Annotated in this window: 71 protein-coding genes and 1 pseudogene (1 of these 72 only partly in view); 56 read left to right on the plus strand and 16 right to left on the minus strand. The window is 73.5% G+C overall.

Annotated features, from left to right (window positions below; translation table 11 throughout):
• Positions 1 to 477 precede the first annotated feature (477 nt).
• The 9 genes from AQI95_RS04585 to AQI95_RS04625 all read left to right on the plus strand — a co-directional run bounded on the left by AQI95_RS04585 (position 478) and on the right by AQI95_RS04625 (position 9,190).
• The gene (locus AQI95_RS04585; RefSeq protein WP_067117714.1) at positions 478 to 906 is read left to right on the plus strand and encodes an ester cyclase; all 429 of its coding nucleotides are present in this window, start codon (positions 478 to 480) and stop codon (positions 904 to 906) included.
• Positions 907 to 1,191: 285 nt separating this feature from the next.
• Positions 1,192 to 1,413, plus strand: coding sequence for a peptidase inhibitor family I36 protein (locus tag AQI95_RS04590; RefSeq protein WP_067118711.1), 222 nt, complete (start codon positions 1,192 to 1,194; stop codon positions 1,411 to 1,413).
• 7 nt (positions 1,414 to 1,420) lie between these two features.
• Positions 1,421 to 1,933, plus strand: coding sequence for a hypothetical protein (locus tag AQI95_RS04595; protein ID WP_067117716.1), 513 nt, complete (start codon positions 1,421 to 1,423; stop codon positions 1,931 to 1,933).
• Positions 1,934 to 1,982: 49 nt separating this feature from the next.
• Positions 1,983 to 2,357: a peptidase inhibitor family I36 protein gene (locus AQI95_RS04600; protein WP_067117719.1), complete on the plus strand. Its 375-nt coding sequence runs from the start codon at positions 1,983 to 1,985 to the stop codon at positions 2,355 to 2,357.
• A gap of 216 nt (positions 2,358 to 2,573) precedes the next feature.
• Positions 2,574 to 4,484, plus strand: coding sequence for a molecular chaperone HtpG (gene htpG, locus AQI95_RS04605; protein WP_067117722.1), 1,911 nt, complete (start codon positions 2,574 to 2,576; stop codon positions 4,482 to 4,484).
• 201 nt (positions 4,485 to 4,685) lie between these two features.
• On the plus strand, positions 4,686 to 5,312 hold the full coding sequence (locus AQI95_RS04610) for a helix-turn-helix transcriptional regulator (protein WP_067117725.1): 627 nt from the start codon (positions 4,686 to 4,688) through the stop codon (positions 5,310 to 5,312).
• 266 nt (positions 5,313 to 5,578) lie between these two features.
• On the plus strand, positions 5,579 to 6,667 hold the full coding sequence (locus AQI95_RS04615) for an alanine racemase (protein ID WP_208614084.1): 1,089 nt from the start codon (positions 5,579 to 5,581) through the stop codon (positions 6,665 to 6,667).
• A gap of 100 nt (positions 6,668 to 6,767) precedes the next feature.
• Positions 6,768 to 8,429, plus strand: a complete 1,662-nt coding sequence (gene argS, locus AQI95_RS04620; RefSeq protein ID WP_067117731.1) for an arginine--tRNA ligase — start codon at positions 6,768 to 6,770, stop codon at positions 8,427 to 8,429.
• A gap of 125 nt (positions 8,430 to 8,554) precedes the next feature.
• Entirely contained in the window at positions 8,555 to 9,190 is a 636-nt protein-coding gene (locus AQI95_RS04625; protein ID WP_067117735.1) for a DUF1345 domain-containing protein, read from the plus strand.
• Here AQI95_RS04625 and AQI95_RS04630 read toward each other — a convergent pair.
• Positions 9,104 to 9,841, minus strand: a complete 738-nt coding sequence (locus AQI95_RS04630; RefSeq protein ID WP_244188623.1) for a class I SAM-dependent methyltransferase — start codon at positions 9,839 to 9,841, stop codon at positions 9,104 to 9,106. The two genes, AQI95_RS04625 and AQI95_RS04630, sit on opposite strands and share 87 nt — an antisense overlap.
• A 212-nt stretch (positions 9,842 to 10,053) precedes the next feature.
• Between AQI95_RS04630 and AQI95_RS04635 the strand changes: the two genes are divergently transcribed.
• The 9 genes from AQI95_RS04635 to AQI95_RS47140 all read left to right on the plus strand — a co-directional run bounded on the left by AQI95_RS04635 (position 10,054) and on the right by AQI95_RS47140 (position 21,637).
• Complete coding sequence (locus tag AQI95_RS04635) at positions 10,054 to 11,424, plus strand: bifunctional transcriptional activator/DNA repair enzyme AdaA (protein ID WP_067117738.1); 1,371 nt, start codon at positions 10,054 to 10,056, stop codon at positions 11,422 to 11,424.
• Between the two features lie 83 nt (positions 11,425 to 11,507).
• On the plus strand, positions 11,508 to 12,362 hold the full coding sequence (locus AQI95_RS04640; protein WP_067117742.1) for an isocitrate lyase/PEP mutase family protein: 855 nt from the start codon (positions 11,508 to 11,510) through the stop codon (positions 12,360 to 12,362).
• A 182-nt stretch (positions 12,363 to 12,544) separates the two neighbouring features.
• A complete protein-coding gene (locus tag AQI95_RS04645; RefSeq protein ID WP_067118714.1) occupies positions 12,545 to 13,168 on the plus strand; it encodes a lamin tail domain-containing protein in 624 nt (207 codons plus the stop codon).
• Positions 13,169 to 13,397: 229 nt separating this feature from the next.
• Positions 13,398 to 17,579 (plus strand): bifunctional nitrate reductase/sulfite reductase flavoprotein subunit alpha, encoded by a 4,182-nt coding sequence (locus tag AQI95_RS04650; RefSeq protein ID WP_067117744.1) that lies wholly within the window; start codon positions 13,398 to 13,400, stop codon positions 17,577 to 17,579.
• 128 nt (positions 17,580 to 17,707) lie between these two features.
• On the plus strand, positions 17,708 to 18,712 hold the full coding sequence (locus tag AQI95_RS04655; RefSeq protein WP_067118717.1) for a cytochrome c oxidase assembly protein: 1,005 nt from the start codon (positions 17,708 to 17,710) through the stop codon (positions 18,710 to 18,712).
• Positions 18,713 to 18,778: 66 nt separating this feature from the next.
• Positions 18,779 to 19,483: a response regulator transcription factor gene (locus AQI95_RS04660; protein ID WP_067117747.1), complete on the plus strand. Its 705-nt coding sequence runs from the start codon at positions 18,779 to 18,781 to the stop codon at positions 19,481 to 19,483.
• Complete coding sequence (locus AQI95_RS04665; protein WP_067117750.1) at positions 19,480 to 20,943, plus strand: sensor histidine kinase; 1,464 nt, start codon at positions 19,480 to 19,482, stop codon at positions 20,941 to 20,943. Before AQI95_RS04660 ends, AQI95_RS04665 begins: the two co-directional genes overlap by 4 nt.
• Positions 20,944 to 20,999: 56 nt before the next feature.
• Positions 21,000 to 21,404 (plus strand): hypothetical protein, encoded by a 405-nt coding sequence (locus AQI95_RS04670; protein ID WP_067117753.1) that lies wholly within the window; start codon positions 21,000 to 21,002, stop codon positions 21,402 to 21,404.
• Positions 21,404 to 21,637 (plus strand): hypothetical protein, encoded by a 234-nt coding sequence (locus AQI95_RS47140; protein WP_067117756.1) that lies wholly within the window; start codon positions 21,404 to 21,406, stop codon positions 21,635 to 21,637. The genes AQI95_RS04670 and AQI95_RS47140 overlap by 1 nt, the downstream gene beginning before the upstream one ends.
• 108 nt (positions 21,638 to 21,745) lie before the next feature.
• Here AQI95_RS47140 and AQI95_RS04680 read toward each other — a convergent pair whose 3' ends face one another.
• Positions 21,746 to 22,873: an FAD-dependent oxidoreductase gene (locus AQI95_RS04680; RefSeq protein ID WP_067117759.1), complete on the minus strand. Its 1,128-nt coding sequence runs from the start codon at positions 22,871 to 22,873 to the stop codon at positions 21,746 to 21,748.
• A gap of 43 nt (positions 22,874 to 22,916) precedes the next feature.
• Between AQI95_RS04680 and AQI95_RS04685 the strand changes: the two genes are divergently transcribed.
• The 3 genes and pseudogenes from AQI95_RS04685 to AQI95_RS48715 all read left to right on the plus strand — a co-directional run bounded on the left by AQI95_RS04685 (position 22,917) and on the right by AQI95_RS48715 (position 24,992).
• On the plus strand, positions 22,917 to 23,609 hold the full coding sequence (locus AQI95_RS04685; protein WP_067117761.1) for a TetR/AcrR family transcriptional regulator: 693 nt from the start codon (positions 22,917 to 22,919) through the stop codon (positions 23,607 to 23,609).
• A 150-nt stretch (positions 23,610 to 23,759) separates the two neighbouring features.
• A complete protein-coding gene (locus AQI95_RS04690) occupies positions 23,760 to 24,194 on the plus strand; it encodes an SAV_915 family protein (RefSeq protein ID WP_067117764.1) in 435 nt (144 codons plus the stop codon).
• 313 nt (positions 24,195 to 24,507) lie between these two features.
• Positions 24,508 to 24,992: pseudogene (locus tag AQI95_RS48715) on the plus strand (potassium-transporting ATPase subunit KdpA).
• Between the two features lie 50 nt (positions 24,993 to 25,042).
• On the opposite strand, the gene AQI95_RS04705 reads toward AQI95_RS48715, so the two are convergent.
• Positions 25,043 to 25,621 (minus strand): TetR/AcrR family transcriptional regulator, encoded by a 579-nt coding sequence (locus tag AQI95_RS04705; RefSeq protein ID WP_067117773.1) that lies wholly within the window; start codon positions 25,619 to 25,621, stop codon positions 25,043 to 25,045.
• A 275-nt stretch (positions 25,622 to 25,896) separates the two neighbouring features.
• Between AQI95_RS04705 and AQI95_RS04710 the strand changes: the two genes are divergently transcribed.
• The 5 genes from AQI95_RS04710 to AQI95_RS04730 are packed head-to-tail and all read left to right on the plus strand — an operon-like array spanning position 25,897 to position 32,081.
• A complete protein-coding gene (locus tag AQI95_RS04710; protein WP_067118720.1) occupies positions 25,897 to 26,478 on the plus strand; it encodes a (2Fe-2S)-binding protein in 582 nt (193 codons plus the stop codon).
• Complete coding sequence (locus tag AQI95_RS04715) at positions 26,475 to 27,467, plus strand: FAD binding domain-containing protein (protein ID WP_067117776.1); 993 nt, start codon at positions 26,475 to 26,477, stop codon at positions 27,465 to 27,467. The genes AQI95_RS04710 and AQI95_RS04715 overlap by 4 nt, the downstream gene beginning before the upstream one ends.
• Positions 27,464 to 29,599 carry a xanthine dehydrogenase family protein molybdopterin-binding subunit gene (locus AQI95_RS04720; RefSeq protein ID WP_067117779.1) on the plus strand — a complete coding sequence of 712 codons (2,136 nt, stop codon included), beginning with the start codon at positions 27,464 to 27,466 and terminating at the stop codon, positions 29,597 to 29,599. Before AQI95_RS04715 ends, AQI95_RS04720 begins: the two co-directional genes overlap by 4 nt.
• Positions 29,592 to 30,728 (plus strand): XdhC family protein, encoded by a 1,137-nt coding sequence (locus tag AQI95_RS04725; RefSeq protein WP_067117782.1) that lies wholly within the window; start codon positions 29,592 to 29,594, stop codon positions 30,726 to 30,728. Before AQI95_RS04720 ends, AQI95_RS04725 begins: the two co-directional genes overlap by 8 nt.
• Before the next feature lie 57 nt (positions 30,729 to 30,785).
• Positions 30,786 to 32,081, plus strand: coding sequence for an FAD-dependent oxidoreductase (locus tag AQI95_RS04730; protein ID WP_067117785.1), 1,296 nt, complete (start codon positions 30,786 to 30,788; stop codon positions 32,079 to 32,081).
• 28 nt (positions 32,082 to 32,109) lie between these two features.
• Here AQI95_RS04730 and AQI95_RS04735 read toward each other — a convergent pair whose 3' ends face one another.
• The 7 genes from AQI95_RS04735 to AQI95_RS04765 all read right to left on the minus strand — a co-directional run bounded on the left by AQI95_RS04735 (position 32,110) and on the right by AQI95_RS04765 (position 40,222).
• Complete coding sequence (locus AQI95_RS04735) at positions 32,110 to 33,543, minus strand: aminobutyraldehyde dehydrogenase (protein WP_067117788.1); 1,434 nt, start codon at positions 33,541 to 33,543, stop codon at positions 32,110 to 32,112.
• Positions 33,536 to 34,855, minus strand: coding sequence for a flavin monoamine oxidase family protein (locus tag AQI95_RS04740; RefSeq protein WP_067117791.1), 1,320 nt, complete (start codon positions 34,853 to 34,855; stop codon positions 33,536 to 33,538). Before AQI95_RS04740 ends, AQI95_RS04735 begins: the two co-directional genes overlap by 8 nt.
• A gap of 34 nt (positions 34,856 to 34,889) precedes the next feature.
• A complete protein-coding gene (locus AQI95_RS04745; RefSeq protein WP_067117794.1) occupies positions 34,890 to 35,960 on the minus strand; it encodes an ABC transporter ATP-binding protein in 1,071 nt (356 codons plus the stop codon).
• 4 nt (positions 35,961 to 35,964) lie between these two features.
• Positions 35,965 to 36,852 (minus strand): ABC transporter permease, encoded by an 888-nt coding sequence (locus tag AQI95_RS04750; protein ID WP_079071049.1) that lies wholly within the window; start codon positions 36,850 to 36,852, stop codon positions 35,965 to 35,967.
• Complete coding sequence (locus AQI95_RS04755; RefSeq protein WP_067117797.1) at positions 36,849 to 37,742, minus strand: ABC transporter permease; 894 nt, start codon at positions 37,740 to 37,742, stop codon at positions 36,849 to 36,851. Before AQI95_RS04755 ends, AQI95_RS04750 begins: the two co-directional genes overlap by 4 nt.
• A 1-nt stretch (position 37,743) precedes the next feature.
• Positions 37,744 to 38,868, minus strand: coding sequence for a polyamine ABC transporter substrate-binding protein (locus AQI95_RS04760; protein WP_244188624.1), 1,125 nt, complete (start codon positions 38,866 to 38,868; stop codon positions 37,744 to 37,746).
• Positions 38,869 to 39,043: 175 nt separating this feature from the next.
• Positions 39,044 to 40,222: an aromatic ring-hydroxylating oxygenase subunit alpha gene (locus AQI95_RS04765; RefSeq protein WP_079071050.1), complete on the minus strand. Its 1,179-nt coding sequence runs from the start codon at positions 40,220 to 40,222 to the stop codon at positions 39,044 to 39,046.
• Between the two features lie 509 nt (positions 40,223 to 40,731).
• Between AQI95_RS04765 and AQI95_RS47145 the strand changes: the two genes are divergently transcribed.
• The 14 genes from AQI95_RS47145 (at position 40,732) to AQI95_RS04830 (ending at position 80,341) form a co-directional block, all read left to right on the plus strand.
• Positions 40,732 to 41,202 (plus strand): hypothetical protein, encoded by a 471-nt coding sequence (locus tag AQI95_RS47145; RefSeq protein WP_067117804.1) that lies wholly within the window; start codon positions 40,732 to 40,734, stop codon positions 41,200 to 41,202.
• A complete protein-coding gene (locus AQI95_RS04775; protein WP_067117807.1) occupies positions 41,199 to 42,455 on the plus strand; it encodes an NADH-ubiquinone oxidoreductase-F iron-sulfur binding region domain-containing protein in 1,257 nt (418 codons plus the stop codon). Before AQI95_RS47145 ends, AQI95_RS04775 begins: the two co-directional genes overlap by 4 nt.
• Before the next feature lie 133 nt (positions 42,456 to 42,588).
• Complete coding sequence (locus tag AQI95_RS04780; protein ID WP_067117810.1) at positions 42,589 to 42,780, plus strand: ferredoxin; 192 nt, start codon at positions 42,589 to 42,591, stop codon at positions 42,778 to 42,780.
• A gap of 1 nt (position 42,781) precedes the next feature.
• Positions 42,782 to 44,878, plus strand: coding sequence for an acetate--CoA ligase family protein (locus tag AQI95_RS04785; protein ID WP_067117813.1), 2,097 nt, complete (start codon positions 42,782 to 42,784; stop codon positions 44,876 to 44,878).
• A 49-nt stretch (positions 44,879 to 44,927) separates the two neighbouring features.
• The gene (locus AQI95_RS04790; RefSeq protein ID WP_067117816.1) at positions 44,928 to 46,100 is read left to right on the plus strand and encodes an acyl-CoA dehydrogenase family protein; all 1,173 of its coding nucleotides are present in this window, start codon (positions 44,928 to 44,930) and stop codon (positions 46,098 to 46,100) included.
• A gap of 118 nt (positions 46,101 to 46,218) precedes the next feature.
• Complete coding sequence (locus AQI95_RS04795) at positions 46,219 to 47,391, plus strand: acyl-CoA dehydrogenase family protein (RefSeq protein WP_067117819.1); 1,173 nt, start codon at positions 46,219 to 46,221, stop codon at positions 47,389 to 47,391.
• A 34-nt stretch (positions 47,392 to 47,425) separates the two neighbouring features.
• Entirely contained in the window at positions 47,426 to 48,340 is a 915-nt protein-coding gene (locus tag AQI95_RS04800; RefSeq protein WP_067117822.1) for a 3-hydroxybutyryl-CoA dehydrogenase, read from the plus strand.
• A 47-nt stretch (positions 48,341 to 48,387) separates the two neighbouring features.
• Entirely contained in the window at positions 48,388 to 48,999 is a 612-nt protein-coding gene (locus tag AQI95_RS04805) for a TetR/AcrR family transcriptional regulator (protein WP_067117825.1), read from the plus strand.
• 92 nt (positions 49,000 to 49,091) lie between these two features.
• Positions 49,092 to 49,241 (plus strand): YciI family protein, encoded by a 150-nt coding sequence (locus tag AQI95_RS44460; protein WP_079071051.1) that lies wholly within the window; start codon positions 49,092 to 49,094, stop codon positions 49,239 to 49,241.
• Complete coding sequence (locus tag AQI95_RS04810; RefSeq protein ID WP_067117828.1) at positions 49,228 to 50,652, plus strand: RNA polymerase sigma factor; 1,425 nt, start codon at positions 49,228 to 49,230, stop codon at positions 50,650 to 50,652. Before AQI95_RS44460 ends, AQI95_RS04810 begins: the two co-directional genes overlap by 14 nt.
• Positions 50,653 to 50,775: 123 nt before the next feature.
• Positions 50,776 to 56,208 (plus strand): type I polyketide synthase, encoded by a 5,433-nt coding sequence (locus tag AQI95_RS04815; RefSeq protein ID WP_067117831.1) that lies wholly within the window; start codon positions 50,776 to 50,778, stop codon positions 56,206 to 56,208.
• The gene (locus AQI95_RS04820) at positions 56,097 to 60,962 is read left to right on the plus strand and encodes a type I polyketide synthase (RefSeq protein ID WP_482255579.1); all 4,866 of its coding nucleotides are present in this window, start codon (positions 56,097 to 56,099) and stop codon (positions 60,960 to 60,962) included. Before AQI95_RS04815 ends, AQI95_RS04820 begins: the two co-directional genes overlap by 112 nt.
• A gap of 81 nt (positions 60,963 to 61,043) precedes the next feature.
• A complete protein-coding gene (locus AQI95_RS04825; RefSeq protein ID WP_067117837.1) occupies positions 61,044 to 76,451 on the plus strand; it encodes a type I polyketide synthase in 15,408 nt (5,135 codons plus the stop codon).
• Positions 76,452 to 76,459: 8 nt separating this feature from the next.
• Positions 76,460 to 80,341, plus strand: coding sequence for a type I polyketide synthase (locus tag AQI95_RS04830; protein ID WP_425264859.1), 3,882 nt, complete (start codon positions 76,460 to 76,462; stop codon positions 80,339 to 80,341).
• A 199-nt stretch (positions 80,342 to 80,540) separates the two neighbouring features.
• Here the strand turns inward: AQI95_RS04830 and AQI95_RS04835 are convergent, their stop codons facing one another.
• The gene (locus AQI95_RS04835) at positions 80,541 to 80,795 is read right to left on the minus strand and encodes a hypothetical protein (RefSeq protein WP_067117843.1); all 255 of its coding nucleotides are present in this window, start codon (positions 80,793 to 80,795) and stop codon (positions 80,541 to 80,543) included.
• Positions 80,796 to 81,122: 327 nt separating this feature from the next.
• On the opposite strand from AQI95_RS04835, the gene AQI95_RS04840 reads away from it, so the two are divergent.
• The 6 genes from AQI95_RS04840 to AQI95_RS04865 all read left to right on the plus strand — a co-directional run bounded on the left by AQI95_RS04840 (position 81,123) and on the right by AQI95_RS04865 (position 88,172).
• On the plus strand, positions 81,123 to 81,926 hold the full coding sequence (locus tag AQI95_RS04840) for an ABC transporter ATP-binding protein (RefSeq protein ID WP_067117846.1): 804 nt from the start codon (positions 81,123 to 81,125) through the stop codon (positions 81,924 to 81,926).
• Positions 81,926 to 84,433: an FtsX-like permease family protein gene (locus AQI95_RS04845; protein WP_067117849.1), complete on the plus strand. Its 2,508-nt coding sequence runs from the start codon at positions 81,926 to 81,928 to the stop codon at positions 84,431 to 84,433. Before AQI95_RS04840 ends, AQI95_RS04845 begins: the two co-directional genes overlap by 1 nt.
• Before the next feature lie 86 nt (positions 84,434 to 84,519).
• Positions 84,520 to 85,818: a sensor histidine kinase gene (locus AQI95_RS04850; protein WP_208614070.1), complete on the plus strand. Its 1,299-nt coding sequence runs from the start codon at positions 84,520 to 84,522 to the stop codon at positions 85,816 to 85,818.
• Positions 85,782 to 86,426, plus strand: coding sequence for a response regulator (locus AQI95_RS04855; RefSeq protein ID WP_067117852.1), 645 nt, complete (start codon positions 85,782 to 85,784; stop codon positions 86,424 to 86,426). The genes AQI95_RS04850 and AQI95_RS04855 overlap by 37 nt, the downstream gene beginning before the upstream one ends.
• A gap of 118 nt (positions 86,427 to 86,544) precedes the next feature.
• The gene (locus AQI95_RS04860) at positions 86,545 to 87,300 is read left to right on the plus strand and encodes a thioesterase II family protein (RefSeq protein WP_067117855.1); all 756 of its coding nucleotides are present in this window, start codon (positions 86,545 to 86,547) and stop codon (positions 87,298 to 87,300) included.
• Complete coding sequence (locus tag AQI95_RS04865) at positions 87,297 to 88,172, plus strand: SDR family oxidoreductase (protein WP_067117858.1); 876 nt, start codon at positions 87,297 to 87,299, stop codon at positions 88,170 to 88,172. The genes AQI95_RS04860 and AQI95_RS04865 overlap by 4 nt, the downstream gene beginning before the upstream one ends.
• A 65-nt stretch (positions 88,173 to 88,237) precedes the next feature.
• Here AQI95_RS04865 and AQI95_RS04870 read toward each other — a convergent pair whose 3' ends face one another.
• The 5 genes from AQI95_RS04870 to AQI95_RS04890 all read right to left on the minus strand — a co-directional run bounded on the left by AQI95_RS04870 (position 88,238) and on the right by AQI95_RS04890 (position 93,428).
• Positions 88,238 to 89,467: an NAD(P)/FAD-dependent oxidoreductase gene (locus AQI95_RS04870; protein ID WP_067117861.1), complete on the minus strand. Its 1,230-nt coding sequence runs from the start codon at positions 89,465 to 89,467 to the stop codon at positions 88,238 to 88,240.
• A gap of 67 nt (positions 89,468 to 89,534) precedes the next feature.
• Positions 89,535 to 90,653, minus strand: coding sequence for a methylmalonyl-CoA mutase family protein (locus AQI95_RS04875; protein ID WP_425264863.1), 1,119 nt, complete (start codon positions 90,651 to 90,653; stop codon positions 89,535 to 89,537).
• Between the two features lie 27 nt (positions 90,654 to 90,680).
• Positions 90,681 to 90,872 (minus strand): ferredoxin, encoded by a 192-nt coding sequence (locus AQI95_RS04880; protein ID WP_067118731.1) that lies wholly within the window; start codon positions 90,870 to 90,872, stop codon positions 90,681 to 90,683.
• A gap of 26 nt (positions 90,873 to 90,898) precedes the next feature.
• Positions 90,899 to 92,134, minus strand: a complete 1,236-nt coding sequence (locus tag AQI95_RS04885) for a cytochrome P450 (RefSeq protein WP_067117867.1) — start codon at positions 92,132 to 92,134, stop codon at positions 90,899 to 90,901.
• 61 nt (positions 92,135 to 92,195) lie between these two features.
• Positions 92,196 to 93,428: a cytochrome P450 gene (locus AQI95_RS04890; RefSeq protein ID WP_067117870.1), complete on the minus strand. Its 1,233-nt coding sequence runs from the start codon at positions 93,426 to 93,428 to the stop codon at positions 92,196 to 92,198.
• A gap of 646 nt (positions 93,429 to 94,074) precedes the next feature.
• Between AQI95_RS04890 and AQI95_RS04895 the strand changes: the two genes are divergently transcribed.
• The 10 genes from AQI95_RS04895 to AQI95_RS04940 all read left to right on the plus strand — a co-directional run.
• Positions 94,075 to 94,971: a proline iminopeptidase-family hydrolase gene (locus tag AQI95_RS04895; protein WP_067118734.1), complete on the plus strand. Its 897-nt coding sequence runs from the start codon at positions 94,075 to 94,077 to the stop codon at positions 94,969 to 94,971.
• Between the two features lie 37 nt (positions 94,972 to 95,008).
• Positions 95,009 to 95,944, plus strand: coding sequence for an ACP S-malonyltransferase (locus AQI95_RS04900; RefSeq protein WP_067117873.1), 936 nt, complete (start codon positions 95,009 to 95,011; stop codon positions 95,942 to 95,944).
• Between the two features lie 25 nt (positions 95,945 to 95,969).
• Positions 95,970 to 96,221: a phosphopantetheine-binding protein gene (locus tag AQI95_RS04905; protein ID WP_067117876.1), complete on the plus strand. Its 252-nt coding sequence runs from the start codon at positions 95,970 to 95,972 to the stop codon at positions 96,219 to 96,221.
• A 26-nt stretch (positions 96,222 to 96,247) separates the two neighbouring features.
• Complete coding sequence (locus tag AQI95_RS04910; protein ID WP_067117879.1) at positions 96,248 to 97,810, plus strand: AMP-binding protein; 1,563 nt, start codon at positions 96,248 to 96,250, stop codon at positions 97,808 to 97,810.
• Positions 97,807 to 99,360, plus strand: coding sequence for an AMP-binding protein (locus AQI95_RS04915; protein WP_067117882.1), 1,554 nt, complete (start codon positions 97,807 to 97,809; stop codon positions 99,358 to 99,360). Before AQI95_RS04910 ends, AQI95_RS04915 begins: the two co-directional genes overlap by 4 nt.
• Positions 99,357 to 100,595: a type III PLP-dependent enzyme domain-containing protein gene (locus AQI95_RS04920; protein ID WP_067117885.1), complete on the plus strand. Its 1,239-nt coding sequence runs from the start codon at positions 99,357 to 99,359 to the stop codon at positions 100,593 to 100,595. The genes AQI95_RS04915 and AQI95_RS04920 overlap by 4 nt, the downstream gene beginning before the upstream one ends.
• A gap of 14 nt (positions 100,596 to 100,609) precedes the next feature.
• The gene (locus AQI95_RS04925; RefSeq protein WP_244188625.1) at positions 100,610 to 101,047 is read left to right on the plus strand and encodes a cobalamin B12-binding domain-containing protein; all 438 of its coding nucleotides are present in this window, start codon (positions 100,610 to 100,612) and stop codon (positions 101,045 to 101,047) included.
• Positions 101,044 to 102,324 carry a methylaspartate mutase gene (locus AQI95_RS04930; protein ID WP_067117891.1) on the plus strand — a complete coding sequence of 427 codons (1,281 nt, stop codon included), beginning with the start codon at positions 101,044 to 101,046 and terminating at the stop codon, positions 102,322 to 102,324. Before AQI95_RS04925 ends, AQI95_RS04930 begins: the two co-directional genes overlap by 4 nt.
• Positions 102,325 to 102,416: 92 nt before the next feature.
• Positions 102,417 to 113,144 (plus strand): type I polyketide synthase, encoded by a 10,728-nt coding sequence (locus tag AQI95_RS04935; protein WP_067117894.1) that lies wholly within the window; start codon positions 102,417 to 102,419, stop codon positions 113,142 to 113,144.
• A gap of 113 nt (positions 113,145 to 113,257) precedes the next feature.
• Positions 113,258 to 115,343: the 5' end (the start) of a type I polyketide synthase gene (locus tag AQI95_RS04940; RefSeq protein WP_067117897.1), read on the plus strand. The gene runs 8,420 nt beyond the window's last position; only the first 2,086 of its 10,506 coding nucleotides appear in the window; the start codon lies at positions 113,258 to 113,260; the stop codon falls past the right edge of the window.

Raw genomic sequence — 115,343 nt, forward strand, 5'->3', positions numbered from 1 at the left:
GCTGACCACGAAATCGGCCTGAATTGCCTGGCCGGCATGTGCGGACGTGGCCTGCCGCTCGACGACGCCGTGCGTGGCGCCATGTGTGGCGGCGTGAGCGGGAGAACCGCTGAACAGACAGGCGGACAGGCCGATCGCGGCGGTGAAGACGCCCGTGGAGAGGGACTTGGCCATGAGTGGGGGTGGCCTTTCACGTGGGGGTGGGGGAGCGGCGGGTCGCGTTCATCCCATGAACGGTGAGTGCGTGTGACGGGGCCGCCGCTCACCGGTGAAACTAAAGGTATGGACCACTTGCGTCAAGAGGTGAAGTAAGGACTCGCGGAGGACCGCTGGCGGAGGGGGCCGCGCGGTCGTGTCACACGGCGGCGGGCTGTCTCGTCCTCTGTGTGCGGCGGGCCGCGACGGCGGGGCGAGCTGCCGGGGCGAGCCGCTGAGGTGAGCCCATCGACTGTCCGAACCGTCCCGAGGGGAAGCCATATGACCGCGGATGAGACGACAACACGTCACAAGGCCACAGCCACTCGCCTTCACGAAGCCCTGAACAGCGGCGACCTGGAGGTCATCGCCAAGACGATCGACGAACTCGTCGCCCCCGACGTGCGCTTCCATGCCCCGGTGCCGATGGCGACGACGGGGATCCAGGCGCTCAAGCAGGTCTGGACGGCGCTCCTGAGCGCGTTCCCCGACCTGCACGTCACGGTCGAGGACATGATCGCCGAGGGTGACAAGGTCGTGGTCAGGAACACGGTGACCGGCACCCAACGGGGCGGGTTCCGGGGCCTGCCGCCGACCGGGAAGTCAGTCTGCTACGGCGAGATGTTCATCATCCGTTTCGCAGGCGGCCGGATCGCCGAGATCTGGGGCGTGGTCGACGTCGCCTCACAGATGCGGCAGCTCGCGGTGTAGGGGACCGTTGCGCCCGGGCAGGGGGAACCGCTTTGCCCGGAGTGGCCCAGTGGCCTTGCCCCTGCCCCAGCGGCGCCCCGGACACGGTCCGTCACGACACACAGGTCCGAGCCGCGCTCGCGGTGTGAAATCCCGGTGCGGCACGGCGAGTTCGGCGGATGCGGTCGGCTCGGCCACAGCGTGCGCAGGCGCATTCTCAAGCAGGCTTCGCACCATGATCGCCGGAAGAGGTGAACCGGATCCCGGAGCGGCATGGGGTCGAGACCGCTCGGGCATGCCCTGCCCATGCGTTCCCTCCTGATCATGTCCGCGCCGGCCGCTGCCCTCGCCCCGGCCGCCGCGCCGTCCCCACAGACCGCTGCCGCCGTACCCCCGGGTCACGTCTGTTTCTGGCCCGAGCCGGACCAGATGGGAGCGGGGGGCGCCTGGGACTACGCCAACTCCTGGGAGTGGGCGCAGAAGTTCGACGGGGTCAGTGACACCACGATGGGATGCCAGCCGGGCTGAATCACGGATGCGACCGCTCACCACCGCCGGCGCCGCGCTCCTGGTGCTCGGCCTCTCCCTGACCGCCTGCACGACGAGGGCGCACACCGCGCCCCGCCCGTCCTCCGACGAGGTGGTCGAGGCCGCCACCCGGCAACTCACCGACGAGTGCCTCAGCCACCGGGGCCTCGCCCCACCCCGACCCGGCGGCCCCAGCCCCTCCACCGCCGAGCAACAGCGGGTCGACGCAGCCCTGTTCGGGACCGGCCCCGCGCAACTGTCACTCCGGCTGCCGACGGGCTATGTCGTACGCACCCACACCGACGGCTGTCTCGCGGCGGCCCGACGACGGCTGTACGGCGACCAGGTCCGCTGGTTCCGCACCTCGGTGGTCGTGGACAACCTGGGACCCGAAGCCACCGCGACACACCGCTCCCTGGCCGAGGTCCGCGCCCGCCACCACGCCGAGATCACCGAGTGGCGGCGGCTGCGGACACACGCCGTCGCCGAAGCCACCGTCCTTCTGACCCGTCACCGGTGACACCGACGTACCGCATCCGGTGACAACCGACCGAGAGGAAACCACCGTCATGACCAAGCGCCTCGCCGCCCTGCTCGCCGCCGCGGCCCTGTCCGCCGGAGCCGTGCTCGCCACCCCCGCCTCCGCGCACGCGGTGCCCTGCCGCAGCGGCAACTTCTGTGTGTGGACGGACGCCAACTTCCAGGGACTGAAGATCGAGCACAGCGGTGACGACCACTGGTGGGAGGGCGACATGGCCGGGTACGACTCCTCGTGGGCAAACCACGGCATCTCCGGACCCGGAGTCAAGGACCATGTACAGGTCTACTCCGGCCGCGAGCTGACGGGCCATGTCACCATCTGCCTGGCCCCGGGCGAGGAGGTCGGCTGGAACGCCGCCGCCAATGACCAGGGCGGCTCCCACACCTGGACCATGGGCTGTTAGCGGGCAGCCATGAGCGGGGCGCGGCGCCCCGGGCGATCGTGGAGCCGGCCGACCGGCCGGCTCGCGGCGTCGGTCGTCGGGAAGTGCCGGTCGTCGGGACGCGCCCCGAGGGTCTGGATCCAGCCACCGCTGCCGTATCCCGGCCGGCGCCCTGACATGGTGTTTTACAGTGGCTGGAATCAGTTCCGGCGATAACACTGTGAGGAATGCGCGAACATGCCGACTGAAACGCTCGAGTTTCAGGTGGAGGCCCGTCAGCTGCTGCAGCTGATGATCCACTCCGTCTACTCGAACAAGGACGTCTTTCTGCGTGAGCTGGTCTCCAACGCCTCCGACGCGCTGGACAAGCTGCGCCTGGAGAAGCTGCGGGACGACGCGCCGGACGCCGATGTGTCCGATCTGCACATCGAGATCGACGTCGACGGCGACGCCCGCACCCTCACCGTGCGGGACAACGGCATCGGGATGTCGTACGACGAGGTCGGGCAGCTCATCGGGACCATCGCCAACTCCGGCACCGCGAAGTTCCTCGAGGAGCTGCGGGAGGCCAAGGACGCGGCCGGGGAAGAAGGGCTGATCGGCCAGTTCGGCGTCGGCTTCTACTCCGGGTTCATGGTGGCGGACGAGGTCACCCTGGTGACCCGGCGCGCCGGCGAGGGCCACGGCACCCGCTGGACCTCGCGCGGCGAGGACACGTACACGCTGGAGCCGGTCGACGACGCGCCGCAGGGCACATCGGTCACGCTCCACCTCAAGCCCGCCGACCCGGAGAACCAGCTTCACGACTACGCCGCACCCTGGAAGATCAGGGAGATCATCAAGCGGTACTCGGACTTCATCACCTGGCCCATCCGGATGATGCCCGAGAGTTCCGCCGCGGCCGGCGAGGGCGACGAGGCGCCCGGACCCGAGACGCTCAACTCGATGAAGGCGCTGTGGGCGCGGTCGCGTGACGAGGTGTCCGACGACGAGTACCACGAGCTGTACAAGCACATCGGCCACGACTGGCGCGACCCGTTGGAGACGATCCGGCTCCAGGCGGAGGGCACCTTCGAGTACCAGGCCCTGCTGTTCCTGCCCGCGCACGCCCCGCACGACCTGTTCACGCGGGACTTCAGGCGCGGTGTGCAGCTGTATGTCAAGCGCGTGTTCATCATGGACGACTGCGAGGCGCTGCTGCCGCCGTACCTCCGCTTCGTCAAGGGTGTCGTCGACGCGGCCGACCTCTCGCTGAACGTCTCCCGCGAGATCCTCCAGCAGGACCGCCACATCGAGATGATGCGGCGACGGCTGACGAAGAAGGTCCTGTCCACGGTCAAGGACATGATGACCAAGGACCAGGACCGCTACGCCACGTTCTGGCGGGAATTCGGCACCGCCGTGAAGGAGGGGCTGGTCACCGACCCGGAGAACCGCGACACCGTCCTCGACCTCGCGTCGTTCGCCAGCACGCACCACGACACCGAGCCGACCACGCTCAAGGCCTATGTGGAGCGGATGAAGGACGGCCAGGACGATATCTACTACCTGACCGGCGAGTCCCGGCAGGGCATCGAGAACTCCCCGCACATGGAGGCCTTCCGGGACCGGGGCATCGAGGTGCTGCTGCTCACCGACGCCGTCGACGAGGTGTGGGCCGACGCCGTCGGCGAGTACGAGGGCAAGACGCTGCGGTCGGTCGCCAAGGGGCAGATCGACCTCGACGCCAAGGACGACGACAGCGCCGACGGCGAGCGGGAGAAGCAGACCGAGGAGTACGCCGGCCTGCTCGGCTGGATGACGGAGCAACTGGACGAGGACATCAAGGAGGTGCGGCTGTCCTCCCGTCTGACCGTCTCCCCGGCCTGTGTCGTCTCCGACGCGGGCGAGCTGACTCCGGCGCTGGAGAACATGTACCGGGCGATGGGCCAGGAGGTGCCCCGGGCCAAGCGGATCCTGGAGCTCAACCCGGGCCATCAGCTGGTGAAGGGGCTCAACGAGGCGTACAAGGAGCGTGAGGACCGTACGTCGCTGACCGAGACCGCGGAACTCCTGCACGGTCTGGCGGTGCTCGCCGAGGGCGGCCAGCCCAAGGACCCGTCCCGCTTCGTCAGGCTGATGGCCGACCGCCTGGAGCGCGCCCTGTAGGCCGCACCCGAACCCGCGGACACCGGCGGCCCGTCCCGAAGCAGTGGGACGGGCCGCCGGTGCGCGTGGCCGGGCCGGGGCGAGCGGGGCGCAGTCCTTCCTGACCGGGCCCGAAAGGGCCCGCTGGACAAGGGACAGGTCTCCTCTAGACTGTCAGTCCAGGGATGGACAACTAGTCCAAGCGGCTGCTGGAGGGTTTCCGTGGACGGGGCCGACGACCACCTCATCCGTGAGGCGGAGAAGATCGCCGTGGCGCTGGGCCGCATGTTCCCCGGTCTGTGCGAAGTGGTGCTGCACGACCTGCGGGATCCGGACCACGCGATCCGGGCGATCGAGAACAACCTCTCCGGCCGCCAGGTCGGGGACTCCGCCACGGAGCTGGGCCTGGCCCGTATCGGGGATCCCGACTACCCGAGCGTCATCCAGAACTACCCCAATCGGTTTCCCGACGGCCGCCCGGCGAAGAGCACGTCCATCGGCATCAAGAACGCCGCGGGGGAGTACATCGCGGCCCTCTGCCTGAACCTGGACGTCTCCGTCCTGTCACCGGTGACCCTCGCGCTGTCCAACCTGGTGGCCACGGACACCGAGCACCGCGAGGAGCCACTGGAGACCCTCCGCGACCGCAACGCGCGCGAACTGCGCCAGGTGGTCGAGACGCATGCCGCCGAGCGCGCCGCGACACCCCGCTCGCTGAGCCGGGACGACAAGAGGGCACTGGTGCGGCAGTTGCAGCGGGACGGCTACTTCGCCTCCCGCGACGCCGCGCAGGCCATCGCGGACCTGCTCGGTGTGTCCCGGGCGACCGTCTACAACTACGCGAAGTAGCGACAGCACTCCACGACTCCCGCCCTCGCGAAGCAGCCCTTGCGAAGCGGCCGCCGCGGAGGAGCCCCTGCGGAGGAGCCCTTACGGAGGGGCCGTTGCGGAGCAGCCTTCGCGAGGAAGGGGGACATCTCGAAGAAGAGGGACATGTCTCTGTGAACACCCCAGCGAACCCGCCCGTGAACGCCCACGAGAGCACCTCCCCCGTGCCCCCCGCACGGACCCTGGCCGACCCGGACACCCCGTTCGCCGTCGTCGACGGCGCTGTGATGCGACGCAACATCGCCCGCCTCAAGGACCGGGCCGACCGGCTCGCAGTCACCCTGCGCCCGCACGTCAAGACCGCGAAGAGCCTCGACGTCGCCTCCTTCCTGCACACCGGCACGCCCTGCCCGGTCACCGTCTCCACGCTGGCCGAGGCCGAGGCCTTCGCCGACGGCGGCTACAGCGACATCACCTACGCCGTCGGCATCGAACCGCACAAACTCCCGCGCGTCATCGCGCTGTTGCGCCGCGGCGTCACCCTGCGCGTCCTCCTGGACAGCACCGAGCAGGCGACGTTCGTCGCCGAGGCCGCCCGCCGGGCGGGCATCCCCGTGCCCGCCCAGCTCGAGATCGACTGCGACGGCCATCGCGGCGGGCTCAGACCCGACGCCCCCGGACTCGTCGCGATCGGCCGCATCCTGCACGACGCGGGTTGTCTGGACGGCGTCCTGACCCACGCGGGCGAGTCCTACTTCGCCCACGGCGCCGAGGAACAGCGCCTGGCGGCGAAGAACGAACGCGACACCGCCGTGGCCGCCGCCGAGCGACTGCGCGCGGCCGGTCTGCCGGTGAACGTCGTCAGTGTGGGCTCCACCCCCACCGCCCACGCTGCCGAGGACCTCACGGGCGTCACCGAACTGCGCGCGGGGAACTACGTCTTCTTCGACCTGGTCATGGCCGGTCTGGGCGTCTGCCGGGTCGACGACATCGCCCTGTCGGTGGTCGTGACCGTCATCGGTCACCGTCCCGAGCACGGCTGGATCATGACCGACGGCGGCTGGATGGCCATGTCGCGCGACCGCGGGACGGCCGCGCAGGCACAGGACCAGGGCTACGGCCTGGTCGCCGACCTCGCCGGCAACCTCGTCCCGGGCCTGGTCATGACGGCCGCGAGCCAGGAGCACGGCACCCTCGCGGCTCGCGACGGCGCCGTCCTGCCCGATCTGCCGGTGGGCGCCCGCCTGCGCATCCTGCCCAACCACGCCTGCGCCACCGCCGCCCAGCACCGCGGCTACCACGTCATCGACGGCACCCGGCCCAACGACCCGGCACCGGGCATCGAGACGTTCTGGGAACGCGTCACCGGCTGGTGAGCATCGGCCTCCCGACCGCCGCCCGGCGAGCCACGCGTGGCCTTCCGACCTCGGGAAATTCGATGTCGGCGACTCCGTCCCGTCCGCTACCGTCGGCGTCATGACTCCAGCAGATCTCGTGGCCGTCATCTCCGACGGCATCCACACGGCCGTCCGGTCCGGACGGCTTTCGGCACAGGTGCCCGAGGAGATCCGCGTGGAGCGCCCCCGGCACCGCGGACACGGCGACTACTCGACCAACGTCGCACTGCAACTGGCCAAGTCGACGGATCTGCCCGCCCGGGCCGTCGCCGAGGTGCTGGCCCCGCTGGTGGGCGCGGCCGCCGGAGTCGCGAAGGCCGAGGTCGCGGGCCCCGGCTTTCTGAACATCACCCTGGAGACCGCGGCCATCGGCGCCCTGGCGCGGGACATCGTCCTCGCCGCAGACGCCTACGGCCGCACCGACCGGCTCGGCGGCCTGCGGCTCAACCTGGAGTTCGTCTCCGCCAACCCCACCGGCCCGGTGCACATCGGCGGTGCCCGCTGGGCGGTCGTGGGCGATGTGCTCGCCCGGCTGCTCGAGGCCGCGGGAGCGGACGTGTCCAGGGAGTACTACTTCAACGACGCCGGCGTCCAGATCGACCGCTTCGTCCGGTCGCTGCTCGCCGCGGCACACGGCTCACCGGTGCCCGAGGACGGCTACAGCGGCGCGTACATCGAGGAGATCGCGGCGACCGTGCTGCATCGGCGGCCCGAAGCCCTGGAGCTGCCGGAGGCCGAGTGCCACGCCGTGTTCCGGGCGGTGGGCACGGAGCTGATGTTCGACGAGATCAAGACGTCTCTCGCCGCCTTCGGAACACACTTCGACACCTACTTCAACGAGAAGGACCTGCACGACCGGGGCGACCTGGCCGCCGCCGTCGACCGCCTGCGTGACGGCGGCCATGTCTTCGAGGACCAGGGCGCGGTCTGGCTGCGCACCACGGACTTCGGCGACGACAAGGACCGGGTGCTGGTCAAGAGCGACGGATCCTGGACGTACTTCACCGCGGACTGCGCGTACTACCTGAACAAGCGGTCCCGGGGCTTCGAACGGGTCGTCGTCATGCTCGGCGCCGACCACGCCGGATATGTGGGCCGGATGCGGGCCATGGCGGCCTGCTTCGGCGATGATCCGGACCGGCACCTGGAGATCCTGATCGGCCAACTGGTCAACCTGGTCAAGGACGGCACACCGGTCCGGATGAGCAAGCGGGCGGGTACGGTCCTCACCCTCGACGACCTCACCGAGGCGGTCGGTGTGGACGCCGCGCGGTACGCGCTGGCGCGGGCCAGCGTGGACGCCATGATCGACCTCGACATCGATCTGCTGACCCGGCAGTCGAACGACAACCCGGTGTACTACGTCCAGTACGCGCACACCCGGCTCCGCTCCGTGCTGCGCAAGGCGGAGCAGGCCGGGATCGGCAAGGGCGCCCCGGAGGACTTCGACCCGGCCCTGCTCACCCACGACCGGGAACTGGAGCTGCTGGCCGCGCTGGCCGAGTTCCCGCAGATCGTGGCCACGGCGGCCACACTTCGCGAGCCGCACCGGGTGGCGTACTACCTGGAGGCACTGGCCGCCGCGTACCACCGCTTCTACGACGCCTGCCGGATCCTGCCACGGGCCGACGAGGCCCCGGACGGCCGCACCCGCGCCCGGCTGTGGCTGGCGGAGGCCGCCGGACTGGTGCTGCGCAACGGACTGCGCCTGCTCGGAGTCTCGGCACCGGAACGGATGTAGGCGCACCCGGCCGTACGCGCGCACACCCACGTACCGTCCGCGCGCGTACGGGCCTGCCGGCCGGCACGGCTTCCCAGCATGCCGTGCCGGGCCGAGCAGCGGTCGGACCACTACCGTTGCGTCGTATGAGCACGTGGCTGCCGCTGTCCGCGGTCCCCAGGCTGGCCGGAGCGGTGGTCGTCGGAGCGGTCGTCGGCGTGGTCGTCGGCGTGGCGACGCGCTCGCCGATGGCGATCCTCGCCGCGACCGCGACGACGGGAGCCGTCTTCGTCGTGACGGGCTGGCTGGTGCTCTGGCCGATGGACGCCGCCGCCACCCACCACAATGCCCGGCGCGAGGACCTGCGGCCGCTCCTCGAGGAACTGGTCGTGGTGGCCGCCTCGCTGTGCGGACTGGTCGGGATCGTGCTGCTGCTCCTTCTGCACCACTCCGAGACCGGCCATGCCGCGGCCGTGACCGCACTCGCCGGAGTGTTCCTGGCCTGGGCGGCCCTGCATCTGATGTATGCCTCGCGGTACGCCTATCTCTACTACTACGGCACGGCGGGCGGCATCGACTTCAACTCCGACCAGCCGCCCGCGTACCGGGACTTCCTGTACTTCAGCTACAACCTCGGCATGACCTACCAGGTCTCCGACACCGACGTCTCCAGCCCCGTCGTCCGCGCGATGGTGCTACGGCACACGCTGCTGTCGTACGTCTTCGGGACCGGCATCCTGGCCACCACCCTCAACCTGGTCGCGACCATGGTCACCAGCTGATGGGCGCGGCGCCGACGGCGGTTCGCGGAGCTGCAGGCCGAGGTAGGTCCAGGAGACCCCCGGGCGGCCGTGCGGGTCCTCGCGCCGGGCGTGGTGGACGACGTCCAGTCCGTGCTCGCGGGCGAGGTCGATCGTCTCCTGCGCGCAGACGGGGAACATCCGGCGGCCCGCCGGCACCGGACCATGGCGCAGCGAAAGGACGACCCGGCCGCCGACGACGAGCAGGCCGCCCAGACGGGCCATGGCCGAGGCGCGCTGTCGTGCGTCGAGATGCATCCAGACCGCGGTGAGCAGGATCAGGTCGAAGCGACGTCCCTGCGCGGACAGTCCGGGCAGCTCGGGCAGCGCGTCGTCGATCCAGTCGATCTCCTGGTCGGCGTGCAGGCGCCGGCCCAGCGTGCGCAGTTCGGCGGTGGGCTCGACGGCGACGACCCGGTGGCCCTGGGCGGCCAGCGCCGCCGCGTCGCGCCCGCTGCCCGCCCCGATGTCCAGCACCCTGCTCGGCCGCGAGGGGAACAGATGCAGCACCTCGCGGTGCACCTCGGCGAAGGTCACGCTCTCGTACTGCTCGGCCAGGGCCTCGGCCGCCTCACCGTATCCCGCGGCGCTGGCCATCGACCGCAGTCGCTCATCGGTGGTGTTGATGTTCATGTCCCGGGACTCTAGGGCGGTTTCGCCCGTGCCCGCCATGAGCAGACGGTAGCCGTGTTCCAGGACTCCTGTTCCGTTCTCGCTCACCGGGCTGTGCGGCCGGGACGGGGGCGGGCGGCGCGACGGGGGTGTACGCATCGTCTTCGCCGCTCTCACGGTCATGTCCGAATCTGGCCAGCGTCGGGGGTGGGTGATCGCCTAGAACTGAGGGCATGACGATTTACTCGGCCGTGGTCACCACCGGCATCTACTGCCGACCGGGCTGCGGGTCAAAGCCGCTCGCGGAGAACGTGCGCACGTTCGAGCATCCGGCGGCGGCCGAGGCGCACGGGTACCGGGCGTGTCTGCGCTGCCGTCCGTACCGGGTGGCCGGGCCGATCGCCGCCGACGTGCCCGAACTGCTCTGCAGGGCCGTGCAGTTGATCGTCGCGGGGGCGCTGGACTCCGGTACCGAGGCCGCGCTCGGCGCCCGTCTCGCCGTCTCGCCCCGGCATCTTCGGCGGCTGTTCACCCAGCACCTGGGGGTGACCCCGGACCAGCTGGCCCGCTCGCGGCGCGCGCATTTCGCGCGCCGGCTGCTGGACGACACCGACCTGGCCGTGGCCGATGTGGCGTTCGCGTCCGGGTTCGGCAGCGTACGGCAGTTCAACCGGGACATGCGGCTGGTGTTCCAGGCCTCGCCGGTGGAACTGCGCAGCAGGCGTCGGCGCGCGGACCGGCTGGTGGCGGACGGCGGGCTGGTGATGCGGCTGCCCTTCGCACCGCCGCTGCACTGGCCGGCCCTGCTGGGCTTCCTGGCCGAGCGGGCCGTACCGGGCGTGGAGTCGGTGCGCGAGGGCGTGTACCGGCGCACCATCAGCCTGGACGGTGAGGCCGGGCTTCTGGAGGTGCTCCGGGGTGGCGCGGACCATCTGCTGCTGCGGGCCCATCTGCCGTTCTGGGAGGGGCTGATCCACGTCGTCGAGCGCGTCGGTCGGATCTTCGGCGTGGACGCGGACATCGCCCCGGCGGAGGCCGCCCTGGCCCGCGACCCGCTGGTCGGCCCACTGATCGCGGCCCGACCGGGACTGCGGGTGCCGGGCGCCTGGGGCGCTTTCGAGATCGCCGTGGACGCCGTCCTTCGCCAGTACGCCGCCCGGGCGCGGGCACGGGAGCAGATGGCCGCCCTCGTCGAGGCCGCCGGACAGCCGGTTCCCGGGCTCGACCACGGCCTGACCCACCTCTTCCCGTCCGCCGAGACGCTGGCCGCCGCCGACCTGAAGGGCGTCGGACTGCCAAAGGACACGGCGGACACCCTCAGGGCCCTGGCCCTCGCCGCCGCCCGTGACGACACCCTGCTGGACGGCGGCTCACCACTGGCGGACTTCGTGCACGGCATGAGCGCCGTCCCCGGCGTCACGGAGGACACGGCGCAGCGGACAGCCCTGCGGCTGGGCTACGACGACGCCTTTCCGACCGTGGACCGCACCGGGGGAGCGACTCGCGGCGAGCCGGGCGCGGAAGCCGGCGCCACGTTGCGCCCCTGGCGTGCTTTCGCCGCCACCCACCTGGCCGTGGCGCGCGTCCCCGTGCCCACCGCCTGACCGGTCCCGCACCGACACGCATCCGTCGAGCCGAACCGATACCGGACCGACATCCACCACCACTGACCCTGAAGGGACCGAACATGGAGACCGTCCAGCGAGAACTGGCCGAAGCCCTGCGCGCGCTGCACACCCCCGCCGACGGCCGCGCGCTGGTGCTGCCCAACGCGTGGGACGCGGCGAGCGCGGCGCTCATCGCGCAGGCCGGCGCTCGGGCGATCGCGACGACCAGCGCGGGAGTCGCCTGGTCCGCGGGGCGGCCCGACGGACACGGCCTGACCCGGCAGGAGATGGCCGACGCCGTACGCCGTATCGCGGATGCCGTCGACGTGCCGGTGAGTGCCGACATCGAGGGCGGTTACGGACCCGGTGCCGACGACGTCGCGGCCACCGTCCGCGCGGTGATCGCGGCCGGTGCGGTCGGTGTCAACCTGGAGGACTCGCACGCGCCGGGCGGACCGCTGCACGACGTGCCCGCCCAGGCCGCCAGGGTGCGCTCGGCCCGTTCCGCCGCCGAGGAGGCGCGGCTGCCCGGCCTGTGGATCAACGCGCGCACGGACGTGTTCCTGTTCGGGATCGGCGCTGCGGAGGACCGCCTGGACGACGTGCTGTCCCGGGCCGCGGCCTACGCCGAGGCGGGTGCCGACAGCCTGTTCGTGCCGGGGCTCCTGGACCTGGACACGGTGGCCGAGCTGGTCCGCCGCAGCCCGCTGCCGGTCAACGTCATGACGGGACCGGGCGCGCCGCCGGTGAAGGCGTTCGAGGCCGTCGGCGTGCGCCGGATCAGCGTGGGCACCGCGCTCGCCCAGGCCGCGTACGGCGTCGCCCAGCGCGCCGCCGCCGAGTTGCTGGACGCGGGCAGCTACGGAGCGCTGGCGGACGCGGTGGACTTCGGCACTGTCAACAGCGCCGTCACCAGCGCAGTCGCCTCCATCTGATACCCCATCAATACCCGGCAATCGGCACCTGAATGGTTGTCTCATGCGATAGTCATGGCTTCCTGCTGGATCAGTAATGCCATGCGCGTTTCCGTCGCAAAGACGGACATAGGTTGCAGGGTGTGCGTGGGCGGCCGACCGGCCGCCCACTCGCAGCACGCACCCTCGTGAAGGGGGACCTCGTGTCCGTTTCTTCTTCCGTCCGTCGTACGATCGCCGCCGCTGCCGTGGCCGCAGCGGTGGTGGGCGCCGTGGCGTCCTCGGCCGCTGCCGCCGGTGGGCCGCCGGAGCGCCCGCACGGAGTCGTGTACATCAGCGCCGTACAGCACGACTGGCAGGGCCGGGACGGCCGTTCGCACCGCTCGCTGAACACACAGTGGGTGGACATCACGAACAGCTCCCGGCGCGCGGTGAATCTGGACAGCTGGACGCTGTCCGACCGGGAGGGCCACACCTTCACCTTCCACCACGCGCGGCTCGCGGGCCGGGCCACGGTGCGTGTGCACACCGGCGTCGGGCGGAACACCGGAACGGACCTCTATCAGGACCGCCGGACGCGGGTGTGGGACGCCGACGCCGACAGCGCGACCCTGCGTGACGCCCGCGGTCATCTCGTCGACGCCGTCTCCTGGGACCGGGGCGGCGAGGAGGCCGGGCGCCGCGACGGGGCCGGCCGGCATCACGGTGACGAGCACCACCACGGCGGAACGCATGACCGCGGCGGCATGCACCGCCACGGCGGCATGAACCACCTCGGCGGTGCACACCCCCGTCACGACGGCCATGCCGGCGGCCACCACCGCTGAGGCGCCGACGCGCCGATCCGAGTACCGGGTGCCCCTGCCGTGTGCGGATCGCGGGCAGGGGCACCCGCCCCACGTGGTGGGCCCTGCCCCCTCGCGCTCACACCCGCCTCCCCGGCCCTGTGCGGTGGGCGTAACCTCCGATGATCAGGTGCGGAGACACCGGCGTAATGAGCGGTTCGTACGGTCATGAAGAGTGAGATCAGGTCGAGCACAGCACAGGGAGGCGCCCGTGGCCGCGCCGGGCTCGCGCAGCGAGGGCACGACGAAGGTGCGCACGGTCTGCTCGTACTGCGGGGTGGGCTGCGGCATGGTCCTCGACGTCGGCCTCGGACCGGACGGACGGCGTACGGTCCTGAAGGCGAGGGGCGACAAGGAGCACCCCGCGAACTTCGGGCGGCTGTGCACCAAGGGCGCGACCACCGCGGACATGCTCGCCGCCCCGGGCCGGCTGACCACCGCCCTCGTCCGGCCCGAGCGTGGGGAAGAACCCCGGCCCGCTCCGCTGGCGGACGCCGTGGCCGAAACCGCTCGCCGGCTGCGCGCGATCGTCGACGAGCACGGGCCCGACGCCGTCGCCCTCTACGTCTCCGGACAGATGAGCCTGGAGGCCCAGTACCTGGCGAACAAACTGGCCAAGGGCTTCCTGCGGACCAACCAGATCGAGTCGAACTCCCGGCTGTGCATGGCGAGCGCCGGCACCGGCTACAAGCTGTCGCTGGGCGCGGACGGCCCGCCCGGCTCGTACCAGGACTTCGACCGGGCCGACGTCTTCCTCGTCATCGGCTCCAACATGGCCGACTGCCATCCCATCCTCTTCCTGCGGATGATGGACCGGGTGAAGTCGGCGGGCGCCAGGCTGATCGTCGTGGACCCCCGGCGCACCGCCACCGCCGACAAGGCCGACCTGTTCCTCCAGATCGCGCCGGGCACCGACCTCGCGCTGCTCAACGGCCTGCTGCACCTGCTGCACACGAACGGCCGCACCGACCCCGGCTTCATCGCCGCGCACACCGAGGGCTGGGACGCGATGCCCGCCTTCCTCGCCGACTACCCGCCCGCCGCCGTCGCCGAGACCACCGGCATCCCGGAGGACGACATCCGCGAGGCGGCACGGCTCATCGGCGAGGCGAAAGAGTGGACGAGCTGCTGGACGATGGGCCTGAACCAGTCCACGCACGGCACCTGGAACACCAACGCCCTGGTCAATCTGCACCTGGCCACCGGCGCGATCTGCCGCCCCGGCAGCGGCCCCTTCTCGCTCACCGGACAGCCCAACGCCATGGGCGGCCGGGAGATGGGCTACATGGGGCCGGGTCTGCCCGGGCAGCGATCCATCCTCGCCGACGCCGACCGGGCCTTCGTCGAGGAACTGTGGGAGCTGGAGCCGGGCGCCCTGCGCGCCGACGGCGTCGGCAGGGGCACGGTGGAGATGTTCCGGAAGATGGCCGACGGGGACATCAGGGCGTGCTGGATCATCTGCACCAACCCGGTCGCCTCCGTCGCCAACCGCAGGACGGTCATCGAGGGCCTGGAAGCCGCCGAGTTCGTCGTCACGCAGGACGTGTTCGCCGAGACCGAGACCAACGCGTACGCCGATGTCGTCCTGCCCGGTGCGCTGTGGACCGAGACCGAGGGCGTCCTCGTCAACAGCGAGCGCAATCTCACCCTCGCCCGGCCCGCCGCGGATCCGCCCGGCGAGGCGACTGCGGACTGGCGGATCATCGCCGCCGTGGCCCGCGCGATGGGGTACGAGAAGGGCTTCGCCCACGACAGCGCCGAAGAGGTCTTCGAGGAGATCAAGCGCGCCTGGAACCCGGTGACCGGCTGGGACCTGCGCGGCGTGAGCTACGAGCGCCTGCTCACCACCCCGGTGCAGTGGCCCGCGGAGGCTGCGGACGGGCCGGACCGCAATCCGATCCGGTACGTCGCTGCGGACGGCTCGCCCACCTTCCCGACCGCGAGCGGTCGCGCGGTCTTCCACGCCCGCCCGCACATCCCCGCGGCGGAGATGCCCGACGACGACTACCCGTACGTGCTCAACACCGGCCGCCTCCAGCACCAGTGGCACACGCTGACGAAGACGGCCAAGGTGGCCAAGCTGAACAAGCTCGACCCCGGTCCCTTCGTGGAGGTGCACCCGCAGGACGCGGCCGAACTCGGCCTCGCCGACGGCGACTCGGTGGAGGTCGCCTCGCGGCGCGGGCGGGCCGTGCTGCCCGCGGTCGTCACCGACCGGGTGCGGCCGGGCTGCTGCTTCGCGCCGTTCCACTGGAACGACCTGTTCGGGGAGTACCTGAGTGTCAACGCGGTGACCAGCGACGCCGTCGACCCGCTGTCGTTCCAGCCCGAGTTCAAGGTGTGCGCGGTGTCGTTGACCAAGGTGGCCACCCCGGTGACGGTCCGGACACCGGCCCCGGTGCGCACTGCGGCGATCGCCGAGGCGGTAGGCCGGGCCGCCGCGTCGGCCGCCGTGCCCGCACCCGCCGCGTTCGGCCTGGAACTGCCCCCGCCCCCGGTCCTGGCCGCACACGAACGCCGTTATCTGACCGGCTTCCTGGCGGGCATACCGTTCGGCGCCCCCGGCGTGCCGGTGCTGCCGCCGGACGCCCCATTCAGCCCGGAACACGCCCTGTGGGTCAACGGCGTGCTGGCCGGGATGTACTCCAGGACCGATGCGACGCCCGCCGGGGTGACCGGCTCCGGCGGGGGCGCCCCGCAGTCGGCCACCGACGCTCCCTGCCGCCAGATCGTGATCCTGTGGGCGTCGCAGACCGGCAACGCCGAGGAGTTCGCGACCGCCACGGCCGAGCGGCTCACGGCGGCCGGCCATCCCGCCTCCCTCCTGCCCATGGAGGAGGCGGACCCCGCCGCGCTGCCCTCGGACGCCGACCTGCTGCTGATCACGAGCACCTTCGGCGACGGCGACGCCCCGGACAACGGCACGGGCTTCTGGGACGCCCTCGCCTCGCCCGACGCCCCGCGCCTGAACGGCAGGCGCTACGCCGTCCTGGCCTTCGGAGACTCCTCCTATGACGACTTCTGCGGCCACGGCCGCCGCCTCGACCTGCGCATGGAAGAGCTGGACGCGGTACGGCTGGCCCCGCGCACCGACTGCGAACCGGACTACGAGAGCGAGGCCGGAGCCTGGCTCGACCAGGTGCTCACCGCGCTGAAGACCACCGACCGGCCGACACCCGGCACGGCACACGCACTCGGCGCGACCCCCGGCCCGGCATCCGAGCGCGCGCCCGGCCCGGCCCCTGCGGCCCCGGTGATGGCGAGGCCGGGCCGTCCGGCCCCCGTCACCGCCCGCCTGACCGGCAATCGTCTGCTGAGCCTGCCCGGTGCCGGCAAGGAGGTCCGGCGCTTCACCTTCGACACCCGGACCGGCGCCGGTCCGCTCGCCTACGAGGCCGGGGACGCGTTGGCCGTGCATCCGGTCAACCAACCCGGACTCGTGACCGAGTGGCTGGCCGTGACCGGCCTGGACGCGGAGACGGCGGTCCGGCTCAGGAGCGTCGGGGACATGCCGTTCGACGAGGCGTTGCTGCGCCACCTGGACATCACCCGGGTCACTCCCGACCTGCTGCGCTTCGCCGCCGACCGCACCCGCGACCCGCGCGAGCTGCGCAAGCTCCTGCGACCGGACAACAAGGGCGAGTTGGCGCGCTGGTCCTGGGGACGCCAGGCCGTCGACGTGGTGGCCGAGTTCGGCGTCCGGGCCGGGGCACAGGAGTGGGCCGACCTGCTGGGCCGGCTGCAGCCCCGGCTGTACTCCATATGCTCCAGCCCGCTGACCGACCCCCACCTGGTGTCGCTCACCGTCTCCGTCGTCCGCTACGAGAACCTGGCCGGCCGGCCCCGTCAGGGTGTGTGCTCCCCCTTCCTCGCCGACGCCGAGCCCGGCACCCCGGTGCCGGTCCGCGTCCAGCGGGCGCCGCACTTCCGCCCGCCCGCCGACCCCGCCGCACCGGCCGTGATGGTGGGTCCCGGCACCGGTGTCGCGCCCTTCGTCGGCTTCCTGGAGGAACGCCGGGCCCGCGGCCACCGGGCGCCGAACTGGCTGTTCTTCGGCGAACAGCACCGCGCGACCGACTTCTACTACGAACAGGAGCTGACCGCGTTCCTCGCCGACGGCACCCTCACCCGCCTGGACACCGCCTTCTCCCGCGACCAGCGGGCCAAGGTCTACGTCCAGGACCGGATGCGCGAGCACGGTCCGCTGCTGTGGTCCTGGCTCCGCGACGGCGCCCACTTCTATGTCTGCGGGGACGCCTCCCGCATGGCCAAGGACGTCGACCGGGCCCTGCGGGACATCGCCGGTGTGCACGGCGGCCTGGACGAGGCCGAGGCGGCGGCCTACGTCAAACAGCTCGCCGCCGACAAGCGCTACGTGCGCGACGTGTACTGACATCCGGGCGGCACCGCACCCCGATGCCCGTCTCCGGGACACGGGGGACTAGCGTCTTCCCGTCGTGGATCCGAGCGGAACCTTCCGTGTCGAGCCAGAGGAGGACGATCCGCATGAAGGGGCGTGCGATGACCGAACTGTCGTCGGTCGGCCAGCTCCCGGAGCTGACCACAGGACGTGCGCTGACCACGTGGCACCTGGACGTCCCCGCGCTGCTGCTGGTCATCGCCCTGGGCGCGCTGTACGGCTGGGGCGTCGCGCGGCTGCGTCGGCGGGGCGAGCCCTGGCCCCCCGCCCGGGTCGTCGCCTTCGCGTCGCTCGGCCTGGGCGGGCTGGTGGTGGCCACGATGTCCGCCCTGGCCGTCTACGACCATGTGCTGTTCTGGCCGGCCGCCGTACAGAACATCCTCCTCGACCTCGTCGCGCCCCTCGGCCTCGCCCTCGGCGACCCGCTGCGGCTCGCCGTCGAGGCACTGCCGACGGACGCCGCGGGGCGGGTACGCCGGGCCATGACCGGACGACTGGTGCGCGTGCTGACGTTCCCGCTGGTCAGCACGGCACTGGTGCTCGCCACCGAACTGACGGTGTACTTCACGCCGTACTTCGCGACCGCCCTGCGCGTGGGCTGGCTGCACGAGCTGATGTATCTGCACCTGCTCGCGGCGGGCTGTCTCTTCGTCGTACCGGTGCTCACCCGTGAAGAGACGCTGCCCGGCTGGTGCACCCACCCGGTACGGGCGGCACTGGTCTTCCTCGACGGCATCGTCGACGCGGTCCCGGGCGTGGTGGTGATGACACACGGCACGCTGATCGCGGGTGCCTGGTACCTGCACCACGCGCCGAGCTGGTCCCCGGACGTCCGGCACGACCAGCAGCTCGGCGGCGGCGCGATGCTCAGCATCGCCGAGCTGGTCGCGCTGCCCTTCCTGCTGGCCCTGCTGTTCCAGTGGGCGCGCGCGGAGCGGGTCCAGACCGCGGCCCTCGACCGGCGCCTCGACGCGGAACTCGCCCCCGTCGCCGCGCCCGCCCCGGACCACGGCCCGGCCCCCGCTCCCGATCGGGTGCGGCCCTGGTGGGAGACCGAGCAGAACGAGGTCGCCGCGAGGATCCGGAGCCAGCACCGGGAGAAGTGACCGGCACACCGCGCTCCCGCCCGCCGTGGCGGGGGACGTACTCTGACCGGCGATCGAGGAGGGCGCATGCAGGAGACCGCGAGCCCCGGGGCGGTGCTGGTCGTCGACGACGACGCGGCGATCCGGCGGTCGCTGGAGCGCGGCCTGAGGCTGAACGGCTTCGTGGTGCGGTCCGCCGCCGACGGCGCCGAGGCGCTCGCCGCGATCGAACGGACACCGCCCGACGTCCTGGTGCTCGATGTGTCGATGCCCGGGATGAGCGGGATCGAGGTGTGCACCCGGCTGCGCGGCGCCGGCCAGGACCTGCCCGTGCTCATGCTCTCCGCCCTCGACGAGACCGCCGACCGGATCGCCGGGCTCCAGGCGGGCGGCGACGACTACCTGGTCAAGCCGTTCGCCCTGCAGGAGCTGGTGCTGCGGCTGCACGCGCTGCTGCGCCGCCGGCCGCCCGCCGACCGGGCGGCGCTGCGGGTGGCGGACCTGGTCGTCGACCCGGCGGCACGCACCGCCGCGCGCTCCGGCCGCGCGCTGGATCTGACCCGGCGCGAGTTCGAGCTTCTCGAGGTGCTCGCCCGCAACGCCGGACTCGTCCTCACCCGCGACCAGCTCCTGGAACGCGTATGGGGCTACGACTTCGACGTGCGCACCGACGCCGTCGACACGTTCGTCAGCTATCTGCGGCGCAAGCTGGAGGCGGGCGGGCACACCCGGCTGATCCACACGGTGCGCGGCGTCGGCTTCGTGCTCAGGGAAGCCCGGGACACACCGTGAGACTCTCCGCCCGTATCGGCCTGGCCGTCGGCTGCACCGTCCCGCTGCTGGTCCTGGCCTCCGGCTGGCTGCTGCTGCAATTGGTCACCCGTGATCTGCACCGCACCGAGGACCAGCATCTGCGGCAGCGGGCCGCGGCCCTCGCCCCCGACGCCCGGTCGCTGCTGCGTGCCTCGGCGAACGGCCGTCCCAAGGTCGCCGACACCAGAGAACGCGAGCTGTTCAGCGCGGCCCTCGACGTCGGTGTACGTGTCGCCGGACCGGACGCCGACTTCAGCGGCGGACCTCAGCCCGGCCCGTCCGTGAACCTTCCGGCGCGGACCGCCGGGCCGGTCACCGTCCACGACGGCGCCCGCGGCTGGCGGGTCCTGGCCCGTCCGGTCCGGGGCACCACCGTCACCGGCACCCTGTGGGTCTTCTCGCCCGACACCGCCGACCGCGCCCAGATCCCACTCGTGCGCCGCCGCGTGATCCTCACCGCGGTCCTCGCCGCACCCCTGTCCGGCCTGCTCGCCTGGGGCGTGGCCACCGGCGCGAGCGCCCCGCTGCGTCGTCTGACCCGCCGTACCGCCGGCCTCGACCCGCGCGTCAGCAGCGCCCGGCCGGACGACCGGCGCACCGGAGTGACCGAGGTCGACGAATTGTCCGCCACCGTACGGACCGTTCTCGCGCGGTACGACGAACAGGCTGCCCGCACCGGCGAGGCCCTCGACACCGCCCGCTCCTTCTCCTCCGCCGCGGCCCACGAACTGCGCACCCCGTTGATGAGCATGGGCACCAACCTCGACATCCTCGCCGGCCACCCGGACCTGCCCGCGCCCGACCGCACCGAGGTCCTGTGCGACCTGCGACGCGAACACGCCCGGATGCTGGGCCTGTTGGTGATGCTGCGCGAGCTGGGCCGCGGGGATCTGGTGGAGGCGGAGGCGTTCCGCCGGGTCGACCCCGCCGACGTGGCGGACGCGGCCGTCGCCGAGGCCCGCCGCCGTGCCCCGGACGCCGTCATCACGCTGGACGCGGCCCCCGGGACCACCGTGCACGGCTGGGAGCCGGGCCTGCGGCTGCTGCTGGACAACCTGCTCGGCAACGCCCTGGTCCACGGGCGGGACGCGCGCGGCCGGGCGTGGGTGCGGGTGGGCGTGACCCCGGCGGCGGACCATGTGCTGATCACGGTGGACGATCACGGGCCCGGCGTGCCGCCGGACGCCCGGGGCCGGATCTTCGAGCGGTTCCGGCGCGGCCCGGACAGCGCCGGCTCCGGGCTCGGCCTCACCCTCGTCGCCCAGCAGGCGGCGCTGCACCGGGGCGGCGTCACGGTGACGGACGGACCGGACGGCGCAGGAGCCCGCTTCGAGGTGCGGCTGCCGTCGGGCGGCGGCGGGCTGCCGGACCGGCGTGACTGGCTCATCGGCACAGCCGGGGCAAACCGGTCACAGAGTTTCCCCAAAGACGCTCCCTAGCCTCCGTCACGACGGACGGACGACCTGGCCGTCCGGGGAAGTGAACGGAGAGGCAGATGTACGTACGACGAGGGACGCGCACGCTGCTCGCGGGGCTCGCCGTGACCGCGGTCCTGGGCGGCACGGCGGGAGCGGCCTCCGCGGCGGACGGCGCACCGGGCGCCAAGCCGGCCGGTGACGGGGCCCACGCGCTGTGCAAGCGGGTGCCGAAGATCGACCGCCGTATCGCACGGGCGCTGAAGCGGATCGACGCCGGAGCCGGGACACGCGGCTCGGTGGCGCGGCTGCAGAAGCGGGTCGACAACGCGAAGAAGGCCGGCCACACCGCGATCGCCACCTACCTCCAGAACCGGCTGGACGCGCGGACGTCGCTGCGGACGAACCTGGAGCAGCGCCAGAAGGATCTGGTGTCCGTCAAGACGTGGTGCCAGGCCAACGACAACGGGAAGGCGGCCAGTTGATGCGGGTCTGGCGCCCGCTGCTCACAGCGACGGCGGTCGCCGCGCTGGTGGCGGTCACCGCGGGTTGCGCGCACCACGACGGAGCCTCCTCGAAGGCCCCGACCGGCGCCGCGTCCGCCACGGCCCCGTCCGCCGGGCCCTCGCAACTGGCCCAGATGCAGAAGAAGCTGGACGCGGCCGAGTCCGCGGCCGCCGCGGCCGACCGGGACGCGGCGGACACCGCCGACCGCTGACCCGCGCGGGGAGCGCCGCCCGGTGCTCCCCGTACCGCGGCGGTGCCGTGCCGTCCCGTGGAGCCGTGGCGGGCTGCGAGTGCTGGTGCTCCCGGGCTCGCTCGGCAGTCAGGACGGCTGGATTGGGTCGAAGACGGCGAGGGCTTCGGCGGGGTCCGGGCTCACGAGGCGTTCCAGACCGGCCGTCGTGATCTTCGCCCACCTGCCGGCCCGCGCCCACATCTGTTCCTCGAAGGCGCGGACGGTCTCGTCCAGATCGCCGGAGCCGGTGGCGATGGACTCGGCGAGTTCGGCGCCGTCCAGCATCGCGAGGTTCGCACCCGCCCCCAAGGGGGGCATCAGATGGGCGGCGTCGCCCAGTAGCGTCACCCCGGGGACGTGGGTCCAGGTGTGGGACACGGGCAGGACGTAGAGGGGGCGGTGGACGAAAGCGGTGCCGTGCCGGAGGAGGCCGAGGACGGGAGCGGTCCAGCCGTCGAACAGAGCCAGCAGTCGTGACCGCACGGCCTCGACGTCGGCCAGGTCCAGGTCTGCGTGCCAGTCCAGCGGCGCGCGGAACCGGGCGTACACCTTGACATGGCCGCCGCTGTTGCGCTGGGCGACGAGAGACCGGTTCACGCCGTACACGGCCACGGAACCGTCGCCGACCAGCCGGGCGAGGTCAGGGTGGCGGGTGTCGACGTCGTCGAGAGAGGTCTCGACCAGGGTGATGCCGGTGTAGTGCGGCGTCACCGACGAGACTGCCGGGCGGATCCGGGACCAGGCGCCGTCCGCGCCGACCACGAGGTCGAACGTCTCCTGCCGCCCGTCCGCGAAATGCACCAGTACGCCGTCCCGGGTCCCCGGCACCACCTGCGTCACGGTCCGACCCCACTGGACGTCGAGAGGGCCGAGCAGCAGGTCACGCAGTTGCCCGCGATCGATCTCGGGATTGGCCCGGTCGTCCGGACGGGGGCGCCAGTCGCGCAGGACAGTCCCGTCCGCGTCCAGGATGCGCATGGCCTGCCCCTCGGGGCGGGACAGCTCCTGGAACTCCGCCAGCAGCCCCGCCTTGTCCAGCGCGCGCTGGCCCAGCCCTTCGTGCAGGTCCAGCGTGCCGCCCGGGGGGCGGGCGTCGGGGGCGGGATCGCGTTCGAGAACGGCGACGGGGTGGCCATGGCGGTGCAGGACACGGGCGAAGGTGAGCCCGGCAGGGCCGCCCCGATCACGGCGATACGGTGTCTCATGCCGATACACTGTATTTCTCCAGTGCTCTGCAACGCAACAGAACGGTGTGACCATGACCGTGTGGGACCGGCCGGAGCCGCCGAATCGCCCCGTGCCGCTCGACCGGGAGCGGATCGTCGCCGCCGCCGTCGCGCTGGCCGACGAGGGCGGGCTGGAGGCGGTGTCGCTGCGCAAGGTCGCCGCCCGACTGAACGCCGGCCCGATGCGGCTGTACGGATACATCTCCACCAAGCAGGAGCTGTTCGACCTCATGGTGGACGAGGTCCACGCCGAGATCCTCCCCGAGGAGCAGCCCGGTGACTGGCGGGAGGCGCTGCGCATCCTCGCCCACCGCACCAGGCAGGCCGCTCTGCGTCACGAATGGCTGGCCGACCTGCTCGGCGGCCGCCCGACCCTGGGCCCTAACGGCCTCGCGGTGACCGAGGCCAGGCTGGCCGCCCTCGACGGCCTCGCCGACGTCGACACGGCCATGCGCGCCGTGGAGACGGTCAGCGCCTACTCCACCGGCTCGATCAGGCGCGAGATCGCGAACCTGCGGGCCGAGCGCGCCACGGGCCTGTCCAAGCGCGACTGGCAGCGCGCCTCCGGCCCGCATGTGACGAGGATGCTGGCCACGGGCCGCTTCCCGGCGCTGGCCAAGGCCGTGTACGACGGCGCGGACGTGGACGCCGAGACTTCCTTCGCGACCGGCCTGGACTGGGTCCTCGACGCCGTGGCCGCCAAACTCGCCCGGCCGTCGGCGTGAGGCTCGGCTCCCGCCGAATCCGAGCGGGGCCGGGGTCGGTGCCCACGGGCCGTGCGGGCATACCGTCGTCGGCGGGTCCCGATCGCCTCGCCGCGTCCGGGGCACGCGAGTTCGACCTCGAACGACCTCGGATCCTCCAGGAGGCATCCCATGACTGAACTTCTGTGCGGCGAAGACCCGGAGCCTTCTGATCGGTTCCCGGCCGGACCCCTGTACGTCCCGGTCCGGTCGGGCCCCGCCGGATGCGCGACCCGGCTCTTCCGCACACCCCTCGGCGAGCGTACGGCCGTGGCGTTCACCTCCGAACGCGCCCTCACCGCCACTCTCGGCCCCGATCAGGCATGGATCAGGCTCGCCGAGCCCGCGCTGCGCGCGCTGACCGCGCCGCTCGGTGTCACCGCCGTCACGGTCGCCCCTCAGTTCACCGCTCCCGTGCCGAAGCCCACCGAGGACGTCCCGCACCGTCGGTGGCAGAGCGCCGACGCCGGCTCGCGCCAGGGCTGGTGGGACCCGCAGGCGGTGGGTGTGCTCCGGGTGACCGGCGCGGCCGCCCTCGTCTCGGCACTGTCGATGTGGCTCGGCTGAGAGGGAACGCGCCATGACCGCCACCCATGAACTCCGACTCACCGCCCGGTCGGCCGCCCGCCCGTGGTCGCCGTACGCGACGGCCTCGCCCGACTGCCGGTCCGCCGCGAGTCCTTGAAGGACGTCCGCAGCCCCGACGTGGGCCTGTAGTCCACGCCGCGAGCCTGTCGAGCCACCCTCAAGCTTCTCCAGCCTCGGCGGCGGGGTGCTGATGTCGGCGATGATGCTCGGCGAGATCGCCACCGGTGGCACCGGCGGCGGCCTGTAGGGCCTGATCATCGCGGTGATGATCGCCGTGTTCGTCGGCGGTCTGATGGTCGGCCGCACCCCCGAGTACCTGCGCAAGCGGATCGGGTTCCCGGAGATGCGCCACGTCGTCCTGTACGCGCTGGTCGCGCCCACGGCGATTCTCGGCTGCTCGGCACTGGCCATCGCCCTGGACGACGGCCGGTCCTCCATGGGCAATCCCGGTCCGCACGGCTGACCGAGCTGGTGTACGTCTACACCTGCGACGTCAACAGCAACGGAAGCGCGATGGCGGGCTTCAACGGCGCCACCGACTTCCACGAGCTGCTGATGACGGCGGCGATGCTCATCGGCCGCTATGTCCCCACGGTGTTCCTGCTGGCCCTCGCCGACCGGCTCGCCCGGCAGCAGCCGGGCGTGGTCACCGTCGGCACCCTCCAGGCCCGTGGTGTCAATTTCGTCGCACCGGCCACCGGAGCCGCGCTGATCCTGGCGCTGCTCAACTTCCCGCGGGCCCTGTCCCTGGGCCCGCTGGCGGAGGGACTGTCGTAGGGGCCGTCTGCCCGCCGCCCTCTGCCTGCCGGTGCGTGTCGGCGCGGTGCTCAGGTGCCTGGTGCCCCCGTGCGCAGGCCGTCCATGAGCAGGTCGAGGAGGCGGGTGGCGCGTGTGCGCCAGTCGTCGTCGGGGTCGAGCTGCCACAGGCCCGCTATGGCGAGCAGGAAGTCGTCCGCGGTGACTCCTGGCCGGATGGTGCCGGCCTCCTCGTTGGCGCGCAGGAGGAGTTCCGCCGCTGCCGTCACCGGCGTGTGGGGCGGCTTCGCCGGGCCGCCCGGTGCGCCGGTGACCTGCCGGATCGCGTCGGCCAGTCCAGCCTTCGCCATGGCGAACTCGGCGAGCCGGTCCATCCAGGCGCGCAGGGCCTCGTCGGGTGCCCTGGTCCGCAGCAGATGGGTCGCGCTCTCGGCGACCTGCTGCATCTCGTGGCGGTAGATCTCCAGCACGAGTGACTCGCGGTTGGGGAAGTTGCGGTAGAACGTGCCCTGCCCGACGCCGGCCTTCTTGGCTATCACGCTCAGCGGCGCGTCCGCGCAGTGCGACAGTTCGGCGAGCGCCACTTCCAGGATGCGCTCGCGGTTGCGCTGCGCGTCCGAGCGCCGTGGTGAGCCCTGCTGCTGCGGCACTCGTCCTCCTCGAGAGTTCGTGACCGAACCTCGCCCTTGCTAACCGGACAGCTGTCCGTTAAGTTTTCATGTAGCGGACAGCTGTCCGGTTATGTTCACGATAGCTGTGGACGCGACCCTACGGCAGTCCGGTAGCTGCAACTTTTCGGTCTCGTCACCTCGTCCATGCGCTTCACAACGCGGCACAGACCCGCACGACGCACTCCCCGCGCGGCCCGCCACCCGGGTTTGCCGGACCCTTCCCGTCTGTCCTGGAAATGCGAAAGAAGCTCCTCATGGCCTCATCGGCGTCCAGTGTCATCACTTTGAAGATCAACGGCGAGAAGTACACACTGCCCGTCGATCACCGCACCACCTTGCTCGACGCCCTGCGTGAGCGGCTCGCCCTCACCGGCACCAAGAAGGGCTGTGACCAGGGACAATGTGGGGCCTGCACGGTCCTGTTGGATGGGCGGCGGGCCGTGTCCTGTCTGCAGCTGGCCGTGGCGGCCGAGGGTCGCGAGATCACCACCATCGAAGGTGTGGCCGACGGTGACCGGTTGCATCCCGTGCAGCAGGCCTTCCTCGATCTGGACGGTTTCCAGTGCGGCTACTGCACGCCGGGTCAGATCTGCTCGGCGATCGGCATGATCGAGGAGCACGCGGCGGGCTGGCCGAGCGCCGTCACCGAGGACGTCCGCCCCGAGGCGGGCCCCCCGGCCCTGACCGTCGAGGAGATCCGGGAGCGGATGAGCGGCAATCTGTGTCGCTGCGGCGCCTACGTCTCGATCGTCGAGGCGGTGGCCCGCGCGGCGGAAGTCTGTGTGGACGACGAGACCGTCAGCTCCGTCGCGGGTGCGAAGGGGGCAGCGGCATGAGGGAGTTCGAGTATCAGCGGGCCTTCGACGTCGCCGGTGCCGTCGCCCTGCTCGGCGCCGATCCGGACACCCGCTTCCTCGGCGGCGGCACCAACCTCGTCGACCTGATGAAATCCGGTGTCGAGCGCCCCGCCCGGCTCGTCGACATCCGTGAACTCCCGCTCGACGAGATCCAGTCGGCGCCCGACGGAAGCCTGCGCATCGGTGCCACCGTCACCAACGGCGACCTGGCCGCCCATCCCGAGGTCCGGCGCCGCTTCCCGGCACTCGCACAGGCCGTGCTGGCCGGCGCGTCCGGGCAGCTGCGCAACATGGCCACGGTCGGCGGAAACCTGCTGCAGCGCACCCGCTGCGGCTACTTCACCGATGTCACCCAGCCCTGCAACAAGCGGGTGCCCGGCACCGGCTGCCCCGCCATCGAGGGCGAACACCACAATCACGCCATCCTGGGCGCCTCCGGCCACTGCGTGGCCGTGCACCCCTCGGACATGGCCGTCGCCCTCGCCGCCTTCGACGCCGTCGTCCACTTCGCCACGGCGGACGGGCCGGGGGAGGTGCCCCTCGCGGACTTCTACCTGCCCGTCGGGGACACCCCGCACCGCGAGACAGTCCTGCCGGCGGGTGCGCTGATCACCGGTATCACCCTGCCGCCCGCCCCCGTCGCCGCCCACTCCCGCTACCGCAAGATCCGCGAGCGCGCCTCGTACGCGTTCGCCATCGGCTCCCTCGCCGCCGCGCTCGACGTCCAGGACGGTGTCGTCCGGGACGCGCGGCTGGCCCTCGGCGCCGTCGCCTCCCGCCCCTGGCGGGCCGCCGCGGCCGAACGCGTGCTGATCGGCGCGCCGGCCGACGCCGAGACCTACGTCGCCGCGGCGGACGCCGAGCTGGCCGCGGCGCGACCGCTGCCGCACAACGGCTACAAGGTGGACCTCGTGCGCAACCTCGTGGTGGCCGTCCTGACCGAACTCGCCGAGGAGGCCGCACGATGACGACCGCCACCACCGGAATCCCCGTACGGCCGGCCTCCGTCGGCACCGCGCACACCCGCATCGAGGGGCGGGACAAGGTCACCGGAGCGGCCCAGTACGCCGCGGAGGTGCCCTTCACCGACCTCGCACACGGCTGGCTGGTGCTCTCCACGATCGCCCGCGGCCGGATCCGCGCCCTCGACACGGACGCCGTACTCGCCATGCCGGGCGTCCTCGCCGTCCTGGACCACCGCAACGCCCCACGGGTCGAGACCGACTACGTCGGCTTCCTGGGGAAGCCGGATCCGACCTGCGCCGTCTTCCAGCACGACCGGGTGCCGCACCTCGGCTGGCCGGTGGCGCTGGTCGTCGCCGAGACCTCCGAGCAGGCGAGGGAGGCGGCCGAATCGCTCGTGGTGCACTACGAACAGGAGCCCCACGACGTCGAGTTCCGCGGCGATCACCCGGACGCCTACCCCGTGGACGCCATCATGCCCGCGGTGACCGGGAAGGGCGACCTGGAAGCCGCGCTGGCCGCCTCGGCCGTCGTCGTGGACGCCGAGTACACCACCCCCGAAGAGCACCACAACCCGATGGAGCCGCACGCGGCGACCGCCCACTGGGACGGCGGCCGGCTGGAGCTGATCGACTCCAACCAGGGTGCCACCTGGGTCCTCGGCGATCTGGCGAAGCTCTTCTCGCTCGACCCGGCGTCCGTCCGCGTCCGCTCCGAACATGTCGGCGGCGGCTTCGGCAGCAAGGGCGTGCGCGCCCACCAGGTGGCCGCCGTGATGGCCGCGACGGTGCTGCAGCGGCCGGTACGCGTGGTCCTGACCCGGCGCCAGATGTTCTCGCTGATCGGCTACCGCAGCCCCACCACCCAGCGCGTCCGGCTCGGCGCGGACGCCGACGGACGGCTGCGCGCACTGGAGCACCGCTCGCTCAGCGCCACCTCCACGGTGCACGAGTTCGTCGAACCGAGCGCCGGGGTGGCCCGGGTGATGTACGACGCCGGTGCCCACCACACCGCCAACCGCGTCGTCCGGCTTGATGTGCCGACCCCGACGTTCATGCGCGCCCCGGGCGAGGCGCCGGGGTCGTTCGCGCTGGAGGCCGCGGTCGACGAACTCGCCGAGAAGTGCGGGATCGACCCGATCGAACTGCGCCTGCGCAACGAACCCGACAAGGGCCCGGTCTCCGGCCTGCCGTTCTCGGGCCGCAATCTGGCCGCCTGCTTCCGGGAGGGCGCCCGCAGGTTCGGCTGGGCGGACCGCGACCCACGCCCCGCGGTGCGCCGGGACGGCCGCTGGCTGCTCGGTACGGGCACGGCGGCGGCCTCCTTCCCGTCCGGCGCCGCCCCCTCCACCGCGACCGCGACCGCGCACCCGGACGGCACCTTCACCGTCCGGATCTCCGCCGCCGACATCGGCACCGGAGCCCGTACCGCACTGACCCTGGTAGCCGCGGACGCACTCCAGGTGCCGCCGGAGCGCGTCCATGTGCGCATCGGCGACAGCGACTTCGGACCGGCGATGCTCGCCGGCGGTTCCATGGGCACCCGCTCCTGGTCCTGGGCCGTCCAGGCCGCGGGCGGCGAGCTGCTGGAGCGGCTGGCCCTCGGCACTGACATCCCGCCCGAGGGGATCACCGTACGGTCCGACACCGCCGCGGCCGTCGGCGCCCTCACCCCCGCCGAACGGCACTCCTTCGGCGCACAGTTCGCCGAGGTCGCCGTCGACGTCACCACCGGCGAGGTGCGGGTACGGCGCATGCTGGGCATCTTCGCGGCGGGCCGGATCGTCAACCCGCTCACCGCGCGGGGCCAGTTCCTGGGCGGCATGATCTGGGGCATCTCCATGGCCCTGCACGAGGAGGCGGTCCGGGACCGCGCCTCGGGCGGCCCCGTCGGCGCCGACCTCGCGGGCTACCACGTGGCGACGCACGCGGACGTACCCCGCATCGAGGCCGACTGGATCGAGGACACCGACCCCGACGACCCGGTCGGCATCAAGGGCATCGGCGAGATCGGCATCGTCGGCGCCGCGGCCGCCATCGCCAACGCGGTCTGGCACGCCACCGGCGTACGTCACCGCAACCTGCCCATCCGACCGGACCGGGTCCTGTCGGCCCGTGCGGGAGCACCGGATGCTTGACCTGGCCGAGGAACTGCACCGCTGGATCGAGGAGGGCCGGGACTTCGCCGTCGCGACCGTGCTGGCGGTCGGCGGCAGCGCGCCGCGCGGCCCCGGCGCCGCCCTCGCCGTCGACAGCTCGGGCACCGTCATCGGCTCCGTCTCCGGTGGTTGTGTGGAGGGCGCGGTGTACGAGTTGTGCCTGGAGGCGCTGCGGACCGGGGAGAGCGTCGTCGAACGGTTCGGCTACAGCGACGAGGACGCCTTCGCCGTGGGCCTGACCTGCGGCGGGACGATCGAGGTGCTGATCACGCCCGTGGCCGCGCAGGCCACGGCGCTCCTGGCGTCGGCGCTCACGGCCGCCGTCCGGGACGAGCCGGCGGCCCTCGTCCGGGTCGCGCGCGGCCCGGCCGAACTCCTCGGGCGCGCCCTGCTGGTCCGGCCGGACGGCCCGCACGAAGGCACGCTCGGCGGCCATCCGGAGCTCGACCGTACGGCGGCGGCCGAGGCTCGGGCCCTGCTGGAGGCGGGCCGTACCGGCGCGGTGGACCTCTCGGCGGACGGTTCGCACTGCCCCGGCGGTCTCACCCTGCTGATCGAGTCGAACGTGCCGCCCCCTCGGATGATCGTCTTCGGCGCCGTCGACTTCGCGGCGGCCCTGGCGCGGGCCGGGAAGTTCCTCGGCTACCACGTGACGGTCTGCGACGCCCGCCCGGTGTTCGCCACCCGGGAGCGCTTCCCCGACGCCGACGAGATCGTCGTCGACTGGCCGCATCGCCATCTGCGGCGCACCGGGACCGACGCCCGGACGGTCCTGTGCGTGCTCACCCACGACGCGAAGTTCGACATACCCCTGCTGAAGGCGGCGCTGCGCATGCCGGCGGCGTTCATCGGCGCGATGGGCTCGCGCCGCACCCACGAGGACCGCGAGCGCCGACTGCGGTCGGAAGGACTGGCCGAGGCGGAACTGGCCCGGCTGCGCTCCCCGATCGGACTGGACCTCGGCGCCCGGACCCCGGAGGAGACCGCCCTGTCGATCGTCGCGGAGATCGTCGCCGTCCGGCGCGGTGGCACGGGAGCCCCGCTGACCGGGTCGAACACACCGATCCACCGCGACGGCGCACCGCAAGGGAGGCCGGCGGCCGCCTGAAGGAGTAGGATATTCATCGACCGATGAATTACTGCTCTCGTGAAGGGCAGGACTGCCATGGAACAGACCACGTGCTGCGTCGTCGGCGGCGGCCCCGCGGGCATGGTGTTCGCCCTGCTGCTCGCCCGGTCCGGCGTCGACGTGACGGTGCTGGAGAAGCACGGAGACTTCCTGCGCGACTTCCGCGGCGACACCGTCCACCCCTCCACCCTGGCGCTGCTCGACGAACTGGGTCTGGCCGAGCGCTTCGCCCGACTGCCGCAGCGCCGGGTCCGCACCGTGCAGCTGCCGGTCGGATCCGGCCGCTCGTACGTCACGGTCGGAGACCTCTCGGTGCTGCCCGGCCCCTACAACTACGTGGCGATGGTGCCGCAGTGGGACCTGCTGGACCTGCTCGCCGACGAGGCCGGCCGCGAGCCGACCTTCCACCTGCGGATGAACACGGAGGCCACCTCTTTCCTGGAGGAATCCGGACGCGTCACGGGAGTGCGCTACCGCACCCGCGACGGCCGCACCGGCGAGCTGCGCGCCCTCCTCACCGTCGCCTGCGACGGGCGCGGCTCACTGGCCCGCTCCCGGCCGGAACTGCGCCCGCGCCAGTTCACCTGCCCGATGGACGCGTGGTGGTTCCGGCTGCCGCGCCGCGAAGGCGACCCGCAAGGACTCGTCGGCGCCGCCGGTGAGCGCTTTCTGGCGGCTCTGATCGACCGCGGCGAGTACTGGCAGTGCGCCGGGCTCGTCCCCAAGGGCACCGACGCCCAGCGCCGCGCCGCCGGCCTCGACCGCTTCCAGGCCCAGTTCGCCGCAGCCGTCCCCTGGATGGCCGACCGAGTGCACGCCCTGGCCTCGTGGGACGACGTCAAGCTGCTCGACGTACGCCTGGACCGGTTGCGCCGCTGGCACCGCCCCGGGCTGCTGTGCATCGGCGACGCCGCGCACGCGATGTCCCCGGTCTTCGGCATCGGGATCAACCTCGCGGTGCAGGACGCCGTCGCCGCCGCCCGGTATCTCACCGAGCCCCTGCGCCGGGGCACCGTGAGGACGCGCGACGTACGCCGACTGCAGCGCCGCCGTCTTCCCACCACGGTCGCCACCCAGACCCTCCAGCGGATGGCCCACGCCCGCTTCATCGCTCCTGTCCTCCAGGGCCGGCCACCGTTCGGCAGCGCCACGCGGGCCCGGCGCGTGGCGCGTCTGCTCGCCGAGTCGCGCTGGATCCGCCGGCTCCCCGCGTACTTCATCGGCTACGGCGCCCTCCGGGAGCGCCCGCCCGTCTCGGCCGTACGGCAGCGGCCCGAGACGAGTCCGACGACGCGGCCCGGCGTGGGCGTTCAGGGCGGACGGCTGCCTTGAGCCCGTCCTGGTCGAAGTCCGGTGGACGTCACAGCATGACGTGCTTGACCTGTGTGTAGTCCAGCAGGCCGGTGAGGGAGAGGTCGCTGCCCCAGCCGGAGTGCCGTACGCCGCCGTGCGGCATCTCCGAGACGGTCGTGCCGTGCGTGTTGACCCAGACGATGCCGGTGTGCAGCGCCCGGCTCGCCCGCATGGCGCGGTCGTGGTCGCGGGTCCAGACACCGGCGGCCAGCCCCTGCGGAACCGCGTTCGCCATGCGGAAGGCCTCGGCCTCGTCGGTGAAGGGCTGCACGGTGACGACCGGGCCGAACACCTCGCTCTGTACGATCTCGTCCTCCTGCCGGACCCCGGCCACCACCGTGGCCCGGTGGAAGTAGCCGGGCCGGTCCAGGGCCCGGCCCCCGGTGACGACCTCGGCATGGGGCGGCAGGCGCTCCACGAGTCCCCGCACGGCCGCGAGCTGGGCGGCGCCCGCGAGCGGGCCGAAGGCGGCGCCCTCGTCGTCGGGGCCGCCCGGCACGCGCTGGGCGGCCCGGCGCGCGAAGGCGTCCAGGAACGCGTCGTGGATCCGGTGATGGACCAGGATCCTGCCGGCCGCCGTACAGTCCTGCCCCGCGTTGTAGAAGGCCAGCGACGACAACTGCTCGACCGCGTCGTCGAGATCGGCGTCCTCGTGGACCAGGACCGGTGCGTTGCCGCCGAGTTCCAGGTGCAGCCGTTTGAGGTCGGCCGCAGCGGCGGCCGCGATCTCCTGACCGGCGCGGACGCTGCCGGTGACGGCGACCAGCCGGACCTCGGGGTGCGCGACGAGCAGACGTCCGGTGCCGCGGTCGCCGCACACGACGTTGAGCACCCCGGGCGGCAGGTGCTCGGCGGCCAGCCGGGCGAGCAGCACGGCGGAGGTGGGGGTGGTCTCGGACGGCTTCAGGACGACCGTGTTGCCGGCCGCCAGCGCGGGGGCGACCTTCCAGACGGCCATCATCAGCGGGTAGTTCCACGGAGTGATCTGGGCGCAGACGCCGACCGGCTCGCGTCGCAGCACCGAGGTGCGGCCCGGGGTGTACTCGGCGGCCGCGGCGCCCGGCAGATTCCGCGCGGCTCCGGCGAAGTACCGCAACACGTCCACGACCGCGGGCAGTTCGTCCCCGACGAAGAGGGCCCGCGGCTTGCCCGTGTCGCCCACCTCCGCGTCGGCCACGGCGGTCGCCTCCCGTTCCAGGGCGTCGGCGATGCGCAGCAGCACGCCCTGCCGTGCCGACGGCGTGGTCGCCGACCAGCGGGGAAGGGCCCGCTGCGCCGCCCGGCAGGCGGCGTCCACGTCCGTCGGGCCGCAGAGCGGTGCCGTGCCGTGCGGAAGCCCGGTGGCGGGATCGGTCAAGGACAGGGTCGCCCCGGAGGCGGCCGGCACCTCCTTGCCGTCGATGTGGTTGAGGACGGTCGTGAGATCGGTGCGGTCAGCCACGGCGCAGCGCCTCCTCGGCGGCGGCACGGCCGGTGCGGACGGCGCCCTCCATGTATCCGGCGACCCACTGGTCGGAACCGCAGACGTAGAACGGTGGTTCGTGGGTGCCGTGCAGCGGGCCGACCGCCATCACCTCGCCCGGCGGCCACTGGGTGATGTAGCCCTGGGTCCACGGGTCGGTGCCCCACAGCCGCAGGTGACAGGAGGACGGCCGCAGTGCCTCGTCACCGAACAGGGCGGCCATCTCGGCGAGCAGTTCGGGGGTGCGCCGATGAGGCGGGGTACCCAGCAGGGCGCCGTAGCGCTCGGGCGGGATCAGCGCCGACAGCACGCCCTCGTTCTGCGGCCAGGTGCTGCCCAGGACCCCTTCGGCCTCGGACAGGCCGCTCAGGCCGGCGGCGCGCCAGAAGGGACGCTCGTACACGGCGGCGAACTTCGCGGCCGTGGCCTGCCGTTGGCGGTGCAGCGAGCCCAGGCGGGCGTCGCTCACCCCGGTGACGGCGACCGAGCGCAGCGGCCCCACCGGCAGGGCGCTCACGACGGCGGCCGCGGTGAGGATCTCGCCGCAGGCCAGGCGCACGGTGCAGTGGCCGGGGCGTACGTCCAGCGCGGCGACGGGCGAGCCGAGGCGGATGCGCGGTTCCAGCTCGCGGCCCATGGTCTCGGCGAGGGTGGCCGACCCCGCCGCCAGCCGCAGGCCCTCCCAGTCGTCGTAGTCGTAGTCGTAGTCGCCGAGGCCGGGGACCGCCGCGCTCTTGCGCAGCGCGGCCAGGAGCGAGATGCGTTCGTACGATCCCCCCGCCAGGGCGAGTTGGCCCAGGTCCCACAGCCGTACCACGGCGGGTGAGGCGTCTTGGGAGCGCAGCCAGTCGGCCACGGACAGCCGGTCCAGGGCGGTCGCCTCCGGATGCGACCAGGGGTCGTCGGGGTCGACCGTGGCGGCGAGTTCACCGAACTGCCTGCCGAGCCGCTCGTGCCGGGCCGGGTCGCCGGGGCCGAACCAGTGCGGCGGGTCGCCGGCCGAGAGCCCCTCGCGGGTGCGGCGGGTGATCCGGCCGGGTTCGGCGACATAGCTGGGTACCAGCTCCAGGCCGAGTTCCCCGGCCAGTCGAAGGTAGGCGGTGTGGGCCAGGCCGACCACCTCGCCGCCCAGCTGGACGGTACGTCCGTCGGGTGTACGGGTCTGCTCGACCCGGCCGCCGACGCGGTCGCGGGCCTCCAGGACGAGTACGTCGGTACCGGCGGTGGCCAGGTCCCGGGCCGCGGCGAGACCGGCGAGGCCCGCGCCGAGCACGATCACATCGTGATGCATCAGCTTCGCTTTCGTCGGGTGCGGAATCCGGGACTCAGGCCAGGACCAGGCAGTGCTCGGGCCGCCAGCCGAACTCCACCGTCTCGCCGCCGCTCCAGCGGTCCTCCATGCGCGCGCGGGCCGTGTTCTGCTCCAGCACGGACAGCGTGACGCCCGGGGCGAGTTCGATGAGGTAGGTCGTGGTCGGGCCGCTGTAGACCGTCTCGCGGATCACCCCGGACAGCACCGACATGCCCGGTTCGAAGTCGGACAGCCAGATCTTCTCCGGGCGTACGGAGACGCTGACCGAGGTGCCGTCGGCGATGCCGGTCCGGGCGCCGACCGGCAGGGCGGGACCGCCCTCCAGGGCGACCGCACCGCCCCGGTAGGTGCCGCTCATCAGGTTGGACGTGCCCATGAACGAGGCGACGAACCGGCTCGCGGGATGCTCGTAGACGTCCTCGGGGGTGCCGCACTGCTCGATGCGGCCCTCGCTCATCACGGCGATCCGGTCCGACATCGTCAGCGCCTCGTCCTGGTCATGGGTGACGAAGACGAAGGTGATGCCGACCTCACGCTGGATCTGCTTCAACTCCACCTGCATCTGTCGGCGCAGCTTGAGGTCGAGGGCGGCCAGTGGCTCGTCCAGGAGCAGCACGGCAGGACGGTTGACCAGTGCACGGGCGAGCGCGACACGCTGGCGCTGGCCGCCGGAGAGGGTACGGGGCCCCCGGTCGGCGAGACCGGAGAGCTGGACCAGCTCCAGCATCTCGCCGACCCGCTGCCGGATCTCGGCCTTGGCGACCCCGTTGCGCTTGAGGCCGAAGGCCACGTTGTCGGCGATGCTCAGGTGGTCGAACAACGCGTAGCTCTGGAAGACGGTGTTGACGTTGCGCCGGTTCGGCGGCAGCGCGGTCACGTCCTCACCGGCGAGCTGCACCGAGCCCTCGGTGGGGTCGCTGAATCCGCCGATCATGCGCAGTGTGGTCGTCTTGCCGCAGCCGGAGGGGCCCAGCAGGGAGAAGAACTGGCCGGCCTCGATGTCGAGGTCGAGCCGGTGCACGGCGTAGGAGTCCGCGAACTGCTTGGAGACGCCGTCGAGCCGGACGGCCGGGGTCGCGTCCATGGGGTCACTCTCCGGAGAGGATGTCGAGGCCGCCGCGGCGGCCGAAGAGGCGCGGGATGAACAGGGCCAGCGCGATCAGGCAGACGGATCCCGCGAGCATCAGCGTGCCGACGGCGTTGATGGTGGGCTGCACCCCGAAGCGGATCGCGGAGTAGATCCGCACCGACAGCGGTTGGGGGTCGACGCCGGTGGTGAAGTAGGCGAGGACGAAGTCGTCGAAGACGAGCGCGAAGATCAGTACGGCGGAGGCGAGCACGGCGGGCAGCAGGGCCGGCAGGGTCACCAGGCGGACCGCCTGCCAGCGGGTGGCGCCGAGGTCCAGCGCGGCCTCCTCCACCTCCGGATTCAGCGCGGCGACCCGGGAGCGGAGGATGACGGTGACGTAGGAGATCGAGAAGGTGATCTCGGCGAGCATCACCGTACCCGTGGACAGGTCCACCCCCAGCCCCTTGAAGAGCAGCATCGACGCGACGCCGGTCACGATCTCCGGCGTGATCAGCGGCACCAGCATGACCAGGCCGGCCAGCGAGCCCAGCCGGGTGCGGCAGCGGACCAGGCCGAGGGCGAGCGCCACCCCGAGGACGACCGAACCGGCCATCGCCACCAGGGAGATGCGCAGACTGGTCCCCAGGGAGGAGAGCAGCACGTCGTCGTGGACGAAGGCGCGGTACCAGCGCAGGCTGAACCCGCCGAAGACGGTCAGGGACTTCTTGGAGTTGAACGAGAACAGGGCCACGACGGCGATCGGCAGGTACAGCAGCGCGAAGAAGAGCGCGGTGACGGCGATGAGGACGCGGGGCTTGCGGTCGGCGCGTCCGCGGCCGCGCCGGTTGCGGGCCCGGACGGCCGGACGGGAAGGGGCGGTGGTGGAGGGCGGCTCGAGCAGGGTCATCGGCGGGCCTCCGCCTCGTCCTTGCGGGTGCGCCGCAGATAGCCGAACATGCCGATCAGCAGGACGAGCATCAGCAGCATCGTGAGCGCGGAGCCGAGCGGCCAGTTCTGGCCCTGGAAGAACTTGTCCTGGATCAGATTGCCGATCATGATCTGGTCGGGCCCTCCCATGAGTTGTGCGCTGACGAAGTCGCCCATCGCGGGCAGGAAGACCAGGACCAGTCCGGCCGCCGCCCCCTGCCGGGTGGCGGGCAGGGTGACGAAGAAGAAGGTGCGCACGGGACCGCCGTACAGGTCGCGCCCGGCCTCGATGAGGGAGACGTCGAGGCGTTCCAAGGCCGCGTACAGCGGGATGATCATGAAGACGACGAAACCGTAGACGAGCCCGGCGACCACGCCGACGCCAGTGTTGAGGATCTTCGTGTTCCCGTCGGCCAGCCCGACCGCGCGCAGCGCGCGCAGCACCGGTCCGTCGTCGGAGAGGACGACCGACCAGCCGTACATGCGGACCAGGTAGTTGGCGAAGAACGGCACCACGATCGCCGCGATGAGCGCGTGCTTGTACCGTCCGCCGTGCAGGGCGATGGTGTACGCCACCGGGTAGGCGATCAGCAGGCAGATCGCGCAGGTCAGCACGGCGTAGCCGAGGGAGCGGGCCAGGACCTCGGTGTAGGCGGGGTCGGCGAGGGCGCGGACGCCGGACAGGTCGAAGCCGAAGCGGGGATTGCCGAGGTCGTCGGTGGTGCCGACCGCCAGTACGGCCACCAGCGCCAGTGAGGCGATCAGGAAGCCGGTCATCCACAGGGTGCCCGGCAGCATGAGCCAGGTCCAGATGCGGTCGCCGTCGGCGCCGCGCCGCCGGGTGCGTGAGGAGGGGCGGAGCAGTGCCATGTCAGCCCGCCTTCACATGGGTCCAGGCGGTGTCGCGGGCGTCCTCCGCCGCGCGGCCGCCGTTGCGGAAGAACAGGTCGGCCTTGAGGTCGTCCTCGGTGACGAGGCACGCGGGGAAGGGCTTGACCAGCTCGGCGTACGTCTTCTCGGTGCCCGCCACCGGCATCGGGTAGCCGATGTACTCGATGTTCTTCTTCACGTTCTCCGGCCGCAGCATGTAGTCGATGAACAGCATCGCGGTGCCGGGATGAGGGGCGTTCCAGGGGATGGCGTAGCAGTCGGAGTTGATCGGCGTGCCCTCCTTGGGGGCCTCGAAGCCGAACACCGAGGGGTCCTTGGCCTGGTTGAGCATGACGGCCATGTCCCCGCTCCACGCCTGGGTCATGACCGCGTTGCCGTTGAGGAGGTTGTTGTAGCTGTCGCTGGAGAAGCCGCGCAGCCGTGGGCGCAGGGTGTCCAGCAGCGACGTGACGCGGTCGAGGTCACCGGTGTTCCCGGTGCTGACGTTCAGGCCGAGCTCCAACGCGCCCATGCCGAGGACCTCGTCGCGGTCGTCCAGGAGAAAGACCTTGCCGCGCGCCTCGTCGCTCCACAGGTCGCGCCAGGATCCGGTGAGTTCGCCGATCCGGTCGCGGCGCCATCCGATGCCGGTCTTGTACGCGGTGAAGGGGACGGTGTGGGCGGAGCCCGGGTCGTACCAGGGGTCGGCGAAGTAGGTGTACGTGCCGAAGACGGCGTGCGCGTTGGTGAGCTGGGTGTGGTCGATGCGGCGCAGCCGGCCGCCGCGGACCAGGCGCTGGGCCCACTTGGCGGAGGGGAAGACGACGTCGTAGCGGTTGCCCGCGTTGAGCTTGGCGACCATGCCTTCCATCGAGTCGAAGTTCGACTGGACGACCTGGACGCCGTACTCCTTCTCGAAGCCCTTGAACACGGACGGGTCGACGTAGTCGGCCCAGTTGAAGTAGACGAGATCGCCGTCGACACGCGCCTTGACCGGGGCGAGTTCCTGGGCGTCGGGCGTCTTGGCGGGCATGAACCCGCAGCCGCCGACCGCGGCGCCCAGCAGGCCGCAGGCGCTCGCCCGCAGCACGGTCCGTCGGGTGGGCGGGGGTACCTCGGGAGACACGGAACGTCCTCTTTCCGTCGAGGAACGGCACAACTCCAGGGCTGGACCGGCTGGTCGGCTCACCACGGGCCCTGACTCCGTGGGGAAGACCGGTCTGGGGAGGGTGCGGGCGTGCGTCAGCGGGGGAGGGGTAACCCCGTCCGGAGGCTCACGGTGCGCGGGGCGCGGGAGGACGTCATGGTGCGTCCCCCGCCAGGTCGTCCCGGACCCGGCGGGCGAACCAGCCGACCGCGGCCTCGCGCTGGGAGAGGGGGCCCGGCTCGAAACCGGGCGTGGCCAGGCCGGCCTGCACACGCTCCACCAGCTCGGCGTCCTCGTCATTGGTGACCCAGCCGATGTGGATGTTCAGCCGGCGGGCCAGCCGGGTGCGGACGCTCTCCCCGTGCTTCGTGTAGAAGGCGCCGGGGATCGCCGCCCGGTCCTGGGCGGTGGGCAGGGCGGTCCACGCGAGCACGTGGTCAGGGTAGAAGTCGATGAGCGTGTTCGGATAGATCACGGCGTACCGCCACACCCGCCGGTCGGCCTCGGTCAGTCCCGGCATCGGGGTCGCGAGGCGCTGGTAGAGCCGCTCGGTCCAGTTCGAGGAGGGCTTGTCACGCAGCGGGGACTCGAACAGGACGTAGTTCTCCTGCACGTCCACCGTGTACGCCTGGTAGTCCAGCAGTCGCATCAGCGCCGGGTGGGCCACGGGGACGTGGTAGCCCTCCAGGTAGTTGTCGACGATCACCTTCCAGTTGGCGTTCTGCTCCTCGCCGCCCGCCAGGTCGTGGATGCGGTGCCTGCCGACGGGGACGAGGCCTGCTCCGGCGTAGCGGCCGACGGCCTCGGCGAGCCCGGCGCAGCTCTCGGCGAGCGGGGTCGCCTCCAGGTCGAGGTTGACGAAGACGAAGCCCAGGAAGGACTCCACATTGACCGGGTGCAGCCCGAGGCGGGGTTTGTCCAGGCAGGGGATCCGGCGTGCCTCGGGGGCGCCGACGAGACGTCCGTCGAGTTTGTAGGTCCAGCCGTGGTACGGGCAGCGGATCGCCTTGCCGGCCGGCTCCGGCTCCGTCACCAGGCGGGTGCCACGGTGTCGGCAGACATTGAGATGGGCGGCGAGGCTGCCGTCCTCGGTCCGGACCACCAGCACCTCGCGGCCCGCCGCGGTGGCGGTCAGGCGCGCACCGGGACCGGGCAGGTCGGATTCATGGCAGACGAGCTGCCAGGACGTGGCGAAGATGCGGTCGATCTCTGCCTCGGCGATGGCCGGATCTGTGTAGTAGCGGGCCGCCAGGGCCTCCCCGGGATGCCCGGGGGGCGGCTCGGACGGGGCTGGGGAGGCGGTGGCCGCCCGCGTGGTGGTCGAGGGGTGCATGGAGTCCTCCTCCGCGCCGCGGCGGCGGCGATGGGCGGTGAGGCTTCGCCGGGACGTCCGGGCAGAAACGGCCTTCCGACCTGCCGGGATCCGGCTGACTGATTGATTAGTCAGAGTGGAGCGTGAGCGGTGGCAAGTCAAGACTTGTGGCCTGACTAATTAGTTAGTTAGTCTTGTGGTAGGCGGACGGCCAGAGACGGCCAGGGCTCACGCCAGCCCTGTCGTGGCCTTTCCGCCGGCCCGCGGACCTCGATCCGCGCCACCCGGGCGTCCGGTTCCGGACACCCCCGGTCCGGGCGGTGCACGGCTCCGGCCGATCACGTCGCACCGCTCCGGACACCCCCTGTCCACGCCGTGCCCGGCCCGCGGCCGGCACCCCGCCCCGCTTCCCGCCCGCAGCCCCGTCGGGCGCCGGAAGATCTCCCGTCCACTCCGCCGCCGCGCCACCCCGTCCCCGGCCCGCTCGGACGACGGTGCGACCGGACGACGGTGCGACCAAGGAGGCACGCATGAGCGCCCGCCGAAGTCTCGTATGGCTCGGCCTCACGCCCGAGCCCGAACAGGAACTGCCCGCCGCGGTGGCCGCCCTGCGCGCACCGTCGGACGGACGCCCGCCACGGGCCCTGGTCGCCGCCGAGCGCCGGCGCGTCGAGCGGCTCGTGCTGCGCGGCACGCAGCACGGCTGGCTGCGCTACCTGAGCGAGGTCACCGACCTGGTCGTGCGGGCGGCGGAGGGATCCGCGGCCACCGACCCCCGGCCGGCGCGGGTGGCCGGAGAGGTCGTCCTCGACCACCACCGCATGCTGATCGGCCTGCCCGGCACGGCCTACGCGCGCACCGCCACGCAACGGCGGGACCTGGAACGGGCGTTGGCCCGCCTGCATCACGTGCGCCACGCCAGCCGCCGGGACCACACCAGCCACTCCGACCACACCAGCCACCGCGAACCCAGCCAGTCCGAACCCGGGAGCACCACATGACCGGCGTCCACTCCCTCCTCCCCGAAGGGCAGCCCGGCCTGCTCGTCTCGCCGGTGTTCGGTCCTGAGCCGTACCGCGGTGTCGAGGACCTCGTCGGCTACCTCGCGGTGGGCGGGTACGCACCGCTCACCGCGCGCGACCGGTTGCTCGACCGGATCGCCGCCGTCGGACTGCGAGGCCGAGGGGGCGCCGGCTTCCCCGCCGCCGTGAAGCTGTGCGCCGTCCGCGACGCGCCCGGCCGGCCCGTCGTCGTCGCCAACGGTGAGGAGGGCGAGCCCGGCTCGGTCAAGGACCGGTGGCTGCTGCGCCACCGACCGCACCTGATCCTGGACGGTCTACGGCTCGCCGCCGCCATGACCGGTGCCGAGCGCGGCTTCGTCTACCTCTCCGACGCCCTCGCCGAGCAGGCGGTCCGGCACGCGCACGCCGAGCGTCCCACCGGCCTGCGCGTCGACGTCGTACGGACGCACCACGCGTACGTGGCCGGTGAGGAGACGGCGGTCGTCCGGCGTATCGAGGGCGGTCCGGCCCTGCCCACGGCGAAGCCCCCGCGTCCCTTCGAGGCGGGCGTCGGCGGGGCGCCCACGCTGGTCGCCAACGTGGAGACGCTGGCACGGATCGCGGTGATGCACATGTGCTCCGACGCCGCGGTGGGCGTGGCCGGCGCTCATCTGGTCACCGTCTCGGGATCGGACGGCTGCGCCCCCGCCCTGGCCGAGGTGTCCGCCGGTACGGGGCTGAAGGGCCTCGCCGACCTGTGCGGGCACGGCGGGGCCGAGGCGGTGCTGCTGGGCGGCCTGTTCGGCGGGCTGCACGGCGCCGGCTGGACGGACCTCCGGCTCGACCACGACCGGCTGAAGGCGGCCGGCGGCGCGCTCGGCTGCGGCGCGCTGCACTTCCTGCACCCCGAGGACTGCCCGGTCGCCGTGGCCACGGAGGCCGCCGCCTACCTCGCGGCGCAGAGCGCCCGGCAGTGCGGGGTGTGCGTCTCCGGGACCGAGGCGCTGGCCGGGACCCTCACGGCCGTGGGTCGCGGCGCGGCGGACGACGCGGCGGCCGACCGGTTGCACCGCTGGTCACGGCAGCTGCCCGGACGTGGGGCCTGCGGTCTGCTCGACGCCGCCGCCCGGATCGCCGCCACCCTCCTCGCCCACTTCCCCGGCCGGGTCGCCGCACACCGTGACGCCACCTGCCCCGCGTGCGCGGACCCGCCACCCGGCGACGGCCGCCGGTTCACGGTTCCGGTGCCCTGACTCCGGGGTGCCGATGCCTCGACCGGCCTCCCGGCCTCCCGCTCTCGGCCGTCCACCGCCCGTCCCCCCGCGGTCCTGACTTCCGCCGCCCCAGCCTTCGCCTCCCCACCCTCGCCTCCGAAAGGACCGCCCCGTGAAACTCCTGCTGGACTCCACCCGCTGCCAGGGCTACGGCCTCTGCCAGGAACCCGCGCCCGAGCTGATCGGTCTCGACGAATGGGGGTACGCCCACGTGCGCGTGAGCGAACTGCCCGCCGATGGGGCGGACGGCGTCGAAGCCGCCGTAGCGGCGTGCCCCAACTCGGCGCTGCGGCTGGTGAAGTGAGATGGGACGCGACCTGTCGGCCCTGTTCGACCCCATATCCGTCGCCGTCGTCGGAGCCAGCGACGACCCCGCCAAGTACGGCCACGCCATCGCCGCCCAGGCCCTGCGCGCGAACGGCCGCCGCCCCCTCCACCTCGTCAACCGGCGCGGCGGCACGGTGCTCGGGCGCACCGCCGCCCCCAGCCTGAGCGCGCTCGGCGAACCCGTCGACCTGGCGGTGGTCTCCGTGCCCGCCGCCGGTTTCGAGGACGCCGTCGACGAAGCCCTCTCCTGCGGGGCCCGGGCCATCGTCGCCATCACCGCGGGCTTCGCGGAGACCGGAGACGCGGGACGGGCCCGTCAGCGGGCCGTCGCCGCACGTGTGCGTGCCGCCGGTGCCGTGATGGTCGGGCCGAACTGCCTCGGGCTGGCCGACAACACCACGGACCTCTTCCTGGCCTCCGACACCTTCACCCCCGGCGGGATCGCGCTGCTCAGCCAGAGCGGCAACCTCGCCCTGGAACTCCAGCTCCGCTTCCGCCCGCACGGCCTCGGCTTCTCCCGGTTCGTCTCGCTCGGAAACCAGGCCGACGTCACCCTCGTCGACCTGCTCGTCGACTGCGCACGGCACGAGGGCACCGAAGCCGTCGCGGTCTACGCGGAGGACTTCGCCGACGGACGAGCCTTCGCCGAGGCCGCCGCCGAGGCGGGCAAGCCCGTGGTCCTGCTCACCGCCGGACGCGGCGACGCCTCCGCGCGCAGCGCCCAGTCGCACACCGGGGCGCTGACCACCTCGGCCGACGTGGTGGGCGCGGCGTGCCGGGACGCCGGGGTCGAACTGGTCGCCACCCCACGTGAACTCACCGTCGTCCTGGCCGCGTTGAACGGCGCGCGGCGGGCGTCGGGCCGTCGGGTCGCCGTACTCACCGACGGCGGCGGCCACGGTGTCGTCGCCGCCGACGCCGTCGAAGCGGCCGGTCTGGCCGTCCCCGAACTCCACCAGCCGACACGGGAACGGCTGCGCACGGCCCTGTGGGAGCAGTCGGCCGTCGCCAATCCGGTGGACCTCGCCGGGATGGGGGAGCAGAACCCGCACTCGTACGCGCAGACCGTCACCGCCCTGCTCGCGGCCGAGGAGGTCGACGCCGTCCTGATGACCGGCTACTTCGGCGGCTACGCGGACGCCGACGCGACCGGCGGCCTCGGGGGAGGGGGCACGGTCCTCGCGGACGGGGAACAGGCCGCCGCGCGCCTGATCGCCGCCCGCCACCGGGCCACCGCGAAGCCGCTCGTGGTGCAGTCGATGTATCCCGAGTCGCCGAGCTGCCGCATCCTGGCCGCGGCCGGCGTCCCGGTCTTCGGCGCCACCGAGGACGCCGCCCGCGCCCTGGCCGCGACGACACCCGGCGCACCGTACCCGGGCATCACCCCCCTTCCCGCGCCCGCGCCCCCGCTGCACGAGAGCGGCTATCTGCAGACCCGCAGAGCCCTGGAGGCGGCCGGACTCCCCTTCCCGGCCGCGCGGGAGATCCGCGACGAGCGCGAACTCATCGTCGCGACCGGGGAGTTCAGGGGTCCGTATGTCCTCAAGGCCCTCCATCTGCTGCACAAGTCCGACGCGGGCGGTGTGGCGCTGGGGCTCGCCGGGCCCGACGAACTCCTCGCCGCCTTCCGTGAGATGCACGCCCGGCTCGGCGCCGCCTCCTACTCCGTGGAAGCAATGGCGGACCTGAGCGACGGCGTCGAGTTGATCGTCGGCGTCGACCGGGACCCCCGTTTCGGACCCGTCGCCATGGTGGGGCTGGGCGGCGTACTGGCCGAGGCCCTGCACGACGTCGCCTTCACCCTCGCCCCCGTCACCGCCGAGCGCGCCCTGCGCCGCTTGCGCGCACTGCGCACCGCCGCCCTGCTCGGCGGGGTGCGCGGCAGGCCCCCCGTCGACCTCAGCGCGGCGGCGGCGGCCATCGAGACGATCACGGCGTTCGCCGCCGCCCACCCGGAGATCGCCGAGATCGAGGTCAACCCGCTGCTCGTCCGCCCGCACGGGGTACTCGCCCTCGACTCCCGTGCCGTACTCGCCCGACCCGTCCCCGGACCCGTTCCCGGCCCCGTCGCCTGATCGATCTCCAGCTCCCTCTCCTTGCGCCCCCCGAACCGAAGAGGCCCCCATGGACATGCGCTACACCCCCGAGCAGACCGATCTCAAACGCCGCGCCGCCGGCTACGCGCGCCTGCTGATGCGTCACGAGGACCAGTCCGAGCAGGCCGGTGGCCCCCTGCCGCAGGAGCTGGTCGGCGAACTGACCCGGGCCGCCATGGCCGCCGGGGTCTACGCCATCAACATGCCCGCAGAGTGGGGCGGTGCCGGCCTCGGCCTCCTCGACCAGGTCATCGTGGAGGAGGAGTTCGGCAAGGTCACCAACTGCCTCTGGGACATCCCCTGGCGGCCCGCCAACGTCCTCGCGTACGGCGATGAACGGCAGCGCGAGAAGTACCTGCTGCCGGTGATCCGCGGGGAGAGGTTCGACGCGTTCGCCGTCACCGAGCCGGGCGCGGGCTCGGACCCCGCCTCCGGCACCTCCACGGCCACTCGCACCGACGGCGGCTGGCTGCTGAGCGGGGAGAAGTGGTTCGTCACCTGTGGCGACATCGCCGACTTCCTGCTGGTGCAGGCGGACGCCGGGCCCGAGCGGCTGCCCACCCTCTTCTTCGTGGACAAGGCCGCGCCCGGGGTCGAGATGACCCGCGTGCCGCGCTTCATGCACTCCGCGGTCAACGGGCACCCCGAGTTCACGTTCACCGACGTCTTCGTCGCCGACGAGGACGTGCTCGGCGGTGTCGGCAACGGATACGACCTGACCAAGGAATGGTTCACGGACGAACGCCTGATGATCGCGGCCCGCACGGTCGGCGCGGCCGAGCGTGCGCTGCAGCTGGCCCGTGACTGGGCGGTGGAGCGGGAGCAGTTCGGGGCGCCGATCGCGTCGTACCAGCTGATCCAGGGGATGCTCGCGGACTGCGCCGTGGACGTCGCCGTCAACCGCGCCTACACCCACCAGGTCGCCTGGGAGGCGGACCAGCCGGAGACCGACCGCAAGACGCTGCACGCCAAGGCGTCCACCGCCAAGCTCGCCGCCAGCGAGGCCGCCGGCCGGGTGGCGGACCGCTGTCTGCAGATCTTCGGCGGCCGTGGTTACGACCGCAGCCACCCCGTCGAGCGCATGTACCGCGAGCTGCGGGTGGACCGGATCTGGGAGGGCACCTCCGAGATCCAGCGGCTGATCATCGCCAACGAGCTGATCAAGCGCGGCACCCGCGCCCTGGCCCTGCCCACGCACTAGACCGCCCCTTCACCACCGGCCCTCCAGCACCGCACAGCCCCAACCACCGCACAGCCCCAACCACCGCACAGCCCCAACCACCGCACAGCCCCTCCACCACTGCACAGCGAGGACATCCATGGACTTCCGTCTCACCCCGCGCCAGGCCCGGCTCAAGGCCGACGCCCGTGCCCTCACCGACGTCATCGCCGCCTACGAGATCCGGTGCGAGGAGGACAACGGCCTGCCCGCCGACGCACACACCAAGATCCGCGACGCCGTCCTCGACGCGGGACTCCAGGCCGTCAACATGCCGGCCGAGTGGGGCGGCGCCGGACTCACCATCGCCGAGCAGGTCACCGTGCAGGAGGAGCTGGGCCGGCTCACCGGCGCCCTGTGGGACATGGTGTGGCGGCCCGCCAACGCACTCCGCTTCTGCACCCCGGAGCAGCGCGAGCGCTTCCTCGTCCCGGTGATCAAGGGCGAGCGGCGCGACTGCTACGCCGTCACCGAGCGCGGCGCGGGCTCGGACCCGCAGAACATCGCCACCACCGCCACCAGGAACGGCCAGGGCTGGGTGCTCAACGGCGAGAAGTGGTTCGTGACGGTCGGCGACCACGCCGACTTCATGATCGTGCTGGCCGCGGCCGGACCCGGGCGCGCGCCGACGCTGTTCCTCGTCGACAAGGACACCCCCGGCATCGAGATGACCCGCGTGCCCCGCTTCATGCACACCTTCGTCTACGAACACCCCGAGTTCACCTTCACCGACGTCCAGGTCGGCGAGGACGCCGTGCTCGGCGGCATCGGCGAGGGATACGACATCACACGCTCCTGGTTCACCGAGGAGCGCCTGATGATCGCCGCCCGCACCACCGGCGCCGCCGAACGGGCCCTGGAGCTGGCCCGTGACTGGGCGGTGGAGCGGGAGCAGTTCGGGGCGCCGATCGCGTCGTACCAGCTGATCCAGGGGATGCTCGCGGACAGCGCCGTGGACGTCGCCGTCAACCGCGCCTACACCCACCAGGTCGCCTGGGAGGTCGACCAGGCCTCGGCCGAGGACCGCAAGACGCTGCACGCCAAGGCCTCCATAGCCAAGCTCGCGGCCAGCGAGGCCTCGGGCCGGGTGATCGACCGATGCCTGCAGATCCACGGCGGGCGCGGCTACGACCGCACGTACGCGGTCGAGCGGCTCTACCGGGAACTGCGGGTGGACCGGATCTGGGAGGGCACCTCCGAGATCCAGCGGCTGATCATCGCCAACGAGCTGATCAAGCGCGGCTCGGGGGTCCTGGACCTGCCCACCGTCTGACACCACCGCCCCCACAGATCGAAGGGAAGCTCGGATGACCGACATCGAACGCGTCGGAGTCGTCGGCTGCGGACTGATGGGCGCGGGCATCGCCGAGGTCTGTGCGCGGGCCGGTCTGCCGGTGACCGTGGTGGAACGCGACGCGCAGGCGGCCCGCGCCGGCCGCCTGCGCATCACCCGCTCACTCGACCGGGCCAGCGCGCACGGCAGGCTCACCGACGAGCGGCGCGTGGCCGCCGCCGGCCTGATCACCGTGGCCGACCAGATCGAGGCACTGCACGACCGCGACCTCGTGATCGAGGCCGTGGCGGAGGACGAGCGCCTCAAGGCCGACGTCTTCACCCGCCTCGACGCCGCGGTCACCGGCGATCACACCCTCCTCGCGACGAACACCTCCTCCATCCCGGTCATCCGACTCGCCTCCGCGACGACCCGCCCCGAACACGTCGTCGGCGTGCACTTCTTCAACCCCGTACCGGTCCTGCGGCTGGTCGAACTCGTGCCCTCCCTGCTCACCTCCGCCGACACCGTGACACGCGCCGAGACCTTCGTGACGGGTCGGCTCGGCAAGGAGGTCGTCCGCACCCGGGACAGGGCCGGCTTCATCGTCAACGCGCTGCTCGTGCCGTATCTGCTGGCCGCCGTCCGCATGGTGGAGTCCGGCAGCGCCGGCGTCGAGGACGTCGACCGCGCCATGGTCCTCGGCTGCGCGCACCCGCTCGGACCGCTGGCTCTCGCGGACCTGATCGGCCTGGACACCACGCGGGCCATCGCCGAGTCGCTGTACGCCGAGTTCCGCGAACCGCAGTACTCACCGCCGCCGCTGCTGTCCCGGATGGTGGAGGCCGGACTGCTGGGGCGGAAGTCCGGCCGCGGCTTCCACGCCTACGACGGACAGCCGCAGCGCGGGGCGGCGGCACCCTCGACGCCCCGGTCTGGGGAAAGGTGAGGGAAAATGGTCACGGCCGACGACCACCGAACGAGGGGAGCCGCAGGGTGTCCACCAAGATGCGCACGGCCGACACACGCGAGCGCATCCTGACCGCGGCGTGCGAGGCCATCGCCGAGATCGGCTTCGAGAAGATCCGGATGCGCATGGTCGCCGAGAAGGCCGGTGTGTCCACGGCGCTGTTGCACTACCACTTCGACACCCGCGAGAAGCTGTTCACCGAGGCGATGACCCACTCCTTCGCCAACACCGCCACCGACGTGGAACGCGACGCGGAGACGGCGTCGGCGGCGGTCATCCTGGCCCGCATCGTGCGCAATCTCCTGCCGACCGATCCCGAGCTGCACCAGGACTGGCGGCTCTGGCAGGAACTGTGGGTACGGGCACTGCGCGACGAGGCGACCCGGACCTACGCCGTGGACCTGTACGCGCAGCTGCACACCTGGGTGGCCGACGCGGTGCGGCGCGGCATCGCGTCCGGCGAGTTCACGCCGACCGACGTGGACGAGCTGTGCACGCTCGTACTGTCCCTGAGCGACGGCTACGGCATCCGCCTCATGCTCCGCGACCCGACGGTCACCCTCGACGGCGCGCTCGCATCCGTCTGGCGCCAGGTGTCCGCCGCGCTGGGCCTGCCCGACAGGATGCCGATGGAGTGAATTTCCGGGACGCTCCTGTCCGGTCGGCGCCGGCTCGTTCGTCGTGGAGGTGAACGGACAGGACGACCGAGGAGGACAAGGGCCGCTCCACCATGATCGACCGCCCGCTGCTGGAGGCCGAGGAGGCGATCGGCGGCTACGCGATCGTCGAGGTGCCGGACCTGGACGCCGCCCTGGGGCTGGCGGCGAGCTTCCCGGTGCCCGACGGCAAGGTGGAGGTGCGTCCGATTGCCGAGCGCTGACCCGCTCGGCCCCCAGGCCACCCGGTCGCTGATCGAGCGGGTCTTCCGCGAGGAGGCGGGCCGGCTCACCGCCGGCCTGGTCCGCCTCCTCGGCGACTTCGACCTGGCCGAGGAGATGGTCGGGGAGGCCGTGGTCGAGGTGCTGCGGCGCTGGCCGAGCACCGGTCCGCCCCGGCGGCCCGGAGCCTGGCTGCTGACCTGCGCCCGCAACAAGGCCCTCGGCCGCATCCGCCGCGAGGCCCGCTTCCAGGACCGGCTCCCGGATCTCGCGGCCCGCATCCAGGCCCTGCCCGACTCGGCCGAGCGCGAGCCCGACGACCGGCTGCGCCTCATCTTCACCTACTGCCATCCGGCGCTGGACCCGGACGCCCAGGTCGCCCTGACCCTGCGCGCCGTGGTGGGCCTGACCACCGCCGAGATCGCGCGGGCGTTCATGGTGCCCGAAGGCACCCTCGCCAAGCGCGTCACCCGGGCCAAGCAGAACATCGCGAAGGCAGGCATCCCCTACCGGGCTCCGGAGTCCGAGGAGCGCGCCGCGCGGCTGCCCCAGGTCATGCGCGTGGTGTACCTCGTCTTCAACGAGGGCTGCTTCACCACGGCAGGAGACGTCGGCGTACGGCGCGAGCTGGTCGACGACGCGGAATGGCTCGCCGCCCTGCTCGCCGGGGCCCTGCCCCAGGAGCCGGAGCCCCTCGGCCTGCTCGCCCTGATCCGCCTGCACGCGGCCCGCTGGCCCGCTCGCCTGGACGCCGGCGGGCGGCTCGTACCGCTCGCCGGCCAGGACCGTACTCGATGGGACGCACGGCGCATCCGCAGCGCCACCGCCCTCATCGAGCGGGCCGCCACTCTCGGCAGACCCGGCCCCTACCAGATCGAGGCCGCCATCACCGCCGTGCACTGCGAGGCACCCGGCTGGAAGGAGACCGACTGGCCCCAACTCCGCCGGCTCTACGGCATGTTGCTGGCCGTCGACCCCTCGCCGGTCGTACGCCTGAACCGTGCCGTCGTGATCAGTCACACCGACGGCCCGGCCGCCGCACTGGCCCAGGTCGAGGACCTCACCGACCGGCTCGGCCACTACCACCTCTTCCACGCCACCCGCGCCTCGCTGCTGCGCGACCTGGGCCGCGACTCGGAGGCCGCCGAGGCCGACCGACAGGCCCTCCGCCTCACCACCAACCCGGCCGAACGCTCCCTGCTCACCGCCCGCCTGCGCGGCGGCGGGGACGCGACCTGGGCGGAGCGTCGGTGGGGATACCGCTCGCCGTCCGCGGACACCGCCCTCGTGACCGGAAACACACAGCCGGCCCGCCGCCGGTTCGGCACGCGGAAATCGTGTGCCTGCCCGGTGCCGGAACCAGCGCGCCGCCAGGGACCCCTTAACCCCTGCCGGGGCCCCTGGGGGCTCTAGGGGTGTCTTGCGTCCGTACCCCTACCTAGCCTCCAACAGCGGAGGGGAAGCGGACCGGAAACCGTCCGGAGGCGTTCCGCACGGCCGAGGCCCTCACTTCGATCTCGATCGGATGGCGCGCTGGTGAACAACGAAGAGCAACTGCTCGACTATCTCAAGCGGACGACCGCGGAACTGCGGGAGGCGCGGCGACGGCTGCGCGAGAACGAGCAACGCGCACACGGCCCCGTCGCCGTCGTCGGCATCGGGTGCCGGTACCCGGGCGGCGTCACCACCCCCGAGGAGCTGTGGGACCTGGTCGCTTCGGGCACCGACGCCGTGTCCGACTTCCCGGCCGACCGCGGCTGGGACGTGGACGCCCTGTACGACCCCGACCCGGACGCCACCGGCAAGACCTACGCCCGCACCGGCGGATTCCTGCACGACGCCGCCGACTTCGACTACGACTTCTTCGGCATCAGCCCCCGCGAGGCCCTCGCCATGGACCCGCAGCAGCGGCTGCTGCTGGAGACCTCCCACGAGGCCTTCGAGCGGGCCGGTATCGTCCCGGCCTCCCTGCGCGGCAGCCGCACCGGCGTGTTCGCCGGCGTGATGTACAACGACTACGCGACCCGCCTCACCGCCGTCCCCGACGACCTCGACGGCTACCTCGCCAACGGCAGCGCCGCCAGCATCGCCTCCGGGCGCGTCGCCTACGCCTTCGGCCTCGAAGGCCCGGTCGTCACCGTCGACACGGCCTGCTCCTCCTCCCTTGTCGCCCTGCACTGGGCGGTGCGGGCGCTGCAGTCGGGCGAGTGCTCGCTCGCCCTGGCCGGCGGCGTCACCGTGATGTCCACGCCGGAGACGTTCGTCGACTTCAGCCGGCAGCGCGGCCTCTCGCCGGACGGCCGTTGCAAGGCCTTCGCCACGGCGGCCGACGGCACCGGCTGGGGCGAGGGCGCCGGGATGCTGCTGCTGGAGCGGCTCGCCGACGCCCAGCGGGGCGGCCATCCGGTGCTCGCCGTCATCCGGGGCAGCGCGATCAACTCCGACGGTGCCAGCAGCCGCCTGACCGCACCCAACGGCCCGTCCCAGCAGCGGGTCATCCGCCAGGCGCTGGCCGGTGCCGGGCTCACCGCCGCCGATGTCGACGTCGTCGAGGCGCACGGCACGGGCACCTCCCTCGGCGATCCCATCGAGGCGCAGGCGCTGCTCGCGACGTACGGCAAGGAACACCCCGCCGAGCGGCCGCTGTTGCTGGGCTCGGTCAAGTCCAACCTCGGGCACACCCAGGCCGCCGCGGGCGTCGCCGGGATCATCAAGATGGTGCACGCCATGCGGAACGGCGTGGTTCCGCCGACGCTCCACGTCGATGCCCCCACCGACCAGGTGGACTGGAGCGCGGGCGCCGTCGAACTGGCCCTGGAGCGGCGCCCGTGGCCCGACGCCGGCCGGCCCCGCCGCGCCGCGGTCTCCTCCTTCGGCATCAGCGGCACCAACGCGCACGTCGTCCTGGAGCAGGCACCCGACGAAACCGCCCCGGCCGCAAGCGCCGAAGGCAGCGAGAACGGCACCAACTCGCCCGTGCGGGAAGGCGGTTGCGTGCCGTGGATCGTCAGCGGCCGTGGCCGACAGGCTCTCGCCGGGCAGATCGGGCGGCTGCGCGAGCACCTCGACGCCGCCCCCGGCACGCGCCCGGCCGACCTCGGTCTGTCGCTGGCCACCACCCGAGCCCTCTTCGAGCACCGCGCCGTCGCCGTCGGCCGGGACACCGCCGAGCTGCTCGACCAGCTCGCCACCGCCGACCCGCGCACGCCGGTCGGCGGCAGGACGGCGTTCCTGTTCACCGGCCAGGGAGCACAGCGCCTCGGCATGGGCCGGGCCCTGCACCGGGCGTTCCCGGTGTACGCGGAGGCCTTCGACGCCGTGTGCGCGCTCGCCGACCGCAGCCTCGAGCGGCCGCTCGCCGAGGTGATCGACACCGACGGCGACCTGCTGACCCGCACCGACTACGCGCAGATCGCCCTCTTCGCCACCGAAGTCGCCCTGTACCGCCTGCTGGAGTCCTGGGGAGTGACCCCCGACCATCTGGCCGGGCACTCCGTCGGTGAACTGGCCGCCGCCCATGTCGCCGGCGTACTGGGCCTGGAGGACGCCGTACGCCTCGTCGTCGCGCGCGGCACCTTGATGGCCGCCCTGCCCGCGGGCGGCGCCATGGCCGCGCTGCGTGCCACCGAGGACGAGGTCGCCCCCCACCTGGACGACCGGGTCGGGCTCGCCGCCGTCAACGGCCCCCGTTCCGTGGTGATCTCGGGCGCCGAGGACGCCGTGGACGCGCTCGCCGCGCGCTTCGAGAAGAGCAAGCGGCTGAAGGTGTCGCACGCCTTCCACTCGCCGCTGATGGAGCCCATGCTGGCCGACTTCGCCGAGGCCGCCGCCGCGTGCGACTTCGCGGAGCCGAGCATCCCGATCGTCTCCACGCTGACCGGCGCCCTCGCCGAGCCGGGCGAGCTGACCACGCCCGCGTACTGGGTACGGCATGTCCGCGAGGCCGTACGCTTCGCCGACGCCGTCACCGTCCTGCACGGGCTGGGCACCCGGATGTTCCTCGAGGTCGGCCCGGACGCCGCGCTCACCGCCCTGGCCGTGGACTGCGTGCCCGAGGACAGCGTGACCGTCGCCGGACTGCGCCGCGACGGCGACGAGGAACGCGACCTGGTCACGGCCCTGGCACGGCTGCACGCGGCGGGCACCGCCGTCGACTGGGCGGCGTTCTTCGCCCCGCACGGCGCCCGGCCGATCGGCCTGCCCACCTACGCCTTCCAGCGTGAACGCCTCTGGCTGGAGGCCGGCGCCGGTGGCAGCGGCGACGCCGACGGCCTGGGGCAGAGCGCCACCGGCCATCCGCTGCTGAGCGCCGCGGCCGAGCTGCCCGACACCGGGGGAGCGGTCCTCACCGGCCGGCTCTCCCTCGCCGCCCAGCCGTGGCTGGCCGACCACGCCGTCCACGGAACCGTGCTGCTGCCCGGCACCGCCTTCGTCGAGATGGCACTGCAGGCCGCGGAGCGCACCGGCTGCGACACCGTCGACGAACTCACCCTGCACGCCCCGCTGATCCTGCCCGAGCAGGGCGCCCTCGCCGTACAGGTCGCCGTCGGCGGGGAACACGACGGGCGCCGGGAGCTGACCGTCTGGTCCCGCCGCACCGACACCACCGACGCCCCGTGGACCCGCAACGCCGCCGGCGCCCTCACCCGCGCAGCGGCCGACGAGGCGCACCCGGCCGACCTGGCCGACTGGCCGCCCAGGGACGCCGAACCCGTCGATCTGGACGGCCTCTACCCCGGCCTCGCCGGCACCGGCTACGGCTACGGCGAGGTCTTCCAGGGCCTGCGCGCCATGTGGCGCCGCGGGGACGAGCTGTTCGCCGAGGCGGCCCTGCCCGACAGCGCCCGCGCCACCGCCGCCGCGTACGGCGTGCACCCGGCGCTCCTCGACGCCGTCCTGCACGTCAACCTGCTCGACCTCCCGGGCGGCCAGGCCGTGCTGCCCTTCGCCTGGGGCGGTGTCACCCTGCACGCCGCGGGCACCGACACCCTGCGTCTGCACCTCGCCCCGTCCGGCTCCGACGCCGTCGCCCTCACCCTCGCCGACGCCACCGGCGCACCCGTCGCGACCGTGCGCAGCCTCGTGGCCCGGCCCGTCTCCGCCGAGCAGCTCGCCGGGGACGGCGACGACCCGCTGTACCGGGTCGACCTCGTCCCGGCCCCCGGCCCGACGGCCGCCGACCTGCCCGCCCTGGCCGTGTGCGGTGGAGGCGACACCGGCCTCGACGCGCCCCGTCACCCCGACCCGGCCGCGCTCCTCGCCGCCGGCCCCGTCCCCGAGCTGGTCCTGCTCGCCGTACCGGCCGCGCCCGACACCGCGCCGGACCTGCCCGCCCTGGTGCGGGACCGGGTGAACAGCACGCTGGACACCCTGCGCACCTGGCTCGACGACGAGCGCTGCGCGGACGGACGGCTCGCCGTGCTTCTGCGCACCGGCGACCTCACGCACGCCCCGTTGTACGGACTCGTGCGCGCCGCGCAGGCCGAGAACCCCGGCCGGTTCCTGCTGATCGACAGCGACGGCAGCGCCGCCCCGGGCCCCGCCCTCACCACCGCGCTGGCCGCCGAGGAACCGGAGGTCGCGGTGCGGGACGGCGAGGTGAGGGTGCCGCGCCTGGCCCGCGCCAAGCCCGGCGGCCCCCTCGCCTGGGACCCGGACGGCACCGTCCTGATCACCGGTGGCACCGGCGGCCTCGGCGCCCTGATCGCCCGTCACCTGGTCACCGAGCACGGCGTACGGCATCTGCTGCTGGCCGGCCGCCGCGGCGCGGACGCCCCCGGAGCCGCCGAACTGCGCGACGAACTGGCCGAGTCGGGCGCCGAGGTGACCCTCGCCCGGTGCGACGCCGCCGACCGCGCCGACCTGGCGGCGCTGCTCGACGAGCACGGGCACGGCGTACGGGCCGTGGTGCACGCCGCCGGCGTCGTCGACAACGGCGTGCTGGCCACCCTCGACACGGACAAGGTCGACCGGGTGCTGCGGCCCAAGGTGGACGCCGCCTGGAACCTGCACGAACTGACCCGCGAGCGGGACCTCACGGCCTTCGTCCTGCTGTCCTCCACCGCCGGTCTGCTGGTCGGCGGCGGCCAGGCCAACTACGCCGCCGCCAACACCTTCCTCGACGGCCTCGCCGCCCACCGCCACGCACTCGGCCTGCCCGCCGTGTCCCTCGCCTACGGCCTGTGGTCCGGCTCCGGCGGTATGAGCGCCGACATCGACGCCGCCGACCTCGAACGGCTGCGCCGGCTCGGCCTGCCCGCGCTGACCCCCGCCCAGGGACTGCGCACCTTCGACGCCGGACTCGGCGCCGAGGACGCCGTCCTGGTGCCCGTACGCCTGGACGCCGCAGCGCTGCGCGCCCGGCCGGACGGCGTGCCCGCGCTGCTGCGCGGCCTGGTGCGGCCCGCCCGGCGGCGCGGCGCCGAGGCCGCGGCGGGAGTCTTTGCCGACTCCTGGCGCGACCGTCTGGCGCCGCTCGCGGACTCCGAACGGGACCGCGCCCTGCTGGAGTTGGTCCGCACCCATGTCGCCGGCGTGCTCGGGCACCCCTCGCCGGAGTCGGTCGACCCGGGGCGTGCCTTCCAGGAGATGGGCTTCGACTCGCTCGCCGCGGTCGAGCTGCGCAACCTCCTCGCGGGCGCCACCGGCCTCGCCCTGCCCGCGACGCTGGTCTTCGACCAGCCCACCCCCCTCACCCTCGCCGCCCACCTCAAGGGCGCGCTCGTGCCCGGACCGGCCGACCTCACCCGGTCCGCGCTCGCCGAACTGGACCGCCTCGAAGCCACCCTGCACGACCTGCCCGACCAGGACGGCAGCCACGCCCGCGTCACCGCGCGCCTCGAAGCGCTGCTGCGCAGCTGGCAGGACACCCACGGACGCCACAGCGCGCCCGGGGCACCGGAGGACTTCCGGGAAGCCAGCGACGAAGAACTCTTCGCCAAGCTCGACAACGAACTGGGAGCCCTGTGATGGAAGACTCGGCCACGGCCGGCAAGCTCCGCGACTACCTGAAGCGGGCCACGACCGAGCTGGAGCGCAGCCGCCGCCGCGTACGGGAGCTGGAGGAGCAGGACCGCGAGCCCGTCGCCATCATCGGCATGGGCTGCCGCTACCCCGGCGGTGTGCGCACCCCCGAGGACCTGTGGCGCATCGTCGACGAGGGCATCGACGTCGTCACCGAGTTCCCCACCGACCGCGGCTGGGACGTCGAGGCGATCTACGACCCCGAGCCCGGCGCCCCCGGCAAGTCCTACGTCCGCCACGGCGGCTTCCTGCACGACGCGGCCGAGTGCGACCCCGCGTTCTTCGGCATCAGCCCCAAGGACGCGCCCGGCACCGACCCGCAGCAGCGGATGCTGCTGGAGGTCACCTGGGAGGCGTTCGAGCGCGCCGGCATCGACCCCACCACGGTCAAGGGCTCCTCGACCGGTGTCTTCGTCGGCCTGATGCACCACGACTACATCGGCGGCACCATCTCCGGCAGCATCGTCTCCGGCCGTATCGCCTACACCCTGGGCCTGGAGGGCCCTGCGGTCACCATGGACACCGCGTGCTCCTCCTCCCTGGTCGCGCTGCACTCGGCGATCCAGTCGCTGCGCAAGGGCGAGTGCTCCCTCGCGCTCGCGGGCGGCGCCGCCGTGATGGCCAGCCCCGAGATGTTCATCGAGTTCAGCGAGCGCCGCGCGCTGTCCCCCGACGGCCGCTGCCACTCCTTCTCCGACGACGCCGCGGGCGCCGCCTGGGCCGAGGGCGCCGGCATGCTGCTCGTGGAGCGCCTGTCCGACGCCCTGCGCAACGGCCACGAGGTACTCGCCGTCGTACGCGGTTCGGCCGTCAACCAGGACGGCGCCTCCAACGGCCTGACCGCGCCGAGCGGCCCGGCCCAGATCCGCGTCATCGAGCAGGCTCTCGCCGACGCCCGACTCGCCCCGCACCACATCGACGCGGTCGAGGCGCACGGCACCGGCACCACCCTCGGCGACCCCATCGAGGCCCAGTCCGTCATCGCCGCCTACGGACAGGACCGCCCCGAGAACCAGCCGATCCTGCTCGGCTCCATCAAGTCCAACATGGGCCACCCGCAGGCCGCGGCCGGTGTCGGCGCCGTCATCAAGATGGTCATGGCGATGCGCCACGGCACCCTCCCCCGCACCCTGCACGTGGAGAAGCCCAGCACCGCCGTCGACTGGAGCGCGGGCGACATCGAGCTGCTCACCGAGCCGCGCGCGTGGCACACCCCCGACGGCCGCCCCCGCCGCGCCGGCGTGTCCTCCTTCGGCATCTCCGGCACCAACGCGCACACCATCCTGGAGGAGGCGCCGGCCGTGGAGGCCGAGCAGCCCGCCCCGGAGCGCGCCGCGCTGCCCGTCGTCCCGTGGGTGCTGTCCGGCAAGGGCTCCGACGCCGTCCAGCGGCAGGCCGAGCGGCTGCTCGCCGCCGCCGCCGACCTCGACCCGTACGACGTCGGGTTCTCGCTGGCCACCACCCGCACCCGGTTCACCCACCGAGCCGCCGTCACCGGCCGCGACCGGGACGAACTGCTCGCCGCCCTGCGGGCCGTCGCCGACGGGAGCCAGGCGGCCGTCGTCACCCCCGAACCCGGCCGGCTCGGCGTCCTGTTCTCCGGCCAGGGCTCCCAGCGGCCCGGCATGGGCCGCACCCTGCACGCGGCCTTCCCGGTGTTCGCCGCGGCCTTCGACGAGATCTGCGCCGCTTTCGACGCCCACCTGGAGCGTCCGCTGCGCGAGGTGATGTTCGAGGAGGCCGCCGACCCGGCCGCGTCCCCGCTGAACCAGACCGTCTACACCCAGGCGGCCCTGTTCACCTTCGAGACCGCCCTGTACCGGCTGCTGGAGCACTGGGGTGTCCGCCCCGACCTGCTCGCCGGGCACTCCATCGGCGAGGTCGTGGCCGCACACGTCGCCGGTGTCCTGGAGCTGAAGGACGCGGTCGCCCTGGTCGCCGCCCGCGGCCGGCTGATGCAGGAGCTGCCGACCGGCGGTGCGATGGTCTCCCTGCTGGCCTCGGAGGCCGAGGTCACGCCGCTGCTCACCGACGGCGTCGACATCGCGGCCGTCAACGGCCCCCGCGCGGTGGTGATCTCGGGCGACGAGGAGGCCGTGCTCGCCGTCGCCGCGCAGGTGGAGAAGACCACCCGGCTGAAGGTGTCCCACGCCTTCCACTCGCACCGCATGGACCCCATGCTCGACGCGTTCCGCGAGGTGCTGGAAGGCCTCACCTTCCACGAGCCCGCCCTGCCCGTCGTCTCCAACGTCACGGGCCGCATGGCCGACGCGCTCACCTCGCCCGAGTACTGGGTGCGGCACGTCCGTGAGGCCGTCCGCTTCCACGACGGCGTCACCACCCTCGCCGCCGAGGGCGCCACCCGCTTCCTGGAGGTCGGCCCCGACTCGGTCCTCACCAACATGGCCCAGGACGTGGTGCCCGACGTCATCGGCGCCCAGCGCCGCGACCGGGACGAGGACGCCACCCTCGTCGACGCCGTGAGCAGGCTGCAGCTGACCGGCAGCGGCCCCGACTGGACGGCCGTGTTCGCCGGGGGCCGCAAGGTCGACCTGCCCACCTACCCGTTCCGCCGCGACCGCCACTGGGAGGACGCCCCCATCCTCCAGGCCGAGCGCTCCGCGGCGGCCCGCGCCGGAGGCGACGCAGCCGACCCGTTCTGGGAGCTGGTCCGGGACCAGGACGTGCCCGCCGTCGCCGCCACCCTCGGCGTCGCCGACGAGACCTCCGTCGCCGCCGTCGTACCGGCCCTCGCCGCCTGGCACGAGCAGCGGCAGGCCAACGCCGCCGCCGACGGCTGGCGCTACCGGGTCGCCTGGGAGCCGCTGGCCCCCGCCGCCACCCCGGCGCTCGGCGGGCACTGGCTGGCCGTCGTCCCCGCCGACGACGACCCGTGGACGCTCGCTGTCCTGACCGGGCTCGCCGACCGGGGCGTCACCATCGACACCCTCACGGTGCCGCTCGCCGCCGACCGCGCCGAACTGGCCGGACTGGTCGCCGGCCGGGGCGACGTCGACGGCGTGCTGTCCATGCTGGCGCCGGCCACCGACGTGACTTCGACCGCCGCCCTCGTCCAGGCGCTCGGGGACGCCGAGATCACCGCCCCGCTCTGGTGCGCCACCCGTGACGCCGTCGCCCACGGCACGGCCGCCGAGGTCACCGGCTTCGCGCAGGCCCAGGTGTGGGGTCTCGGCCGGGTCGCCGCCCTGGAGCACCCCGACCGCTGGGGCGGACTGATCGACCTGCCCGCCGAGATCGGCCCGCAGACCGTCGCCCGACTGGCCGCGCTGCTCGGCGACGCCGGCGGCGAGGACCAGGTCGTCATCCGCGAGTCCGGCGCCTACGGCCGCCGCCTGGAGCACGCCCCGGCCCGCGCCGGCGCTCCCTGGAAGCCGTCCGGCACGGTGCTGGTCACCGGGGCCACGGGCGCGGTCGGTACGGCCGTCGCGCGATGGCTCGCCGCCGAGGGCGCCGACCACCTGCTGCTGACCTCCCGCCGGGGCACGGACGCGCCCGGCGCCGACGACCTCGTCGCCGAACTCACCGGCACCGGCACCGAGGTGACCCTCGCCGCCTGCGACGTGGCCGACCGCGAGGCGCTGGCCGCGCTGCTGGACTCCGTACCCGAGGAGCACCCCCTGACCGCCGTGCTGCACCTGGCCGGGGTCCTCGACGACGGCGTCCTGGACGCACTCACCCCCGACCGGTTCGCCGGCGTCCTCGCCGCCAAGGCCGACTCCGCCCGCCACCTGCACGAACTCACCGCGGAACGGGACCTGTCGGCGTTCGTGCTGTTCTCCTCGCTGACCGCCACCGTCGGTGGCGCCGGACAGGCCAACTACGCCGCCGCCAACGCCTACCTCGACGCCCTCGCCGAGCACCGGCAGGCCGCCGGACTGGCCGGCACCTCGGTGGCCTGGGGACCGTGGGGCGGCGACGGCATGGCCGCCCACGGCACCGTCCGCTCGGCCGCCCGCGCGATGGGCATGTCCCTCCTCGCCCCCGAGCGCGCCCTGACCGCGCTCGGCCGCGCCCTGGACGGCGGCGACACCACCGTCACCGTCGCCGACGTCGACTGGTCCGTGTTCGCGCCCGCGTTCACCTCGAGCCGGCCCAGCGCCCTGCTGTCCGCGCTGCCCGAGGCCCGGCGCGGCACCGGCGGAGGTGCCGAGGCGGGCGCGGCCGACGGCTTCGCCGAGAAGCTCGCCGGCCTCACCGGCGGCGAACGCGACCGCGCCCTGCAGGAGCTGGTGTGCGGCCAGGCCGCCGCGGTGCTCGGCTACGGCAGCGCCGACGCGATCGAGGCGACCACCGCCTTCCGCGACCTCGGCTTCGACTCCCTCACCTCGGTCGACCTGCGCAACCGGATCAGCAGCGCCGCCGGGGTGCCGCTGCCGGCCACGCTCATCTTCGACTACGCCACCCCCGCCGCCCTCGCCAAGCACCTGGGCACCGAACTCGCGGGCGCCGACACCTCCGTGGACTCGGTCGTCGCCGAACTCGACCGGGTCGCGGCCCGGCTCGGCGACCTCACTGCCGAGGACATCGAGCAGGGCCGGATCACCACGCGCCTGCAGTCCCTGCTGGCCGATCTGAACAAGACCCTCGGCCAGGACGCCGCCGCCGTCGCCGGACGGCTGGAGGACGCCTCCGCCGACGACGTCTTCGCGTTCATCGACAACGAGCTCGGCTCGGCGTGATCGGTTCGGCGTGACCCCACCCTCCCACGACACCCCGGCCCCACCGCAGTCCACCTCTTCGCACAGGAGTGGCGACACCCGATGACCAACGACGAAAAGCTGCTCTCCTACCTCAAGCGGGTCTCCGCCGACCTGGCCCAGACCCGTCAGCGGCTGCACGAGGTGGAGACCCAGGACCGGGAACCCATCGCCATCGTCGCAATGAGCTGCCGCTTCCCCGGCGGTGTGACCACCCCGGAGGAGTTCTGGCGGCTCGTCCACGAGGGCACCGACGCCATCGGTGACTTCCCGGACGACCGGGGCTGGGACGTCGACGCGCTCTACGACCCCGACCCGGACGCCACCGGCAAGACCTATGTCAAGCGCGGTGGCTTCCTGGACGACGCGGCGGGATTCGAGCCGGACTTCTTCGGCATCAGCCCCCGCGAGGCGGTCGCGATGGACCCCCAGCAGCGGCTGCTGCTGGAGGTGTCGTGGGAGGCCCTGGAGCGGGCCCGCATCGCCCCCGACGCGGCGCACGGCGGCCGGATCGGGGTGTTCGCGGGCACCAACGGCCAGGACTACAAGGACCTGTTGGCGAAGCTGCCGGACGACAGCGAGGCCGCGCTCGGCACCGGTGTGCTGGCCGCCGTCATCTCCGGCCGCATCTCCTACACCCTGGGACTCGAGGGCCCGGCCGTCACCATCGACACCGCCTGCTCCTCGGCGCTCGTCGCGGTGCACCTCGCCGTCCAGGCCCTGCGCAACAAGGAGTGCACCCTCGCCCTCGCGGGCGGCGCGACCGTGATGTCCACGCCGGGCAACTTCATCGCCTTCTCCCGCCAGCGCGGCCTCGCCGTCGACGGCCGCAGCAAGTCCTTCGCGGACGCCGCCGACGGCACCAGCTGGAGCGAGGGCGCCGGCATGCTGGTGCTGGAGCGGCTCAGCGACGCCCGCCGCAACGGGCACGAGGTGCTGGCCGTCGTGCGCGGCTCCGCCGTCAACCAGGACGGCGCCTCCAACGGCCTGACCGCGCCCAACGGCCCGTCCCAGCAGCGGGTCATCCGGGCCGCGCTCACCGGCGCACAGCTCGGCCCGGCGGACGTCGACCTGCTGGAGGCGCACGGCACCGGCACCACCCTCGGCGACCCGATCGAGGCCCAGGCCCTGCTCGCCACCTACGGCCAGGACCGGCCCGCGGACACCCCGCTGTGGCTCGGCTCGGTCAAGTCCAACATCGGACACTCCCAGGCCGCGGCCGGCGTCGCCGGCATCATCAAGGCCGTCATGGCGATACGGCACCGGGTCCTGCCCCGGTCGCTGCACGCCGAGCAGCCGTCGAGCAAGGTCGACTGGGACCAGGGCCAGGTCCGGCTGCTGACCGAGAACCGGCCCTGGACCGACCCCGGCCGCCCGCGCCGGGCCGCCGTCTCCTCCTTCGGCGCCAGCGGCACCAACGCGCACACCATCCTGGAGGAGGCGCCCGCCGAGGAGACGCCCGAGGCCGAGCCCCGTACGGCACCGCCGCTCGTACCGTGGGTGCTCTCCGGCCGCACCGAGCGCGCCCTGCGCGAGCAGGCCGCCCGCCTGACGGCCGCCGCCGGCGAGCCGGACCCGGTGGACGTGGCCTACTCCCTGGCCGCCACCCGCACCGCCCACCAGTACCGCGCCGTGGTCCTCGGCACCGATCGCGACGCCCTCATGGCGGCGACGCATCGGCTCGCCGAGGGCGGCCAGGGCGCCGCCTCCGGCCGCGTCCGCAAGGGGCAGACCGCCTTCCTGTTCACCGGGCAGGGCTCGCAGCGCGCCGGCATGGGCCGCGAACTGTACGCACACTTCCCGGTGTTCGCCCGTGCCGTCGACGAGATCTGCGCGCTGTTCGACGACGACCTGCGCGACCTGATGTTCGGCGACGACCCCGAGCCGCTGAACCGCACCGCCCGCACCCAGAGCGCGCTGTTCGCCTTCGAGGTCGCGCTGTACCGGCTGGTCGAGTCCTGGGGCATGACGCCCGACTACCTGGCCGGACACTCCATCGGCGAGATCGCCGCCGCCCATGTCGCGGGCGTCCTGGACCTGAACGACGCGACCACGCTGGTGGCCGCGCGCGGCCGGCTCATGCAGGCGCTGCCCGAGGGCGGTGCCATGATCGCCGTACGCGCCACCGAGGACGAGGTCCGCCCGCTGCTCACCGAGCGGGTCGGCATCGCCGCAGTCAACGGCCCCGCCTCCGTGGTGGTCTCGGGCGACGCCGACGAGGCCGAGGCGTTGGCCGCCCGGTTCGAGAAGAGCCGGCGGCTGAAGGTCTCGCACGCCTTCCACTCGCCGCTGATGGAGCCGATGCTGGCCGAATTCCGGTCGGTCGTCGCCTCCCTGGCCTTCCAGCGGGCCACGATCCCGGTCGTCTCCAACGTCACCGGCGCCCTCGCCACCCAGGACCTCGCCACCCCCGAGTACTGGGTGCGCCACGTCCGCGAGGCGGTCCGGTTCCACGACGGGATACGCGCCCTCGCCGCCGAGGGCGTCACCCGCTTCCTCGAACTCGGCCCCGACGCGGTGCTCACCGCCATGGCCCGCGAATGCCTGGCCGCCGACGGCACGGACACCCAGGCCGTGCTCGTCGGCGCCACGCGCCGCGAGCGCGACGAGGCCGAGACCCTGCTCACCGCCGTCGCCCAGATGTACACCGGCGGCGCGACGGTGGACTGGACCGCGCTGTTCACCGGCGCCCGCACGGTCGACCTGCCCACCACCGCCTTCCAGCGCGACCGGTTCTGGCCCGAGACGGCCACCACCGTCGGCGACGTCGGCTCCGCCGGACTGGACTCCGCCGACCACCCGCTGCTCGGCGCGGCCACCGTGCTCGCCGACTCCGACGGCGCCGTGCTCACCGGCCGGCTGTCGGTGCGCACCCACGCCTGGCTCGCCGACCACGTCGTCGGCGGCTCGGTCGTCGTCCCCGGCACCGCCATGGTCGAACTCGCCGTGCGCGCCGGCGACCAGGTCGGCTGCGGCCGCCTGGAGGAACTCGCCCTGGAAATACCGCTGGTGCTGCCCCCGGACGACGGTGTGCGGGTCCAGGTCGCCGTCGGCGCACCGGACGCCTCCGGCGCCCGTACGGTGCAGGTGTTCGCCCGCGCCGAGAGCCTGCCCGCCGACGAGCCGTGGACCCTGCACGCCTCCGGCCTCCTCGCCACCGGCACCGACACCCCGGGCGCCCGCCTGGACGTCTGGCCTCCCGAGGACGCCGAGCCCCTCGACACCACGGGCCTGTACGAGCGGCACGCCGCCGCGGGCCTCGAGTACGGCCCCGTCTTCCAGGCTCTGACGGCCGCCTGGCGGCGCGGCGAGGAGGTGTTCGCCGAGGTACGGCTGCCCGAGCGGCCCGCCGCCGACGCGCCCCGCTTCGGCCTGCACCCGGCCGCCTTCGACGCGGCCCTGCACTCCCTGGCCCTGCTCGGCGACGGATCCGCCGACGACACCGCCCGGCTGCCCTTCATGTTCGCAGGCGTCACCCTGCACGCCGTCGGCGCCTCCGTGCTGCGCGCCCGGCTGGTGCCCACCGGGCCGGACGCCTTCGCCGTCGACCTGGCCGACGCCACCGGCGCCCCCGTCGCGACCGTCGCCTCGCTGGCCTCCCGCCCGCTCACCAATCTGCGCGCCGCCCGCGACACGACCGCCGACGCCCTGTTCGCCCTCGACTGGCAGCCGCTGCCGCTGGACACCGACGCCCCCGACACCGACCACCGGGTGCTGCACAGCACACCGGGCACGGACGCGGCCGCCGTACGGGAAGCGCTGCACGGCGCGCTCACGGCCCTCCAGGACGACGACCCCCGGCCGCTGGCCGTGGTCACCCACGGCGCGGTGAGCGTGGCGGGCGAGGACGTGCCCGACCTCGCCGGTGCCGCCGTATGGGGTCTGGTGCGGTCCGCGCAGTCGGAGAACCCGGACCGGTTCGTGCTCCTCGACCTCGAACCGGGCACGGATGCCGCCTCCGTCCTGCCCGCCGTCCTCGCCTTCGGTGAACCGCAGGTCGCGATGCGCTCCGGCACGGCCCGCGCCGCTCGACTGGTGCGCGCCGAAGTCCCCGCCGAGGCACGGGAGCTCACCCTCGACCCCGCGGGCACGGTGCTCCTGACCGGCGCCACCGGCGGCCTCGGCCCGGTGCTCGCCCGGCACCTGGTCACCACGCACGGCGCCCGTCACCTCGCGCTGCTCAGCCGGTCGGGCGAATCCGGCGACCTGATCGCCGAACTCGCCGGCCTCGGCGCCACCGCGACCGCCCACGCCTGCGACGTCGCCGACCGGGATGCCCTCGCCGCCGTGCTGGCCGGCATCCCGGCCGAGCACCCGGTCACCGCGGTCGTGCACGCCGCCGGTGTCCTTGACGACGGCGTGGTCGCCTCGCTCACCCCGGAGCGGATCGACACGGTCCTCGCACCGAAGGCGCTCGGCGCCCTGCATCTGCACGAACTCACCGACGGACTCTCGGCGTTCGTACTGTTCTCGTCCGTCGCCGGCACCGTCGGCGCCCCGGGCCAGGGCAACTACGCCGCCGCCAACGCCCTCCTGGACGCCCTCGCCGCCCACCGCCACGCCCACAGCGCACCCGCGCTCTCGCTGGCCTGGGGGCCGTGGGCCCCGTCCGGCGGTATGACCAGCTCCCTGGAGGAGGCCGACCGCGCCCGCATGGCACGCGGCGGGATGAGCGCCCTGTCGGCCGAGGAGGGCACGGCCCTGTTCGACCTGGCGGTGCGCACCGGCCGTCCCGCCCTCGCACCGGTGCGGCTCGGCCTGCCCGCGCTGCGCGCCCAGGGCAGCGGCCTCGCGCCCGTCTTCCGCGCGCTCGCGGGCCGCCCGATGCGCCGGGAGGCCGCCGCCGAGGGCGCCGACACCACCTTCGGCGAGCGGATGGCCGCCCTCGGCGACGAGGAGCGCGCCGAGGCGCTGCTGCACACCGTCCGCACCCATGTCGCCGCCGTGCTCGGGCACGCCGCCCCCGACAGCGTGGAGACCGACCGGGCCTTCAAGGACCTCGGCTTCGACTCGCTCGCCGCGATCGAGCTGCGCAACTCCCTCTCCGCCGAGCTGGACCAGCGGCTCAGCGCCACCCTCGTCTTCGACCACCCGTCGCCCGAGGCGCTCGCCGCCCACCTCGGCACCCTCGTCGGCGGCGCCCGCGCCGGAACCCGCCGGGACCGTCGTACCGTGCGGGCCCGCGCCGACGAGCCGCTGGCCATCGTGGGTCTGGCGTGCCGCTACCCGGGCGACGTCCGCAGCCCCGAGGACCTGTGGCGGCTGGTCGCCGACGGCACCGACGCCATCTCCCCCTTCCCCGCCAACCGGGGCTGGGACGTGGACCGCATCGTCGACGCCGGCCGGCAGCGACCCGACACCTCCTACGTCGGCGAGGGCGGATTCCTGCACGACGCGGGCGAGTTCGACGCCCCCTTCTTCGGCATCAGCCCCAAGGAAGCCCTCGTCATGGACCCCCAGCAGCGGCTGCTGCTGGAGGCGTCCTGGGAGGCGCTGGAGGGCGCGGGCATCGACCCGCACACCCTCAAGGGCAGCCGCACCGGCGTGTTCGCCGGTGTCCAGTACCACGACTACTTCGGCAGCTTCGGCTCCGGCAGCATCATCTCCGGCCGCATCGCCTACACCCTGGGTCTGGAGGGCCCTTCGCTCTCCGTCGACACGGCCTGTTCCTCCTCGCTGGTGGCGCTGCACCTCGCCGCCCAGTCCCTGCGCCAGGGCGAGTCCAGCCTCGCGCTGGTCGGCGGCGTCGCCGTGATGGCCACCCCGGAGACGTTCATCGAGTTCAGCCGGCAGGGCGCGCTCGCCCCCGACGCCCGCACCCGCGCCTTCGCCGACGCGGCGGGCGGCACCGTGTGGGGCGAGGGCGTCGGTGTGATGGTGGTGGAGCGGCTCTCCGACGCCCGCCGCAACGGGCACGAGGTGCTGGCCGTCGTCCGTGGCACCGCCGTCAACCAGGACGGCGCCTCCAACGGCCTCACCGCCCCCAACGGCCCCTCCCAGGAACGCGTCATCCTCGAAGCCCTGGACAACGCCCGCCTCACCACCGCCGACGTGGACGTCGTGGAGGCCCACGGCACCGGTACGACGCTCGGCGACCCGATCGAGGCACAGGCGCTGCTGGCCACCTACGGCCAAGAGCGCGAAGAGCCGCTGTGGCTGGGCTCGATCAAGTCCAACATCGGGCACACGCAGGCCGCCGCCGGTGTCGCCGGCGTCATCAAGATGGTGATGGCGATGCGGCACGGTGTCCTGCCGCAGACCCTGCACGTGGACCAGCCGTCCACGAAGGTCGACTGGGACGCCGGACAGGTGCGGCTGCTGACCGAGCAGCGGGACTGGCCGCAGCAGGGCCGGCCGCGCCGGGCCGGTGTGTCCTCCTTCGGCATCAGCGGCACCAACGCCCATGTCATCCTCGAGCAGGCCCCGCCCGTCCCCGCCGAGCCCGACCGCGGCGGACCCGCGGGCCTCGCCGTCCCGTGGCTGCTCAGCGCCAAGACGCCCGCCGCACTCGCCGGCCAGGCCGCAGCCCTCCTCGGCCACCTCGACACCCACCCCGAGCTGGACCCGTCCGACATCGGCTGGACGCTGGCCACCACCCGCGCCCGCTTCACGCACCGGGCCGCGATCAGCGGGGCCGACACGGCCGAACTGCGCGGCGCCCTGGCGGCGCTGGCCGACGGCACCACCGCCCGCACCCTCGCCGAGGGCGCCGCGGCCGGCCGCGCCCGGCCCGTGTTCGTCTTCCCCGGCCAGGGCTCCCAGTGGTCCGGCATGTCCACCCGACTCCTCGACGAGTCCCCGGTGTTCGCCGCCCGCATGGCCGAGTGCGCCGCAGCCCTCGCGCCGTACACCGACTGGGACTTCCACACCGAGCTGCGCGGCGACCTCGACCGTGTCGACGTCGTCCAGCCGCTGCTGTGGGCCGTCATGGTGTCCCTGGCACACACCTGGAGCGCCTACGGCGTCACCCCGGCCGCCGTCATCGGCCACTCCCAGGGTGAGATCGCCGCCGCCTGCGCGGTCGGCGCGCTGTCCCTCCAGGACGGCGCCCGTGTCGTCGCCCTGCGCTCACAGGCCATCGCCGAGCTGCTGTCCGGCTCCGGCGGCATGATGTCCGTCGCCGAGGGCGCCGACGCGGTCCGCGACCGGCTCACCGCCTGGGACGGCCGACTCTCCGTCGCCGCCGTCAACGGCGCCGCCTCCACGGTGGTCTCCGGCGACCCCGACGCCCTCGACGAACTCCTCGGCCGACTGCGGGAGGAGAAGGTCCGCGCCAAGCGGCTGCCCGTGGACTACGCCTCCCACAGCGCCCACGTCGAGACCCTCCGCGAGCGCCTGGCGCAGGTCCTCGACGGCATCGAGCCGCGCGCCACCCAGGTGCCGTTCTACTCGACCGTCACCGGCGGCCCGATCGACACCACGGAACTCGACGCCGGCTACTGGTACACCAACCTGCGCGGAACCGTGCTGTTCGAGCAGGCGGTACGCGCCGTCATCGCGGACGGGCACCAGCTGTTCATCGAGTCCAGCCCGCACCCGGTGCTGACCGTCGGCATCCAGGAGACCGACGACTCCGTGGCCGCCGTGGGCTCCCTGCGCCGCGACGAGGGCGGCCGCGACCGGCTGCTGACCGCCCTCGGCGAGGCGTTCACCCACGGCGCGGGCGCCGACTGGGCCGCCGTCGCCGAAGGCCGCGGACCGCGCCGCGTTCCGCTGCCCGGCTACGCCTTCCAGCGCGAGTGGTACTGGCTCGACTCCACCGCGACGGGCGCCGACGTCACCTCCGCCGGCCTCGCCCCCACCGACCACGCCCTGCTCGGCGCCGCGATGGTCCGGGCCGACAGCGAGGGCGCCGTCCTCACCGGACGCCTCTCGCCCGGCATCCAGCCCTGGCTGGAGGACCACCGCGTCGGCGGGCGGCTCCTCTTCCCCGGCACCGGACACCTCGAACTCGCGCTGCGCGCCGGCGACCAGGTCGGCTGCGGCGACGTCGCCGAACTCACCCTGCACGCACCGCTGGTCCTGCCCGACCACGGCGCCGTCCAGCTCCAGGTCGTCGTCGGCGCGCCCGAAGGAGAGACCCGCCCGGTCACCATCTGGTCGCGTCCGGAGAGCCCCGACGAGGAACTGCCCTGGACCCGGCACGCCGACGGCCTGCTCGCCCCGACCGGCACCCTCCCGGTCACCACCGACCCGCTCACCGCGTGGCCCCCGCAGGGCGCCGAAGTCGTCGGCCTGGACGGCCTGTACGACGAACTCGCCGCGCTCGGTCTCGGCTACGGCCCCCTGTTCCAGGGACTGCGCGCCGCCTGGCGCACCGAGGACGGCCTGTACGCGGAGGTCGCCACCGATGCCTCACCCGACGGTTTCGGACTGCACCCGGCCCTGTCGGACGCCGCCCTGCACACCGTCGGCCTGACCGACGCGGCGGGCGAGGAGGCCCTGCTGCCGTTCGCCTGGTCCGGGGTGCGGCTGCACGCCACCGGCGCGACCGCCCTGCGCGTCCGCGTCCGGCCCACCGGCGAGGGCACCGTACGCCTCACCCTCGCCGACCCCTCGGGCGCGCCCGTCGCCACGGTCGACTCGCTGACGCTGCGGCCCCTGAAGACCGAAGCGCTCCAGGCCGCGGCCCGCTCGGCCCGTGCGGGCGCGCTGTACCGGGTCGAGTGGGTACCGGCCCCGTCGACGGCGGCGGACCCGTCGGCCGACGCGGCACCGTACGTGGTGCGCGTCCCGGCCGGGGTGGACGCCGCCGAGACCCGGGCGGCCGTCGACACGGTCCTGGACGAGCTGCGCGCCCGGCTCGCCGACGACGACCGCACTCTCGTCGTCAGCACCGGCGCCGACCCGGCGGGGGCCGCCGTCGGCGGCCTGGTCCGCTCGGCCCAGTCGGAGAACCCCGGCCGGATCGTGCTGATCGAGACCGAACAGGAGCCGGCCGCCGAACGCCTCACCGAGGCGGTCGCCACCGGCGAACCGCACCTGGCCTTCCGCGACGGCACCTGGTACGTGCCGCGGCTGGCCCGCGTCGTCGCCGACGAGCCCGACGCGGCCCCCGGCACCGGCGATCTGGGCACCGGCACCGTCCTGCTCACCGGCGCCACCGGCGCCCTCGGCACGATCCTCGCCCGGCATCTGGTCGCCGAGCGGGACGTCCGCCACCTGCTGCTGCTCAGCCGCAGCGGCAACACCGACGGCCTCGTCGCCGAACTCACCGAGCTGGGCGCCGAGGTGACGAGCGTCGCCTGTGATGTCGCCGACCGCGCGGCGCTCGCCGCGGTACTGGACGCCGTACCGGCCGACCGGCCGCTGACCGCCGTGATCCACGCGGCCGGCGTCCTCGCCGACGGGGTGCTCACCTCCCTGACCCCGGAACGGATCGACGCGGTGTTCCGGCCGAAGGTCGACGCCGCCTGGAACCTGCACGAACTCACCGCGGACCTCGGCCTGTCGGCGTTCGTGCTGTTCTCCTCGTCCGCCGCCACGCTCGGCTCGCCCGGCCAGGCGAACTACGCCGCCGCCAACGCCTACCTCGACGCGCTCGCCGTACACCGCCGGACCCTCGAACTGCCCGCGCACTCCCTGGCCTGGGGCCTGTGGGCGCAGGCCGGCGGCATGACCGGCACCCTCGACGAGACGGACCTCACGCGCATCTCCCGCGGCGGCGTCGCCCCCCTGGCGACCGAGGAGGGCGTCGCCCTCTTCGACGCCGCCGTGCACGGCACCGACCCGGCCGTACTGCCGGTGAAGCTGGACATGGCCTCGCTGCGCGCCCAGGGCGAGGGCCTGGCCCCGCTGTTCCGCGGCCTCGTGCCCGTGCGCCGCGCCGGTGCGGCGGGCGGGCAGGCAGCGGCCGGCGGTGCCGACGCCCTGCGCGAGCGGCTCGCCGGGCTGCTGGAGGCGGAGCGCGAGGCGTTCCTCACCGAACTCGTGCAGGACCACGTCGCGACCATCCTCGGCTACCGCTCCGCCCAGGACGTCGGCCGCACCCTGGCCTTCAAGGAACTCGGCTTCGACTCGCTGGCGGCCGTGGAACTGCGCAACCGGCTCACCGCGGCGACCGGCCTCCGGCTGCCCGCGACCCTCGTGTTCGACCACCCCACGCCCGCGGGACTCGCCGGCCACCTGCTCGGTGAACTGACCGGCACCCTCGCCCCGGCGCCCGCCCGCACCGTGCCCCACGGCGCCGCCGCGGACGAACCGATCGCCGTCATCGGCATGGCCTGCCGCTTCCCCGGCGACATCGGCTCGCCCGAGGACCTGTGGCGGCTGGTGGCCGAAGGCCGCGACGCCGTCGGCGAGTTCCCGACCGACCGCGGCTGGGACGTCGAGAACCTCTACGACCCGACCCTGGACCGGCCCGGCACCAGCTACACCCGGCACGGTGCCTTCCTGTACGACGCCGCCGACTTCGACCCGGCGTTCTTCGCCATGGACGGCGAGGAGGCGGAGGTCACCGATCCCCAGCAGCGGCTGCTGCTGGAGACCTCCTGGGAGGCGCTGGAGCGGGCCTCCATCGACCCCGCCGACCTGCGCGGCTCCGACACCGGCGTGTTCGCCGGGGTCATGTACCACGACTACTTCGGCAGCTTCGGCTCCGGCAGCGTGGTCTCCGGCCGCGTCGCCTACACCCTGGGTCTGGAGGGACCGACGCTGTCCGTCGACACGGCCTGCTCCTCGTCGCTGGTGGCGCTGCACCTGGCGGCCCAGTCGCTGCGGCAGGGCGACTGCTCGCTGGCGCTGGCCGGGGGAGTGACCGTCATGGCCACCCCGGGCACGTTCGTGGAGTTCAGCCGGCACCGGGGCCTGTCCCGGGACGGCCGCTGCAAGCCCTTCGCGGACGCGGCCGACGGCACCGGCTTCGGCGAGGGCGCCGGCGTCCTGCTGCTGGAGCGGCTCTCCGACGCCCGCCGGGCCGGCCGCCGGATCCTCGCCGTGCTGCGCGGCACCGCCGTCAACCAGGACGGTGCCTCCAACGGCATCAGCGCCCCCAGCGGCCCCGCCCAGCAGCGAGTCATCCGCCGCGCCCTCCAGGCGGCCGGCGTCGAGGCGGCCGAGGTCGACGTGGTCGAGGCGCACGGCACCGGCACCACCCTCGGCGACCCCATCGAGGCCCAGGCGCTGATCGCCACCTACGGCGCCGAGCACACCGAGGACAGCCCGCTGTGGCTCGGCTCGGTCAAGTCCAACCTGGGCCACACCCAGGCCGCCGCCGGTGTCGCCGGTGTCATCAAGATGGTCGAGGCCATCCGCCACGCGACCCTGCCGGCCAGCCTCGGGGTCGACCGGCCCTCCCGGCACGTGGAGTGGGAGGGCGCGGGCGTCCGGCTGCTCACCGAGAACCGTGACTGGCCGGACCCGGGCCGCCCGCGCCGCGCCGGTATCTCCTCCTTCGGCATCTCCGGCACCAACGCCCATGTGATCGTCGAGGCGGCACCCGCCGAGGAACCCGCCGAGGCGCCCGCCGCCCCGGCGACCGACACCGTGCCGTGGCTGCTGTCGGGGCACACCCCGGACGCCCTGCGCGCCCAGGCGGCCCGACTGCTGGAGCACCTGTCCGCCTCCGCAGACGCCACCATGGACGCCGATCCGCACCGCCTCGCCGGCGCGCTGGCCCACGCCCGCACCCGGCTCGGCCACCGGGCCGCCGTCCTCGGCCGCACCCGGGACGAACTGACCGCAGGCGTAAGGGCGTTGGCGCAGGGCGGCAGCCCGCAGGCCGGAGTCCTCGGCACCGCCACCGACGGCCGACTCGCCTTCCTCTTCTCCGGCCAGGGCTCGCAGCTGCCCGGCATGGGCACCCGCCTCGCGGCCGCGTTCCCCGCCTTCGCCGACGCCTTCGAGGAGGTCCGGGCCCACCTCGACCCGCTGCTGGACCGGCCGCTCGCCGAGGTCCTGGACTCCGCCGAGCTGCTGGAGCGCACCGAGTACACCCAGCCCGCGCTGTTCGCCGTCGAAGTGGCCCTGTACCGGCTGCTGGAGTCCTTCGGCGTCCGGCCCGACCTGCTCGCCGGGCACTCCGTCGGAGAGTTCGCCGCGGCCCATGTCGCGGGCGTGCTCGACCTCAAGGACGCCTGCACCCTCGTCGCCGCCCGGGGCCGCCTGATGCAGGCCCTGCCCGAGGGCGGCGCGATGATCGCCGTACAGGCCACCGAGGACGAGGTCGCGCCGCTGCTGGGCGACGGAGTGGGGATCGCCGCCGTCAACGGGCCCCGGTCCGTGGTCGTCTCCGGCCCCGCCGGACCGGCCCGCGCCCTGGCCGCCCGCTTCGAGCGCACCAAGGAACTGGCCGTCAGCCATGCCTTCCACTCGGCCCTGATGGAGCCGATGCTGGAGGAGTTCCGCGAGGTCGCCGCGTCCCTGTCGTACGGCACGCTGCGCATCCCGCTGGTGTCCACCCTCACCGGCGCCCCGGCCGCCCCCGACGAGCTGTCCACGCCCGCGTACTGGGTGCGGCACGCCCGCGAGGCCGTCCGCTTCGCCGACGCCGTCACCGCCCTGCACGAGGCCGGGGTACGGCACTTCGCCGAGGTCGGCCCCGGCAGCGCGCTGACCGCCGCGGCCGGCGAGAGCCTGTCCGACGAGACGCCCGTGGTGCCGCTGCTGCGCAAGGACCGCGAGGAGACCGAGGCCTTCGTCACCGGGCTCGCCGCACTGCATGTGCGCGGCGCCGCCGTGGACTGGGCGGGGCTGCTGCCCCACCGCGACGGCGCGGAGCTGCCCACCTACGCCTTCCAGCGCAGCCGCCACTGGATGACCGGCGACCTCGGCCTGCCGCGCCGGGCCGCCGACCACCCGCTGCTCGGCACCGCCGTCGAACTCGCCGGCGCCGACGGCACCCTGTACACCGGTCGTCTCTCCCTCGCCGACCACCCGTGGCTGGCCGACCACAGCGTCGGCGGAGTGCCGCTGCTGCCCGGCACCGCCTTCGTCGAGATGGCCCTCGCGGCCGGCGCCCGCGTCGACTGCGCCGTCGTGGAGGACCTGACCGTCACCGAACCGCTGGTCCTGCCCGAGGACGGCGCCGTCCGCCTGCAGTGCACGGTCGGCGAGCCCGACGCAGCCGGCGCCCGCGCCTTCCGCGTGTACGCCGCCACCGCCGACGGCGACCCGTGGACCACCCACGCCACCGGCCTGCTGCGGCCCGCCGAGGAGCGTCCCGCGCACGACCTCGCGGCCTGGCCGCCGCCCGGCGCCGAACCGGTCGACCTGGACGGCGTCTACGACCGGCTGGCCGAGCTGGGAGCCGAGTACGGGCCCCGCTTCCAGGGGCTGCGCGCGGCCTGGCGACGCGGTGACGAGGCGTACGCCGAGGTCGCCGTCCCGACCGACGGCGCCGCGTTCGGTCTGCACCCGGCGCTGCTCGACTCCGCCCTGCACACCATCGGGCTGCGCACCGGAGCCGAGGAACGCATGACGCTGCCCTTCGCCTGGAACGGCGTCGAGCTGTACACCCGGGGCGCGAGCGCCCTGCGGGTGCGGATCGCCCCGGCCGGCACCGGCGCGGTGCGCATCGAGACCGCCGACGAGACCGGCCGGCCGGTGGCGCGCGTGGCGTCGCTGTCGCTGCGCGAGGTGGACCCGCAGCGGATCGCCGCGGCCGCCGCGGGCGGACACGACGACCTGTTCGCCCTCGACTGGATGCCGCTCTCCGCGCCTGCGGCCCCGCAGGCCGGCCGGTGGACCGTACTCGGCGCCGGCCATGAGGAGTGGGCCGGTGCCCTGGCCGGAGAGGTCGCGGAGGTCGCCGTCGCCGCCGACCTCGCCGAGGCCGCCGAGCAGGCCCCCGAGACCCTGGTGGTCGTGCACACCGGGGGCGACGGACCGGACGCGATCCGGGCCGGCGTCCGCGATCTGCTCGGCGCGGTGCAGGACTGGCTGGCCGACGCCCGGTTCGCCGACAGCACCCTGGTGGTGGCCACGCGCGGCGCCACCGGCCCCGCACCGGAGGACGTCACCGACCCCGGAGCCGCCGCCGCGTGGGGCCTGATCCGCTCCGCCCAGTCCGAGCACCCCGACCGGCTCGTCCTCGCCGACCTGGACGACACGGACGCCTCCCGGCGCCTGCTGCCCTCCGCCGTGGCCTCCGGTGAACCCCAATTCGCCCTGCGCGAGGGAATGCTGAGCGTCCCCCGGCTGACGCGGGCGCCGCGCCTGGCCGAGGCCGCCCCGGCCGACTGGTCCGGCGGCGTCCTCGTCACCGGCGGCACCGGCGCCCTCGGCCGGCTTCTCGCCCGGCACCTCGTCACCGTGCACGGCGCCGACCGGCTGGTGCTGCTCAGCCGCAGCGGACCCGAGGGACCCGGCGCGGCCGAACTGGACGAGGAACTGACCGCGCTCGGCGCACAGGTGACGATCGTCGCCTGCGACGCCGCCGACCGCACCGCCCTCGCCCGGGTCCTGGACGAGCACCCGGTCTCCGCCGTCGTGCACACCGCGGGCGTCCTCGCCGACGCCGTCCTGACCTCGCTCACGCCCGAGCGGCTGGACACGGTGCTGCGGCCCAAGCTGGACGCTGCCTGGAACCTGCACGAACTGACCAGGCAGCGCCCGCTGACCACGTTCGTGCTGTTCTCCTCCGCGGCCGGCCTGCTCGGCAGCCCCGGTCAGTCGGGCTACGCGGCGGGCAACACGTTCCTCGACGCCCTGGCCGCCCACCGCCGCGCCCTCGGCCTGCCCGCGCTCTCGCTCGCCTGGGGCGCCTGGGCGGGCAGCGGCGGCATGGCCGACCGGCTCGGCGACACCGACACCCGCCGTATGGCCTCCGGCGGGGTGCTCGCCCTCGACGCGGAGGCGGGGCTCGCCCTGTTCGACACCGGCGTGGGCCGCGCCGAACCGGTCCTGCTGCCGGCCCGCCTCGATCTCGCCCCGCGCGAGGCCGACCGCGTCGCCCCGCTGCTGCGCTCCCTGGTGCGGACACCGCGCCGCACCGGGCCCGGAGCGTCGGCCGGCGCGTCGGCACTGCGCCGCGAACTCGCCGCACTCGCACCCGAGGCACAGAGCGCACGGCTGCTGCGGCTGGTCGGGGACGAGGCGCGCGCGGTGCTGGGCGTCGAGGAGATCGAGCACGAACTGCCCTTCAAGGACCTCGGCTTCGACTCCCTGACCGCCGTCGAGTTCCGCAACCGGCTCAACGAGGCAACGGGGCTCCGGCTCACTGCCACGCTCGTCTTCGACCACCCCACCCCGGCCGCGCTCACCGAGCACCTCGCCGCCGAGCTGGCCCCGCGCACCGGCGACGGCCCGCGCGACGAGGAGGACTCCGTGCGGACGGCGCTCGCCGCCATCCCGGTGGGCCGGCTCCGCGAGGCGGGCCTGCTCGACAGCCTGCTCGAACTCGCCGGACTGCGGCCGGTGCCGGAGCCGGCGGCAGCCGGTGAACCCAGCCGCGCGCCGATCGCCGCGATGGACGCCGAGAGCCTGATCAGCATGGCGCTCGACGATCTCGTCGAGGACGACGACGCCCTGTGACGACGCCCGTGACAAGGAAGAGGACCATGGCCGAGTCCGAGAAGCCGGACCCCAGGATGCTCGAGGCGCTGCGTGCCTCGATGGAGAAGATCGAGCGGCTGCGCGAACGCAACCGCGCGTTGACCGCGGCGGCCCGGGAACCGGTCGCGATCGTCGGCATGGCCTGCCGCTACCCGGGCGGCGTCCGGTCCCCCGAGGACCTGTGGCGCCTGGTCGAGGACGGCGCGGAGGGCATCACCGAGTTCCCCGACGACCGCGGCTGGGACCCGGACCTGTACGACCCGACGCCGGGCGTGCCCGGCCGCTCCTACACCCGCGAGGGCGGATTCCTGCACGACGCGGGGGACTTCGACGCCGCGTTCTTCGGCATCGCCCCGAACGAGGCCGTCGTCATGGACCCGCAGCAGCGCCTCCTGCTCGAAGGCTCCTGGGAGGCGCTGGAGAACGCCGGCATCGACCCCGTGTCGCTGCGCGGCAGCCGCACCGGGGTCTTCGCGGGCGTCATGTACCACGACTACTTCGGCAGCTTCGGCTCCGGCAGCATCGTCTCCGGCCGGGTCGCCTACACCCTCGGCCTGGAGGGCCCGACGCTCAGCGTCGACACGGCCTGCTCCTCGTCGCTCGTCACGCTGCACCTGGCGGCCCAGGCGCTGCGCCAGGGCGAGTGCACGCTGGCGCTGGCCGGGGGAGTGACGGTGATGGCCTCGCCGGGCACCTATGTGGAGTTCAGCCGCCAGGGCGCCCTCTCCCCGGACGGGCGCTGCCGCTCCTTCGCCGACGACGCGGACGGCACCGGCTTCTCCGAAGGTCTGGGCGTCCTCGTCCTGGAGCGGCTGTCGGACGCGCGGGCCAACGGTCATCCGGTGCTGGCGGTGGTCCGCGGCTCCGCCGTCAACCAGGACGGCGCCTCCAACGGGCTGACGGCGCCGAACGGGCCCTCGCAGCAGCGGGTGATCCGGCAGGCGCTGGCGGCGGCCCGCCTGTCGGCCGTCGACGTGGGCGCGGTCGAGGCGCACGGCACGGGTACCACGCTGGGCGACCCGATCGAGGCCCAGGCGCTGCTGGCCACCTACGGCCAGGACCGCGCGGAGCCCCTGTGGCTGGGCTCGGTGAAGTCCAACATCGGGCACACGCAGGCCGCCGCCGGTGTCGCGGGCGTCATCAAGATGGTGATGGCCATGCACCACGACGTGCTGCCGAGGACCCTCCACGCCGACGCGCCGTCCACGAAGGTCGACTGGGACGCCGGAAGCGTGCGCCTGCTGACCGAGGAGCGGGCCTGGCCCCGGGCGGAGCGTCCGCGTCGCGCGGGCATCTCCTCCTTCGGGATCAGCGGCACCAACGCCCACACCATCATCGAGGAGCCGTCCGCTCAGGACCGCCTCCCGACGGACGTCGACACCGACGCCCCGGCCGTCGTATGGCCCCTGTCCGCCCGGTCCGCGCCGGCGCTGCCCGCGCAGGCCGCGCGTCTGCACGCCTTCCTCACCGAGCGGCCCGAGCTGCACCCCGCGGCCGTGGCCCGGGCCCTCGGCACCCGGCGCACCGCGTTCGCCCACCGCGCGGCCGTCACCGGTACCGACCGGGACCACCTGCTCGCCGGGCTGCGCGCCCTCGCCGACGGGACGCCCGCCCCCGCGGCCGTGACCGGCAGGGCACGGCCGGGGACCCGTACCGCGTTCCTGTTCACCGGCCAGGGGGCGCAGCGCCTCGGTATGGGCCTCGAACTCCGCGCCCGGTACCCGGTGTTCGCCGAGGCCTTCGACGCGATCGACGCCCGCCTCGGCCTGGACCTGGCCGGGCTGCTGGCGGGCGACGACGCCGAGGCCGTCCACCGCACCCAGTACGCGCAGACGGCGCTGTTCGCCTTCGAGGTGGCCCTGTTCCGGCTGCTGGAGTCCTTCGGCGTGCGACCCGACGTACTGGCCGGGCACTCCGTCGGGGAACTCGCCGCCGCCCATGTGGCGGGCGTCCTCGACCTGGACGACGCCTGCACGCTGGTCGCCGCCCGCGGCCGGCTCATGCAGGCGCTGCCCGAGGGCGGCGCGATGGTCGCCGTACAGGCCACCGAGGACGAGGTGCTGCCGCTGCTGGACGGCCGGGTCGGTCTCGCCGCGGTCAACGGCCCGTCGTCCGTGGTCCTCTCGGGCGAACAGGACGCGGTGCTCGCCGCCGCCGAGGGCTTCGCCAAGACCAAACGGCTCGCCGTCTCGCACGCCTTCCACTCGCCCCTGATGGACGGCATGCTCGCCGAATTCCGTTCCGTGGCCGAGAAGTTGACCTTCCGCGAGCCGCGCATCCCGCTGGTGTCCGCCCTCACCGGCCGTCCCGCCGAGGGCGAGGACCTGTGCGATCCCGGCTACTGGGTACGGCATGTCCGGGAGACGGTCCGCTTCGCCGACGCCGTGGCCGCCCTCACCTCCTCGGGTGTCGGCCGCTTCGTCGAACTCGGTCCCGACGCCGTCCTGACCGGCCTCGCCCGCGAGTGCGCGACGGCCGACGACGCCGTCTTCGTCGCCCTGGGCAAGCGGCACGGCGGCGAGCCCGCGGCCCTCGTCCTCGGCCTCGCCCGCCTGCACACCGACGGCCTCGCCCCCGACTGGGCGGCTCTCTTCCCCGGTACGGCCCGCGCCGAACTGCCCACCTACGCGTTCCGGCACGAGCGGTACTGGCTGAACGCGGACGTGGCCCTGACGGCCGGACCGCTCGCCGAGCCCGCGGCTCCCACGGCCCACGAGCCCGCGGACGCCGAGCCGCTGCGGCAGCGGCTGGCCGGTGTCCCGCCGGCCGAGCAGGAGGCACTGCTGACCGAGGTGATCCGCGCCCAGACCGCCGCGATACTCGGGCACCAGGGCCCGGAGGCCGTCGAACCCGACGCCGTGTTCCTGGAGATCGGCATGGACTCCGTCTCCGCTGCCGAACTCCGCAGCGCCCTCGGGACCGTCCTCGGCAGCGCGCTGCCGGCCGGTGCCGTCTTCGACCACCCCACCCCGGCCGCCCTCGCCGCCCTGCTGCGCGAACACCTCGCCGAGGGCGGCCGACCGAGCCCGGCCGCCGGCGCTGCGGACCTGGAGTCGGTCGGCGGGCTGGTGCGGCGCGCGGCCGCCGACGGGCGGATGGCCGTCGCCGTCGAACTGCTGCGCACCGTCGCCGAGATCCTCCCCGGCTTCTCGTCCCTGGACGAGTTCGGGAACGTGCCCGAACCGGTCCGGCTGGCCACCGGCGACGCCCTGCCGCGGCTGGTCTGCCTGCCCTCGCCGATGGCACTGGGCGGCGCCCACCAGTACGCCCGCTTCGCCCGGCACTTCCACGGCCGCCGTGACGTCCTGGTCCCGGCGGTACCGGGCTTCGGCCCCGGCGAGGCACTGCCGCGCTCCGTGGACGCCGTGCTGGAAGTGGTCGTCGAGGGCATCCGCCGGTCCTGCCCGGACGAGCGGCCGTACGTGCTGGTCGGCTACTCCTCCGGCGGCCAGTTCGCCCACGCGGCGGCCGAGATCATGGAGAAGGCCGGACAGCCGGCCTCGGGCGTGGTGCTGCTGGACACCTATCTGCCCGGGGACGACGGCAAGGACGACCTGTGGCGGCAGATGTTCGACGGCATGCTGGACCGCGAGTCGTCCCTCGGCGGCTTCGGCACCGCCCGCCTCGCCGCCATGAGCCGCTACAGCGACCTTATCCAGCACTGCATGCCGGGTGCCCTGACGGCGCCGGTGCTGTTCGTGCGACCCGAGGAGTCCTTCGCCACCGGCAGCGACGACTGGCGGGCCACCTGGCCCGCGGAGCACGAACCGGTCGACGTGCCCGGCACGCACTTCACCATCCTGGAGGATTTCGCGGAGGCCACCGCCAAGGCGGTCGAGGCATGGCCGGCCGGCCCGGCGACCGACTGACGGCGCACGGCACGGAAGAAATGCTGCGTATACGTCCGACTTCCTACGGGCTTATACGTCCGATTCCATGCGGGCGCATACATCCGACTCCATGCGCCGCACCACAACGGGAATCCGGTGCTGGTCCAGACCGCGCACCGGAGAGCGCACCTGCCGCGGGGCGCGGTGGCCGAATGGCCGGCCGCGCGCCGCGGCTTCTTCACGCGCCGGCCTCGCGGAAATGCGCCAACCACGCGTGGATATCACAGCGGATACTGTCCGGATCGACACCTAATTGCAGGGCGATTTCGTCCGCAGCCATTTCAGGCTGCCAATCGCTGCGCTGCAGTGCCAGCCACATCGTCGTGCCGCGGGGCCCGCACCTGTGCCGCCTCCCCGTGCGCCGGCACAGCAGCTCCAGATATCCGTCGGGCCGGACCTGGGCGGTCAGCTCGTGGTCAGGCCTCGTGGTCATGGGACTTCCTATCTTCCGTGGATTGTTCCGACGGCTCCGACGGTACCCGTCAAAGCGCTCCGCGACACGGGTGCCAACCGAACCTTTCAAGGGAGGCTCAAGTATTCGGACAGGGGTGGGGTGAGTTATAGCGGCACGGGAACTTTCCTCACCCTTGACAAGCAGGCCGCACAGCGCGCCGACCGCTCGCCGAAACCTGGCGTGCCGAGGTAGAGAAACCTCTACCTCGAACCGGCCGGAGAATGCCAATGTGCCGTCGCCGCAGCGTTCCTAATCTGGTTCACAGACACCGCGTGAGAAGCGCGATATCTCATAGGGGAGCCCGCAGTGCACACTTCACAGGACCTTCGCATGACGGAGGCGGTACGGCTGGACGCCGTGTCGAAGACCTACGGCCGGGGAGACAGCCAGGTGGCTGCGCTCCGCGGGCTCACCATGAGCTTCGCCGACGGCACCTTCACCGCCGTGATGGGACCGTCCGGGTCGGGCAAGAGCACCTTCCTGCACTGCGCCGCGGGGCTGGTCCAGCCCACCTCCGGCAAAGTCACCGTCGGCGGCACCGACCTCGCCGGCCTGGACGACACCCAGCTGACCAAGCTGCGGCGCGACCGGATCGGCTTCATCTTCCAGTCCTTCAACCTGCTGCCCGCGCTGACCGTGATGCAGAACATCACGCTGCCCCTGCAACTGGCCGGACAGCGGCCCGACAAGGCGCTGATCCGCAACGTCGTGCAGCGGGTCGGCCTCGGCGAACGGCTCGGCCATCTGCCGGCCCAGCTGTCCGGCGGCCAGCAGCAGCGCGTCGCCATCGCCCGCGCCCTGGTGACCCGGCCCGCCGTCGTCTTCGCCGACGAACCCACCGGCGCCCTCGACACCCGCACCGCCGCGTCCGTGCTCGCCCTGCTGCGCGAGTCCGTCGACACCGCCCGCCAGACCCTGGTCATGGTCACCCACGACCCGGTCGCCGCCTCCTACGCCGACCGCGTCGTCTTCCTCGCCGACGGCGCCTTCGCCGGCGAACTGCACCGGCCGACCGCCGACGCCGTGGCCGCCCGGATGACCAGGCTCGGCGCCTGGGAGGACGACACCCAGCGGCAGAACTCGCCCATGTCCTCCGGGGGTCGTTACTGATGTGGCAACTGGCACTGCGCACCCTGAAGTTCCGCAGGACGAGCTTCGTCGCGACCTTCCTCGCCATGTTCCTCGGCGCCGCCATCGTCATCGGCTGCGGCGGCCTGATGGAGACGGGCGTCCGCATGGCGGCCGACCCGCAGCGCCTCACCGGCGCCCCGGTCGTCGTCACCGGTGAACAGACCCACGACTCCACCGCCCTGACCGAGCGGAACCGCATCGACCCCGCTCTGGTCGGCACGGTGGCCAAGGCCGACGGCGTACGCACGGCCGTCGGCGACGTGTCCGTCCCGGCCACCGTCCTCAAGGACGGCAAGCCGCTGACCGGCAAGTCCGACTCCTACGGCCACGGCTGGGCCAGCGCCCGGCTCGCCCCCTATACCCTCGCCGCCGGTGGATCCCCCGCCGCCGGCGGCGAGGTCGTCCTCGACTCGGGACTGGCCCAGCGCGCCGGCGCCCGCCCCGGGTCCACGGTCGACATCGTCGTGCAGGGCACCACCCGGCAGTTCCGCGTCAGCGGCATCGCCGAGCAGCACGGTGACCACAACCCGCACGCCGCCGTGTTCTTCACGGACGACGAGGCACGCACCTTCGCCGGCGGACGCATCGACTCCATCGGCGTCCTGCCCGCACCCGGTACGAGCACCGCCGCCGTCGCAGCCGCCGTGCGCTCGGCGGTCGGTGACCGCGCCGAGGTCCTCACCGGCGAGCAGCGCGGACTTGCCGAACTGCCCGGCACCCTCCCCAGCAAGCGCACCGTCGTCATCCTCGCGGCCGTCTTCGGCTCCTCGGTCGTGCTGATCGTCATGTTCGGCGTCGCCTCCACCCTCGGCCTCTCGCTCCAGCAACGCGCCCGCGAGATGGCCCTGCTGCGCGCCGTCGGCTCCACCCCGAAGCAGCTGCGCCGGATGATCCTCTGCGAGACGGCCGTGCTGTCGGTGGGCTCCGTGCTGCTCGCCCTGCTGCCCGGATGGGCCATCGGCCGGATGCTCTACGGAGTGCTGACCTCCAGCGGCGTGGTGTCGTCGGAGATCGTCTACCACTGCGGCTGGATCCCGATGACCGTCGGAGTGGTCGTCACCGTCCTCGCCGCGGCCGGCGCCACCCGCTTCGCCGGCCGCAAGGCCGCCCGCACCGAACCGGTCGCCGCCCTGGCCGAAGCCACCGCCGGCACCAGCTGGTTCAGCGTGACCCGGCTGCTGATCGCGCTGTTCTTCCTCGCCAACGGCATCGGTCTCGCGATCGCCACCACCACGATGGAGGACAGCCCCACCCTCGCCAGCACCGCCGGACCCGCCTCCGTGCTGTTCTGCATCGGCCTCGCCCTGCTCGCCCCCGGCATCACCAAGGCCATGGTGGTGCTGCTGCGGCTCCCGGTGCGGGCCCTCTCCGGACTCTCCGGGCAGCTGGCCCTGCGCAACGCCGCCACCGCCAGCGTCCGCATGGCGGGCGCCGTCGCCCCGATCGTCCTGCTCATCGGCATCGCCACCGGCACCCTGTACATGCAGTCCACCGAGGACCACGTCTCCCGGTCCTCCTACGACAAGAACATCCTCGCCCAGTACGTCCTCGACTCCACGACCGGCGGGTTCGCCCCCGGCGTCGTCGAGAAGGTGCGCGCGACGCCGGGTGTGTCCGCGGCCTCCGAACTCGTCGTCACCCGCGGCTTCGTGGACCAGCCGGGCGGCCTGGCCGGTGCCGACCTGCGCGGGGTCTCCGCCGAGGGCGTGCGCCAGAGCCTCGACCTGCCCGTCGTCTCCGGCTCCCTCACCGACCTGCGCGGTGACACCGTGGCCCTGTCCGACAAGAAGGCCCGCGAGTACGGCGTGAAGGTCGGTGACCGGCTGCCGATGCGCCTCGGCGACGGCACCGCCGTACGCCCCGTCGTCGTCGCCCTCTACACCGACAACCCCAAGCAGGAGTACCTGACGCTGCCCGCGCAGACCCTCGCCCCGCACACCGGCGACGGACTCCCGCACCAGATCCTGGTCCGCACCGCGTCCGGCGGCGGTGCCGGGGTCCACGACCGGCTCGCCGCGCTGGCCGCCCAGGTGCCCGGCACCGAACTGGACGTCAGCTCCTCGCTCGCCGGCCGGAACAACCAGATCCAGCAGATCCTGGTGTCCGCCAACTACACCATCGTCGCCATGATCGTGGGCTACGCCGCCATCACCGTCGTCAACACACTGGTGTCGGTGACCCGCAAGCGGCGCGCGGAGTTCGGCCTGCAGCGGCTCACCGGCGCCACCCGAGCCCAGGTACTCGCCATGCTGGGCGTCGAGGGCGTGCTGATCGGCGTCATCGCCACCGTCCTCGGCACCATCGCCTCGGCGACGACCATCGTCCCCTACAGCCTCGTCAAGAGCGACTCCTACCTGCCCTCCGGATCCATCGGCATCTACCTCGCCATCGTCGGGGGCTCGCTGGTGCTGGTGTTCGGCGCCACCCTGCTGCCCTCCTGGCGCGGCATGCGCAGCCCCGCCGTGGACACGGTGAAGGCCGCGTGAGCCACCTCCTGACCGGGCCGTCCCCGCTGCCCCCGGGCGGGGGCGGCCCCTCCATGACCGGTGCCGCGGGATGGGAACATGAGGGCATGAAGACTGTGCCGGTCACGTGGCGCGGCCGAACGCGCCGCGCCGCCCTGGACACCCTGGTCGGCGTGGCGATCGCCGCCGGAGCCCTGCTGTCGATCGTCCTCTTCGTCACCACCGCGTACTTCATCGTCATCGCCGTGATCGGCCTCGGCTTCCTCGCGCTGCCCTATTGCACCCGGGCGGTGCGCTGGCTGGCCGACCTCAACCGGCGCGCGGCCGCGCGCTCCGGCGTCCCCGTCGAGCGGCCCTACCGGCCCGAACCGGAGGAGATCGAGAAGGACATCGTCGGCTGGATGCGCCGCTGCAAGTGGATCCTGACCGACCCCGCGACCTGGCGGGACCTGCTGTGGCTGCTGCTCAACTGCGTCGTCGGCCTGGTCGGCTTCGTGCCGGCCGGCCTGCTCTACTACGCGGGGGAGGGGCTGTTCCTGGCCTGCGGGCTGTGGAAGCCCGTCGCGGACGGCGGACAGGGCCGCTGGTACGCCTCCGTCACGGTCGACAGCTGGCCGGCCGCGTTCGCCGCGGGGCTGCTGGCGCTCGTGGTGCTCACCGGCTGGGTGCTGCTCAGCCCGCTGGTGCTGCAGGGATACGCCTACTTCGTCCGCTTCCTGCTCGGCCCGACCCGGCAGTCCCGGCTGGCCTCCCGCGTGCAGCACCTGTCGGAGACCCGCTCCGGCGCCCTCGACATCCAGGCCGCCGAACTGCGCCGCATCGAACGCGACCTGCACGACGGCGCCCAGGCCCGGCTGGTCAGCCTCGGTCTCCAACTCGGCGCCGTCGACCGCAAGATGGCCCAGGATCCCGAGGAGGCGCGGCGCATGCTGCGGCAGGCGCGCACCTCCTCCGTGCAGGCCCTGAGCGAACTGCGCGACCTGGTCCGCGGCATCCACCCGCCGGTCCTCGCCGAACGGGGCCTGGCCGACGCCCTGCGCGCCCTGGGCCTGGCCAGCCCCTTGCAGGCCACCGTCGTGGCGGACCTGCCCGGCGGGCTGCCCGACCCGGTCGAGTCCGCCGTCTACTTCGCGGTGTCGGAGCTGCTGACCAACGTCCTCAAGCACGCCGACGCCCAGCACGTGGAGATCGTCGCCTGGTACGCGGAGGGCACCCTGCACGCCCGCGTCACCGACGACGGCCACGGCGGCGCCGACGCAACGGCCGGGAGCGGCCTGGAGGGCATCCGCCGACGCCTGGCATCCTTTGACGGGGGCCTGGAGATCGACAGCCCCCGGGGCGGTCCGACCGTGATCAAGATGGAGCTACCGTGCGCGTTGTCCTCGCCGAAGACCTCTTCCTCCTGAGGCAGGGGATCATCCAACTGCTGGAGGCGTACGGATTCGAGGTGGCCGCCGCCGTCGACAACGGCACGGACCTGGCCGCCGCGATCGCCGAGCACCGGCCCGACGTGGCCATCGTCGACGTACGGCTGCCGCCCACCTTCACCACGGAGGGCCTGCAGGCCGCCCTGCGCGCCCGCCGGGAGCGCCCCGGCCTGCCGATCCTCGTCCTCTCCCAGCACGTCGAGCAGATGTACGCCCGCGAGCTGCTGGCCGACGGCACCGGCGGCATCGGCTACCTGCTGAAGGACAGCGTGCTGGACGACGAGCAGTTCATCGACGCCGTACGCCGGGTCGCGGCCGGCGGTACGGCCATGGACCCCGCCGTGGTCGCCCAGTTGATGACCAGTCACTCCCGGGACGAACCGCTGGCCGCGCTCACCGGGCGCGAACGCGAGGTGCTGGAGCTGATGGCCGAGGGCTGCTCGAACACGGCGATCGCCCAGCGGCTCACCGTCACCGAGGGCGCCGCGGCCAAGCACATCTCCAACATCTTCACCAAGCTGATGCTGCCCCCGTCGAGCGACAGCAACCGCCGTGTGCTCGCGGTGCTCGCCTACCTCAACGCCTGAGCCGGACCCCGCCGTTGGGGGAGATAGGGGTGGTCGGGGGTCCCCCGTGCGGGTGAGACTGCCGGTGCACGCCCGCGGCCCGCGCCGCGGCCTCCATCAGGAAGGAAACGCCGGCCCCATGACCACGCTCGCCGAGCAAGACCGCCTCTGGATCCGCCGCTACCATCCCCGTCCGGACGCGGCGGCCAGGCTGGTGTGCCTGCCTCACGCGGGCGGCTCGGCGTCCTTCTACCACCCCGTCTCGGCGGGCATGCCCGCGTCCGTGGACGTGCTCGCCGTGCAGTACCCGGGGCGCCAGGACCGGCGGGGCGAGCCGTGCGCCACGAGCATCCAGGAGCTGGCCGACCACGTCACGTCGGTCCTGCTGCCGTGGGCCGACCGCCCGCTGCTCCTCTTCGGCCACAGCATGGGCGCGACCCTCGGCTTCGAGGTCGCCCGCCGTCTGGAGCGCGACCACGGCGTCGTCCCGCACGTGCTGTTCGCCTCCGCCCGCCGCGCTCCGTCCTGCCCGCGCGACGAATCCGTCCACCTGCGCGACGACGACGGACTCGTCACGGAGATGCGGCAGTTGAGCGGCACGAACGCGGCGATCCTCGACGACGAGGAGCTGATCCGCATGGCCCTGCCCGCGATCCGCGCCGACTACCGCATCGCCGAGACCTACGCCTACGAGCCGGGCCCGAACCTGCGATGCCCCATCGTGGGCCTGGTCGGCGACGACGACCCGAAGGTCACCGTGGACGAGGCACGTGCCTGGTCGCGCCACACGGACGCGTCGTTCGACTTCCACGTGTTCCAGGGCGGCCACTTCTACCTGACGTCTCACCAGCGGGACGTCCTCGACCTGTTGGCGAAGGAAGCGGTCCGCTCATGACCTCGGTCCTCATCACCGGTTGCAGCAGCGGCATCGGTCTGGAGACGGCGCTGGCGTTCGCGCGGCGGGGCGATCGGGTGCACGCCTGCGTACGCAACCGCGACACGGCGGAGCAACTGCTCGGGCGTGCCCGCGCCGAGGACCTCACCCTCGACGTCCCCCTGCTGGACGTCACCGACGACACCTCGGTCACCGCCGCCGTCACCGCGGTGCAGGACCGGCACGGACCGATCGACGTCCTCGTCAACAACGCCGGCGTCGACCGCACCGGACCCGTCGAGACCATGCCGCTCGACCAGGCACGCACCCTGATGGAGACCAACCTCTGGGGCCCGCTGCGGATGGCCCGCGCCGTGCTGCCGCAGATGCGCGCCCGGGGCGGCGGTGTCATCGTCAACGTGTCCTCCCTCGCGGGCCGCACGTTCGCCGTGCCGCACGGCGGCTTCTACGCGGGGAGCAAGGCCGCCCTGGGCGCGCTCAGCGAGGCCCTGTACGCCGAGGTCCAGCCCTTCGGCATCCGTGTGGTGTGCCTCGAACCGGGCAGCTTCGCCTCCGCCATCCAGCGCGCGCCCGCCCCCGGCACCGCCGGCCAGGCGTCCGGGACCGGCCCGTACGCCGCCGACCACGCCTGGCTCGCCCGGTTCCTCGCACGGGTGGCGGAAGGCGCCGCCGACTGCGCAGAGGCGGCCGAGGCGGTCGTCGCCGCCGTCGACGACCCGGGCACCGCGTTGCACACGACGGTCGGCAAGGACGCCGAGGCGGCCCTCAAGTTCCTGGCGGGCGTCCCCTACGAGCAGTGGCTGCCCAGCTTCCTCGACCAGGCCCAGTCCCTCGCCGGTCCCCGCCCCGCCCCACCGGCCGGCGACCGCTGACCGACGCCCGACTCCCGTCGGCACCCCCGTACGCGAGGCCCACCCGCCGCGACTCGCCTGCCGGCTCAGCCGGTGGGGACCGCGGCGGCGCGCGGGCGGGCGAGAGCCTCCTGCCACGGGGTGCGGGTCGCCACGAAGCCGCGCCATGTGCGCAGAGCCTTCGGTGGTACTCCCGCGCCGAGCACGCCGGTGATCCGGTCGCCGGTGCGGTAGACGACCAGGAGCCGCCGCTGGGCGAGATCGCTGTCGAGGACGAGCGCCTCGTCATGGCCACGCAGGTGGCCATGGGCCTGGAACCTGCCGTCGTACTGGTCCGACCAGAAGTACGGCACGGGGGCGAACGGCTGCCGTTCCTCGGGCCGTGCGACCCGACGGGCGACGGCCATGGCCTGCTCGGTGGCGTTGGTGCGATGCTCGACGCGCATCGCCGTGCCGAACAGCGGGTTGTACCAGCGGGCCACGTCACCGACGCCGTACACGCCGGGCGCGGCGACGCAGTACTCGTCGCACTCCAGCCCGTCCTGGACGCTCAGGCCGCTGTCCGCGAGCCATTCGGTGTTGGGCGTGCAGCCGATGGCCACGAGCACGTCGTCGGCCGGGACCACGCTCGCTCCCGCGGCGTCGGTCAGCCGGACGCCGGTCACCCTGCCCTCGGCGCTCATGATCCCGGCGACCGTGGCACCGGTGCGCACCTCGACGCCGTGCTCCCGGTGCAGGCCGGTCAGGAACAGTCCGGCCGCCTCGCCGACGGCCGCGGCCAGCGGCACCGCCGCCGACTCCACCAGTGTCACCTCCACGCCGAGCGCGCGGGCCACGGCGGCGACCTCCGTGCCGAGGAACCCGGCGCCGACGACCACCAGTCGCCGCCCGGGGCGCAGCCGGTCCCGCAGCGCCAGCGCGTCGTGCAGGGTGCGCAGTGTGTGCACACCGTCGACGCCGTCGGTGCCGGGCAGCCGCCGGGCCCGGACGCCGGTCGCGACGACGAGGCTGTCGTACGTCAGCCGGGCACCGTCGGCCAGAGTGAGCGTCCGTGCGCCGAGGTCCAGTCCGCTCGCCGGTACGCCCAGCCGCAACTCCACCTCCGACGCGGCCAGATCGGCCTCCGAGCGCAGCGCGAGCCGGTCCGGTTCCCACTGCCCGGACAGCAGGTGCTTGGACAGCGGCGGGCGGTCGTACGGCGGCTCGGCCTCGTCACCGACGAGCGTGATCGCGCCCTCGTATCCGGCCCGGCGCAGCGCCTCGGCGACGGTGAGGCCACCTGCCGAGGCGCCGACCACGACGACACGTTCCTTCATCAGAGTTCCTCTGGCGATCGGGGATGGTCATGAGAGGCCACGAACGATGTGCGGACGATACGAGTGGTCACTCGTGGACGACTCGCGTACGCCGGCCTTGGCCGGGGCCGTTCGTGGGGATGGGGGCGGGGTCGGGATCGGGTGGTGCGCAGGTGTCCCACGTCTCCCGCAGCGCGGCGCAGGTCTCGCCGACCGTCGCCCCGGCGGCGAGCGCCTCCTTCATGGGATGCAGGACGTTGCCCGGCCCCGACGCCGCCTTGCGCAGGGCGGCCATGTGCAGGTCCACGCGCTCCTGGTCGCGCCAGGCGCGCAGCTTGGCGATGCGTTCGGCCTGCCGGGCCTCGACGGCGGGGTCGGTCCACTCGCCGGCGTCCTCGGTCCGGGGGGCGCGGACGCCGGCGACGAGGCGCGTGTGGCGCTCGATCTCCCGCTGCGGAAAGCCGTGTTCGATGGCCGCGACCGCGCCCCCGAGATCCTCGATCCTTTGCAGCAGCGCCAGCGCGGCGGCCTCGACGTCGCGGTTCGGCGGTGCCGCGCGGAGCCCGGCGAGCTGCCGCCGGACCGCGGCGATGTCGTCCTCGTCCAGGCCCGCCGCCACAGCCGTACGGACGTACTCGACGCCGCTCGCGAGCGCGAACGCGATCTGCTGTGCCGCGGAGGCGCCCGTCTCGGCCAGATGGCGGCGGGAGATCGAGAGCGCGTTCCAGCGGGGGAGTTCGTCCTTGCAGTACGCGAAGACGTCCGCGGCCAGCCGGAGGGCGGGCCGGAGCGGGAAGACACATGCGCCGTGCGTGAGGTACGCGCCCAGCACGTCGTTGCGGACCGTGCCGACGAGCCGGTCGGCCGGGATGCCGCGCTCCTCCGCCACCAGTTGGTACAGCAGCAGGAGGAGCGCGGCCGGTGCGTCGATGGTCATCGACGTGGCGATCCTGTCCAGCGGGATGCCGTCCATCAGCACCCGCATGTCGTCGAGGGAGTCGACGGCCACACCGGCCCGGCCGACCTCACCGCGCGCGAGAGGTGTGTCGGAGTCCCGGCCCAGCCGGGTGGGCCGGTCGAAGGCGACGGACAGGCTGGTGCAGCCCTGGGCGATCAGTCGGCGGTAGCCGGCGTTGGACTCCTTCGCCGTACCGGAGCCGGCGTACGGGCGCACGAGCGCGGCACGCCGGCCGGGGTACGTCCGCAGGGAGCGCGGCCTGTCCGGCACGGCTCTTCAGCCGTGCACGCGGATGGAGCGCGAGGGGCACAGGTCGGCCGCCTGCAGCACCCCCTCGCGCAGCTCGTCGGCCGGCTCCTCCTGCAGGACGGTCACGAGACCTTCGTCGTCCTGATCGAACACCTCCGGGCTGAGCATGGCGCACTGGCCGGAACCCACGCACCGGTCGCGTTCGGTGGTGACACGCATGAGGGGGACTCCGATCGGGTCGGCCGTCACCAGGTGACGGGAAGCTCGTAGACGCCGTAGACCATGGCGTCGTCCTTGAAGCGCAGCTCGTCCGGTTCGGCGGCGAGCCGCAGGCCCGGAACACGGCGCAGCAGCGTGCCGTAGACGGCCTCCAGCTCCACCCGGGCGAGGTTGGCGCCGATGCACTGGTGGATGCCGTAGCCGAAGGCGAGGTGGCTGCGGGCCTCCTTGCGGTGGATGTCGAGGGTGCCCGCGTCCGGGAAGACGGACTCGTCGTGGTTGGCGGCGTTGTTCAGGGCGAGGATGCCCTCACCGGCGCGGATCGTGACGTCGCCGACCTCGATGTCCTCCGCCGCGACCCGTGCCGTGCCGGAGTCGGAGATGGAGAAGACGCGGAGCAACTCCTCGATGGCGTTCGGAAGCAGAGCGGGGTCCGCCTGCAACTCGGCCATCTGCTCCGGGTGCCGCAGCAGGGCGAGCACACCGAGCGCGATCATGTTGGCCGTCGTCTCGTGGCCGCCGACCAGCATCAGCCGCGCCATCGTCACCACGTCGACGTGGTCGGCGACCTGCTCGGTGCGGTTCTTCTCCAGGAAGCGGCTGATCAGGTCGTCGCCCGGCTCGGTCTCCTTGAGGGTGACCAGCTTGTCGAGGTACATGTCCAGGGCCTGCACCGCGGCGCCGTACTCCGCCGGGCTCAGATCGTGGTTCATCATCGCCGCCGACCACTCCTCGAACTGGGGGTGGTCCTCGTACGGCACGCCGAGCAGCTCGCAGATCACCAGCGAGGGCACCGGCAGGGCGAGGGCGGTGACCAGGTCGACCGGGCCGCCCGCGGCCAGCATCGCGTCGATGCGCTCGTCGACGATCTCCTGGATGCGCGGGCGCATCTCCTTGACCCGCCGCGCGGTGAACTCCGGTATCAGCATGCGCCGTTGGGCGGAGTGCTCCGGCGGGTCCATGTTCAGCATCATCAGCCGCACCTGCGCCAGCATCTCCTCGGGGATGTGGAACTGGTGCGGGTAGCCCGGCATTTTGAGGTTGGAGCTGACCCGGCCGTCGCCCAGCACCTGCCGGACGTGCTCGTGCCGGGTGACCAGCCAGGTCGGCTTGCCGTTCACCTTCAGCGCGGCGCGCGAGACGGGGTTGTCGGCACGCATCCCGGCGTACTCGCCCGGCTCGCTGAACGGACAGGTGCGCCGCATCGGGAACTGCGGAAGCGGCGATCCCGTCTCGGGCGCGGCGTCGGCGGACTGGGTCATGGCTGCCTTTCGGAGGGGGGCGGTGACGGAAGCGGGAGGTGGGGTGGCGCGGTGCCCGCCGTCACCAGGTGACGGGCAGCTCGTACAGGCCCCAGACGATGGCGTCGTCCTTGAACCGCAGCTCCTCGACCGCGGTGGCCAGGCGCAGCGTCGGGACGCGCCGCAGCAGTGTCGTGTAGACGACGTCCAGTTCCATGCGCGCCAGGTTCTGGCCGATGCACTGGTGGACCCCGTATCCGAACGCCAGTTGGCTGCGGGCCTCGCGGCGCACGTCCAGACGGTCGGGGTCGGGGAAGACACGCTCGTCGTGGTTGGCGGCGTTGTTCAGCGGCAGGATGCCCTCGCCGGCACGGATGGTCACTTCGCCCAGCTCGATGTCCTCCAGGGCGACCCGGGCGGTGCCCGCGTCGGAGATGGAGAAGAAGCGCAGCAGCTCCTCCACCGCCTTCGGCATCAGCTCCGGCTCCTCGCGGAGGGCGGCGAGCTGCTCGGGGTGCTCCAGCAGGGCCAGCACACCCAGCGCGATCATGTTGGCGGTCGTCTCGTGCCCGGTCACCAGCATCAGCTTGGACATGCTGACGATGTCGGAGTGCTCCACCGCGGGCGTCTGCCGGTTGAACTCGATCAGCCGGCTGATCATGTCGTCGCCCGGCTCGCTCTCCTTGGCGGTGACCAGCCCGTCCACGTACGCGTCCAGCTCGTAGTGCGCGCGGCCGCGGTCCTCGTCGCTGATGTCGTGGTTCATGATCGCCCACGCCCACTCCTCGAACCGGCCGTGGTCCTCGTAGGGGACGCCGAGCAGTTCGCAGATGACGAAGGACGGCACCGGCAGGGCGAGCGCGGTGACCAGGTCGACGGGGCCGTCGGCGCCCTTGGCGAGCATCTGGTCGATCTGCTGGTCCACGATCTGCTGCACCCGCTCACGCAGCTCACGCATCCGCCGGACGCTGAACTCGGGCGCCAGCATGCGGCGTTGCACCGTGTGGTCCGGCGGGTCCATGGAGAGGAAGGTCAGCGGCACCGACTGCAGCGTCTCCTCCGGCACCGGAACCTGAAGGGGGTACCCGGGCAGCTTCAGGTTGGCGCTGACCCGCGCGTCACCCAGCAGCTTCTTGTACAGGTCGTGCCGGGTGATCAGCCAGGTGGGCTTGCCGTTGACCTTCAGCTGTGCCCGCGAGACCGGCTCGGTCTCGCGCAGTTCGGCGTAGGCGGCCGGCGGGCTGAAGGGACAGGCCCGCCGCATCGGGAACTCCGGCAGCGCGGCCCCGTCGGCCGATTCGACAGGTGCAGTCATCATGTCCTCTTCGCACGGGAGGGAACGAAAGGCGTCGGCATCGGAGCGGGGTCCGGGCTCGGCGCCGGTGCGGCGCTCTCGGCCGTCTCTCGCACGCTAGGCAGCCCCGACTGGGGTCCCAACCCCTAGGCGCCCCTAGGGGGCCGGCCGGTGACCCGTGCTCGGCCGGCGCCTCGCGAACGAGTGCGGAAGGGGTGGGGCGGTGCCCCGGTGAGATACGGCCCCGGCGACCGCGGTGCAGCGGTGGCCCGGGACGAGGCCTTCCGCGAGGCGGAACGCGGGGTCCCGCCCAGCGGTCGCGGACGCCCGTGGCACCGGGACGGACGGCCCCCGTGACGCTGCTCACCGCCCGTGGACGCCCCTGTCGCCGGCGGCGGCCACGCCCGCCCGGCCTGCCTGCGCCTCGGCCCCTTCCGCGCCGGGGCGGGCTCCGTCGCAGGGCCATCCCTGTTCGACCCCTCGGACGGCGCCTAGGGGCAGTTAGGGGTCTGGTGGGGGCGCAGGGGTGGTTAGCGTCGGCAGCGGAACACGGCAGAGACACCGGCGGCAGGGACGCGGAGCGCCCACCACCCCGGCTCTCCCGGTCCCGGCCGGCGCCCTCGCCCCGGCCGCCGTCGCGTCCCGCAGCCGAGCAGAGGTGATCAGCGTGTCTCCGGATCCCAGCGCGAAGGGAACCGTTTCCTTCGGGGAGCACCGGACCTGGTACCGAGTGACCGGTGAACTCGGTGCGGGTCGGCCGGCGGTCGTCGCCGTGCACGGCGGTCCCGGCAGCACCCACGACTACCTGCTGCCGCTGGCCCGGCTCGCCGAGGACGGCTGGCCCGTCGTCCACTACGACCAGCTGGGCAACGGCGGCTCCACCCATCTGCCCGACCAGGAGCCCGAGTTCTGGACGGTCGAGCTGTTCGAACGCGAACTGGCCAACCTGGTGGAGAAGTTGGGCATCGCCGACGACTACGTGCTCTTCGGCCAGTCCTGGGGCGGCCCCCTGTGCGCCCGGCACGCCATGACGAACCCGGCCGGTCTGCGCGGACTGGTCGTCGCCAACGCGCCGGCCTCGTACCCCATCTGGCTGCGGGAGATGGCACGGCTGCGCGCCGAACTGCCGCCGGACGTGGAGCAGACCCTGCTGCGGCACGAGGCGGACGGCACCTACGACAGCCCGGAGTACCTGGCCGCCATGCGGGCCTTCTACGACCGCCATGTGTGCCGGCTGACGCCCTGGCCCCGCGACTTCCTCTCCTCCTTCATGGAGATCTACAACGACCCGACCGTCTACTACGCGATGAACGGGCCCAACGAGTTCCACGTCATCGGTTCTCTGAAGGACTGGTCGATCGTCGACGAACTGCACCGGATCAGCACCCCGACGCTGCTGATCAGCGGGCGCCACGACGAGGCCACCCCGGCGGTCGTCCAGCCGTTCCACGACCACATCCCCGGGGCGCGCTGGGAGATCTTCGAAGAGTCGAGCCATCTGCCGCACCTGGAGGAACCGGAACGGTTCTTCGCGGTCATGACCGACTTCCTCAAGAGCCTGTGACGCTCACGAACCCGTGAAAGGGGGCGGGGATCCCGCCATGGCACACGACACCGCACTCGTCTTCCCCGGAATGGGCCCCGTCCCGTTCACCGAGGTGGGCAGGTTCATGGTGGCCAACCCCTTCGCCCGGGACCTGGTCGCCATCGCCGACGAGGCGCTCGGCTACTCGCTCGTGGACGCCTTCCGCACCTCCCCGGGCGACTACTCGGAAGCCGCCCAGGTCGCGTTCTTCGTCAACTGCCTGGCCTGCGCCCACTGGGCCCGCGACCACCTCGGTGTCGAACCCGACATCGTCGCCGGACCGAGCTTCGGCGAGAAGGCGGCCATCGCCTACACCGGCGCCCTGGAGCTGCCCGACGCGGTGCGCCTGACCGCCGACATCGCCCGCTGCCTGGAGGAGTACTTCGCCGAGGAACACCGGGACATCGTCACCCTGTCCTTCGTCCGCGCCCCGCAGGACGGCCTCGACGCGATCCTCGCCGACCTGGACGAGGCGGAGGAGTGGCACGAGATCTCCTGCCGCATCGACGACGGCTTCTTCATGATCTCCCTGTCCGAGCATCGCGTGGTGTGGATGCAGGAGCGGCTGCGCGCCATCGGCAGCCTGCCGCTGTACACCATGCGCCCGCCCATGCACGCCTCGGCGTTCCGGTCGCTGCGGGAGAAGGCCGAACGCGAGGTGGTCTCCCGCTACTCCTTCGCCGACCCGAAGCTGCCGGTCGTCGCCGACCAGGACGGCAGGCTGCTGCACACCGGCGAGGAACTGCGCACCATGCTGCTCGACGGCTTCGACCACCCGATGAACTGGCCGAGCGTCACCACGGCCCTCAAGGCCGCCGGCACCCGCCGTCTGTGCGTGGCCGGCCCGGACAGCCTCTTCGGCCGGGTTCCCTGCACGACCCGGAACTTCGACGTCGTCGCCGCACCGCCGCGGCTGGCGATGACCCCCCGGCGCCGTTCGCGCGCCGCCTGACCCGCTCGACTCGTTGGAGGCTCCCATGTGGGACGACCAGTTCGAACAGATACTCCGCCCCTTCGTGCCGTTCCTCGGCCCGCAGGAGGAGCTGACCCCGGACGCCGAGCTGAAGGACCTCGGCCTGGACTCGCTCGCCACGGTCCAGCTGCTCGGCACGCTGGAGGAGGCCTACCAGGTCCGGTTCCGGGACAGCGCGCTGACCATGGACACCTTCCGCACCGCCGGTGTGCTGTGGGACACCGTGCAGAGCATGCTGCACACCGCCGCGAGTTGACGGGACGGCCATTCGTGGATCCCACCATGGACGGCACGCTGTCCGGCCGGTTCCTGCGCGGGCTGGCCCTCGCCCCCGACCGGCCCGCGCTGCGCGTCGACGGCGTCGACACCACCTACCGCGAACTGCACGAACGCGCCCTGGTGCTGGCCGGCTCACTGCTCGCGGGGCTGCCCGACCGGCCGCCCGCCGTGGGTGTGCTGGCGGGCAAGGGACCCACGGCGTACGCCGCGCTGCTGGCCGGTCTGTACAGCGGGGTCACCGTCGTCCCGCTGCAGCCGGCCTTCCCCGCCGCCCGCACCCGGCAGATGATCGAGGCCGCCGGGGTCGGCGCACTGCTCGCCGACGACGACGCGCTGCCCGCCCTGACCGCGCTGCACGCGGAGGGTGTCGGTCTGCCGACGCTGTTCGCGCCGGGCGGGCAGCCGATGCCGGCGCTCGCCGTCGACGGGGACAGCGCCCTGAAGGCGCCCATGCCCGCCCGCCCCGCCGACATCGCCTATGTCCTGTTCACCTCCGGCTCCACCGGCCGCCCCAAGGGCGTGCCGGTCACCCACGCCAACACCGCGCACTACTTCGGTCTGCTCGACGAGCGCTACGACTTCGGTCCGCACGACGTCTTCTCGCAGACCTTCGACCTCAACTTCGACTGCGCGATGTTCGACCTGTTCTGCGCCTGGGGCGCCGGCGCCGCCCTCGTACCGATCCCGCCGCAGGCGTACGCGCATCTGCCGGAGTTCGTGGCCGAGCAGGGCATGACCGTGTGGTTCTCCACGCCCAGCGCGATCACCCTGGTGCGCCGCACCGGCGGACTCGAGCCGGGCGCGCTGCCGTCGCTGCGCTGGAGCTTCTTCGCGGGGGAGGCGCTCAGCTGCAAGGACGCCGAGGACTGGGCCGTCGCCGCGCCGCGGGCGACGCTGGAGAACCTGTACGGCCCGACCGAGCTGACCATCACCGTCACCGCCCAGCGCTGGACACCGGGGCAGTACCTCAACGACATGGTGCCCATCGGCGCCGTACACCCCGGCCACGAGGTCCTGCTGCTGGATGCCGAAGGCGCGCCCACGGGCGACGACGAGGGCGAACTGTGCATCGCCGGGCCCCAGTCGACGCCCGGCTACCTCGACCCGGGCGACGACACCGGACGGTTCCTCGACCACGGCGGTCACCGCTTCTACCGCACCGGCGACCGCGTCCGACGCGCGCAGGACGGCGGCTGGCTGTACCTCGGCCGGCAGGACGCACAGGTCCAGGTGCACGGGGTGCGGACGGAACTGGCCGAGGTGGACGCCGCCGCACGCACCTGCCCGGGAGTCGAGGACGCCGTGACCGTGGCGGTGCCCGTGGACGGCACGGTCGAGCTGGCCGTCTTCCACACCGGCGAACCGGTCCCGCCCGCCCGCCTCGCCCGCCACCTGCGGGAGCTGCTGCCGGCCGCGGTCGTCCCGCGCGCCTACCACCACCTGGACACGCTCCCGCTCAACTCCAACCGCAAGACCGATCGCAGGAAGCTCGCCTCCCAGGCCACGGCCATGCGGCAGACCGCCGGGACGGCACGCACTCATGAAAGGCGGCAGGAGTCGCAGTGAACGGTCAACCGACAGCGCAGGCCCGCGCGGACGCCCCGGTGCGTGACGCGCGCAGCGACGCCCGTGTGCACGACCTGCTCGACGAGGCCACCGCCGAGCACCCCGACGCCCCCGCCGTCGCCGACGGCGCGGGCCGCTGGACGTACCGCGAACTCGCCGCCCACAGCCACGCCGTCGACGCCTGGCTGGAGGAGCACGGCATCGGCCACGGCGACCGGGTCCTCGTCCAGCTGCCCAGCACCCGCGAACTGGTCGCGCTCATGTACGGCACCGCGCGCCGCGGCGCCGTCCTGGTCCCCGTCAACACCGGCATGAAGGACTTCCACCTGCGGGCGGTCGTCGAGAACTCCGAGCCCGCGCTGCTCGTCGTCTCCGACCCGGCCGTCGAGCGGATCGCCGCCCTCGCCGAGGGCGTACCGGTCCTCGGACTCGGCGAGGCGTGGCAGGGCATCACCGCCCTGCGGGTGCGCGGAGCCCGCTCCGGCGGCGCCGAGGTCGGCCCCGAGGACCTCGCCGTCCTCGTCTACACCTCCGGCTCGACCGCCGCCCCGAAGGCGGTGATCTGCCCGCACGGCCGGATGGTCTTCGCCACCGAGGCCATCAACCTCGAACTCGGCTACCGCCCCGACGACGTGGTGTTCTGCCGCTTCCCCATCTCCTGGGACTACGGCCTGTACAAGGTGCTGCTCACCGCCGCCGGACGCAGCGAACTCGTGCTCGCCGACGGCGAGTCGGACCTGGTGCTGCTGCGCCGCATCCGGGAGACCGGCGCCACCGTCGTCCCGATCGTGCCGTCCCTGGCCACCATGATCTGCGCCCTCGCCGAACGCGAGCCGAGCCAGGAGTCCCGGGTGCGCATGTTCACCAACACCGGTGCCGCGCTCCCGAAGACCACCGCCGACGGGCTGCGCACCGCCTTCCCCGGCGCGGAGGTGATCATCCAGTTCGGGCAGACCGAGTGCAAGCGCGTCTCCGTGCTGCCGCCCTCCCACCAGGACGCCAAGCCCGACTCGGTCGGCCGCCCGCTCCCCGGCACCCGCGCCTTCGCCGTGGACGACGAGGGCAGGGCGCTGCCGCCCTGGGAGACCGGCGAGATCGTGGTCGAGGGACCGCACGTCATGCCCGGCTACTGGCGCGCACCCGAGCAGACCGCCCGCGCCTTCCGCCCCGCCCCGGACGGCGGACTGCGGCTGCACACCGGCGACTTCGGCCACGTCGACGAGGACGGGTTCCTGTACTACGAGGGCCGCCGCGACGACATGTTCAAGCACAAGGGCGTGCGCATGAGCACCACCGAGATCGAGGGCGCCGCCACCGACATTCCCGGCGTCCGTGCCGCCGCCGTCGTGCCGCCGGCTCCCGGCCGCGACCTCGCGGTGTTCGCCGAGGGCGACATCGACCCGCACACCCTGCTCAAGGAGCTGTCCCTGCGGCTGGAGCCCGCCAAGGTGCCCGGGGTGAGCCGCGTCGTCGACGAGCTGCCGCTGACCCCGCACGGCAAGCACGACCGCAAGCAGCTCGCCCGCCTCCTGGAAGGAACCACCCCGTGACCGGCCCCACCGAACTGGCGGAGCGCTTCGGTACCCCGTCCTACGTCTACGACCTGGACCGGGTGGCCACGGCCCGCGACGACCTGTTCGCCGCGCTGCCCGACGAGGTCGAGGTCTTCTACGCCGCCAAGGCCAACCCGCACCCCGAGCTGCTGCGCGAGCTGCGCACCGGCGCGGCCCGTGGCTGCCGCGCCGAGATCAGCTCCGTCGGCGAACTCGACGCCGCCCTGCAGGCCGGCTTCCCGGGCGAGCGGATCCTGTACACCGGCCCCGGCAAGACCACCGAGGAACTCACCGAGGCGCTGACCCGAGGCGTGCGCCTGTTCTCCACCGAGTCCTACGGCGATCTGCGCCGCGTCGGCGAGACCGCGCTCGCCCTCGGCCTGACCGCCGACTGCCTGATCCGGGTCAACAACGCCACGGGCGCGGCGGCCACCAGCATCCGCATGACGGGTGTGCCCTCGCAGTTCGGCTTCGACAGCGAGACCCTGCCCGGCCTCGCCGCCGCCCTGCGCGACGTGCCCGGCGCCACCATCGCCGGACTGCACTTCTTCCCGCTGAGCAACGCCAAGGACGAGGCGAGCCTCATCGCCGAGTTCCGCCACACCATCGCCACCGCCGCCGCCCTGCAGGACGCACTCGGCGTCACGTTCCGCTTCGTCGACATCGGCGGCGGGTTCGCCGCTCCGTACGCCGTGCAGGGCGAGCGGCCGGTCTACCGCGAGCTGCGCGACGCCCTGGCCGAGACGCTGGACGCGCACTTCCCCGGCTGGCGCGAGGGCGCTCCGCGGATCGCCTGCGAGTCGGGCCGCTACCTGGTCGCCGACAGCGGCACCCTGCTCACGTCCGTCGTCAACGTCAAGGACAGCCGCGACACCCGCTATCTCGTCCTCGACGCCGGCATCAACACCTTCGGCGGCATGTCCGGACTCGGCCGCATCCTGCCGGTGTCCGTCGAGCCGTACGAGTCCGTGGGCGTCGACGGCACACCGGCGAGCCTGGCCGGGCCGCTGTGCACCCCGGGCGACCTGCTCGGCCGAAACGTTCCGCTGCCCGAACTGGCACCGGGCGCCGTGCTCACCGTGCCCAACGCCGGTGCCTACGGCCCGACGGCCAGCCTCCTGATGTTCCTCGGCAGGCCCGCGCCCGCCGAGATCGTCGTACGCGGCGACGACGTCGTCTCCGTCTCCCGTATCCAGCACACCCGAACCTACGAACACGGACAGGCCCTGTGATGAGCCCCTCCCCGATGACCCCCACCCCCGGCGATCAGCCCGTGCTCGTGGCCGGCGGTATCTCCGACTCCCACACCTGGAACCTCGTCTACCTCCAGCTCCTCCTCGAGGAGCACGGGCACCGCGTGGTCAACCTCGGCCCCTGCGTCCCCGAGGACCTGCTCATCGCCGAGGCCCTGGCCCACCGCCCGGCCCTCATCGTGGTCAGCAGCGTCAACGGCCACGGCTACCACGACGGCATGCGCACCGTCACCCGGCTGCGCGAGCACCCCGAACTCGCCGACGTGCCCGCCGTCATCGGCGGCAAGCTCGGGATCGCCGGCCCCTGCGGCACCGAGGAGGTGACGGCGCTGCGCGACGCCGGCTACACCGAGGTGTTCGACGACAGCGCCGAGGGTGTCGCCGCCTTCCGGCGGATGCTCGACACACTGCCGCAACGAGCCCTGGTGTGACCGGCGTCGGGTTCGGCGCGTTCGTGCGCCGGGCTCACGACGCCGGCCACCTCGTGGTCCAGCCCCGGATGGGGATGAGCAGCCCGGATCGGATGCGCGCCGGGCTGCTCGCCACCCGCGACGCCGCGGCGACCACCGTCGGCACGCTCACCCTGGACAGCTACACCCGGGTCGGCGACCTGGAGTCGGCCAAACTGGCCGTCCTCGAGGGCGTCGCCCTCAACGGCTACCCCATCGTGAGCCACGAGACCAGCACCACCCTGCAAGTGCTCGACCAGATCCGCGGCCCCGGCTTCCCGGTCCAGGTCCGGCACGGCTCGGCCGCGCCGCAGGACATCTTCCGGGCCCTGATGGCCGTCGGGCTCGACGCCTCCGAAGGCGGACCGGTCTCCTACTGCCTGCCCTACGGCCGCGTCCCGCTGCGCGAGTCCGTCGCCCACTGGGCGGCCTCCTGCGAACTGCTCGCCACCCTCTGCGCGCCGGGCGCCGCACCGCACCTGGAGACCTTCGGCGGCTGCGTCCTCGGCCAGCTCTGCCCGCCCAGCCTGCTGGTCGCGGTCAGCGTCCTGGAGGCGATGTTCTTCCACCGGTACGGCATCCGCAGCATTTCCGTGAGTTACGCCCAGCAGACCGATCCGCTTCAGGACGCCGAAGCGGTGGCCGCGTTGCGCAGCCTGTGCACACGCTTCCTGCCGGACACCGAATGGCATGTCGTCGTCTACGCCTACATGGGGCTGTATCCGGTAACCGAGCACGGCGCCTACCGGCTGCTCGGCAAAGCCGCCGAACTCGCCGTCGCCAGCGGCTCCGAACGGCTCATCGTGAAAACCGTCGCGGAATCCCAGCGCATTCCCACCGTCGCCGAGAACGTCGCCGCCCTCGAATACGCGGCGGCGGTCGCCGCACGCACACCGCGCGCCCCCCTGGACGGCCCCGGCACCCAGACGTACGCCGAAGCGTCCGCCCTGGTCGACGCGGTGCTGGAGCTGGACGACGACCTCGGCGCGGCGCTGCTCGCGGCGTTCGCCAGGGGCCTTCTCGACGTTCCCTACTGTCTGCATCCGGACAACGCCGGATTCAGCCGGAGCTATATCGACGCGGACGGTCGACTCCGCTGGTCCGACATCGGAAAGATGCCGCTGCACGGCATCGCCGACGTACGCCCGGCCGAGGCCATCACCTCCGCGGATCTGCTCGACTCCCTGTCCTATGTGCGTCGTTCGTTCGACCGGCACGACCCCGAGGACGCAGTGGCCCTGGAAGGCGCCCACCCCTAGGGGTGCTTAAGGGTGTGGCCTTTCAGGGGCCGTCATTACCGTGTGGAAAAAGGTGAGGAAAACCGGTGTCGGCCGAAAGTGGAGATGCGTGGATGAACGGGCCCGGATCCGATTCAGCTCTGGGACGACGGCTCGCCACGGCCGTACCCTCCCAGCACCGCAGGCTGGTCACCGAACTGGTGCGCACGGCCGTGACCGAGGCGATCGAAGCGGCGCGGCCGGGCACGGTGGACTCGGTGGACGCGGCCACCCCGTTCGCCGCGCTGGGACTCGACTCGCTCGCCGCGGTCGACCTGCACCGGCGGCTGACCGAGCGCACCGGCCTCGACCTGCCGGTCGGCCTCGCCTACGACTGCCCCACCGTCCACGACCTGGCCGCCCGGCTGCTCGCCGAGGTCCACGGCACGGCGGACGAGCACCCCGAGCCGGCCGGTGACGGCAGCGCCGACGAACCGATCGCGGTCGTCGGCATCGGCTGCCGCTTCCCCGGCGGCATCTCCTCACCCGCCGACCTGTGGCGGCTGCTGACCGAGGGCGGCGAAGTGCTCTCGGGCTTCCCCCAGGATCGCGGCTGGGACCTCGACGCCCTCTACGACGAGGATCCCGAGGTACCCGGCAGCTCTTACGTCCGCAACGGCGGATTCCTCGACACGGCCACCGAGTTCGACGCCGAGTTCTTCGGCATCAGTCCGCGCGAGGCGCTCGGCATGGACCCGCAGCAGCGCCTCGTCCTGGAGACCTCCTGGCAGGCCCTGGAGGACGCCGGCATCGACCCCACGATGCTGCGCGGCACCCCGGCCGGCATGTTCTTCGGCGCCGAGGTGCAGGAGTACGGGCCGCGCCTGCACGACGCCCCGGACGGCCTCGACGCCTACCTGCTCGCCGGGAACGCCTCCAGCGTCATCTCCGGCCGCGTCGCCTATGTGCTGGGCGCCGAGGGCCCCGCGGTCACCGTCGACACCGCCTGCTCCGCCGCCCTGGTCGCGGTCCACCTGGCGTGCCGCTCGCTGCGGCAGGGCGAGTCCTCGCTCGCCCTCGCGGGCGGTGTGGCCGTGATGGGCGGACCCGGTGTGTTCACCGCCTTCAGCCGGCAGCGCGGGCTCGCGCCCGACGGCCGCTGCAAGGCGTTCGCCGCCGGCGCCGACGGCACCGGATTCGCCGAGGGCGTCGGTGTGCTCGTCCTGGAGCGGCTCGGCGACGCCCGCCGCAACGGCCATCAGGTGCTGGCCGTCGTCCGTGGCTCCGCCGTCAACCAGGACGGCGCCTCCAACGGCCTGACCGCGCCCAACGGCACCTCCCAGCAGCGGCTGATCCGCCGGGCCCTCGCCGACGCGGGGCTCACCGCCGCCGACGTCGACGTGGTCGAGGCGCACGGCACCGGCACCCGGCTCGGTGACCCCATCGAGGCCACCGCACTCCTCGCCACCTACGGTCAGGGCCGCCCCGAAGGCGCCCCCCTGCTGCTCGGCTCGGTCAAGTCCAACCTCGGACACACCCAGGCCGCCGCCGGTGTCGCCGGCGTGATCAAGACGATCCTGGCCATGCGGCACGGCCAGGTACCGGCGACGCTGCACGTCGACGAGCCCACCCCGGCCGTCAACTGGTCGACGGGGGCCGTGGAACTCGTCACCGAGCACCGCCGGTGGCCCGAGACCGGCCGGGTGCGGCGCGCGGGCGTGTCGTCGTTCGGGGTCAGCGGAACCAACGCGCACGTCATCCTGGAGCAGCCGGAACCCGAGGAGGCCGAGGCGGACGAGCGCCCGGCCCTTCCGGCCGGCACCCCGCTGCCGTTCACGCTGTCCGCGCGCGGCGAGGCCGCCCTGCGGGCCCGCGCCGCCGACCTGCTGCCCCTGACGGACGAGGCCGACCCGCTGGACCTCGCCCGCTCGCTGGCCACCACCCGTGCCGCCCTGTCCGACCGGGCGGTCCTCGTCGCCGCCGACCGCGGCGAACTGCGCGCCGCCCTGCACGAGCTGGTCTCCGACGGCGCACCGACGGCAGCCCGCTCCGACGGCGACCTGGGCTTCCTCTTCACCGGCCAGGGCAGTCAGCGCATCGGGATGGGCCGTGAACTCGCCGCCGCCTACCCGGTGTTCGCCGACGCCCTGGACGACGTCTGCGCCCACTTCGACCTCCAGCTCGACCGGCCCCTCAAGGACGTCCTGTTCGCCGAGCCCGGCAGCGAGGAGGACGGGCTGCTGCACCGCACCGAGTACGCGCAGCCCGCCCTGTTCGCCGTGGAGGTCGCCCTCCACCGGCTCCTGGAGAGCTGGGGCCTGACCCCGGACCAGCTCGCCGGGCACTCCGTCGGCGAGATCGCCGCCGCGCACGTGGCCGGCGTGCTCACCCTCCAGGACGCGACGATCCTCACCGCCGCCCGCGGCCGGCTCATGCAACGGCTCCCCGAGGGCGGCGCCATGGTCGCCGTACGCGCCACCGAGGACGAGGTGGCACCGCTGCTCACACCGCGCACCGGCATCGCCGCCGTGAACGGCCCCGCCGCCGTGGTCGTCTCCGGCGACGCGGCCGACGTCGAGCGCATCGCCGCCGAACTCGCCGCGCGCGGCCACGACACCAAGCGCCTGCGGGTCAGCCACGCCTTCCACTCGCCGCTGATGGAACCGATGCTCGCCGAGTTCCGCAGCGTCGTGCACGTCCTGGACTACGCCGAGCCGAAGCTGCCGGTGGTCTCGACCGTCACCGGCGCCCTCGTCACCGCCGAGCTGTGCGACCCCGAGTACTGGGTGGAGCACGTCCGCGCCCGGGTCCGCTTCCACGACGCCGTCCGCGCGCTCGCCGACGCCGGCGTCCGGACCTTCCTGGAGATCGGCCCCGACGCGGTCCTGTCCGCCATGGGCCCGGACTGCACCGACGCCCCCGGCACCGCCTTCCTGCCGGTGCTGCGGCGCGAGCGGCCCGAGGCCCGCGAGGCCGTCGGCGCGCTCGCCGCCGCCCACGCCCGGGGCGTCCCCGTCGACTGGCAGCGGCACTTCGCCTCCCTCGGCGGACACCGTATCGACGTGCCCCGCTACCCCTTCCAGCGGCGCCGCTTCTGGCTGGAGCAGAGCAGCGCCACCGACGCCACCGGCCTCGGCCAGCTCCCCGCCGGACACCCGCTGCTCGCGGCCGTGGTCGCCGTCGGAGCCGAGGGCGTCGTCCTCACCGGCCGTCTGTCGACCCGCACCCAGCCCTGGCTCGCCGACCACGTCATCGCCGGACGGGTGCTGTTCCCCGGCACCGCCTTCGTCGAACTCGCCCTGCGCGCCGGCGACCACGTCGGCGCGGCGGGCCTGGAGGAACTGACCCTGGGCGCCCCGCTCGTGCTGCGCGCCGACGACGACGTCGCCGTCCAGGTCGCCGTCGGCGAACCCGACGACTCCGCACGCCGCACCGTCACCGTCCACACCCGCGCCGACGAGGCCGCCCCCTGGACCCAGCACGCCGCCGGTGTCCTCACCGCCACCGCCCCGTCCGCAACGGCCGACCTGACCGCATGGCCGCCGCAGGACGCCCGGCCGCTCGACGTCGCGGGCGTCTACACCGGCCTCGCCGACCAGGGATACGGCTACGGACCCGCCTTCCAGGGACTGCGCGCCGCCTGGCGACACGGCGACGACGTCTACGCCGAGGTCGCCCTGCCCGCCGAAGCCGCCGCCGACGCCGCCGGGTTCGGACTGCATCCGGCGCTGCTCGACGCCGCGCTGCACGCCGCCGACCTCGACGCCCCGCCGCGCCCCGAGGTACTGGTGCCGTTCGCCTGGACCGGCGTCACCCTGCACGCCGCCGGCGCGTCCGCGCTGCGCGTGAAGATCACCGGCAGCGGCGGCGACACCATCGCCCTGCACCTCGCCGACGCCACCGGCGCCCCGGTGGCCGACATCGAGGCCCTGACCTCCCGTCCCGTACAGGCCGATGACGTCCTGTACGCCGTGCGGTGGTCGCCGTACCCCCGACCGGCGACCACCGCACCCCTGCGTACCGCCGTCCTCGCGGACTCCGTCGACGCGCTCCTCGACGGCCCCGCCCCGGACGCCGTCGTGCACCGCGTGCCCGGCCCGGCCGACGCCGACGCCGCCACGGCACGCGCCCATGTCCTCGACGTACTGCGGCTGCTGCAGACCTGGCAGACGGACGAACGGCTCGCCGGGACCCGGCTCGTCGTCGTCACCCCGCCCGCCGCCCCCGCCCACGCGGCCGTCCGCGGCCTGGTGCGCTCCGCCCAGGCCGAGAACCCCGGGCGGTACGTCCTCGTCGAGCACGAGACCCTGCCCGGCGAAGCCGACCTGCGCCGGATCCTCGCCACCGGCGAACCCGAACTCTCCCTGACCGACGGCGGGTTCAGCGTCCCGCGCCTCGTCGCGCAGCCCACCGCCGACCCCGCGCCCGCCGCCGACTGGGGCACCGTCCTCGTCACCGGCGGCACCGGCGGCCTCGGCGCACTGCTCGCCCGGCACCTGGTCAGTGCCCACGGCGTACGCAGGCTGCTGCTCGTCGGCCGCCGCGGCACCGCGACCGGGCCGGCGGCCGAACTCACCGCGCTCGGCGCCGAGGTGACCGTGGCCGCCTGCGACGTCGGCGACCGCGAGGCCCTGCGCCGCCTGCTCGACGAGCACCCCGTCGACTCCGTCGTCCACGCGGCCGGCACCGTCCACGACGGCATCGTGGACACCCTCACCGGCGACATGGTGGACGAGGTCTTCCACGCGAAGGCCCTCGGCGCCTGGCACCTGCACGAGCTGACCCGCGACCGCGACCTCGCCCACTTCGTCCTGTTCTCCTCCCTCGCCGCCGTCCTCGACGGCCCCGGCCAGGGCAACTACGCGGCCGCCAACGCCTACCTCGACGCCCTCGCCGAGCACCGCGCCGCACTCGGCCTGCCCGCCACCGCGCTCGCCTGGGGCCTGTGGGCCACCGACAGCGGCATGGGCGCCGCCCTGGACACCACGGCCCTGGAGCGCATCGCGGGCCACGGCATCCCCGGCCTGTCCGCCGAACGCTCGCTGGAGCTGTTCGACGCCGCCCTGCGAAGCCGCGCCCCCCACCTGGTGCCCGTGGAGATCGACGCCGCCGCCGTACGCCGCCGACCCGACGGCATACCGCCGCTGCTGACCGGCCTCGTCCGTCCGGCGATCCGCCGGGCCGCGGCGAGCACCGCCGCTCCCGCCCCGGCCACGGACGGACAGCTCGCCGCACTGCCCGCCGCCGACCGCGACCGTGCGGTGCTCGACCTGGTGCGCACCGAAGTGGCGGCCGTGCTGCGGCACGACGGGCCGTCCGCCATCGACCCCGGCCGGGCCTTCACCGACCTCGGCTTCGACTCGCTGGCCGCCGTGGAGCTGCGCAACCGGCTGGGCACCGTCACCGGACTGCGGCTGCCCGCCACCCTCGTCTTCGACCACCCCACCTCCCGCGTCCTCGCCGACCACATCCGCGACACCCTCTTCGGCACCGGTCCGCAGGAGACCGCCGCCCCCGTCACGCGCACGGCAGGCGACGACGACCCGATCGTCATCGTCGGGATGAGCTGCCGCTACCCCGGCGGGGTCCGTTCCCCCGAGGACCTGTGGCGGCTCGTCGCCGACGGCGCCGACGCGGTCGGCGACTTCCCGGCGGACCGCGGCTGGGACACCGAGACGCTCTACGACCCGGAGCCGGGCACCCCCGGCCGCACCTACACCCGCCAGGGCGCCTTCCTGTACGACGCCGCCGAGTTCGACGCCGGGTTCTTCGGTATCAGCCCGCGCGAGGCCACCGCCATGGACCCGCAGCAGCGGCTGCTGCTGGAGGTGTCCTGGGAGGCGCTGGAGCGCTCCACCATCGACCCGAACCGTCTGCGCGGCTCCCGCACCGGCGTGTTCGCGGGCGTCATGTACCACGACTACGGCACCTGGCTGGCCGAGGTGCCCGAGGATCTCGCCGCCTACCTCGGCAACGGCAGCCTCGGCAGCGTCGTCTCCGGCCGCGTCGCCTACGCCCTCGGACTGGAGGGTCCGGCCGTCACCGTCGACACCGCCTGCTCCTCCTCGCTGGTCACCCTGCACCTTGCTGCCCAGGCGCTGCGGCAGGGCGAGTGCGATCTCGCCCTGGTCGGCGGTGTCACCGTCATGTCGACGCCGGACACCTTCGTGGACTTCGCCCGGCAGCGCGGGCTGGCCGCCGACGGCCGCTGCAAGTCCTTCGCCGCCGCGGCCGACGGCACCGGCTGGGGCGAGGGCGCCGGCATGATCGTCGTCGAGCGCCTCTCCGACGCCCGCAGGGCCGGCCACCAGGTGCTCGCGGTGGTCCGCGGCTCCGCCGTCAACTCCGACGGCGCCTCCAACGGCCTGACCGCCCCCAACGGCCCCTCCCAGCAGCGCGTCATCCGCGCCGCGCTGGCCGCAGCCGGGCTCACCCCGGCCGACGTCGACGCCGTCGAGGCGCACGGCACGGGTACGACGCTCGGCGACCCGATCGAGGCGCAGGCACTGCTCGCCACCTACGGTGCCGAGCACACCGAGGACAGCCCGCTGTGGCTGGGCTCCGTCAAGTCCAACATGGGGCACACCCAGGCCGCCGCCGGAGTCGCCGGCATCATCAAGATGGTCATGGCGATCCGGAACGGGGTCCTGCCGAAGACCCTGCACGTGGACGCACCGTCCCACCAGGTCGACTGGGGCGCCGGCGCCGTGGAACTGCTCACCGAGCAGCGCCCGTGGCAGGCACCGGACCGGCCGCGCCGGGCCGGAGTGTCCTCGTTCGGGATCAGCGGCACCAACGCGCATGTCATCCTTGAGGAGTTCACCGAGCCGGAGCCTTCGCAGGCCGACCCGGCCACCGCCCCGCCGGTGCTCGCCCTCCCGGTCTCCGCGCGCTCGCCCGAGGCCCTGCGCGGCCAGGCCCGCCGTCTGCGGGAGCTGACCGGCACCGCCCCCGCCGACCTCGGCCTGGCCCTGGCCACCACACGGGGTACCCACCCCCACCGCGCCGTCGTCCTCGCCACCGGCGACGACCAGGCCGCCACCGCTCTGGACGCCCTGGCACACGGCACCGACGCGCCGGGCCTGCTCGTCACCGGCTCCGCAACCGACGGCACGCTGGCCTACCTGTTCTCCGGACAGGGCGCCCAGCGCCCCGGCATGGGCCGCGACTGGTACGACGCCTTCCCCGTCTACGCCGAGCACTTCGACCGCGCCGCAGCGCTCTTCGACAAGCACCTCGAACGCCCCCTCGCCGAGGTCGTGTTCGGCGACGACGCCGCGACCCTGGAGCAGACCGCCTACACCCAGGCCGCCCTGTTCACCACCCAGGTCGCCCTCTACCGGCTGCTGGAATCCCTCGGGCTGCGCCCCGACTGGCTCGCCGGACACTCCGTCGGCGAGTTCGCCGCCGCGCACGTCGCGGGCGTGTGGTCGCTGCACGACGCCGTCACCGCGGTCGCCGCCCGGGGCCGGCTCATGCAGGCGCTGCCCGAGGGCGGCGCGATGATCGCCGTCCAGGCGACGGAGGAGGAGGTGACTCCGCTGCTGGACGGGCGGAGCGGGATCGCCGCCGTCAACGGTCCGCGGGCCGTGGTGGTCTCCGGCGACGAGGACGCCGTCACCGCGATCGCCGCGCACTTCACGACCACCCGCAGGCTGCGCGTGTCGCATGCCTTCCACTCGCCGCGCATGGAGCCCATGCTGGTCGCCTTCCGCGAGGTCATGACGGGCATCGTGGCCGCGGAGCCCGCCGTGCCGATCGTCTCCACCCTCACCGGCGCCCCGGCCACCGCCGCCGAACTCGGCTCCGCCGACTACTGGGTGCGGCACGTGCGCGAGACGGTGCGCTTCGCCGACGCCGTCACGACGCTCGCCGCGAAGGGTGCCGACACCTTCCTCGAACTCGGTGCCGCGCCCGTCCTCACCGCCATGGGCCCCGACTGCCTGCCCGACGCCGAGGACCCCGCCTTCGTCTCCACGGCCCGCAAGGACACCGCCCAACTGCCGGGCCTGCTGGCCGCGTTGGCCGCCGTCCACACCCGAGGCCCGGACGTCGACTGGGCGGCACTGTACGGGACGTACGCGGGGAGCCGGGTCGACCTGCCCACCTACGCCTTCGACCACCGCCGGTACTGGCTGCCCACCTCCGCCGTCAGCGCCGGCGACGCCGCCGGGCACGGCCTGGCCGCCGTCGACCACCCGCTGGTCAGCGCCCGCCTGGACCTGCCCGGCGACGCCGGTGTGCTGCTCACCGGCCGGATCTCCGCCGTCACCCACCCGGTCCTCGCCGAGCACGCCGTACTGGGCACGGTCCTCGTGCCCGGCGCCGCCCTCGTCGACCTCGCGCTGCACGCCGGACGCCTCACCGGACGCCCCGTCGTGGAGGAACTCACCCTGCAGGCGCCGCTGGCGCTGCCCGCGGACAGCGCCGTACGCCTCCAGGTCGCCGCCGGTCCCGACGGCACCGTCGAGATCCACTCGCGCGCCGAGAACGCGCCCGCCGACGACGGCTGGACACGGCACGCCACCGGCACCCTCACCGGCCCCGCCACCGCGCCCCAGGCCACGCCCGGCGCCTGGCCGCCGCCCGGCGCCACCCCGCTCGACGTCAGCGGCCTCTACCCGGCCCTGCACGCCGAGGGATACGACTACGGCCCGGTCTTCCAGGGCGTTCGCGCCGCCTGGCGGCAGGGCGACACCCTCCTCGCCGAACTCGAACTGCCCGCCGACGCCCGGCAGGACGCGGCCCGGCACGCCCTGCACCCGGCGCTCCTGGACTCCGCCCTGCACGTCACGTCCCTCCTGGACGGCGAGACGAGCGACGGCGAGGGGCCCGAGAGCGGCGAGCGGTCCGAGGGCATCGCCCTGCCCTTCGCCTGGACCGGGGTCGCCCTGCACACCCAGGGCTCCCTCACCGCCCGCGTCCGCGTCACCCCGGGCACCGACGGCACCCGCATCGAACTGGCCGACACCGAGGGCCGGCCGCTGGCCACCGTCGAGTCCTACGTCACCCGCCCCGTCACCGCCGACCGGCTCGCCCCGCAGCAGCGGCGCCACCTGTACGCCGTCACCGACGAGCCGCTGCCCGAGGCCGCGGGCCGTCCCGACCGCCGTAGCTGGGCGGTCCTCGGCGACGACGACCTCGGCCTCGGCGCCCCGCTGCGCAGCGACCTGGCCGCGCTCGGCAGCACCGTGCCCGACGTGGTGATCCTGCCGGTCACCGCCCCGCACGCCGAGGGCGAGCGGCTGCCGGGCGCCGTGCGGGACGCCCTGGGCCGCACCCTGGAGACCCTTCGGGCGTGGTCGGACGGCGACCGGTTCGCAGATTCGGTGCTCGTGGTCCTGGCCGGCGGCGGTCTCGCCGACGCCGCCGTCCTCGGACTGGTGCGGGCCGCGCAGGCCGAGGAACCCGGCCGGATTCTCCTGGTCGAGCGGGCCGCGCCCGACGGCCCCGTGCCGGACCGGGCCGCGCTGGCCGCGCTCCTCGACTCCGGGGAGCCGGAGGTGCGGTGGCGGGACGGCCGCGCGCACGCCCCGCGTCTGGTCCGCGCCGACGACTTCGCGCGGGAGGACCGTCCGTGGGGCACCGTCCTCGTCACCGGCGGCACCGGCGGCCTCGGCGCCCTGGTCGCCCGCCACCTCGCCGAACGGCACGGCGTCACCCGCCTGGTGCTCACCAGCCGCCGCGGCCCGCAGGCGCCGGGCGCCGCTGAACTGAGTGCGGATCTCGTGGAGTTGGGCGCTCGGGCCGAGATCGTCGCCTGTGACGTGGCCGACCGCGGCGCGCTCGCCGCGCTGCTCGCCGCGCACCCCGTCGACAGCGTCGTGCACACCGCCGGCGTCCTGGCCGACGGCGTGGTCGGCTCGCTGACCCCGGAGCGCCTGGACACCGTGTTGCGGCCCAAGGCGGACGCCGCCTGGCACCTGCACGAACTGACCCTGGACCGGGAGCTGTCCCACTTCGTGCTGTTCTCCTCGGCCGCCGGCACCATCGACGCCTCCGGCCAGGGCAACTACGCCGCCGCCAACGTCTTCCTCGACGCGCTGGCCGCCCACCGCGCCGCCCTCGGCCTGCCCGCCACCTCCCTCGCCTGGGGCCTGTGGTCCGGCGGCGGCATGGGAGCCGGCCTCGACGCGGCCGAGGTCCAGCGCATCGAACGCTCCGGCATCGGCGCGCTCGACCCGGCCGAGGCACTGGCGCTGTTCGACACCGCCGTCGCCTCCGGTGACCCCGCCCTGGTGCCCGTACGGCTGGACACCGCGGCCCTGCGCCGCCGCGGCGACGACGTCCCCGCCGTGCTGCGCACCCTGGCCGGCGTCGCCCACCGCGCGGACCGCGACGAGCGGGCCCGCACCCTGGGCGAACGACTGGCCGAACTCCCGGCCGCCGACCACGAGCACACCGTGCTGGAAGCCGTCCGCACCGAGGTCGCCGCCGTCCTCGGGCACGCCGGACCCGCCGCCGTCGAACCACGCCGCGCCTTCACCGAGCTGGGCTTCGACTCGCTCGCCGCCGTCGAACTGCGCAACCGGCTGGGCACGGTCTGCGGACGGCGCCTGCCGTCCACGCTGATCTTCGACTACGCCACCCCGCTGGCGCTCGCCGGCCACCTCCTGGAACGGCTCCTGCCGGACACCGAGGAACCCGGGACCGGCGCGGCCCAGCACGGCGACGACGAGGTGCGCACCCTGATCGCGCGCATCCCCGTCGACCGCATCCGGGAGGCAGGCCTGCTCGACAGCCTGCTGAAGCTGTCCGAGCCGGCCCCCGAGCCCGCCCCCGCCGACCAGGCCCTGGACATCAAGTCCATGGCCGTGGCCGATCTGGTGCGCGCCGCGCTCGACCGCAGCGGCAGCCAATGACCCGACCCCGGTGCCGGACGACGCGCCGCGTCCGGCACCGGGACACCTCCAAGTCCGGCGCACCCTCCACCGCGTCACCAGCGCCGCCGAGCCAGCAGGGAGCGACACCGACCGTGGACACATCCGTCGAGCAGATCGTCGAGGCGCTGCGCGAGTCATTGCTCGAGAACGAGCGGCTGCGCCAGCAGAACGCCCAGATCGCCGAGGCGGCGCAGGAACCCGTCGCGATCGTCGCGATGAGCTGCCGCTACCCCGGCGGCGTCAGCACGCCCGAGCAGCTGTGGCAGCTGGTCGACACCGGCACCGACGCCGTGGGCGACTTCCCCGCGAACCGCGGCTGGGACGTCGAGGGCGTCTACGACCCCGACCCCGAGGCCCCCGGCAAGACCCATGTGCGCGAGGGCGGGTTCCTGTACGACGCCCCGCAGTTCGACCCCGGCTTCTTCGGCATCAGCCCGCGCGAGGCCATCGCCATGGACCCGCAGCAGCGGCTGCTGCTGGAGACCGCCTGGGAGGCGTTCGAACGCGCCGGGATCGACCCGCACACCCTCAAGGGAAGCCGCACCGGCATCTACGCCGGCGTCATGTACCACGACTACGGCAGCTGGCTCACCGACGTGCCCGAAGGCGTCGAGGGCTACCTCGGCAACGGCAACCTCGGCAGCGTCGCCTCCGGACGCGTCTCCTACATCCTCGGCCTGGAAGGGCCCGCCGTCACCGTCGACACCGCCTGCTCCTCCTCGCTCGTCGCCCTGCACCTCGCCGTGCAGGCGCTGCGGACCGGCGAGTGCGGCCTGGCTCTCGCGGGCGGCGTGACGGTGATGTCCACGCCCGACACCTTCATCGACTTCTCCCGGCAGCGCGGCCTCGCCGAGGACGGCCGCTGCAAGTCCTTCGCCGAGGGCGCGGACGGCACCGGCTGGGGCGAGGGCGCCGGCCTGCTCCTGCTGGAACGGCTCTCCGACGCCCGGCGCAACGGACACCGCGTGCTGGCCGTGGTGCGCGGCACCGCCGTCAACCAGGACGGCGCCTCCAACGGTCTCACCGCCCCCAACGGCCCCTCCCAGCAGCGCGTCATCCGCGCGGCCCTCGCCAACGCCCGCCTGGAACCCCGTCAGGTGCACGCCGTCGAGGCCCACGGCACCGGCACTCCGCTGGGCGACCCGATCGAGGCGCAGGCGCTGCTGGCCACCTACGGCCAGGACCGCGCCGAGCCGCTGTGGCTGGGCTCGATCAAGTCCAACATCGGCCACACCCAGGCCGCCGCCGGAGTCGCCGGCGTCATCAAGATGGTCATGGCCATGCGCCACGGCCGACTGCCCAGGACCCTCCACGCCGACCGGCCCACCTCCCAGGTCGACTGGGAGGCGGGCGCCGTCGAACTGCTCGACGAAGCCCGCGACTGGCCCACGGCGGACGGCGAGCCCCGCCGCGCGGCCGTGTCCTCCTTCGGCATCAGCGGCACCAACGCCCACGTCATCGTCGAGGCCGCCCCCGAGCCCGAGGCCCGCGCCGAGCAGCCCGCCTGGACCGGCCCGCTCCCACTGGTCCTCTCCGGCAAGGGCGAGCAGGGCCTCGCCGCCCAGGCCCGCCTGCTCCTCGACCACCTCACCACCGGCACCGACCCCGTCCCGGACGTCGCCCACACCCTCGCCACCGGGCGCGCCGCACTGGCCGAGCGGGCCGTCGTCACCGCCGCCGACCTGACCGCCCTCACCGCGGGCCTGACCGCGCTCGCCGACGGCGAGAGCGCGCCGAACGTGGTGCGCGGCAGGCCGGCGGGGGAGTCCCGCATCGCCTTCGTCTTCCCCGGCCAGGGCTCCCAGTGGGCCGGCATGGCCGCCGACCTGCTCGACACCTCACCGGTGTTCGCCGCCACCATGGCCGACTGCGCCGCGGCCCTCGCCCCCGTCACCGACTGGGACCTCATCGAGACCGTGCGGGCGCGGCAGCCGCTGGAACGGGTGGACGTCGTCCAGCCGGTGCTGTGGGCGATCATGGTGTCCCTCGCCGAGGTGTGGCGGGCCCACGGGGTCCGGCCCGCGGCCGTGATCGGCCACTCCCAGGGCGAGATCGCCGCGGCCTGTGTGGCAGGCGCGCTCTCCCTGGCCGACGGAGCCCGCATCGTGGCCCTGCGCAGCCGGGCCATCGCCCGCGAACTCTCCGGCCGCGGCGGCATGATGTCGGTGGCCCTGCCCG

The sequence above is a fragment of the Streptomyces yokosukanensis genome, assembly GCF_001514035.1.
Taxonomy (GTDB): domain Bacteria; phylum Actinomycetota; class Actinomycetes; order Streptomycetales; family Streptomycetaceae; genus Streptomyces; species Streptomyces yokosukanensis.

Bases quoted from the DNA above. Each gene is read 5' to 3' on its own strand.
- AQI95_RS04765 (WP_079071050.1), bottom strand. From the start codon at position 40,222: ATGCACCCCTCGACCACCACGCGGGCGGCCACCGCCTCCCCAGCCCCG.
- AQI95_RS04720 (WP_067117779.1), top strand. From the start codon at position 27,464: ATGACGACCGCCACCACCGGAATCCCCGTACGGCCGGCCTCCGTCGGC.
- AQI95_RS04685 (WP_067117761.1), top strand. From the start codon at position 22,917: ATGACCGTGTGGGACCGGCCGGAGCCGCCGAATCGCCCCGTGCCGCTC.
- AQI95_RS04590 (WP_067118711.1), top strand. From the start codon at position 1,192: ATGCGTTCCCTCCTGATCATGTCCGCGCCGGCCGCTGCCCTCGCCCCG.
- AQI95_RS04785 (WP_067117813.1), top strand. From the start codon at position 42,782: ATGGGACGCGACCTGTCGGCCCTGTTCGACCCCATATCCGTCGCCGTC.
- AQI95_RS04725 (WP_067117782.1), top strand. From the start codon at position 29,592: ATGCTTGACCTGGCCGAGGAACTGCACCGCTGGATCGAGGAGGGCCGG.
- AQI95_RS04900 (WP_067117873.1), top strand. From the start codon at position 95,009: ATGGCACACGACACCGCACTCGTCTTCCCCGGAATGGGCCCCGTCCCG.
- AQI95_RS04595 (WP_067117716.1), top strand. From the start codon at position 1,421: ATGCGACCGCTCACCACCGCCGGCGCCGCGCTCCTGGTGCTCGGCCTC.
- AQI95_RS47145 (WP_067117804.1), top strand. From the start codon at position 40,732: ATGAGCGCCCGCCGAAGTCTCGTATGGCTCGGCCTCACGCCCGAGCCC.
- AQI95_RS04745 (WP_067117794.1), bottom strand. From the start codon at position 35,960: ATGGACGCGACCCCGGCCGTCCGGCTCGACGGCGTCTCCAAGCAGTTC.
- AQI95_RS04880 (WP_067118731.1), bottom strand. From the start codon at position 90,872: ATGCGTGTCACCACCGAACGCGACCGGTGCGTGGGTTCCGGCCAGTGC.
- AQI95_RS04615 (WP_208614084.1), top strand. From the start codon at position 5,579: ATGCGACGCAACATCGCCCGCCTCAAGGACCGGGCCGACCGGCTCGCA.
- AQI95_RS04640 (WP_067117742.1), top strand. From the start codon at position 11,508: ATGGAGACCGTCCAGCGAGAACTGGCCGAAGCCCTGCGCGCGCTGCAC.
- AQI95_RS04670 (WP_067117753.1), top strand. From the start codon at position 21,000: ATGTACGTACGACGAGGGACGCGCACGCTGCTCGCGGGGCTCGCCGTG.
- AQI95_RS04715 (WP_067117776.1), top strand. From the start codon at position 26,475: ATGAGGGAGTTCGAGTATCAGCGGGCCTTCGACGTCGCCGGTGCCGTC.
- AQI95_RS04835 (WP_067117843.1), bottom strand. From the start codon at position 80,795: ATGACCACGAGGCCTGACCACGAGCTGACCGCCCAGGTCCGGCCCGAC.
- AQI95_RS04795 (WP_067117819.1), top strand. From the start codon at position 46,219: ATGGACTTCCGTCTCACCCCGCGCCAGGCCCGGCTCAAGGCCGACGCC.
- AQI95_RS04730 (WP_067117785.1), top strand. From the start codon at position 30,786: ATGGAACAGACCACGTGCTGCGTCGTCGGCGGCGGCCCCGCGGGCATG.
- htpG (WP_067117722.1), top strand. From the start codon at position 2,574: ATGCCGACTGAAACGCTCGAGTTTCAGGTGGAGGCCCGTCAGCTGCTG.
- AQI95_RS04845 (WP_067117849.1), top strand. From the start codon at position 81,926: ATGTGGCAACTGGCACTGCGCACCCTGAAGTTCCGCAGGACGAGCTTC.
- AQI95_RS44460 (WP_079071051.1), top strand. From the start codon at position 49,092: ATGATCGACCGCCCGCTGCTGGAGGCCGAGGAGGCGATCGGCGGCTAC.
- AQI95_RS04740 (WP_067117791.1), bottom strand. From the start codon at position 34,855: ATGCATCACGATGTGATCGTGCTCGGCGCGGGCCTCGCCGGTCTCGCC.
- AQI95_RS04885 (WP_067117867.1), bottom strand. From the start codon at position 92,134: ATGACCCAGTCCGCCGACGCCGCGCCCGAGACGGGATCGCCGCTTCCG.
- AQI95_RS04905 (WP_067117876.1), top strand. From the start codon at position 95,970: ATGTGGGACGACCAGTTCGAACAGATACTCCGCCCCTTCGTGCCGTTC.
- argS (WP_067117731.1), top strand. From the start codon at position 6,768: ATGACTCCAGCAGATCTCGTGGCCGTCATCTCCGACGGCATCCACACG.
- AQI95_RS04710 (WP_067118720.1), top strand. From the start codon at position 25,897: ATGGCCTCATCGGCGTCCAGTGTCATCACTTTGAAGATCAACGGCGAG.
- AQI95_RS04910 (WP_067117879.1), top strand. From the start codon at position 96,248: ATGGACGGCACGCTGTCCGGCCGGTTCCTGCGCGGGCTGGCCCTCGCC.
- AQI95_RS04755 (WP_067117797.1), bottom strand. From the start codon at position 37,742: ATGGCACTGCTCCGCCCCTCCTCACGCACCCGGCGGCGCGGCGCCGAC.
- AQI95_RS04625 (WP_067117735.1), top strand. From the start codon at position 8,555: ATGAGCACGTGGCTGCCGCTGTCCGCGGTCCCCAGGCTGGCCGGAGCG.
- AQI95_RS04630 (WP_244188623.1), bottom strand. From the start codon at position 9,841: ATGAACATCAACACCACCGATGAGCGACTGCGGTCGATGGCCAGCGCC.
- AQI95_RS04655 (WP_067118717.1), top strand. From the start codon at position 17,708: ATGACCGAACTGTCGTCGGTCGGCCAGCTCCCGGAGCTGACCACAGGA.
- AQI95_RS04660 (WP_067117747.1), top strand. From the start codon at position 18,779: ATGCAGGAGACCGCGAGCCCCGGGGCGGTGCTGGTCGTCGACGACGAC.
- AQI95_RS04750 (WP_079071049.1), bottom strand. From the start codon at position 36,852: ATGACCCTGCTCGAGCCGCCCTCCACCACCGCCCCTTCCCGTCCGGCC.
- AQI95_RS04600 (WP_067117719.1), top strand. From the start codon at position 1,983: ATGACCAAGCGCCTCGCCGCCCTGCTCGCCGCCGCGGCCCTGTCCGCC.
- AQI95_RS04690 (WP_067117764.1), top strand. From the start codon at position 23,760: ATGACTGAACTTCTGTGCGGCGAAGACCCGGAGCCTTCTGATCGGTTC.
- AQI95_RS47140 (WP_067117756.1), top strand. From the start codon at position 21,404: ATGCGGGTCTGGCGCCCGCTGCTCACAGCGACGGCGGTCGCCGCGCTG.
- AQI95_RS04935 (WP_067117894.1), top strand. From the start codon at position 102,417: ATGAACGGGCCCGGATCCGATTCAGCTCTGGGACGACGGCTCGCCACG.
- AQI95_RS04790 (WP_067117816.1), top strand. From the start codon at position 44,928: ATGGACATGCGCTACACCCCCGAGCAGACCGATCTCAAACGCCGCGCC.
- AQI95_RS04825 (WP_067117837.1), top strand. From the start codon at position 61,044: ATGACCAACGACGAAAAGCTGCTCTCCTACCTCAAGCGGGTCTCCGCC.
- AQI95_RS04925 (WP_244188625.1), top strand. From the start codon at position 100,610: ATGACCCCCACCCCCGGCGATCAGCCCGTGCTCGTGGCCGGCGGTATC.
- AQI95_RS04585 (WP_067117714.1), top strand. From the start codon at position 478: ATGACCGCGGATGAGACGACAACACGTCACAAGGCCACAGCCACTCGC.
- AQI95_RS04775 (WP_067117807.1), top strand. From the start codon at position 41,199: ATGACCGGCGTCCACTCCCTCCTCCCCGAAGGGCAGCCCGGCCTGCTC.
- AQI95_RS04635 (WP_067117738.1), top strand. From the start codon at position 10,054: ATGACGATTTACTCGGCCGTGGTCACCACCGGCATCTACTGCCGACCG.
- AQI95_RS04850 (WP_208614070.1), top strand. From the start codon at position 84,520: ATGAAGACTGTGCCGGTCACGTGGCGCGGCCGAACGCGCCGCGCCGCC.
- AQI95_RS04865 (WP_067117858.1), top strand. From the start codon at position 87,297: ATGACCTCGGTCCTCATCACCGGTTGCAGCAGCGGCATCGGTCTGGAG.
- AQI95_RS04890 (WP_067117870.1), bottom strand. From the start codon at position 93,428: ATGACTGCACCTGTCGAATCGGCCGACGGGGCCGCGCTGCCGGAGTTC.
- AQI95_RS04800 (WP_067117822.1), top strand. From the start codon at position 47,426: ATGACCGACATCGAACGCGTCGGAGTCGTCGGCTGCGGACTGATGGGC.
- AQI95_RS04860 (WP_067117855.1), top strand. From the start codon at position 86,545: ATGACCACGCTCGCCGAGCAAGACCGCCTCTGGATCCGCCGCTACCAT.
- AQI95_RS04870 (WP_067117861.1), bottom strand. From the start codon at position 89,467: ATGAAGGAACGTGTCGTCGTGGTCGGCGCCTCGGCAGGTGGCCTCACC.